The following is a 115,343-nucleotide window of genomic DNA, read 5'->3' as shown; positions in this document are numbered from 1 at the left end:
GTCACCGATTACGGCGGGCGCATTGAGGTCGAGAGCCGCGATGGACGGACCTGCTTTACAATATCGCTCGTGAGAGCTGATGAGGAAAACGATCATGACAGAGCCTGACATGGGCGCGGTGCCGGTCATTCTGATAGACGACGATGCGGATCTCCTGCGCGCCACAGGCCAGACGCTGGAGCTTGCCGGTTTCGAGCCGATCGCGTTCACCTCGGCCACGGACGCCCTGTCTAAAATTTCCGCGGACTTCCCGGGCATCGTCGTCTCCGACATTCGAATGCCGGGGCTCGATGGTCTCGAACTTTACGACCGCCTCCGCAGTCTGGACGAAGAGCTGCCGGTCATTCTGATGACCGGCCACGGCGATATTCCAATGGCTGTGAAGGCCATCCAAAGCGGCGTCTACGACTTCCTTGCCAAGCCGTTTGCGACGGAAAGGCTTGTGCAATGCGTCCGGCGCGCTGCTGAAAAGCGACGTCTGACACTGGAAAACCGCCGGCTGCGCGCAGCAGCTCAGAGTTCCAGCCAGGAATCCCCGTTGATCGGCCAGACACCGGTCATGCAGCGACTACGCAACATGCTTCGCCAGATCGCCGATACCGATATCGATGTCCTCGTCACCGGCGAGACCGGAAGCGGCAAGGAAATCGTTGCCGGTCTTCTGCATGGATGGAGCCGCCGTGCCGCCGGGAACTTCGTGGCGCTCAATTGCGGCGCCTTGCCGCAGCAGGTGATCGAAAGCGAGCTGTTCGGTCACGAACCGGGCGCCTTCACCGGCGCGCAGAAAAAGCGCATCGGTCGCATCGAGCACTCGAGCGGCGGCACGCTTTTTCTCGATGAGATCGAGAGCATGCCGATGTCTGCGCAGGTGCAGATGCTGCGCGTGCTGGAGATGCGCGAGGTGATGCCGCTCGGGACAAACGAAGTGCGTCCCGTGGATCTGCGGATCATCGCCGCGTCCAAGGTGGATCTGGGCGATCAGGCTCAGCGCGAGACGTTTCGGGAAGACCTCTATTTCCGGTTGAACGTCGTCACGATCGCCATTCCGCCTCTGCGGGAGCGGCGGGACGATATTCCCCTGTTATTCAGCTATTTCGCAGATCGTGCCGCAACCCGCTTCAATCGGGAAGCGCCCTCGATCACGCCAACAATCGGCCAATACCTGCGCGACCATCACTGGCCCGGCAACGTCCGCGAGTTGTCCCATTTTGCCGAGCGTGTGGTTCTGGGGCTTGATCCGACAAGCTCTCCCGCTCGGCAATCAGCCGATCCGGAAACGGGTTCGCTGCCCCAGCGGCTGGAGCGATACGAAGCCGAGATCATTCGTGAAACGTTGACGGCGTGCGATGGCGATGTGCAGCAGACGATTGCAGCGCTCGGCATTCCCCGCAAGACCTTCTACGACAAGCTGCAGCGGCACGGCATCGTCAGAAGCGAATTCGCGGACAAGCGCCTTTCCTGAACTTGCTCGCGGCTCCGCGTTTGCGGGCGACGCCGATCAGCGGCGCGCGTATCGCGCATAGGCAAGGTCGGTTGCATCGATGTCGGGCGTTTTGCCGCTGACGAGATCGCTGATCACCCGCGCCGAGCCGCAGCTCATCGTCCAGCCCAGCGTTCCGTGCCCGGTATTGAGGTAGAGACCACTGATCTTGGTTGCTCCGATCACCGGCGTTCCATCGGGTGTCATCGGACGAAGGCCCGACCAGAACGACGCCTTGGTGATATCGCCGCCGGGGAAAAGGTCGGTCACGGAATGTTCGAGCGTGCGCCTGCGCGGCGCACCGAGATCGTTCGTATAGCCGGAAATTTCGGCCATGCCGCCCACCCGGATGCGGTCGCCCAGCCGCGTGATGGCGATCTTGTAGGTCTCATCCATGATCGTTGATTCCGGCGCGCGGCTGGCGTCTTTGATCGGGATGGTCAGGGAATAGCCCTTGACCGGATAGACCGGCAGATCGATGCCGTGCTCTTTCACGATCAGTGGCGAGTAGCTGCCGAGAGCAACCACCACCGCATCACTGCGTAGCGTTTCGCGGTCCGTCACGACACCCCTGACCTTGCCGCCTTCGACATCGAGCCGTTTGATGGTCGTACCATAGGCAAACCGGACGCCGAGCGCTTCGGCCTTGGCGGCGAGAAGATTAGTGAACTTGAAGCAGTCGCCGGTCTCGTCCTTGGGTGTCAGAAGTCCGCCGACGATCTTTTCGCGCACATGGGCGAGCGCCGGTTCTACGCGGATACAGCCTTCGGGATCTAGCACTTCGTAGGGAATGCCATCGGCCGCGAGCGCCTTGACGTCCTTTGCAGAGGCGTCGAGCTGCTGCTGCGTGCGAAACAGCTGCAGCGTTCCCTGCATGCGCGCGTCGTAATCGATCCCGGTTTCATCCCGGACATCTGCAAGGCAGATCCGGCTGTAATCGGAAAGTCGCAGCATCCGGCTTTTGTTGATCGCGTAGCGCTCCGAGGTGCAGTTCGACAGCATCTTAAACATCCACGACAGCATGGCGCGATCAAGCTTCGGGCGCAGGATCAGCGGCGCGTGCTCCATGAAGATCCATTTGAGCGCCTTCCGGGGTATGCCCGGCGCTGCCCATGGAGAGCAGTAACCGAACGAGACTTCGCCGGCATTGGCGAAACTTGTTTCGAGCGCAGGGCCTGTCTGGCGATCAACAACGACAACCTCGTGGCCGGCCTTGGCCAGTTGATAGGCGGTGGTCGTGCCGATGACGCCGGCGCCGAGTACGATGACTTTCATGGCATTCCCCTAGACGTCTTGCAGCTGAACTTGGCGGTATAGTCTTTGGTAACGGTGTCCTAGGCCCGTGAGTATCTCATAGGATATCGTTCCGGCGGCCTCGGCAATCGCTTCCAGCGTCTGGTGTTCCCCGACCACCTCGACGAGACTGCCGAGTGTCAAAGTATCCTTTGGCAGCGCGCTGACATCGATGATGATGCTGTCCATGGAAACCCGCCCGACGATCGGCAGTCGTACGCCAGCGTGATACACTGCACCCGTGCCGCTGAGGGCACGGGGCAGGCCGTCCGCATAACCGGCTGCGATCGTTGCCAGATGCATCTCTCGGTCAGCAATATGCGATCCGCCATAGCCGATCCGGGTTCCGGTCGGCACGGTACGTGTCTGGACCACGGCGACATCGAGTCTGAAGACCGGCTCCATCGGGTTTGGAGCTCCGACGGTCGGGTTGCCGCCGTAAAGCGCAATGCCGGGCCGCGCCAGCGTGTGGTGGAAATCGCCTCCTAGAAAGATGCCACCGGAATTGGCGAGGCAAATCCGAATTCCCGGAAACAGACCAGAAAGTCTTTCAAATTCCGCCAGCTGCTCGCCGTTCATAAGGTGTCCGCCTTCGTCGGCGCATGCGAGATGGCTCATGACGAACTGGAATTCCAAGCCGGCATGCTCGTTCATTTCCCGGGACAGGATGCTGCATTCTTCCGGCGACAAACCGAGACGGGACATGCCGCTGTCGACCTGCAAAACTGCGGGGAGCGATCGGCCAACCTGACGGGCGAGCTCAGACCAGCGGCGCAACTGAGGCAAAGAGTTCAGGACAGGGATGATGCCGTCGGCAGCGCAGCGCTCTTCGTTTCCGGGCTGCAGTCCGTTCAAGACATAGAGACGTGCATCGGCAGGGAGAGTATCCTTGAGCCTGATGGCCTCGACGAACTGGGCCACGAAAAAGTCCCGGCATCCGGCATCGCCGAGCGTTCTTGATAAGACCGTTGCACCAAGTCCATAGGCATCAGCCTTCACGACCGCTGCGCAGTGTGCCGGTCGAAGCATGTCGGCGAGCGTTTCGTAGTTGCGCCGGAGGGCACCCAGATCGATTGTCAGGTATCCCAATGCACCCTCGGCAACGAACTGTACTCCGGCGTCACCAAACGAGGACGAAATATCCATGCTGCTGCCCTCCCTGCGAGAGCAGATTATTTGAATATTCGGTGAGTTTGGTGCTATTTGATGACAGTATGTGCGACAAATACCGATATTCTGGTGAATTCTGTCGTGTTTTGAAAGAATATGCATGGAAGCGATAGATGCGATCGACCGCAACCTTCTCCGGCTCCTTCGTCTGAACGGGCGGATCAGCAATGCGGCACTGGCCGCGGAAGTCGGGTTGTCTGCCTCCGCGTGTCTCAGGCGCGTCAAGCTCCTGGAAGAAGCCGGCGTCATCCGCGGGTATACGGCGCTGATCGACAATGGCCAGATCGAGAGCGCCATCGCCGTGATTATCAACATCACGCTGGAGCGGCAGACCGAGGATTATCTCAACCGGTTCGAAGCTGCTGTGAGGAAACATCCGGAAATTCAGGAATGCTTCCTGATGACCGGCGGCTCGGATTATATCTTGAGGGTGGAAGTTGCGAACGCCGGCGCGTTCGAGCGCATCCACAAGGAAATCCTGTCGGCGCTTCCCGGGGTTTTGCGGATCCATTCCAGCTTTTCCATCCGAAACGTGCTTGCCTCACGTTCGAAAAACCGTCGTTAGAAGATCACTCCCGACAGTTCACCTTCGCGAATTAATGCCGGTTTCGAGGTTGCATATTCCCGTTGCAAGCTCGATAAAATTGCAATAACGTGATCATTAGTCACAAGCATTTTACGCATAGCATCCAAAAATTCTGACCTTTGAATTTGGCGTCCTCTTAACTCAGCGGGCGAACGATGATGCATGACGATCAGCAGTACACTCACGAAGACAATTCCAGACAGATCTTCCAGGAGCTGAAATTCCGCTCTTTGACGGTAAAAAACCGCCTTTTCCGATCGAATGTCTCGGGGCAGTTCGACGATTACAACGGTCACGGCGGCTCTGCGCGTCTGAATTGGGAGGAGAAATTCGCCCGCGGCGGGGTCGGCTGTATCATCTCGTCTTTCACGCCGGTTTCCGTGCGTGGGCGAATCCTCGTGCGCTACGCGATGATCGATGATGATGACAAGATCCCGTTCTGGAGGGCGATCGGCGACCGGGTGCACGCCCACGACTGTCGGTTCTTGATGCAGCTCAGTCATTCGGGCCGCCAGCAGGACATGGGCGGTGCTGAAAACCTCTACAAAAGGGGACTGAGCTCAACGAACAAAAGCGATTACTTTCACGGCCTGCTCGCCGAAGCGATGAGCAGGGAGGATATTCGCACTGTCGTCGAGCAGTTTGCCCAGGGCGCGCGCCGGGCCAAAGAGGCCGGTCTCGACGGTGTCGAGCTGCATGGCGCCAACGGCTATCTCATCACGCAGTTTCTCAGCAGCGGCATCAATGACCGCACCGACGAATATGGCGGCGACTGGGAAGGGCGGGCGCGGTTCGTGCTGGAGATCGTTCGCGCCATTCGCCGCGAGGTCGGTCAGGACTTTCACCTGCAGATGAAGATCAACGGGGTCGATCACAACGACTGGCTCTATCCCTGGATCAGGAAGGGCAATACGCTCGACGAGACGGTCAAGATCTGTACCCTCCTGCTGGATGGCGGCAAGGGTGTCGATGCCTTCCATATTTCCAGCGGGTCGACCTTTCCGCACCCCCGCAACCCGCCGGGTGATCTGCCCCTGAACGACCTGCGGCGCTGGTATGACGGCATGCTTTCGCAAGGCACAAGGGCGCGTTTCAACTATTCGATCTTTTCGAATCCGGTCCTGGGACCTGCATTTGTGGCCTGGTGGCGTTTCCGGCGGGGGAAAGTCATCGAAGGCATCAACCTCGATTATGCCCGCGCTGTCACGGAAGCGGTCCGGGGCATCGATCAAAGCGTCAAGGTTCTCTGTACGGGCGGTTTTCAGCATGCCGATGTGATCGGCGAGGCGATCCGCAGCGGCGCCTGCGATGGCGTCAGCATGGCAAGACCGTTGATTGCCAACAATGATTTGCCGAAGATCCTCAAGACCCAGAATGGCCCGGACGAAGGCCGCGAGTGCACCTATTGCAACAAGTGTCTTCTCAATGATCTGGAGAACCCTCTCGGCTGCTACGAGGTAAAACGGTATCCCGGGTCAACGTTTGAGGCCCGGCATCAGAACATGATCGACGAGGTGATGTCGGTGTTTACGCCGCCGGCCTTTCCGGGAAGCGTTGTGGCGACACCACCTCAGGCGGTGGAGGCGGAGCCATGAGTGATCTCAACGATCCGCTGACCCCGGTCGAGATCGTCCTCGGGCGCAAGCGGAAAATCGTCGTGGTGATCGCAGTGCTTGTGCTCGCGGCGATCGTCTACTGGCTCGTTTTCGTCAACCAGTATGTCGTCGCGTTCCGAAACCAGGAAGATCATTTCCTCTACGGCTCGATTGGCAGCGAGGCATCGACCGGGCCACCCTACTGGGTCTTCAAGGCGCTGCCGGTGATGTATGCCGACAAGCTTGGGCCGGCCGGATGGGGTCATTTCGGCATGCTTTACGAGAAGCCGGGCGACGACCTGCCGATCGGCGTCTCCAGGCGCATCGTGTCCGGAGTCGATCGCGTCTGGCTGAACTGCTCGGTTTGTCATGTCGGAACCTACACGCTTCCGAACCAGACGGAGCGGCATCTGGTCTACGGTGCACCTTCAAACAATTTGCGGCTTCAGGAATTCATTCTCTTCTTCATCGACCTCGGGTCGGATCCCGGGTTTACCGCCGACCGGCTGATCGCCGCGATCAACAGTCCAGAAGTCGGCGGTCATCTCAATGCGTTCGAGCAGGTGGTGTATCGCTATGTGATCTTTCCGCGCCTCCAGGCGGCATTCGCAGATCTCGGCAAACGGCTGACATTCGTTGCGCGGCAGGAGAAATGGGGACCCGGGCGGGTGGATACATTCAACCCCTACAAAAGCCTGCAGTTCAACTTTCCGATGGACGCTGCATCGATCAGTGATGCAGCGCTGAACGGAAGCTCCGATTATCCGTCGATCTGGCAGCAACGGCCGCGGGAGGGAATGAACCTTCACTGGGACGGCAATAACAATTCGGTTGACGAGCGCAACCTGAGCGCAGCACTCGGCGCAGGTGTGACACCGGTAACGGTGGATCGATCGTCGATCCGCCGCATCGAACAATGGATGTGGGATCTTCCCGCGCCACAGTTTCCGGCAAAGGTAGATGTCGACGCTGCCGAGCGCGGCAGGGAGGTGTTCTCGGATACCTGCGCCGGTTGCCATGGCATGAAGACAGGCGGAACCTATTCCTACAATACCGATCATTTCAAGCGGCTCGGCCAGACGGTCGCACTGGCCGATATCGCGACGGATCGCGGCCGCTGGGCCTCCTACACACCGGATTTTGCGGCCGCACAGAACCAGCTCTATGCGGGCTATCCGTGGCGTTTCAAGCGGTTCCACAAGACCAACGGCTATGCGAACCATCCCCTCGACGGGATCTGGGCCCGCTCGCCCTATCTGCACAATGGGTCCGTACCGACGCTGCGGGATCTGCTCGAACCCTCGTCGCAGCGGCCGGCCCGGTGGTATCGCGGCAGCGAGGTGCTCGACCTGGCACGGGTCGGATATCGATCCGACGATGCGGCACCGGGAGATCAGCTGTTTCTCTATGACACCTCAAAAACCGGCAATTCCAACCGCGGACACGAGGGCAAAGCTTATGGCACGGAGCTTTCCGGAGCCGATAAGGATGCCCTCGTCGAATACATGAAGACGCTATGATCAGGACCCGCTCGCTCAGCACCTGGAAGGCCCGTCACGCTATCGTCGTATGGATCGGCGTGATCCTGAACCTATGTTTCGTGCTGCCTCTGATCTTCTGCCCGGAATGGCTGCTTTCCCTGTTCGGCATCGTCGTCAACCAGGTGATCTGGGCGCAGTTCGCGGGCCTCCTGCTTGGTATTCTCTCCATCTTCTATATTCCCGCGTCGATCGATATCGACCGCTACCGGCTATTTGCCTGGCTGCAGGTCTTTCCATCGCGCACAGCCGGCGTCGTGTTCTTCCTGCTTGCCGTGACGGTGTTCCACCAGCCGATCGGCTATATCACCGGTGTCCTTCTCGATGGTTCGGTGGCGATCCCGACGCTGATCTGCCTCCTCAACATCAGTCGCCTGGAACAGGAACTCGCCGACGGGGGCCGCTCATGAGCGCGCGCAAAACCCGGCTGTTCTGGAAAGCGCTTCTGGCGCTGCTGGTCGTCGTCGTGGCGGGTGCGCTTTCCGTTTATCTTCTTCTTTTCCGCCCGGTTGCCGCCCCTCGTACGGAGGATCTCGCCCGGCTTTTCAATCACGGCTCGATCGGCAATGAAGAGGTTCAGGGCCTGCCCTACTGGATCTGGCGCGTGCTGCCGCAGATCTTTCCGGAGCATGTGCCGAATGGCAAGGATGGCTACGGTGCCTTCGGCATGTACTGGCGTACCGGAGACAAGGTGCCAATCGGCTTTTCGGTGACGACACTGGGTGTCATCGATCGCGTCTCGCCCAACTGTGCCTTCTGCCACCAGGGCAGCTACCGGCTTAAACCCGATGAGCCTCGCGTGCTGGTCTCGGCCGGTGCCGGAACGCGCGTTGATCCGCAGGCCTATATCCGCTTCCTGATCAAGGTCGGTGCCGATGCCCGCTTCACCGCGGACCGGGTGATGCGGGAAATCACCACGATCTACGACATGCCGCTTTATGAGAGGTTGCTCTACCGTTTCGTTCTGATCCCGGCAACCCGCAAGGCATTTCAGGATCAGGCACGGCGGTTCGCTTGGCAGGACACTCGACCCGACTGGGGCCCGGGCCGCATCGATCCTTTCAACCCCGTCAAATTCCAGAACCTTGAGCTCCCGGACGACGGCACGATCGGCAATTCCGACATGATGCCGCTGTGGAACATGAGCGAGCTTGCCCCGACGAACATTCGCACCTTCTCGCTCCATTGGGACGGGTTGCAAACGGATGTGCGCGAAACCGCGGTATCGGGCGCCATCGGCGATGGCATGAGTTCCAAAACCGTTCTGCGGACCCAAGAAAACCTCGACCGGATGATCGCCTTCACCTCGGTGCAGCGGCCGCCGCCTTCGCCGTTCAAGAGTAGTCGTGAGACGGACGATCCCCTTCGGGTTGACGCCTCCGCCGTCGATGCGGGGCAGGGGGTCTACCAGGCGCAGTGTGCCGTCTGCCATGACACGAACGGTGCGCGCTACCGATCTCCGATCCCGATTGTCGAACTCGGAACGGATCGGCATCGCATCGACATGTGGAGCCCCGCGGCGAAGTCCCGATATGCCGATTACGAGACTGGCTACCGGTGGGGGTTCACGCATTTCCAGAAGGCGGAAGGCTACGTGGCCGTCGATATGGCGGGCCTGTGGTTGCGCGGGCCATATCTCCACAATGGCAGCGTTCCGACGCTTGCCGATCTCCTCAAATCGCCGGAACAGAGGCCGAAGCAGTTTTATCGCGGCTCCGATCTCGTCGACACGGTGAACGGGGGTTTCGTCAGCGCCGAGCGACCGGAAACGGGCGGGTTTCTCTATGACACGAGCCTGCCGGGCAACGGCAATGGCGGCCATCTCTGGGGCACGGACCTGCCGCAGGCCGAAAAGGACAATTTGCTCGCCTATCTGAAGACACTTTGAAAAAGGGGAGGGGGACGCATGCACGGTTGGACCAAGAAAGCGAAGCGTTTCCTCTTCTGGCTGGTCACGACCGCTGCCGCTTTGGTGGTGGTCTTTTTGTTCGTGGCCGGCTTCGTCGTCTGGTCACTCATCCAGCCACCATCCGATCAGTTCGGCAAGGTCGAGGACGAGGCCAAGTTTGCGCGGCGCGACGTTTCCAGTCTGCCAGCCGCAACCGAGCCCTATTTCGCCGAGATGGACAAGGGTCTCCTCAAGGGGATTGAGGGAGGGGAGTACCCGCAGGAAATCCGCCAGATTGCAGGCGCGACGGGGCTTGACCCCGAGGCGATCCGACAGGCGGCAATCCGCGGTCAGAATGCCTGGATTGTCTGGACCGGCGGCAATGATCGCTTCTGGGATTTTGCCGCGCGCAACACGATCGGAGCATTTGATCTTCTGAAGACGGTTTCCTCGCATCCGAGCCAGGCCTATGGCCGCGACAATCGCTTTCGGTATCTCGGGCTCGTCAATGAGCCGGGCTTCGATGAGGCGACGGGACCGGACCCGAAACACTTCGGATTGTGGCTCGACCAGCGCCGGACTGACACGCCTCCCGATCCGTTCGGCGGCAATCCGGACGCGGACAGGCGATACCCAGGCGTGGAAGTGGGTGCGCGGGGTAAACCGGTTGAGTTTGAAGCCCGGGAGGTGACCCTGCCGGTCGGCTCCTATTACGGGGAACCGACCGGCGTCATGGGGCTGCGCCTGTTTCCCAACCCGGATTTCGACTTGAAGGCCTCGAAAAAGTGGGACCCCGACCGCTACTATAACGACCCTTCCTACTACAACGACAAGGATCTGGTGCGTCCGTACCGCGTCGGCATGTCCTGCGCGTTCTGCCATGTCGGACCGAACCCGATCACGCCGCCGGCGGATGTGGAAAGGCCGCAGTTTTCGCAGATCACCTCGAACCCGGGAGCGCAGTACTTCTGGGTGGACCGGATCTTCTTCTGGAACACGCAACCGCGCGGCGAGGACGATAAGCCGACCTCCAACGAAGGCAATTTCCTTTTCCAGCTGTTCCACACCAATCCGCCGGGGTCGCTGGATACCTCGCTCGTTTCGAGCGATTACATCAACAACCCTCGCACGATGAATGCGGTCTATGAGACAGTAGCGCGCCTTGGAATTGCATCCGGTACGGGCTGGGAGAATTTGACCGGCGACGAGCTGGCGAACAAGCAGTTTCAGGATTACTCGCAGACCGCGGCACTGCATGCCTTCTTCAACAAGCGGGACGGCAAGTCTGCTTCGATGCGGGTGCTGAAGGATGGGTCTGACTCCGTCGGCACGCTTGGGGCGCTCAACCGTGTTTACTTGAACATCGGGCTGTTCAGCGAAGAGTGGCTTCTGCACTTCCGCCCCTTCTTGGGTGGCCAGAAGATATCGCCAATCCGCGTTCCGGATGCACAAAAGAACTCCGTCTATTGGCAGGCGACCGAGACGATGACGGCCGACATGGCGATCTTTTTTCTCGTCACCGGTCGCTCCGATCTCCTCAAGGACGCGCCGGGCGGAAAGGAGCTGCTGGCCGCGCTGGATCAGCAGCAGGTAGCCCGTGGTCGTGATGTCTTCGCTGAAAACTGCGCGGCGTGCCATTCGAGCAAACAACCCAAGGCTCCGGCCGAATTCGGCGTTGGCGAGGGCATCTGCGAGGGCGGCGGCGCGGGGCCGCAGTACCGTGAATGCTGGGACCGCTACTGGGCCTGGGCACAATCGGCGCAGTTCAAACAATTGATGCGTGCGCAGGCCGAGAAACCGGACTTTCTCGTCGACAACTATCTGTCAAATGAACGAAGGGTGCCGATCGATCTGGTGCGCACCAATGCGTGCAGTGCCATCGCCACCAATGGCCTGGCCGGCGATATCTGGGATAACTTCACCTCGTCGACGTACAAAACCCTGCCTGCACCGAAGGAAGTGACGGTGCACCATCCGGTTTCGGGTGCAGCAACGCCGATGCAATCACCTGGTAACGGACGCGGCTATTTGCGACCGCCTTCGCTGATCAGCCTCTGGTCGACGGCGCCCTATCTCCTCAACAATTCAATCGGGCACGAGATCCCCTATTCCTATCCGCGTTATGGCAAGGATACGGAAAGCGGGCCTGTTGGGACGTCTGGTACGCAGGCAAACTCCGGCAACGGAAACTACCCACGATCTCCCAGCGCCTGCCCTGCTGCGGATCCCAAAGACCCCTACATGCCCTGTATCGAAAACCGGCTTTCGGCCTTCGACACGTCGATCCGGCAGATGCTTTCACCGGAAACGCGGCGGATGGACAAAGCGACCGAAGAGGCCGTGCCGGGCTATATCTATCGTACCAGCGCCCCTTCCTGCCTGATCATCCCAAAAGGCTTCGTGCCGGATCAGATCCGCCCCTTTAGCGGCTTGCTCAGCCGCATTGCGCCCTGGGCGTTCAAGGATGACGGATCGATTGCACTCGGGCCCTTCCCGTCGGGATTTCCGGTCAATGCGCTGGTCAATACCAAGCTTTTGCCGGATCATGACGAAGACGCCTGGCCCGTTTACAAGCGGCTGATCACCAATGGTCCCGGCCTGGTTTCGGCCTTCGCAGAGCTGGGCGGGCAATGCTCCGCGCAGGAACTGGCCGACCCGGCGGTGCGGAGCCATTCCGAGACGGTCGTGCGCGAGACCGGCCTGATCGATCGGCTCGTGACCCTCAGCAAGTGCCCCGATTACGTCGTCAATGCGGGACATGCCTTCGGCTCGGATCTGTCGCAGGCGGACAAGGACGCATTGATTTCATTTCTGAAGCAGCTTTGACATGGCAGGGAGCGAAGCGACCCACGACTACATCGTGATTGGCGCCGGTGCGGGTGGGGCGGTCGTGGCTGCGCGGCTTGTGGAGGCGGGGTGCACCGTTCTGGTGATCGAAGCTGGTGGTGATCCGCTCGCCGAACGGCCTTACAGCGATGCGGTTGCAGATGACGACCCCGATATGCCTCTGGCCGATGCTTATAAAGTGCCGGCGTTCCATGCTTTCGCGTCCGAACACGAGGGTTTGGCGCGTGATTACTATGTCAGGCATTATGAGGATCCGGCCGTGCAGAAACGCGACTGGCGGTACTGCGATGAAAAGGGCGGAATTCTCTATCCCCGTGCACAGGGGCTGGGTGGCTGCAGTGCCCATCATGCGATGATCATCGTCAAACCGAATGCCTGCGACTGGAACCATATCCGCGACCTCACAGGCGACGAGAGCTGGCGGGCTGCGCATATGCAGACCTATTTCGAACGGATCGAACGCTGCCGCTACCGCATCTTTTTCTGGCGCTGGCTTTCCTTCCTCACTGGTCTCAATCCGACCGGACACGGCTGGTGGGGCTGGATGCAAACGGAACTGGTTTTTCCGCTGAGACCAATCCGCGACCGCCTGCTGTTGAGCTCGCTTCTGCGCTGTGTGCGCGCGGCAGCTGATGCCTTCGGTCATTCCGGGACGCAATGGGAGACGGCGGAAACCGATCCGAATGCGCACCGGGTCTGGAACCCCTTCGCAAGCGGCATCCGCATCGCGCCCCTTTCCACCCGCAGGCATGTGCGGCATGGGCCGCGCGAACGGTTGCTCGACGTCAAGGCGAGGTATCCCGACAGGCTCGATATCCGGCTGAGAACAGCGGTGGCGCGTATTGCGATTGAGGATAGGCGCGCCGTGGGCGTCCACGCGATCGATGCGAACGGCAACGAACTCTTCGTTGAGGCGCGGCGAGAGGTCATCCTCGCAGCCGGCGCTTTCGCATCGCCGAAGATCCTGATGCTGTCGGGAATTGGCGATGCCGCTCATCTCGCTCGTTACGAGATCGCCGTCGTCGAAGATCTGCCGGGCGTTGGCCGCAATCTGCAGGACCGATATGAGATCGGCGTCGTCAGCCGCATGAACAAGCCCTGGGCGACGCTTAAAAACGCAGCCTATTCGATCCGTGACGCGGAATACCGCAAGTGGCGGCGCTTTCGTCTTGGCAACTACACAAGCAACGGCCTGTTGTTTTCCATGGCGCTCAAATCGCGCGACAGCCTGAACGAGCCTGATCTCCACTGCTTTTCGCTGCTGGGTGATTTCCGCGGCTACTACAAAGGCTATTCGCAGCGGATCAGAAAGAAAGACTATCTGAGCTGGGTCGTGCTGAAGGCCTATACGGAAAACCGAGCCGGTACGGTGAGGCTGCGATCTTCGGACTGGAGGACAGACCCGGACATCCAGTTCCATTCGTTTGCCGAAGGCAGCGGCGATTACCGTCGCGATCTCGATGCGATGGTAAAGGGCGTCCGTTTCGTGCGCAAAGTGGCCGAAGGGATGGACGACCTCGTTGCCGAAGAGGAAGAGCCCGGCCGCTGGCGCGACAGCGACGAAGCACTGCGCAACTACGTGGCCGAAAACGCATGGGGTCACCACGCCTGCGGGACCTGCGCCATCGGGCCGCGTGACAGCGGCGGCGTGACGGACAGCCGGTTCAAGGTGCATGGCGTCGATGGGTTGCGGATCGTGGATGCGTCGGTCTTTCCCCGCATTCCCGGCTATTTCCTCGCCTGCGCGGTCTACATGATCGCCGAGAAGGCGGCCGACGTTTTGCTTTCGCCACCACAGGGGGAGATGGCGTGATGACGCAGGTTCAAGCACGCGGCCGGTCTCTCGTTCGGCAAGCCTATCCCTGGCTGAACGACAGGGTTGCGGATTTCGTTCGCGGCTGGCGACGTCTGGATGCGTGGGCCAACCGGCCGCTTCCGACGAGGCGACGCGCCTACTGGAAACTGCTCGCCCCGGACCGTTATCCCTGGTACGCGCCGGCGCTGTTTCTGGTGCTGACCGTGATGCTGGCACTTGGCCCCACCATGGAAACCGATTGGCCGAACCTCATTCTGCTGGTGATCGGACTTGTGCTTTTTCTAGGTCTCAATGCTCTTGCCGAGCGTCGCCAAGTCGCCAACAACTATCTGCTGACCGGGCAACTAACATGTCTGGTTGCGATGCTGGCATTGCTGTTGTGGAGTTCTCTGCCCGAGGTCTACGGGGAGATGGTCGCCGCACCCCGACTGCACGTGGGCGTGGCCGTCGTTCTTGCGATGACCGTCGCGCTTGCTGCTGCATTCGGTTTTGCCGCAGCGCTATTCAGGTCGACAGCCGATGGAGGATTGGCCGATGCCCTGCCAGAGGTGGAGCTGTTTCTTCCGAAGGATCGCTACAGTTTCGTGGGGGGCGGGGCGAAAGCTGCCTTCTTTTCCGCCTTGGCAATCGCTCCGGTTCGCTATCCGGTAGAACTCCTTCTGCCCGGGTCGCTGCTGACCCTGTTCGTCCCCGACCATCTTCTTGCCCTGACTTTCCTTTTCGTCGGCGGGATCATGTGGATCTTGCTTTTCCTCGGCATTCTCTTCGAGCGGCTGATGGAAATCCTGAAGACGCTGGGCCGGATGTTTTTCATCGGTCCGCAGCGCGTGATTTCCATTCTCGTCATTGCCGTCGCCGGGGCACGGCTCGCGGAAATACATTTCATCACGTACCTCTTCAATGGCGGCAGCACGGGTTATGGCAACCCGGTCCTGATGCTTTACATCCTGCTTTCTTATGCGTGCGCTTGGTATTACGGTTTCTGGACCGACCAGTTCGTTGCCCGCAGGCTCATGCGCATGCTCACACTCAAGCCCGACTGGCGCACCGCCATATCGGTCGGTTATCCCTACCACGGTGATCCGACACTCAGCCGCGTCGAAAGCGAAGGTCGCACGATCAGCCTGCATGGCGCCGGCCGCTTGAAGCTGCGGGGTCACTACGAAGACGGGTATGCCGGCGGCGGCACGGCGCTCCAGTTCATGACGCCCGCGGAGCTGATCGGTCAGTTCCGGCGCCAGATCGAGCTTCGCTCCCGCGACATGATAAAGGCAGACGATCTGCTGGCGAGCCTGCGCAATTTCGAGCGGGCGGCGGTGATCTATCCGGTCATCGTCGGAACGTTGGCCTTTGGCCTGATTGTCGGGCCGATTGTCCTGACGTTCTATTACGCGGTGCAACCGCCGGAGCTCACAGTCCATGCCGAGGGTGGGGGCGGTCGCGATGCTCTCGCGTTCATGAAGAACCAGGATTATGAAAATGGCGACTGCTCACCTCTGAAAGCGGGCATGCCTCGCATCGCCATCGCGGCTTCCGGAGGTGGTACACGCGCTGCAATCTATACCGCCTCGTTGCTGAGGGGCTTGGCGGAGGCGGGACATGTCTGCGACGTGGTGATGGCGAGCGGCGTTTCCGGCGGGAGCGCTGCGCTTGCGTATTTTGGCTTGCACGAGGCGGAACTGCGCTCCCGCGGTGGCGTCGGCTTCATGGCGTGGGAGCGCTATTCGCGGGAAATGGCGCATCCTTATATTGAAGATGTCATCAATCGCGCCAGCGACCTGCGGATCACATTCGGTCGCTTTCAGTGGAGACGTTTTACATGCGGCGAGCCGGCGGTGCCGGATGGTTCTGTGAGCGGCCTTGCACCAGCCCGCTCCAAACTCGGCCATATCCTGGCGGAATCCTTCGCCTGCCGAATGGGGGCGGGAAAGATGGGCGACGTCTCGTTTGGATTGATGCTGAATTCGTCGATCGTCGGATCCTATCCCGATCCTGGAAATCCGTGCCGCCGAGGCGACGGGTATTCGCTGCCGGAACAGGCCAGCCGGTGCCAGGGGTTGCTGGATGGCGCGGGCGCGGGCGGGCGGCTTGTGCTGACCAACATCGGATCGACCCAGACGATGCAGGCAAACACGTCGCCCGGGATGGAAATCGTCACCATCGACGAACCTGACGTCTCCGTGTCACGGGCCGCAGCATTGAGCGCCAATTTCCCCCCTGTGTTTCCGGATGCCGCCGTGGATATCATGCCGAGCAGCGGCACGGCCAAACGTTATTGGGTGACGGACGGCGGGACGGTCGAGAATCGCGGTACAGTGACCATGTATCGTGCCTTGCGCGATGCGGCGAGACGAGAACCCAAATCTTGCGGGTGCGGCAGTTCGCCAAAGTTCGCCCCGCTCCACGTCATCGTCGCGGATGTTTCCGCTCTCGCGGGGCCCTATAGCGAAAGTTTCGGTTTCGACTCTGTCCTTGGAGCCGGTGGACAGCTCGGGCTCGGCATGGAAGCGGAACTGCGCGCCGACCTCAAAACGCTCTACGAAACGACCCACTGCAGCAAGATCTACTTTCATGACATCGTGATACCGCCGGTTTTTTCGAGCAATGGAGGCATCGGAACGCACTGGCTGCTGCCGGGCTCGATGACGTTTCGCGATCCCAACCATTCGGGCGAACAGGTTACGCTCCATGCCGAGGACGTCGAAAAACTCGTGTTGTCTCTGCACAGCAGCCGGGCCTTCAGCTATCAGGACAACGGGGGCGTCAAGAGGGTCTTGGGTTGGGCGCAGGATGGTCCCGGTAACCGGCATCGTGCCAATTGGGTCAGGCTGCTCGACATGTTGAACGGAAAGCTGCCGCCTCAACTCTGACCAGTGGTCTTGGACCTATCGTTCCTTCACCGCCTCCATGGCAACCGAGGTTGAGGTGCTTGCCACAAATGGCAGACTGGAGATTTTTTCGCCAAGCACTTCGCGATAGCGGCGGATGTTGGGTGTGCGAATCTTCAGGAGGTAATCGAAACGTCCGGCTATCATGTGGCACTCCTCGACCTCGGGAATTCGCCATACTGCTGCGTTAAACGCGTTGAGTGCCGTTTCGCGCGTATCGGACAGTTTCACCTCTGCGAAAGCCACATGGTCGAGGCCGAGTTTCTTCGGGTTGAGAACGGCGCGGAAGCCGAGAATGAAGCCATCCTGCATCAGCCTTTTCAGGCGCGCATTCACCGGAGTCTTGGACAAGCCGACTTTGTCGGCAAGATCCGTCACCGAGACCCGGCCATCGCCGACAAGGACATCCATGATCTTCCGGTCGAAGTGGTCGATATCCCCAGGTGTATCGCTCTTCCTCTCCATTTTCTCTGTCCTACTCCCGAAACGTGGTGAATTTCTCCAAATTCTACCCATTTTCAGAGAAGCTATATAGAGCAGATTCGATTATTTTTCTCGCATCGCGGGATCGTCGCTGATCCGCTAGATTGGCTTGATATTCGGGAGGCGGAACAATGGCATCTGCGATGGAACACAACACATTCTCGCCTGGCTCTTTGGAGACCATGCCCTTCGAAGATTTCGCCCCGCCGATCCGGCCGCAGTCGGATTTGCGCAAGGCCATCACCGCCGCCTATCGCAGACCTGAAATCGACAGTGTGCTGCCGCTTCTCGAGCAGGCAACACTGCCCGCCGACCTCGCAGACAAAGTCCGCTCGACAGCGCGCGATCTGATTGTCGCGCTGCGCCGCAAGGCCAAGGGGTCGGGCGTCGAAGCGCTTGTGCAGGAATACTCGCTTTCCAGCCAGGAAGGCATCGCCCTGATGTGCCTGGCTGAGGCGCTGCTGCGCATTCCGGATATGGCGACGCGCGATGCGCTGATCCGCGACAAGATTTCCGGCGGAAACTGGAAGTCGCATGTGGGCGAGGGCCGTTCGCTCTTCGTCAACGCTGCAACCTGGGGCCTTGTCGTGACCGGCAAGCTGACGTCGACCGTCAGCGACCGCAGCCTTTCGGCGGCACTGACGCGCCTGATCGCCCGCTGTGGCGAACCGGTCATCCGCCGCGGCGTCGATATGGCGATGCGGATGATGGGCGAGCAGTTCGTCACCGGTGAGACGATCGAGGAAGCGCTGCGCCGCTCGCGGACCATGGAGCAGAAGGGCTTTCGCTATTCCTACGACATGCTTGGCGAGGCAGCGACGACAGGAGAAGACGCGGAGCGCTATTACAAGGATTACGAGAAGGCGATCCATGCGATCGGCAAGGCCTCTGCCGGACGCGGGATCTACAACGGCCCTGGCATTTCCATCAAGCTCTCGGCACTTCATCCGCGCTATACCCGCGCCCAGGCCGGCCGCGTCATGGAAGAACTTCTGCCGCGCGTGAAGGCGCTGGCCGCCCTCGCCAAGTCCTACAATATTGGTCTGAACATCGATGCGGAGGAGGCCGATCGCCTCGAATTGTCGCTCGATCTTCTGGAAGATCTCTGCTTCGACCCTGCTCTTTCCAGCTGGGATGGCATCGGCTTCGTGGTGCAGGCCTATGGCAAGCGATGCCCGTTCGTGCTTGATTTCATCATCGACCTCGCACGCCGTTCCAACCGCCGCATCATGCTGCGTCTGGTCAAGGGCGCCTATTGGGATGCGGAAATCAAGAAGGCGCAGATCGAAGGCCTCGAAGACTTCCCGGTCTTTACCCGCAAGGTGCACACGGATGTCTCCTACATCGCCTGCGCCCGGAAACTGCTCGACGCACGCGACGCCGTCTTTCCGCAATTTGCCTCGCACAACGCCCAGACGCTTGCCACGATCTATCAGCTGGCCGGACCTGATTTCAAGGTTGGCGATTACGAGTTCCAGTGCCTGCACGGCATGGGTGAGCCGCTCTATGAAGAGGTCGTCGGTCAGTCAAAGCTCGACCGGCCAGCCCGCATCTATGCCCCGGTCGGGACGCACGAAACGCTTCTCGCCTATCTCGTCCGCCGTCTCCTGGAAAACGGCGCGAATTCGTCCTTCGTGAACCGGATCGGCGATGACCAGGTGTCCGTCGACGAGCTGATTGCCGATCCGGCCGCCGTCGTTCGCGGCATGTCCGTTCCCGGCGGAAAACACGATCAGATCGCTCTGCCTGCCGACCTGTTCGGCAAGGACCGACAGAACTCCCTGGGGTTCGATCTCGCCAACGAAACGACGCTTGCCTCCCTCGCGTGCGTGTTTCAGGAAGGCGCCCAGGCTCCCTTCACAGCCGCTCCAGAACTTGGCGATGGAACTTCATCAGGTGAAACGCGGCCGGTGCTCAATCCGGCTGACCATCAGGATGTGGTCGGCTCAGTCACGGAAGCAAGCGTGGAGGATGCGCAAACGGCGGCCGCTCTCGCGCAAGAGGCTTTTGCCGATTGGCAGTCCGTTGCGCCGCAGGAACGGGCTGCCTGCCTCGAAAGGGCTGCCGATGCCATGCAGGAAAGCATGCCGTCCCTTCTCGGCCTGATCATGCGCGAGGCCGGAAAATCCCTGCCGAACGCGATTGCCGAAGTGCGCGAGGCGATCGATTTCCTGCGCTATTATGCGGAACAGGCCAAGCGGACGCTGGGGCCGGGCCATAAGGCGCTCGGACCGGTGGTCTGCATCAGCCCGTGGAACTTCCCGCTGGCAATCTTTACCGGCCAGATCGCGGCCGCTCTCGTCGCCGGCAACAGCGTGCTGGCAAAGCCCGCTGAGGAAACGCCGTTGATCGCAGCGGCAGGCGTGAAACTTCTCTATCAGGCCGGCGTACCACGCGGCGCGCTTCAGCTTTTGCCGGGTGATGGAAAGATCGGCGCAGCGCTGGTGGCTGCCCCCGAAACCCAGGGCGTGATGTTTACCGGTTCAACAGACGTCGCTCGCCTGATCCAGGCCGAGCTTGCCGGCCGGCTGTCGAACGCCGGAAAGCCGATCCCGCTGATTGCCGAAACGGGCGGCCAGAACGCAATGATCGTCGATTCCTCGGCTCTGGCCGAACAGGTGGTCGGCGATGTCATCGCGTCCGCCTTCGACAGCGCCGGTCAGCGTTGCTCGGCCCTGCGTGTCCTGTGCCTGCAGGAAGACATAGCGGACCGCGTGATGACCATGCTCCGCGGCGCCCTGGCCGAACTGACCGTCGGGCGCACCGACCAGCTGAAGATCGATATCGGGCCGGTCATCACAGCCGAAGCGAAGGATGTTATCGACGGCCACATCGATGCGATGCGCGCCAAGGGCCGGCGCATTGAGCAGGTCGCCATCCCCGCTGCAACGGCTGCCGGAACCTTCGTCGCGCCGACGATCATCGAACTGAACAACCTCTCGGACCTCGAGAGGGAAGTGTTCGGACCTGTCCTTCACGTCATCCGCTATCGTCGTGAGGATCTCGACAGGCTGATCGACGATATCAACGCCACCGGCTACGGTCTCACATTCGGCCTCCACACGCGTCTCGACGAAACGATTGCGCATGTGACGAGCCGTGTCCGGGCCGGCAATATATACGTCAACCGCAACGTCATCGGTGCCGTCGTCGGCGTGCAGCCGTTCGGCGGGCGAGGTCTCTCAGGCACGGGGCCTAAGGCCGGCGGTCCGCTCTATCTCGGTCGCCTCCTGCAGCAGCCGCCGGTTCCGCCGCGCCACAGTTCCGTTCATGTCGATCCGGCGATCTCGTTGCTGGCCGAATGGCTGCGCGCCAAGGGCAAAACCGAGGACGCCGAAGCGATCCGCGAACTGGGTGGCGAATCCGCTCTCGGCATGTCGCAGGAACTTCCGGGGCCCGTCGGTGAGCGCAACACCTATAGTCTGCATCCGCGCGGTCGCATCCTGCTCGTACCGCAGACAGAGGCGGGTCTCGTTTCCCAGCTGGGTGCCGCGCTCGCAACCGGCAACAGCGTCACCATCGACACGGACTCCGGCCTTCAGAGTAAGTTCTCCGATCTGCCGGCCGAAATCGCTGCCCGGATCATCTGGTCTTCCGATTGGGCAAGCCATGGACCCTATGCCGGTGCCTTGGTGGAAGGCGACGGCAATAGCCTGATCTCCGTCTCGCGCCGTATTGCCAGCCTTCCCGGCCCGCTGGTGCTGACGCAGGCGGCTTCCTCAGCTGACATCGCCGGCATGGATGAGCCCTATTGCCTGAACTGGCTGCTTGAAGAAGTGTCGCTCTCCGTGAATACGGCGGCCGCTGGCGGCAACGCGAGCCTGATGGCGATAGGGTGAGGACAGCATGGACGATCTTCAGACGGCGCGCGTCATCATAGGCAGCTACACGGAATCGATGCCGCATGTGGAGGGCAAGGGAAAAGGCGTCAGCCTGCTTTCCCTTGATCTAAAAACAGCGCGATTCGAAGAGGTCGCGGCGTTTGAAGCGATTCGCAACCCCACCTATCTGGCGCAAGGGCAGGATGGACGCGTCCTCTACGCCGTCGAGGAAGTCGACGACGAGGCGCAGGCGGGCGTGGTTGTGCTGCAGATCGACGGGGACGGCGGTCTAAAATTGGCGAAGCGAGTTTCGGCAAGAGGTTCTGCGCCCTGTCATGTCACGCTCGACAGGTCAGGGGAGCGGCTGTTCGTTGCCAATTACGGCAGCGGAAGTGCGGTCGCTTACGGTCTTGATCATCAGGGTCTTCCTAATGACGACGAGGTCATGGTGATCCAGCGGACAGGATCCGGCCCCGTCACCGACAGGCAGGAAGGCCCGCATGTGCACCAGGTTTTGGTCATGCCTGGCGATCGGCATGTTCTCGTTTGCGATCTCGGGACCGACGAGATCGCCAGATATGCATTCGGCGATCAGGGAATAGGCTCAGAGCCGGATGTCGTGCTGCACGTGTCCGGCGGTTCGCTTCCACGCCATATCGTCTGCTCGCAGGATGGCCGCCGGCTCTACGTCGCGCATGAGGCCGCCTGCACCGTCGGTGCCTATGCCATCGAGGGAGACAATTTCACGCTCCTGTCAGAAACCAGCACAGTGCCGGCCGATTTTGCCGGCACGTCGTCCTGCGCGGCGATCAAAATTCATCCGAATGGCAGGTTTCTTTATGTCTCCAACCGCGGCCATGACACGATCGTCGCCTGTGAAATTCTGGCCGATGGCGGGTTGAGAACCCTTGGCTGGTATCCCACCATGGGTAGAACCCCGCGGGATTTCGCCATCGATCCCACCGGTCGCTGTCTCATCGTCGCCAACCAGGACAGCCACTCGCTGGTCTGCTTTGAGATCAATGGGGAACACGGGACGCTGACGACCATCGGCGAGCCGTTCGAGATCGGCAGTCCCGTCTGCGTCCTGTTCGCCTGACGTCTAGACCGGCTGCAAACGACCGAAATAGGCGACGAGGGCGAGCACTCCGAGGCTAAGCCCGATTTCCGTGACCGTCGCGCAGACGAGGCTTCGATACATCAGCGAGCTGCGGTCGAGCAGCCGCACGAAGACGTAACGGTTGACGATCGCCAGCGCGACCATGGTTGCAACGATCAAGATCTTGGCCGAAAGCAGCAGCTGATAGGGCAAGGACCAGTTAAGCGGCAGGCCGCCGACGATGAGCCATGTGCTGAACAGCCCTGTTACGATCACAAGTGCCACGGCAACATGACCTGCCCGGGAAAAGCCGATCAAAGCGGTCGTGGCATCGTGTCGAGTCGACTGGTCCCTGAGCGCGGGGAGAAGCAGAGCGACCGGTAACAGCGCCCCGAACCAGAACCCGCCCGAGAGAAGGTGCAGCAGATCGTTCGCCCGGTGCAGCAGGCGCAACGGTCCATCGTGGATAGCGGCGTGTCCGGAGATCGGAAGGCTGGCGAGAGCGACCAAAGCCGCCAACGCCGTCGGCAGGATTTTCGAGCGCGAGGAGGGCGTAAGGGCCGCAAACAACAGGCCTGCAGCAATCGCCTGCACTATCCAGACGGTGCCGATACTGGTCTGGGTTATGACCGTCCACAGCATGCCGAGATCCGCCGCATCCTGCCAGCCGTCGCCGAGAAGGGCGGCGTTGAGCGGCAGAGATGCAACCGTCGCACCCGCTATCACAAGCACCGACAGGCCGCGGATCGGTGTGAGCTTCGCCCACACCGATTGCCGTAGACCGTCCGGCACAAAACCGGCGATATAGGTTGAGGCGCCCCAGAGGAACAGGGCGCCTGCGTAGAAGCCGAAACGGCAGACTACAATGAGGCTCTCAGCCGTTGTCACGGCTTCACGGTGAACGTGTAAGTGCCGTTGGTCTTGTGGCCATCGACCGAAAGCACATTCCATCTGACCGTATATGTGCCGGGCTTGAGCGGCCCGGTGACCGGCGCAGTCAGCGTCTTGTCAGCGTCTTTCAGCACGCCTTTGCCGATCTCGATCTCCTTGCCGTCGGGGCCGAGAAGGTGAAGCTTGCTGAACGGTAGGTTCAGGGCTTCGGAAAACGTCAGGTCCAGTTCTTCCGGCGATGCAACGGATGCCTTGTCGGTTGGGGTCGTCGATTTGACGCTGGCATGGGCAGCAGCCTGGCCAGCGGCGGCAACAAAAGCCGCGAGTGCAAGCGAAGCGATGAGTGTGTTACGCATGTGTTTTCCTTTAAGCGAAGGCGCGTTTGAGCGGCGGAACGAAGCGGACGACGATCTGGTCGAAGGCGATCATCGCGACGATCGCAATCCCGCTCATCGGAAACGCGATGGCAAAAACCAGCGTGATCAGCCACAGACCGAAATAGAAGGAACGGCTCGGCGGCATCGGCGGGACGCCAAGGCGGCCGGATGGACGGCGTTTCCACCACATGACGACAGCGGTGACGCAGGTAAAGACGATCGCAAGGCAGGTGGCGAGCATCAGCATCTGGTTAAACCGACCCCATTCCTGGCCCATATGAACATTGACACCCCACGCGACGGCCTTTCCAGGCGCCGGATAGAGCGGATAACCCATGTCGACCAGCGGTGTTCCGGAATACTGATCAATATGGACCGTCCTTTCCTTCGAAAGGTCGTCAGGAAAGATGGAGGCGGTATAGACGCCCGTTTCCGTGCGGGGGATCGCCGTATCAAAACCGGAGGCCATACCGAGATCCTTTGCGATCGAGACGGCCTTTTCGAGCCCGATCGGTTCGCCGCTGATCGTACCCGACATCGGCACCGGCGCTTTCTCGACGCTCCAGCCGCTATTGGGCGCGACATCGCCCGTCACCTTCTTCGACACCGGCACGTTGTCCCAAAGCTCTGCGGGATAGCCGAGGCCCTTGTTGGTGAGCCAGGCCTGGACATTGCTGCCCCAGGTGTTCGACCAGAACATGCCTGTGGCGGCGAGAAAGAAGATCAGCAACCCTGCGAAAGCGCCGGTGACCGCGTGCATGTCGCGCCAGAACACCCGCCGCGAAGGATTTCCGCGCACCGTCACCACACCGCCGGTCTGCCGCCGCGGCCACCAGAGATAGATCCCGGTCGCGACCAGAACCATGGCAAAGCCGCCGGCGATCTCTGTCAGAATGTTGGGAAATGTACCGAAATAGGCGAGGCTGTGGATGCTTCTGACCACCTGATTGAACTCTTCGGCGGACGCGACCGTATCCAGCACGTCGCCATCGTAGGGATTGACGAAGACGAGCGTGGAGCCGGCTTTGGACGACACGGTGACGATGGCGCTCCGTGTTGCCGAAGCAGGGTCCTTGTAAGAGCGCGCCACCGAACCCGGGACGGCTGATGCGGCGATTTCGACGATCCGGTCCGGCGAAAGCGGCGAACCGGCGGCTTCCACCTGGTAGCGATATGCAAAAAACGTATCGTTGATTTCGTCCTTGAACAGGTAGAGCCCACCAGTGATGGCGAGGTTGAGCATGAAGGGAATGGCGAGAAGACCCGCAAAGAAATGCCAGCGCCATAGGGCGCGGTAAAGCGAAACGCCCGAGGCGTCGCTTTCCGCGGGTGAGGCGGAAGTTAAGATGGTCATTCGGTATTATCCTGATGGCAGGCGGGACTGTGCCGATCTGCAACATTGAACAAGCCGCGGGCAAAGCCGCAGCGGAGGCTCAAATAATCATCAGGCGAAGGGGGGTGCTCGGGGACCGGTATTCGGCGGATATAACTGGCGGGTGATCTCGCCCACCGGGAACGGATACTTGGCCAGTTCTTGGGCGAGGAATACCCGTTCTGCGTGGATCGGCGCGGGTGGCACCATCGCCACGGCGCTGATACGGCAGGCTTCGCAGTCGGTCTTGCCGCCTTGGCTATGGTGGTGTTGTCCGTCCCGGTCATGCCGATTGCTGTTTGACGTGACGCAGAGCGTCGGTAGCGTGCCGTCCGGCAGCACATACTCGGCATAGTCAGCCGGATCGAAACCGGTGGCTGCAAGGGCAGGCGGCTGATGCGAGAGGCCGAGAACAACAAGCGCGATGGCGCATAGAATGCGCACCGCCCATTGTTCCGATTTACCGACCAGCCTTCCCATCGCGTCCTCGTGCACGGGGTTCGATCTTTCGATAGCACACCCCGGCGCAAGTACAATGCGGCATACTGTACGCGTGATGACGAACGGGATCAGGTCAGATCGCTACCTGCTCTCCCAGCTCGACGACACGGTTGGGTGGTAGCTTGAAATAGGCGGATGGGTCGATCGCGAAATCGGCCAGCGCCATGTAGATCTGCTCCTGCCAGGCCGGCAACCCGGTATTGGGTGTGCTGACCAGGTTGCGCCGTCCCAGATAGAACGAGGTCTGCATGATCTCGAACTTGAAGCCCGCCTTCCGACAGAGCGTCAGTGCTCTGGTGACATTTGGCTCGTCCATGTAGCCGAAGGTGATGTCGAGGCGGATAAAACGCTTGGAGATGCGTTTCATTTCCACCCGTTCGCGATCGGGAACGTAGGGTTTGTCCTGCGTCCAGATTGTCAGGATGACGTTTTGTTCGTGCAGGACATGATTGTGCTTGATGTTGTGCAGCAGGACTGCCGGCGTCCGGTTGGGGACGCTGGTGAGGAAGATCGCAGTGCCGGGAACCACGACCGGCGAATGATCGGATTCCTTCTCGATCATCGGAATGAAGACTTCCAGCGGGATGTCGTTCCTGGCGGTCTTGTCCTTGATGTATTTCGAACCCTTCGTCCACGTCCACATTAGGATCATGATGAAGAAGGCGAGCGCCACGGGCACCCAGCCACCGTCGTGGATTTTGAGAAGGTTTGCGGCAAGGAACACCGCTTCGATCAAGAGCAGCGGCAGCAGAAGTGCGCCGGCGATGAGGGCCGAGTATCCGCGCACCGCCCGCAAGAACTGGAACGACATCAGCGTTGTCACGACCATCGCGCCGGTGACCGAGATACCGTAGGCGGTTGCCAGCGATTCCGAATCGCCGAAGGAGAAGATCAGCACCAGGACGCCGATGAACAGAATCATGTTCACGGCCGGAACATAGATCTGGCCGGTATTGGTTTCCGAGGTGAACTTGATCATCAGCCGCGGCAGGAAGCCGAGATGCACGGCCTGCCGGGCAAGCGAAAACGCGCCCGTAATGACAGCCTGGCTGGCGATGACGGTTGCCATCGTCGCCAGAATGACCATCGGCAGCAACGCCCAGTCCGGATAAAGGAGATAGAACGGGTTCTCGATGGCGGCCGGGTTGCTCAGGACCAACGCGCCCTGCCCAAGGTAATTCAATGCCAGCGCGGGAAATACGAGGATGAACCAGGCGACACTGATTGGCTTGCGACCGAAATGGCCGAGATCGGCGTAAAGCGCTTCCGCGCCCGTCACGGTCAGAAATACCGCGCCGAGCACGATGAGACCCGCCCAGCCGGCGTGGGTGATAAACCAGAGCGCATTGATGGGGTTGAGGGCCTCGAGGATGGTCCAATCGTCGCCGATATGGATCATGCCACCCCATGCCATCGCCAGAAACCAGACGACCGTGATCGGGCCGAAGAATTTGGCAACTGCCTCCGTCCCCTTGGACTGGATCGCAAACAGGCCAACCATGATCGCGGCTGAGAGCGGCAAGACATAGTCGGAGAAGGCTGGCGTCACGAGCTTCATACCTTCGAGCGCCGACATGACCGACAGTGCGGGTGTGATCATCGCATCGCCGATGAACAACGCCGAACCGATCAGGCCTGCAAAGAACAGGACAGGCATGTAGCCACCTGTCTTCTTCATCAAGAGGGCAAGAAGTGACAGCGTGCCGCCTTCGCCGTCATTATCGGCGCGAAGCAGGAACAGGACGTATTTGAACGTGACGATGATCGTCAGGGTCCAGACCATCAGCGAGATGAGTCCGATGACGTGTTCCGGCTGGACGCCATTCTCTGAAAATGGTCGCAGCGCCTCCCTGAACGCGTAGAGCGGACTGGTGCCAATATCACCGTAGACGACGCCGATCGAGCCCAAGAGCAGGACAAGAAATTTCCGGTGGCCTGCGGCTTTGTCGGCCGAACCGGCGGTCGAGGATGTCATGCGGACTCCAGTCTGAGGGTTTTCCAACCGAACAAGCTTGAACGGTTTACTGCCGGAATAGACGCGTAAACACGTGTTGAACGAATTCGATCCACGCATTCCTATTTCATCTGAAGTCGCAGGTCGATATCCTTCAGCAGGCCGTCATTCGCGTGGTCACAGAAAAGCAGGGCGGAGTGATCCGCCCTGCTGGTCAAGGTCCGAAAGGTGTCTCGGAACCGGTTGTTCTTGTCGTCTATTCTTCGCGCTGGCCGGTGAAATTGAGCAGCAGCTGGAAGATGTTGACGAAGTTCAGGTAGAGCGACAGCGCGCCCATCACGGCCATTTTCTGCTGGCTTTCCTGATCGTAGTTTTCTGCATACTGCTGCTTGATGTTCTGGGTATCCCAAGCCGTCAGGCCGACGAACACGACGATACCGATCACCGACACGGCAAACTGCAGGGCGCTGGAGCCGAGGAAGATGTTGACGATCGAAGCGATCATCACACCGATCAGACCCATGATCATGAACGAGCCGAACTTGGCGAGGTCACGCTTGGTGACGTAGCCGTAAAGGCTGGTCGCGCCGAACATGGTTGCGGCGATAAAGAAGGTGCGTGCGATGCTTGCGCCGGTAAATACAAGGAACACCGAAGCAAGGGACAGACCCATGACGGCGCAGAACGCCCAGAAGGTCATCTGCGCGGAGGCAGCCGACATGGACTGGATCTTGAACGAGAAGAAGAAGACGAAGGCGAGCGGCGCCAGCATCACCACCCACTTCAGCGGGCTGGAGAAGATCGGCACGTAAAGCGCCGGCGTGGTGCCGACGATGAAGGCGACGATACCGGTGATGACGAGGCCAAGCCCCATGTAATTGTAGATGCGCAGCATGTGCTGGCGAAGGCCTTCATCGAAGACTGCGCCGGATTGTGCTGTCGTGGCGCCCCAGCGCCGGTCGTTTTCATACATTCGGAATCTCCTGTTGATCAGTAAAGGGAATTCTTGAGAAGCTCGGCCTCGTCTGCGAGGCCGATATCGGTCGTGCTCGACACCACGGCGTAAGCCACGTCGCCGATCTGCCACCAAGCCGCTTCGGCCTTCGGCATATTCATGTCCTTGATCGGCTCGACCGCGAAATGGCCAGGTCGTACCGCATAGAGCGATACTCTGACGCCATCGGCCGTGCGCATACTTGCCTCGACGCTTGGGCCGTAGTCCGAAGGGAAGATCTGCACGTCGGTTACCTGCCAGCCCTTGGGCAGTTCTGGCATGACGATTGCCGTTGCGGCGCGGATGTCCTCCCGGTCGTAGGTCCTTGCTTCCGGCTGGGATGGCATTTTTTCGCGAACGAGCGACGTCTCGTGCGCCCGCACCGCGTTTTCGATCAGTGCCGGCGGCTGGACCGAAGCATTGACTTCGCTTGGACCAAACGGACCGATCGAGGAATTGGCAAACCATCCTGCCGAAACAAGCATGGCAATCGCCGCGACGCGTCTGAGAGCGGTAAAAGTACGCCGGCTTTCAAGGCTCGCGGAAAGTCGTCTCGCCGCCTCGCGGGTCTCCGTCCTGCCATGCACGGCGTCATCGGTGAGAGCGAGCTTCAGCGTCGTCCGCATTCCGAGATCTGCCATGACGCGTGCGGCGTCTTCCGGGTGGCTGGACAGGTAGTTCTCGACACGCAGGCGTCCCGCCGCGTCGAGCTGGTTGTCCACGTAGGCGTCGAGGTCATTCAGGACGACCGTTCCGGTCTCATTCATCTTTGCCTCCTACGATTTTCAGGTGGCCGCTACGCCCTTTGTCATCTTCCATGCTGCGCAGCCGAGCACGGGCCCTCGATATCCGCGACATCAGCGTGCCGACTGGAATACCCAACGTGTCGGCGGCTTCCTGATAGGACAGGTCTTCCACCCCAACGAGGTGCAGCGCTTCGCGCTGATCCTCCGGCAAGGTCATGAAAGCCTCGCGAACCTGCTGCAGGCGAACCGAATGTTCCTGCGCTGCCGAATAGGACGGCTCGGTTGCGGTCGAGCCATCATCGGCAAACAGGTCGTCGCGGCGACGACGGGCAAGGGCGCTGCGGCGACCGTCCAGATGCGTGTTGTGGACAATCGAGAGCAGCCAGTTCCGCAAATTTCCACCCGAGTGGAAGGTTGAACGCTTCTCATACGCTTTGACCAGCGCGTCATGCACCAGGTCTTCGGCGTCGACAGAGTTGCGCGCAAGCGAGCGTGCGTAGCGTCTCAACGCGGCAAGCTGTGCGATCACGTCGAATGAGCGTTTGTTCGGGTCCATACCTGCTTATACGAACGCCGGCCGGATTTTATTCCATTAGTCAGAAATTATTTTCGTGATTTTTTGCCATTCAAAGACGTAGGGCGAACCCTCGTTTTGACGGCGAAGCAAGGTATGCGTTTGACACATGGCTGCCCTGACAATTTCTGCCTAGAAAATGTGCGGGTTTAGCGTATCTTCCATCTTGTCGAAACGATTTACCTCCTCCCAAATCGTCAGACACGCAGAACCCTCCCTCCTCCTCCCAGAGGTTTCTGCAGCAGAGCACCGGCACTCCTCCTCCCAGCCGTTGCTCTCGTCTTTTGAAGAGCCTGCCGCACCTCCTCCCGCGGCGGGCTCTTTTCGTTTTCACCCTATGGCAACGTCCTCAGGCGACCTCCTTCGTAAAGGCTGTTGCCTGCGCGCGGCTTTTGTCTCAAAGTGAAAGAAAACGAAAGCACGGGGACGAGATGCATCTGACGGACAGGCAGGCAAGGATCGTCGAGGTGGCGAGGATGACCGGGCGGGTCCTGGTGGAGGATCTGGCCACTCAGTTCTCCGTCACGCCGCAGACGATCCGCAAGGACTTGAATGATCTCTGTGAGGCGGACGTCCTCAACCGCATCCATGGTGGAGCCACGTTTCCGCGCAGCATCGAGAACATGCGCTATGAAGCGCGCCGCCAGATCGCTGCCGTCGAGAAGCAGGCGATCGGCGAGGCCGCGGCAGCCCTCATTCCGGACGGAGCGTCCCTGTTCATCAATATCGGGACCACGACGGAGGCCGTCGGTGAAGCGCTGGCCGCCCACAAGGACCTTATGGTCATTACAAATAATATCAACGTTGCCAACAGGTTGAGAGTAGTCGACGATATCGAGGTCGTCATTGCCGGCGGTGTCGTTCGCCAGTCTGATGGCGGCATCGTCGGCGAGGCGGCCGTCGACTTTATCCGGCAGTTCAAGGTTGACTATGCGGTCATCGGTGCGTCGGCCATCGACCACGACGGCGCTCTGCTCGACTACGATTTTCGCGAAGTGAAAGTGGCGCAGGCGATCATTGCCAACGCCCGGCATGTGATCCTCGTGGCCGACTCGACAAAATTCGAACGAACGGCGCCGGTTCGTATCGCCCAGATCTCCCAGGTTCATACGTTCATCACCGACGCCTGCCAGTCCGAACTGATCCGTGATCTTTGCCATGAGACGAATGTTGCGCTGATCGAAACAGCCACCGCGGATGCTGCAACGCACGCGTCTTCTTTCGTTTGACATTCGAGATATTTTCACTCTAATGGGGTTAGCTTTCGATTTGCCGCTGCCGGCATGTCGAGCCGGGCTCTGTGAGGGGACAGGGCTTAGCGAGGTCATAATGAGTCAGGCAATTCACGACGTCTTTGTGATCGGTGGAGGGATCAACGGTTGCGGTATCGCGCGCGATGCTGTGGGTCGCGGCTATTCGGTCGCCTTGGCAGAAATGAACGATTTTGCCTCAGGCACGTCGTCAGGAGCCACCAAGCTTATCCATGGCGGCCTGCGCTATCTCGAACATTATGAATTTCGGCTGGTGCGCGAGTCTCTCATGGAGCGCGAAGTGCTCTGGGCAATGGCACCGCATATCATCTGGCCGATGCGCTTCGTTCTCCCCTATCACAAGGGTGGCGTCCGACCCGCCTGGCTGATCCGGCTGGGGTTGTTTCTCTATGATCACCTGGGTGGCCGCAAGCTCCTGCCGCCGACGGCAACGCTTGATATGCGCAAGGATCCGGCCGGCAAACCTTTGAAATCACTGTTTACGAAGGCGTTCGAATACTCGGATGGCTGGGTGGACGACGCGCGGATGGTGGTGCTGAACGCCCGTGACGCTGCCGACAAGGGGGCCCTGATCCTTCCGCGCACGAAAGTCGTTTCGGCGCGGCGCGAAGAGGGCATTTGGACGATTGTTACCCGAAGCACAGTCACCGGCTCCAGTCAGACCCACAAGTCTCGTATGCTGGTCAATGCCGCCGGCCCGTGGGTGGACCAGGTGATCCGCTCCGCCTTCGGCGAAAACGAAGCGCACCATGTCCGGCTGGTTCAGGGCAGCCATATCGTCGTCAAGAAGAAGTTCGACGACCCGCGCGCCTATTTCTTCCAGAACCCGGATAACCGGATCATTTTTGCTATCCCCTACGAAGAGGATTTCACGCTGATCGGCACGACCGATCGCGACTTCAAGGAGGATCCGAAGGACGTTCGGATCTCCGAAGAGGAAACCAACTATCTCTGCAAGGCGGCGAGCGAGTATTTCAAGGAGCCGGTGCGCAAGGAAGATATCGTCTGGACCTATTCGGCCGTGCGGCCGCTGTTCGACGACGGCGCCTCGAAAGCGCAGGAGGCAACCCGCGACTATGTACTGAAGCTGGATACGGTCGGCCTCGGGGAGGGCGGAGCGCCGCTTCTCAATGTGTTCGGTGGCAAGCTCACCACTTATCGACGGCTTTCGGAACATGCGGTCGAAAAGATCGGCGAAGCCATCGGCGTCAAAGGCAAGCCCTGGACCGCTGACAGCCACCTCCCGGGTGGCGATTTCCCTGCCCGCGGCTACGAAAGCGAAGTCGCTGGGCTGAAGGCACGATATCCCTTCCTGACCGATCGCCATGCGCGTAGGCTGGTCCGGCGTTACGGTACGAGGGCCGCGACTTTGCTCGGCAACGCTGCTCGAGCAGAGGATCTTGGGCATAATTTCGGCGGCGAACTCTATGAGGTGGAGGTTCGCTATCTTGCTGATCAGGAATGGGCGTTAAGCGCCGAGGACGTCCTTTGGAGGAGAACAAAGGACGGGCTACGGCTCGACGCTGACGAGAAGAGGGTTTTGGAGGAGTACATGGCCGCAATACCGGAAAGGATCGCCGGATAAGCGGCATGTGTTCCCGCTGTGAGGAGGCAGGGGAACAAGAATGTTGGAATTGCGAAAAGCTGCGAAAATGGTGGCGGGCGAATATCATATTCACCCGAGCGACCTTACGCTCGAGCGTGGCAGTCTGAATGTGCTGCTCGGCCCGACGCTTTCGGGCAAGACATCGCTGATGCGGCTGATGGCTGGATTGGACCGGCCGACAGAGGGTGCTGTCTATTTCGATGGAATAGACGTGACCGGCATGCCGGTGCAAAAACGCAATATCGCGATGGTGTACCAGCAGTTCATCAACTATCCGCTCCTGACCGTCTATGAAAACATTGCCTCGCCGATGCGCATTTCCGGCAAGGACAAGGCGACCGTCGACCGCGAGGTGCGCAAGGCCGCAGAACTTTTGCGGTTGACGCCCTATCTCGACCGTACGCCGCTGCATCTGTCCGGCGGCCAGCAGCAGCGCACCGCTCTTGCCCGCGCCCTGGTCAAGAACGCGAGCCTCGTGCTGATGGACGAGCCACTCGCCAACCTCGATTACAAGCTGCGTGAAGAACTGCGGGAAGAGCTTCCCAAGATCTTTGCCCAGTCCGGCGCAATCTTTGTCTATGCGACGACCGAACCTTCGGAAGCGCTGATGCTGGGCGGCAATACGGCAACCCTTTCCGAGGGCCGCATCACCCAGTTCGGGCCGACGATCGACATTTATAGAAGGCCGGCGGATCTGACGACCGCGAAGACCTTTGCCGATCCGCCGCTGAATTTCATCGAGGTGGTCAAGTCGGGTGGCGGGCTCCGCCACCGCGAAGGCGACGTTCTTCCCTTGCCTGCGCATCTCGGAACCATACCGGATGGTCCTCTGACGGTTGCGTTTCATCCACATCATCTGGGCTTCACGCAGCAGACCGAGAATTCGGCCCGCCTTGCCGCCCGCACGCAGATCTCGGAAATCACCGGTTCGGAAAGCTTCGTGCATCTTGAATATGACGGCGTGAAATGGGTCATGCTGGCGCCCGGCATTCACAACATTGATCCAGATACCGGCATCGAAGTCTTTCTCGATACCCGACATCTGATGGCGTTCGGCAGCGATGGCCGGGCAATCGCTGCGGCTGCGGCTTAGGGGGAAACATCATGGCACGCATCACCCTCGACCATATCCGCCACGCCTACGGCGCCAACCCTGTCGCCGACAGCGACTATGCGCTTCGCGAAGTTCATCACGAATGGAACGACGGTGGCGCCTACGCGCTGCTTGGCCCCTCCGGCTGCGGCAAGACCACGCTGCTGAACATCATCTCCGGTCTGCTGCAGCCGTCGCACGGACGCATCCTGTTTGATGGAAACGACGTGACGGAAGTCTCGACACAGGGTCGCAACATCGCGCAGGTGTTCCAGTTCCCGGTCATCTACGACACGATGACGGTCTACGACAATCTGGCCTTCCCGCTGCTAAACCGCAAAGTACCCGAGGCCGAAGTCGACAAGCGCGTTCGCGACATGCTGGGGATCATCGATCTTGCCGATTGGGCCGACCGCAAGGCGCGGGGCCTGACCGCCGACCAGAAGCAGAAGATCTCGCTTGGCCGCGGCCTTGTGCGCAACGACGTCAACGCGATCCTGTTTGATGAACCGCTGACCGTGATAGATCCCCATATGAAGTGGGTTCTGCGTTCGCAGTTGAAGCGCATCCACAAGCAGTTTGGCTTTACCATGGTCTATGTCACCCACGACCAGACCGAAGCCCTGACCTTCGCAGACAAGGTCGTCGTGATGTACGATGGCGAGATCGTGCAGATCGGCACCCCTGCGGAACTGTTCGAGAAGCCCAGCCATACATTCGTCGGCTATTTCATCGGCTCGCCCGGCATGAACGTCCTGCCGGCGCAGCTGAATGAGCGGTCTGTCGTGGTCGGCAGTCAGCGGATGGACCTCAATGTGCCGCCGAAGACGAAGCTGGGCGACCGGATCGAACTCGGCATCCGTCCGGAGTTCATCCATCTCGGTCGAGAAGGCATGCCGGTGAAGATCAGCCGGATCGAGGATATCGGCCGACGGCGCATCGTTCGTGCCGAATTCGAGGGAAAGCCGCTTGCGATCGTCGCCGACGAGAATACGGAAATTCCGGCGGAAGCCCGCGTGAGCTTTGATCCTGCAGGTATCAATATCTACGCCAATTCCTGGCGCGTCGGCGGGGAGGCGTGAACGGCATGGAAAAGACCTATAACAACAAGGCCTGGTTCTTCGTTCTTCCGGTGCTGCTGCTGGTCCTGTTTTCAGCGGCGATACCGTTGATGACCGTTGTGAACTACTCGGTGCAGGACACGTTCGGCAACAACGAATTCTTCTGGGCAGGCACTGGCTGGTTTACCGAAATCCTGAATTCGGATCGGTTCTGGGCGGCGTTGCAGCGCAACCTGCTGTTCTCTGTCATCATTCTTGCGCTGGAAATTCCGCTCGGCATCTTCATCGCGCTGAACATGCCGAAAAAGGGTCTAGGCGTCCCGGTCTGCCTCGTTTTGATGGCGCTGCCGCTGCTGATCCCGTGGAACGTGGTCGGCACCATCTGGCAGGTGTTTGGTCGCGTCGATATCGGCCTTCTCGGCCGCACGCTCGCAATCCTCGGCATCGACTACAACTATGTCCGCGATCCGATCGATGCCTGGGTCACCGTCATCGTGATGGATGTCTGGCACTGGACGAGCCTTGTCGTGCTCCTCTGCTATGCCGGTCTCGTGTCGATCCCGGATGCCTACTATCAGGCTGCGAAAATCGATGGCGCGTCGCGCTGGTCGGTGTTCCGCTTTATCCAGTTGCCGAAGATGAAGCGGGTGCTGCTGATTGCCGTGCTCCTGCGCTTCATGGATAGTTTCATGATTTATACCGAACCCTTCGTCGTCACCGGCGGCGGGCCCGGCAACTCGACAACCTTCCTGTCGATCGATCTCGTCAAGATGGCGGTCGGGCAGTTCGACCTCGGGCCGGCCGCGGCGATGTCGATCATCTACTTCCTCATCATCCTGCTGATGTCGTGGATCTTCTACACGGTCATGACCAGCAGCGACAAAAACGCGTGAGGAGGACCGTTACGATGGCTCAAGTCAACACATTCAAGCCGGCGCGCAGCTACTCCTGGCTCGTCTCGACAATCTACATCATCTTCCTGCTGCTGCCGATCTACTGGCTGGTCAATATGAGCTTCAAGGAGAATGCCGAGATCACCGGTACCTTCTCCCTCTTCCCGCATAACCCGACGCTTCGGAATTACACGGTGATCTTCACCGATCCGTCCTGGTACAACGGCTATATCAACTCGATTATCTATGTGGGTCTGAACACGCTGATCTCGGTGGCGGCGGCACTTCCCGCGGCCTACGCCTTCTCGCGCTACCGGTTTCTCGGCGACAAGCACCTGTTCTTCTGGCTGCTGACCAACCGGATGGCGCCACCGGCGGTCTTTGCGCTGCCATTCTTCCAGCTCTATTCCGCCTTCGGACTGATCGACACGCATATCGCCGTGGCACTCGCCCACTGCCTGTTCAACGTCCCGCTGGCCGTCTGGATTCTCGAAGGCTTCATGTCCGGCGTGCCGAAGGAAATCGACGAAACCGCTTATATCGACGGCTATTCCTTCCCGCGCTTTTTCGTGAAGATCTTCATGCCGTTGATCGCGTCCGGCATCGGCGTTGCAGCCTTCTTCTGCTTCATGTTCTCGTGGGTCGAACTGCTGCTTGCCCGCACGCTGACGACGACTGCCGCCAAGCCGATTTCGGCCATCATGACCCGCACCGTTTCGGCGTCCGGCATGGACTGGGGCGTTCTGGCAGCCGCCGGCGTGCTGACGATCGTGCCGGGCGCGCTCGTGATCTACTTTGTCCGCAACTACATCGCCAAGGGCTTTGCCCTGGGTCGGGTCTAGAGGGAGAACGCACATGAGTTTTTCATGGATGGCCTGGACGCTGCCGACGACGCTTTTCTTTGTGACCATCTTCGCCTTGATTGCAGCGATGGGCATCTGGGAGTATTTTTCTCCGGGGGGAGCGCCACGGGTTGGGATCCTGCGCTTCGAGACAACGCGGGGGGACCGGCTCTTCATTTCGCTGCTTGGTGCAGCATTCATCAATCTCGCATGGTTGGGGCTGATCGGCCCCAATCTGTGGTGGGCTCTTGCCCTCGCTGTGGTCTACGCCGTCGGCGTTTTCCGCTTCGTCTGAAGGCAAGTTTGATACGGCGCGCGGGAGGACTGGCGCCGAAACGAAATCGCAATCGCAACTCTGGGAGGACATTATGCGACGGCATCTTTTGACAACGACAGCAGGCATATTGCTGGCACTGGCAGGCACGGCTCACGCCGGCATGAACGAGGCGAAGCAGTTCCTTGACAAGGAAATCAAGGACCTATCATCGCTATCGCGTGCCGAGCAGGAAAAGGAGCTGCAATGGTTCATCGATGCGGCGAAGCCCTTCTCCGGTCTCGACATCAAGGTCGTCTCGGAAACGCTGACCACGCATGAATACGAGTCGAAAGTACTGGCGCCAGCCTTCACGGCGATCACCGGCATCAAGATCACCCACGACCTGATCGGCGAAGGCGATGTCGTCGAAAAGCTGCAGACGCAGATGCAGTCGGGCGAGAACATCTATGACGCCTATGTCAACGATAGCGACCTGATCGGCACGCATTGGCGTTACCAGCAGGCCCGTTCCCTGACGGACTTCATGGCGAAGGAAGGTAAGGACGTTACCAATCCCGGCCTCGATCTTGAGGATTTCATCGGCCTCAAATTCACCACCGCACCCGACAAGAAGCTCTACCAGCTTCCGGACCAGCAGTTCGCCAACCTTTATTGGTTCAGGTACGACTGGTTCAACGACGCCAAGAACAAGGCTGATTTCAAGGCCAAATACGGCTACGACCTCGGCGTTCCCGTCAACTGGTCCGCTTACGAAGACATCGCGGAATTCTTCACCGGCCGTGATATCGGCGGAAAGAAGGTCTTCGGCCACATGGACTACGGCAAGAAGGACCCGTCGCTCGGCTGGCGCTTCACCGATGCGTGGCTTTCGATGGCTGGCAACGGCGACAAGGGTCTACCGAACGGTCTGCCGGTCGATGAATGGGGTATCAAGGTCAACGAAAAGTCACAGCCGGTCGGCTCCTGCGTCGCGCGCGGCGGTGACACCAATGGTCCTGCCTCCGTCTATTCGATCCAGAAATATCTCGACTGGATGAAGGCCTATGCACCGCCAGCTGCCCAGGGCATGAACTTCTCGGAATCCGGTCCTGTCCCCGCGGGCGGCGAAATCGCTCAGCAGATGTTCATGTACACGGCCTTCACCGCCGATATGGTGAAGCCAGGCCTGCCTGTCATGAACGAGGACGGCACGCCGAAATGGCGTTTCGCGCCAAGCCCCCACGGCGTTTACTGGAAAGACGGCATGAAGCTTGGCTATCAGGACGTCGGTTCCTGGACGCTGATGAAGTCCACGCCCGATGACCGCGCAAAGGCGGCCTGGCTCTACGCCCAGTTCGTCACGTCCAAGACCGTCGACTTGAAGAAGAGCCATGTGGGCCTGACGCTGATCCGCGAAAGCTCGATCCGCCATCAGAGCTTTACCGATCGCGCACCGAAACTCGGCGGCCTGATCGAGTTCTACCGCTCGCCGGCACGTGTTCAGTGGTCGCCGACCGGCACCAACGTTCCTGATTATCCGAAGCTCGCACAGCTTTGGTGGCAGGCGATCGGCGATGCCGCATCGGGTGCAAAGACGCCACAGTTGGCGATGGACTCGCTTTGCGCCGAGCAGGAGAAGGTGCTCCAGCGTCTGGAACGCGCTGGCGTCCAGAAGGACATGGGCCCCAAGCTCGCCGAAGAGCATGACCTGGCCTACTGGAACAAGGATGCGGTCGCCAAGGGCAATCTGGCTCCGCAGCTGAAGATCGAGAACGAAAAGGAAAAGCCGATCACCGTCAACTACGACGACCTGGTGAAGAGCTGGGCTGACGCAAAGAAGTGATCTGACCGATCAAGGCTCCCGAAGGGGAAGCGGCGGCAAGAGACGACCGCGCCGAACATCATCGGCGCGGTCGTTTCGCGTTCGTCACTGTTGCGGACACACGGCGGAGCCTCCCAACCTGCCTTGATCCGGTCCTATGCCTTGTTCAGCTTGGCATCGACACTGAGCGGTCCGGCTCCGGACGTGACGAAATAGAGGAACACGAAGCAGAGCACGGCAGCGGCCATTCCGCCGTTTTCGGGCGGGAAAATGCTTTTGGGAAAGTGGCTGATGAAGTAAGCCGCGGCCATCAGGCCGGACAGGAGGAATGCCGCTATCCGTGTCTGGAAACCGACCAGGAAGAGGAAGCCGCAGACAAGCTCAAAGAGACCCGCGATCCAGGGCAACGAGCCCGTGGGCGGCATGAAGGTACCGGCGTGGAAATGAAAGATTTTCGCCATGCCGAAGGAGAAGATGACGAGGCCGACGGCAATACGCAGGATGCTGAGAAGAACAGGCTGGTAAGCCTGGATTTTGTTGACCATTGGGAAGCTCCGTTAAATGTCGATGCTCTTCTGACATCGACCAAACGAAGGTCAACTGCACGTCTTCGTGAAACAGTTATGGAATGCGCGAGACCGCCGAAGCGTCTTCTCAAATGGTGACCGCGTTGACGATCATCAAAACGGGGACACAGCCCAAGGCAATTGCCCCAATCCAGGCCATCAGTATCTTTATGAAATACCGCTGCTGCATAAAGATCTCGTTGTATTCGTGAAGCATTAAGCACCCCTACGCCGTTGAAGGGAATGAACCACCTCTTCAGAAGCGAGTCGAGTGCAGCCTTGCAACAGACTGAATCAGACGTATACGCGGACCACGTCCTCCAACGATAAAGTCAATTCACTGCAGGTTGAGAGGCAGTTGAATCCCCTTGGGAACATGCGGCTTGCGAAGATTGGCAATCTCGATCCGTCCATAGATCTCCTTGCGTTCCTTGTCATGACGTTCCCTGAGCGCCTTCGACTGAGCCACGAGGGCAAGAGCACGGGCGACGACCTCTTCAGTTCTCTGCATGGCGTTCTCCTCAATGTTCTTCCTTTGTTCTCATTTTCGCTGAAGGTTGTCAACAGTCTCTTCTTCCCGTGCCTAGGCTGGCGGTTTCGGCGCATCTGCTGTGCATGTCTGCAGGTGTCAATTTCTGAACGAACTGATATGCCTCATCTCAGTCGGGCCTGATGGTTCGGACCCACAACATGGTTTTTCGGAAGGGAAACGGAATGCAGATCGGAATGATAGGCCTCGGCCGTATGGGCGCCAATATGGTGCGACGGCTCCTGCGTGATGGCCATGAATGTGTGGTATTCGATGTCAGTCAGGCCAATGTCGAGGCTCTGGAGCGGGAAGGGGCCGTGGGAGCCACCTCGCTGGAAGATATGGTCGCCAAGCTCGCGAAACCGGCCACCGTTTGGCTGATGCTGCCGGCAGCGATCACCGACCAGACGATCGAGAAGCTCTCGGGTGTCATGTCGGCGGGCGACGTGCTGATCGACGGCGGAAACTCCAACTACCAGGACGATATCGATCGCGCAGGGCGTCTTTCGGGCATCGGCCTCGACTATATCGATGTCGGCACGAGCGGTGGCGTCTGGGGTCTGGAACGCGGCTATTGCCTGATGATCGGCGGACCGGATGAAGCGGTGAAGCGCCTCGATCCGATCTTCCTGTCGCTCTCCCCGGGAGCCGGCAAGGAAGCACAGCGGACCTCGGAACTTGGCTACATCCATTGCGGCCCAGCAGGATCAGGTCACTTCGTGAAGATGGTCCACAACGGCATCGAATACGGCATGATGGCGGCCTATGCCGAAGGCCTCAACCTGATGAAGTCTGCCAATATTGGCAAGGTGGCACGTAGCGCCGATGCGGAAACCAGCCCGCTCGCCAATCCGCACTACTATCACTACGATCTGGACGTGGCTGAAATCACCGAAGTCTGGCGTCACGGCAGCGTCGTTTCGTCGTGGCTGCTCGATCTTCTCGCCGGCTCTCTGCACAACGATCCGACGCTTGACGCCTTCAGTGGTCGAGTTTCGGATTCCGGCGAGGGACGGTGGATGATGAAGGCCGGTATCGATACCGGCGTGCCGCTTCCGGTCCTGTCGTCCGCTCTCTTCCAGCGCTTTTCGTCGCAGGGTCACGAGCAGTATTCGAACCAGGTTCTGTCGGCGCTTCGGGCAGCCTTCGGCGGCCACTCCGAAAAGAAATAGGCTGGGTTATATCCGATACGAAATCCGGCACCCCTGGGGTGCCGGACTCTTTTGAAAAGCTCGATAGACCGGGCTTATTCCTATTCTACCGGCTTTGTCTCGTAGAACGCTTTCGCATCGCTCAGGAATGCCGCCCTCGACGACGGGTTGGTATAGAACATGTGGCCGCCGCTATAGGTCTTCAGTTCTGCCCGGCCGGCTGCCAACTGTGTCGGCAGATGACCAATCACGTAGCGGCTCACACCATAGGGTGTCAGCGCATCGCTGTGACCATGCGCGACCAGCAGGCGGAAGGATGGGATGACGGACAGCAGGTCGCGGATATCCGTCGACGCGCTGGCGAGCGCGCGAGCATCGCCGCCCCGGCTGCCATTCCATTCCCACCGGCGGTTCACATCCTCATTCAAAAGCGAGTAGGTCATGTCGCTCGCAAACTTCAGCTCGCCTTTCGCATAGGAGGCAAAGGCAGCACTGTAGGCGCGGGTGTAGCCCTCCAGAATGGGATCGTCGTTGCGCCCATACGCGTCCTCGGGATAGGCGTCCGGCACGGCGTAGGATGCATCATAGGGGCTGACGACCCGACCCGGTCCGCCCATCTGCTTCCCGTAGACATCGCCGATGAGGCCTCGCGTTCTGGAAACCACATCTTTCGGGATACCCGTGAGACCAGCAAGCTTTCCATAGAAAGCCTCGGCTTCTTCGCCCGTCGGAGCAGCACCCGCCACTGTCGGAAGATAGTCGCGCAACGCGAAACGTTCGGCTTCGGCGAGCTTTTCAGGCGTGAAGCTTTTCGTCCGCTCCATCTCGGCTGCCGCAAGCGAGGGCAGTTGCAGTGCGGCGCTCAGCGGATCGTCGGAATTTGCGAGGAACCGGCCTTCGATAAATGGCGAGAGCATGATGATGCCGGAGGGGATGATGCCCTGGCTATTCTTCATCGCGATCGCGACTTTCGCGGCGCGGAACCCGCCATAGCTTTCGCCGGCCAGATATTTTGGTGCATTCAGCCGGTCGTTCTTCTGGACGTAGAGCGAGATCACCTTGGCAAGGCTGTCGGCATCCTGACGGACGCCGTAGAAATTCTTGGCGACATCGTCGCTGGCGGCACGGCTCCATCCGGTGCCAACCGGATCGATCATGACGAGATCGGTGAATGCCAGCCAGCTTTGCGGATTGTCCCTGATCTGCGGCGTAGTGCCGTCGTTGCCGTTCTTGCCGAATTCGATGATCCGGGGGCCCAGCAGCCCGAGATGCAGATAGGCCGATGCGGCGCCCGGGCCGCCGTTGAATGCGAAGGTCAGCGGACGACCCGGCGTGCGATCCTTGGCGATATAGGCCGTGTAGAAGATCTTTGCCGTTCGATTGCCGTCCTGGCCGAACAGGTCAAGCGTGCCGGCGGTCGCTGTATACGGCAGGTCTGCGCTGCCCTCGGTTTTCAGAACATGCTCGGTCGTGCTGTCATCGGGGATGAGCGAGAATATGCCGGGGGGCTGTTGCGCCCCAACCGGGGCGGAAAGCGCAAGAAGCACCATGATGGATGCAAGGATCCGGTAAAGACGCAAAGCTGTTTCCTCCGTGACGGCTATGTCAGTCATGTAGGGCAGCGAAGGCCATCCGGGAAACTCAATTCCGCTTGAGGCTCAAGTCAGCCCGCCAATCGTCCGCCCTGCAGAGGCCTTGGCGCACCCGTCGTCGTCGGAAAGCTGATCGGAAGACCGCGGAGCACGCGCACGGCGAGAAAGGCGAACAGTTCCGCCTCGACGGCATCGCCTCGCCAGCCGAACGCGTCCGCGGACACGGCCTCGACGCCTGCACGCTGTTCGAGCATCGCCATGATCGTCGGGTTGCGACGTCCACCACCGGCCACGATCAACCGCTTCGGCCGTCTCGGCAAAAGGTCGAGCGCCTTGCCGACTGCCGATGCGGTAAAGGCCGAAAGTGTGGCCGCGCCGTCTTCCGGCGAAAGCCCGTCGGCCATGGCCGAGGTAAACGAATAGCGGTCGAGCGATTTCGGATAGGGCGCCGTCATGTACGGATGCTGGAGCAGGCGTGCCAGCCGCTCCTCATCGACCTTGCCCGAAGCACCAAGCGCGCCGTCCCGGTCCATCTCGCCAAGGCCCAGCGACTTGATGAAATCGTTGAGCGGGGCATTGGCCGGGCCGGTATCGAAGGCGATCACCAGATCCTCGCCATCCCACCAGCTGACATTGCCGACACCGCCGAGATTGAGAACGGCGCTATCGCCGGATCGATCGACCCCGCGCAAAAGGGCCGCGTGATAGACGGCGGCAAGCGGTGCGCCCTGGCCGCCGGCGCGAACATCCGAGGTTCTAAAATCATAGGCGACCTTGCAGCCCAGGATCGAGGCCATCAATTCGCCATCGCCGAGCTGCCGCGTGTCGCCGAGGCGTTCGCGGGTCGGTGCACGGTGGAGAACGGTCTGGCCGTGGAAGCCGACGATGCCGATATCGGCCATCGTCAGGCCGGCGCTCTCAACAAGATCCTGCACCGCGCGCGATTGCGCCCGCGTCAATGCTTCTTCCGCCGTGGCAAAGATCGCGGGCTCCGGTCCTCTAAATTCCCAGACGCGCGCTTGGGCGAGCGTTTCCTCAAGAAGAGACCGGATCTCGGGCGGATAGGGCGCCAACGTATAGGCGCCTGCTGTCTCCACCGTTTCCCCGTCGGTCTTCATGAGCGCGACGTCGATATTGCCGTCGAGGACGGTCCCGGTCATCAGGCCGACGGCCCAGATTGGCTCCATTGGAGATCCCCTCAAGTTCAAGCGATGCAATCACCCGGGAGTAACAGAGACCGCCGGCGCCCTCAACGTCCGAAGCGGAATTCCTCCAGCGTCCCGGCCTTCATCTCGATCGAGAAGCCCGGCATTTTTGGCGGCATATAGGCGGCGTTTTCGATGACGCAGGGTTCGAGGAAATGTTCGTGCAGGTGATCGACATATTCGATGACGCGGCCGTCCATCGTGCCGGACACCGCAACGTAGTCGATCATCGAGAGATGCTGGACATATTCGCAAAGACCGACGCCGCCGGCATGCGGCCAGACCGGGAGGCCATACTTGGCGGCGATCAGCAGGACGGAGAGAACCTCGTTCAGCCCGCCCATGCGGCAGCTGTCGATCTGCACGATATCGATCGCACCCTCGGCGATGAACTGCTTGAACATGATACGGTTCTGGCACATCTCGCCAGTGGCAACCTTCACCAACCCGATCGCCTGGCGGATCTTTCGGTGACCGGCAATGTCATCCGGGCTGGTCGGCTCCTCGATGAAGAAGGGCTTGGAGAACGCGAGCTTGTTCACCCAGTCGATCGCCTGGTCGACCTCCCAGACCTGGTTGGCATCGATCATCAGGTAACGGTCCGGGCCGATCACCTCGCGCGCGATGGTCAGACGGCGAATGTCGTCTTCCAGATCGCGACCGACCTTCATCTTGATATGATCGAAACCGGCATCGATCGCTTCCTGGCAAAGCCTGCGCAGCTTCTCGTCATCATAGCCGAGCCAGCCGGCGGAGGTCGTGTAGCAGGGGTAGCCCTTGCTTTCGAGATTGGCGATCCGTTCCGGCTTCCCTGCCTCGGCTTTTCTGAGAATGGCAAGAGCCTCGTCGCGTGTGAGGACGTCGGTCAGATAGCGATAGTCGATGATATCGGCGATTTCTTCCGGCGACATGTCCGCCACAAGCCGCCAGATCGGCTTGCCTTCTTCCTTGGCGAGCAGATCCCAGAAGGCGTTGACGACGGCGCCGGTCGCAAGATGCATGGCGCCCTTGTCCGGGCCGATCCATCGCAACTGGCTGTCGCCGGTCAGGTGCCGCCAGAATTTACCCGGATTGGCCTTCATCACCTCCGTATCGGCGCCGACCACGAGATGGCGCATCGCCTCGATCGCCATGCAGCAGATGTCGTTGCCGCGGCCGATCGTGAAGGTCAGGCCGTGTCCTTCAAGGGCCGGATCGTCGGTTTCGAGGATCACGTAGGCTGCCGAATAATCCGGATCCGGGTTCATGGCGTCGGAACCGTCGAGGCTCTGAGAGGTCGGAAAGCGCAGGTCGACAACCCGCATATCGATAACTTTGGCCATAACTATTCCTTCCGCTGGTCGGCGGTTCAAGATGATCGGGTGGTGCGCCGTAAAGGACGGCAGAGGATCGAAAGGCTCAGATGGTCCAGCCGCCGTCGATGGCGAAGGCCTGTCCGCTCGTATAGGTGGCCGTGGCAATATAGACGGCGAGATCGGCGATCTCTTCCGGCGATCCAAGACGGCCCATCGGCTGGCGGGCGATGAAGGCGGCACGGGCCGTTTCGTAATCGCCCTGGGCGCGCATGCGGTCCTGAAGCGACGGGCTTTCCACTGTGCCCGGGCAGATCGCATTGCAGCGGATGCCTTGCGTCACGTAATCGGCCGCGACCGATTTGGTCAGTCCGATCACAGCTGCCTTGGTCACACCATAGGCGAAACGGTTCGGCACGCCCTTCACGCTGGAAGCCACCGAGGCCATGTTGATGATCGCGCCATCCCTGCGCTCCAGCATGCCCGGCAGCACGGCACGGATCGTGCGGATCATGGCGCGTACGTTGAGGTCGAAGGCAAAATCGAGATCGCTATCCGGCATCTCCAGCACCGAACCGGCGTGCACAACGCCGGCGCAGTTGAAGAGCACGTCGACCTGACCAATACCAGAGACGCAGGCCTTAACCGCGTCCTCGTTCAACACGTCGAGCTTTGCCGTCGTCAGATTGTCGAGCTTCGGCAACTCGGAAAGAGCCGTCTCGTTGATGTCGGTGGCATGGACCTTCGCACCTGCCGCGATGAAGGCAAGCGCACTGGCGCGGCCGATCCCCTGACCCGCAGCGGTGATCAGAACTGTCTTGCCATTCAGATTTGCCATCGACTTCAACTCTCCTCTCTGCATGTCAGTCATGATGGAAAACTTCTTCCATCATCGCCCACCATTCACCTTCAGCCCGCGTTTCCAGGGGCGTCTGGCAGGGAATGGTAAAGGCCCACCATTCCTGGTTCTTTTCGTCGGCCGCCATCCGCGCCATGTCGGCTGCGAAATCGGTGCCGTGATATTCCCATGTGCCGAACAGGAGGTTTTCCGGTTCGCGCAGGAAGATCGTATAGTTCCTGATGTTGCAGCGGGAAATCAAGTCGAGGATTTCCGGCCATACCGCCGCATGCAGTTCCCGATACTTGGCAAGCATCTCCGGCTGCACACCGATCATCATTCCCATGCGCTGCATGACTTTACTCCTCAGGCGACTTCAATGAGCGCCTTGACCACCGCCTGCGCGGGGTCTGTCAGCTTGGAAAACCGGTCCGGCACATCCGAAAGGTGCATGCGGTGCGTAATCAAGGCATCCGGTACTTCGCCCGCCCGCATCGCGTCCATCACCCGCTCGAAGTCCGTGATCGTCGCGTTGCGGCTGCCGAGAAGCGTCGTTTCGCGTTTATGAAACTCGGGATCCGAAAAGCCGATCGTGCTGGAGACGATCGACACCAGGACATAGGTGCCGCCATGTCCGACAAAGGAGAAGCCGCGCTCCATCGCTTTCGGGTTCCCGGTCGCGTCGAACACCGCGTCGAAGAAATCGCCGTTGGTGATGGCGGAAAGCTGGTCGGTGTCGACAGGCGAAAGCGCGACCGTGGACGTGATGCCCAACTGGCGCTTGGCGAACTCCAGCCTGTCTTCACGACCGTCGATGACAGTTACCTCGGCGCCTTCGAGCTGTGCGAAAATTGCGACCGACAGGCCGATCGGGCCCGCGCCGACGACCAGAACCTCCTGACCCTTTTCGACCCGTGCGCGGGCGACGGCATGTGCACCGATCGCCAGAAACTCCACCATGGCAGCCTGATCAAGCGTCAGTCCGTCTGCCTTCACGGCGAACTGCTCGGGAATGCTCAGATATTCCGTCATGCCGCCATCGCGATGGACGCCGAGCACACCGATATTGCGGCAGCAGTTGGTCTTGCCCTTCAGGCAGGCATTGCAGTGGCCGCAGGAAATGTAGGGGATGATCGAGACGATATCGCCCACCTGAAGCGAGCTTCCCTCGGGGGCTTCCTCGACGGTTGCCGCCAGTTCGTGGCCCATGACGCGCGGATAGGAAAGATAGGGCTGGTTGCCGGTGAAGATGTGCAGGTCGGTGCCGCAGACGCCGATACGGCGGACCTTCAGAAGCACCTCGCCTTCGCCGCGTGCGGGCTTGTCCCGCTCGATCGCCGAAAGTTTGCCCGGTTCATCGCATATGATAGTCAGCATCCTAGATCTCTTTCAGTCGATAGAAACGTTTGGCATTGCCGCCGAAGACGGCCGAATGGTTCTGTTCCGGAACGATGTCCAGGCATTGCCGAAGCCACGCACCGTACTCCCCGGCAAGCCGCAACACCGGCCAGTCGCTGCCCCAGATGACGCGGTCCGCGCCGAACAGGTCGAAGATCGTTTCCGCATAGGGGCGCACGGATTGCGGCTTCTGGTCTCCCGCTTCGGTGAGAAGGCCCGATAGCTTGCAATGGACGTTCGGCAGGGCCGCCAGCGCCTTCATGCGGGCATACCAGTCGATAAACCGTCCCTCGGCGATCGGCGGCTTGGCGCCGTGGTCGATGACGATCTGAAGTTTCTGATGGCGCCGAGCAAAGTTGCAGAGCGGTGCCAGATGCCTTGGAAGCACAAGCGCATCGAAGACGAGGTCGTGTTCGATCATCGTCCCGATACCGGCGTCGAGCATGGGATCGTCAATCCACCGGTCATCAGCCAAGTCCTGCAGCATCGGGCGGAAACCCTTCAGCTTGCTGTGGCTTGCCAGCTGTCCAATATTCTCCTGCACATCCGATGCTTTCAAATCCGTCCAGCCGACCACGCCGAGGATGAAAGGGTGGTTGTCGGCGAGATCCAGCATGAACTTCGTATCGGCCTGCGTTTCCATCGTCTGCACCAGCACCGTGCCATCGACGCCGGCTTCTTCCAGCAACGGCGTCAAATCGTCCGGCAGGAAATCCCGGTGAATGGCCGCAAACTCGGGCCCCGGCCATTGGCCTGTCCGGTCGGCGATCCGCCAGAAATGCTGGTGGGCATCGATCCGCATCGATCAGGCTCCGATGCCGGGAAGTGGTGTGCCTTCAGCCAGAAGCCCGCTTTCCCTCAGACGCGACCAGAAGGAGGCAGGAATTTCCTCGGCAAACCACTCGACATTCGAGGTGATCTGTTCGGCATTGCGGGCGCCGGACACGATCGTCGCGACCGCCGGATGCGCCAGCGGAAACTGGAGTGCCGCAGCCTGAAGGGTCACGCCTTCTTCCTCGCAGACCGCCCGCAACTGCTCGACACGGGCGAGGATCTCAGCCGGCGCTTCGGTATAGTTGAACTTCTTGTTTCCGGCGAGAAGCCCGGAATTGAACGGACCCGCGGCAACGATCGCCACACCTTGCTTCGCGCATTCATCCATGAAGGCAAGACTTTCCTGTTCGAGCAGCGTGTAGCGACCGGCCAGCATCGTGCAATCGATGTCGAAAACCTTCATCGCGTCGGCGACGACTTCCCATTCGTTGACGCCGAGGCCGACAGCCTTGGTCGACCCTTCATCCCGCAATTTGCCCAGCGCCTTGAAGCCGCCGCCATCGGTCAGTTGCTGCCAGTAATGGTCGTGGCGGTCGCCATGCGTCATGCGACCAATATCGTGAATATAGAGTATGTCGGGCTTCAGGATTCCAAGGCGCTGCTGGCTTGCGTCAAAGGACCGCAGAATGCCGTCATAGCTGTAGTCGTAGACAGGACGGAAGGGGAGGGGTTCGGCGTAGCCGTCCTCTTCCGGTCCAACCGTCTCATCCGGCGTCATGACGCGGCCAACCTTGGTGCTCAGAACATAGTCTGCGCGGGGAAGATCGGTCAGCATCGTGCCAAGGCGGCGTTCGGAGCGGGTAAAGCCGTAGAAGGGAGCGGTGTCGAAATAGCGGATACCGGCATCCCACGCGGCACTGAAAGCGCCGGCGGATTCCGCATAGGGCGTGACGCGATAAAGGTTGCCCATCTGGGCGCAGCCGAGGCCGATCAGCGTGACATCCAAATCGACACGCGGGAATTTGCGGGTATCACTGGCGTTCATCGGGCAACCTTCATTTTATCACTGCAGAGAAAGACGATACGCGCCATTCGCGACGCGTATCGAGGCGGGGAGGCTTAGTAGAGAACGTTCTTGGCTTCCGGCTTGTCGATGTTGTCCTTGGTGACGACGACGACACCCGTATCGACAAACTTCTCGACCTTTTCCTTTTTCAGGAGCTTGGAGATCGTCTTGACGCCGAGATCGCCCATCTGGAACGAGCCCTGGACTGCGATCGCCTGAAGCGTGCCGTCCTTGACGAATTCCTGCAGATCCTGGTTACCGTCGAAGCCGATCGCGACGAGCTTGCCGGATTTGCCGGACTGCTTGATGGCGCGGCCCATGCCGATTGCCGTCGGCTCATTGGCGCCGAAGATGCCCTTAAGGTCGGAATTTGCGGCCAGAACGTCCGTGGTTTGGTTCAACGCCGTCGCCATCTGCGACTGCGAGTAGAACGGGCCGACGATCTGGAGCTTCGAGTTTGCCTTGATATAGTCAGTGAAGCCACCGACGCGGCCGATCTCGGAGCCGGCACCTGCCACATAGGACATGACGGCGATCTTGCCTTCAGTGCCGACCTTGCCGATCAGCGCCTTGGCAGCCAGTTCGCCGGCGGTCTTGTTGTCGGTCGCGAGGAACGACTGGTAATACTGTTCCGACCCCTTGCTCAGCATCGAGTCCACGATCACGACCGGAATACGGGCTTCCCAGGCCTTCTTCACGGCAGGGATCAGCGCATCTGGATCGGACGGCGCAAGCACGATGCCGGCGACGCCGCGATTGACGGCGTTTTCGACCATGTTGACCTGGTCGGCGATCGCCGATTCCGATGCCGGACCCTGGAAGGTCATCGTATTACCGGCGCCGACTTCCTTCATGGCGGCATCAGCGCCCTTCTGGACGTTCTGCCAGAAGGTCGAGTTGACGGTCTTGACGATGACGGCGATCTCGGCTGCCTGTGCGGAAGCCGCACCCAAGATCATCGCCGAGGCAAGCAACGCGGTTGCTAGTTTCTTCATGTTCAATCCTCCTCAAACGGACGGCGTTTTCGCCGCCCCGGGGAACTCCCACCCCCATTGTCGCGGAAAAGGGTCCGCACCCTTCTTCACCGGCGGTTGCGCAATTGATCGATCCAGACGGTGATCAGGATGACGAGGCCGATGATGATCTGTTGTGTGAAGGCGGAAACGCCGTTCATGTTAAGCCCGTTGCGCAGGATGCCGATGACGAAGGCGCCGATCGCCGTTCCGGAAATTGTGCCGACACCGCCGATCAGCGAGGTGCCGCCGATGACGGCGCTGGCGATGGCATCGAGTTCGTACATCACGCCTTCGTTCGGCTGCGCCGTCACGAGGCGGGACATCAGCACGCAACCGGTCAGGCCAGCGAGCGTGCCTGACAAGATGTAGGTGAAATTGGTGACGCGGGCGACGTTGACGCCAGAAAGCCTTGCAGCGTCCGCGTTCGAACCGACCGCATAGATATGGCGGCCTAGCACGGACCGGTTCAGCATGAAGGACACGGCAATCGCAATCACGATCATCAGGATGACCGGATAGGGGATGCCCGGGAAGACCACCGTCGGGAAGCCGTCGTCGCCGATGGTGACGACGCGAAACAACGAGCCGTTGCCAAGCACGCCGAAGGATTCGCCAAGGCCGGAAACAGCGCGGGCACCGGTAATCTGAAGCGCCACGCCGCGGGCGATCAGCATCATCCCGAGCGTCGCAATAAAGGGCGGCAGTTTCATCTGGGTCACCAGAATGCCGTTGATCAGGCCGCAGAGGCTGCCGACGAGAATGCCGACGAACATGCCGAGCGGAACCGGCAGGCCGAGCTCCTTGACGCAGAGAGCCGCGACGACGCCTGCCAGCGCCAGCACAGAGCCGACGGACAAATCGATGCCGCCGGTAATGATGACGCAGGTGGCGCCGATGCCGAGAAGGGCAATCGAGGTGACCTGCAAGGCGATCGTCATCGCATTGTTGACGGTGAAGAAGGCGTTGCTGCTGAATGAAAACACCAGCACAAGAACAAACAGGCTGCCGAGTGCTGCAAACTTCTGGATGATGTCCTTTTGGCGGTCGCTCAGCGAAACGCTCCGCGACTTCGAGGGTTCAGTAATATCAGCCATGCTTGCTCCTTGCGCCAGCGTCCGCACCTGATGTCCGGCTGTAGCCGGAGGCGTAGCGCATTATCTCTTCCTGGTTGGTCTTTGCCGTTTCCAGCACGCCGGTGATCCGGCCATGGTGAAAGACCGCAACCCGGTCCGTCATGCCCATGATTTCGGGCAGTTCCGAACTGATCAGCACCACGCCGATGCCGTTTGCGGCCAGTTCGTCCATGATCTTGTAGATCGCGAGCTTGGCGCCCACGTCGATGCCGCGGGTTGGCTCGTCGAAGAACAGGACCTTCGACTTGCGGAAAAGCCATTTGCCGATGATGATCTTCTGCTGGTTGCCGCCCGAAAGAAGGCGCACCTGCTGCCGGATCGACGGCGTGCGGATGTTGAGGAGGTCGACATACTCGTTGGCGACCTTGTCTTGCGCCTTGAAATCGATCAGTCCGAAGCGATCCGACAGCGCTTCCATGTTGGCAAGCGTCATGTTCGCATCAACAGGCATCTTGATCGCCAGTCCCTGCGCCTTGCGGTCTTCCGAGAGGTAGGCAATGCCCGCATCGATCGCGTCCCGCGGCGAGGAAATCGACAGGGTCTGCCCATGCAGGGTGATCGTGCCGGCATCGATCGCATCGGCACCGAAGATGGCGCGGGCGACTTCGGTGCGTCCGGCACCCATCAGGCCTGCAAAACCGAGAATTTCGCCGCGGCGAAGCGTGAAAGAGATGTCGCTGAAGACACCGGTGCGATTGAGACCTTGCACGCCGAGAATGACGTCGTCACTCGGCGTCGAGGTTCTGTCGGGAAACTTTTCTTCCAGCGAGCGGCCGACCATCTTGGAGACGATGTCATCGACGGTTGTCGCTGCAAAATCGTCGGTGGCGATAAAACGACCATCGCGCAGCACCGTGACGCGATCAACGATCTCAGCCATTTCGTCGAGCCGGTGGGAAATATAGACGACCCCGACGCCCGATGCCTTGAGATCGCGGATGACCTTGAACAGAAGCCGTGTTTCCTGTTCGGTCAGAGACGAGGTCGGCTCGTCCATGATCAGCACTTCCGCATCCAGCGACAATGCCTTGGCGATTTCCACCATCTGGCACTGCGCCACGGAAAGCCCACGGACGGAGACATCAGGGCTGATATCGACGCCGAGCCGGTCGAGGCAGCGTTTGGCATCTGCCCGGAGTTTCTTGCGATCGACCAGAAAGCCGCGGCGGGGCTCGCGTGCCAGATAGATGTTTTCGGCGACGGTCAGATGCGGAACGAGATTGAGTTCCTGGTGGATGATGGCGATGCCAGCGGATTCGGACTGCCGCGTCGACGAGAAATTCCGCTCTTCGCCCTTGTAGGTGATGGTTCCGGATGTGGGCTGATAAACGCCGCTGATGATCTTCATCAGCGTTGATTTGCCCGCGCCGTTTTCGCCGCACACGGCATGCACTTCGCCGCGACGAAGGTCGAAGCTGACGTCGGCCAGAGCTTTGACGCCCGGAAATTCCTTTGAGATGTTGTCGAGCCGCAGAAGTGCGTCAGCTGCTGGCACGCCAACGGCCGGGCGCAAACGCGCCTCGAGTACCGAATGATCGGTCTGCATCCTCCACATCCTCCTCTTGTCGCAAGCTTGCGACTGCCGGTCAGCTCCACCCATCCGGTCTGGCCAATAGTGCTAGGCGGCCTTACCAAAATGGTCAAGCCAGTTTCGTGGCGAAGGGCGAAATTTGTGTTTTCGCAGCGTTACGGGACATATAGCTGTCGTCATTGGCCTTGCCAGTTCAACGGTCACGCAATATGGTAAGGCCAGTTTTGGAGCGCTTATGAACGGAATTCGGATCCCGGAACGCCGGCTTTATCAACAGATCGCAGACCAGATCCGCGGCTTGGTGCAGAATGGGCAGTTTCGTTTCGGCCAGCGCCTGCCGGCGGAACGGGAGCTTGCGCAGCAGCTTGGTGTGTCGCGCCCCTCGCTACGCGAGGCGTTGATCGCACTTGAACTGGACGGCACTGTCGAGATCCGCATGGGGTCTGGCGTCTATGTCGTTCCGGCCGCCGAGCGGCGCGCTGCATGGTCGGGGTCCATGGGAGAGAGCCCGGCCGAGCTGATGCAGGCGCGTGCGACAATCGAGGGTGCCGCCATCGTTCTTGCCTGCGCGCGCATCACGCCGGAGGCGCTTGCTACGCTTCGTCAAACGCTCGACGCGATGGCGATCGAGATAGAGGAAGGCCGCAAACCGGTCGACCAGGATCGCCAGTTCCACCTGACGATCGCCACCCAGTCGGGAAACAGTGTCATTGGCCGCATCATAGGCGATCTGTTTGACGATCGGCACAGCCCTCTTTCCGCCCAGCTTCGGGAGCATTTCGAAACACCGGAAACATGGAGTTGCGCCCTCGCGGAGCATGAGGAAATCCTGACCGCGCTGGAGGCGCGTGACGGGCTGCTAGCCCAGGCAATGATGCGCATGCATCTGGAGGAATCGAAACGCCGCTGGCTTGACCACTAGCAGCGGAAAACCAAAACCAACCCCGATTTTGATACCTCCAGGGAGGAGGTCCATTATGAATGACATGACATCCCCGGTCATCGTGCTCAATACTGCCGATGACGTTGCCGTTGCCCGCCGGTCGATCCAGCAGGGTTCGCCGGTTGGAATCGAAGCTCTGCTGGCGCGCGATCTGATCGGGCGAGGCCACAAGGTTGCGCTCAGGGCGATTGCGGCAGGGCAGGAAGTCAAGAAATACGGTCAGGTGATCGGTCTTGCGACTCAGGATATCGCTCCCGGCAATCACGTGCACCTGCACAATCTGGCGATGCTTCCATCGACGCACGAGCACCAGTTTTGCGTCGATGGTGGCGAGCGCGCCCTTTTGCCGCTCGAGCAGCGCCGGACATTCATGGGTTTCGATCGCGGCCTCGGCGGCGCCGGAACGCGCAACTACATCGGCATCATCTCCTCTGTGAACTGTTCCGCCACCGTCTCCCGTTACATTGCCGATTACTTCAACCGCATGGGCGGGTTGGACGGGTTCGGCAATATCGATGGCGTCGTGGCGCTGACGCATAGCAGCGGCTGTGCGATCAACAACAAGTCGGAAGGCTATCGCTTGCTGATCCGCACCATCCAGGGCTACGCCCGGCATCCCAATTTCGGTGGGATCCTGATGATCGGCCTTGGCTGCGAGACCAACCAGATCGCACCGATCCTCGAACATTACCGTATGGAGGAGGGCGAGCGGCTGCGGACGATGACGATCCAGCAGCATGGCGGGACCAAGAAGACGATTGACGCTGCGATCGCTATCATCAAGGAAATGCTGCCCATGGTGAATTCCGCCGTACGCACGGAGCAGCCTTTGTCGAAACTCAAGCTTGCTCTCGAATGCGGCGGCTCGGATGGCTATTCGGGTATTTCCGCAAACCCGGCGCTCGGCCATGCTTCGGATCTGATCGTCCGCAATGGCGGCACGACCGTTCTTGCCGAAACACCTGAGATCTACGGTGCAGAACATCTGCTGACGCGTCGCGCGTCGACACCGGAAGTCGCGCAGAAGCTTCTGTCGCGCATCGACTGGTGGCGCGACTATACGGCGCGCAACGGCGACGAGCTGAACAATAACCCATCCTACGGCAACAAGCTCGGCGGTCTTACGACTATCCTGGAAAAGTCGCTCGGTGCCGTCGCCAAGGGGGGCTCCATGCCGCTGAAGGCGGTCTACGAGTTTGCCGAGACGGTGACAGAGCAGGGCTTCGTCTTCATGGATACGCCCGGCTATGATCCGGTCGCCGTGACCGGCCAGGTTGCGGGCGGCTGCAACGTCATCTGCTTCACGACTGGACGCGGCTCGGTGTCCGGTTTCAAGCCGGCGCCTTGCGTCAAGATTGCCACCAATTCCGAAATGTACGAGCACATGAAGGAAGACATGGACATCAACTGTGGAGGGATCGTCACCGGCGACGAGACGATCGAGCAGTCGGGCGAGCGGATTTTCGAGCATGTGATCGCTGTCGCCTCGGGCGAAAAGACCGTGAGCGAGATCTACGACTATGGCGACAACGAATTCGTGCCGTGGCAGGTCGGTGCCGTCACCTGACGGAAAACGCATATTGCCCGTCGTGAAAACCGTGCTTACACCTGAAGGATAAGCCAAGCATGGGGAATCGCAGCGCATGACGACGAGCCGTTACTACTCGAATATGGGTGGCCTGCCGCCTCAGACGGACCTTCTCAGCAGCAAGGCGGTGTTCACCACCGCCTATGCGGTCATTCCGCGCACGGTCATGAGCGACATCGTCACCAGCATGCTGCCGCATTGGGAGAATGCACGGGCCTGGATCATTTCCCGGCCGCTCTCCGGTTTCGCCGAAACCTTCGCGCAATACATCATGGAGGTTGCTCCGCAGGGCGGTAGCGCTCGTCCCGAGCCCGACACACGCGCCTCGGCCGCCATCTTCGTCGTGGATGGGGAAATGACGATCGAGATGGACGGCCAGCAAAACCAGTTGCGGACCGGATCGTTTGCCTATCTGCCGGCAGGCTCGGAATGGCAGATCTGGAACCGCAGTGACGCTCCGGTGCGGTTCCACTGGGTTCGCAAGGCGTTCCAGGTGGTCGATGGTCTGGACATGCCGCCGGCGATCTTTACCCATGAAGACGACTGCGTGCTCGACCCTATGCCCGATACGGACGGCAAATGGGCGACGACCCGCTTCATCGATCCCTCAGACATCCGCTATGACATGCACCTCAACATCGTCACCTTCGAGCCGGGTGCGGTGATCCCGTTCATGGAAACCCACATCATGGAACACGGGCTCTATGTTCTCGAAGGCAAGGCCGTCTACCGCCTGAACCAGGATTGGGTCGAGGTGGAAGCCGGCGACTATATGTGGCTGCGCTCCTACTGCCCGCAGGCCTGCTATGCCGGTGGTCCCGGTCGCTTCCGCTACCTGCTCTACAAAGACGTCAACCGGCATCCCGCACTGTAACGGGACCTGCCGAAGCCGTTGCTGCACACGGCTTCGGCAGATCTCCCACCGAAAAATTTATCAAATGGTCAAAAATTTATCAGCCGATAAAATATCTTCGAGGCGCCGTCTGGCAAGTCATTGAAACTTATGAGAGGCTACAACTGGCACGTAGCTTGCGTCCGTTCTGTTTATCGCATTGCCTGGAAATCCAGCATGGAAGGATCGGAATATGGAAGTCGGAGTCTTCATCCCAATCGGCAACAACGGTTGGCTGCTTTCGGAAAACGCACCGCAGTACAAGCCGTCGTTCGAGCTGAACAAGGAAATCACGCTCAAGGCCGAAAAATACGGGTTTGATTTCGCGCTGTCGATGATCAAGCTGCGCGGCTTCGGCGGCAAGACGGAATTCTGGGACTACAATCTGGAATCCTTCACGCTGATGGCAGGCCTTGCCGCCGTCACTTCCAAGATCAAGCTGTTCGGCACGGCCGCAACCCTGATCATGCCACCGGCAATCGTTGCGCGCATGGCAACGACGATCGACAGCATTTCCGGCGGACGCTTCGGCATCAATCTGATCACCGGCTGGCAGCGCCCCGAATACAGCCAGATGGGGCTCTGGCCCGGCGACGACTATTTCGCCGATCGCTATGCCTATCTCGGCGAATATACGACCGTTCTGAAGGAACTCCTGACCACCGGCCAGTCGGATCTCAAGGGCAAGTATTTCCAGATGGACGACTGCCGCATGAAGCCGATCCCGGAAGGGGATGTGAAGGTGATCTGCGCGGGCTCATCCAATGCCGGCATGGCCTTCTCGGCGGAATATGCCGATTACAGCTTTTGCTTCGGCGTCGGCGTCAACACACCGAAGGCCTTTGCGCCGACCAACGAACGCCTGCTGGCAGCGACCGAAAAGACCGGCCGCGACGTGCGCTCGTTCGTGCTGACCATGGTTCTTGCCGAGGAAAAATCCGAAGACGCCTGGGCCAAGTGGGAGCACTACAAGGCCGGTGCCGATCAGGACGCGATCAAGTGGCTCGGTCTGCAGAGCGCTGTCGATACCAAGTCCGGCTCCGATACCAATGTTCGCCACATGGCAAACCCGGTTTCTGCGGTCAATATCAACATGGGCACGATCATCGGCTCCTATGCCGAAGTCGCAGCGATGCTGGACGAGATGGCCGAAGTGCCGGGCACCGGCGGTGTCATGCTGACCTTCGACGATTTTCTCGAAGGCATCGAAAAATTCGGACAATTCGTGCAGCCGCTGATGAAAAGCCGCCAGCACATCAAGATGGAACTGGAGGCTGCGGAATGACCGGTGTCGCAGGATATCAGGCACCAGCAAGCCGTCTGGAAAGCGTGACGCTTCCCGCACGACCGGAACCGATCTCGATGAAGCCATCGGAAACCGCCGTCGTCGTCGTCGACATGCAGAACGCCTATTCAACAGAAGGCGGCTATGTCGATCTCGCCGGCTTCGACATCGCCGGCGCCAAGGGCACGATCGCCAACATCAAGAAGACGCTGGATGCAGCGCGCGAGAACGGCGTGCAGGTGATCTATTTCCAGAATGGCTGGGACAAGGACTATGTGGAAGCCGGCGGCCCCGGTTCTCCCAACTGGCACAAGTCGAATGCACTGAAGACTATGCGGGCGCGGCCGGAACTGCAGGGCCAACTGCTTGCCAAGGGCACCTGGGATTACGCGATCGTTGACGAGCTGCAGCCGAAGCCTGGCGACATCCTCGTGCCGAAGACCCGCTACTCGGGCTTCTTCAACACCAATATGGACAGCGTGCTGCGCGCACGCGGCATTCGCAATCTCGTCTTTGTCGGTATTGCCACCAATGTCTGCGTCGAAAGCTCGCTGAGAGACGCGTTTCACCTCGAATATTTCGGCGTGATGCTGGAGGATGCGACCCATCATCTGGGGCCGGATTTCATCCAGCAGGCGACCGTCTACAATGTCGAGAAATTCTTCGGCTGGGTCGCGACCGTCAATGATTTCTGCGGTGCCATCAGCCAGGCCGCTCCCACCGATATGTGAATTTGAAAAACAAAGAGGAGAACGGAATGCCAAAGTCGATCATCGTTCCGGAAGGAACCCAGAAGCCGATCGCGCCCTATTCGCCGGGAACGCTGGCAGACGGCATTGTCTACGTCTCGGGGACCTTGCCCTTCGACAAGAACAACGACGTCGTCCATGTGGGTGATGCCGGAGCACAGACCCGTCACGTCCTGGAGGTCATCAAATCCGTCATCGAGACCGCCGGCGGCACGATGGAGGACGTCACGATGAACCATATCTTCATCACCGACTGGGCGAATTATCAGGCCGTGAACAAGGTCTACGCGGAGTATTTCCCGGGCGACAAGCCGGCCAGGTATTGCGTTCAGTGCGGCCTGGTGAAGCCGGACGCTCTCGTCGAGATCGCCACAGTCGCCCACATCGGCAAGTAACGGCATGGTTCACTACGATATTTTCGGCGCGTCGGGCGAGGACGCGCCGACCATCATCCTGTCCTCCGGACTCGGTGGCAGCGGCACCTACTGGACGCCGCAGATCGAGGCGCTTTCGGAGCATTTCCGGGTGATCACCTACGATCACTTCGGGACCGGCCGTTCACCCGGCGAGGTTCCGGAGCAAGGCGGCATCGCGGCCATGGCGGATGACGTCATGAAGCTCGCGGAAGAGCTCGGCCTCAAGACATTCAGCTTCATGGGCCATGCGCTTGGTGGTCTAATCGGGCTCGAGATCGCCGCACGCCAGCCGGAGGTGATCGACAGGCTTGTGCTGATCAATGCATGGGACAAGGCCGATCCGCATTCCGGCCGCTGTTTCGACGTGCGGATTGCGCTTCTCAAAAACTCCGGCGTCCCGGCCTTCGTGAAGGCGCAACCGCTGTTTCTCTATCCGGCCGTCTGGATGTCTGAAAACGCCGAACGCATGAATGCCGAGGAGGCGCATGCAGCGGCCCATTTTCAGGGCGAGCAGAATATCATGAGGCGCATTGCAGCTCTGAGAAGCTTCGACATCGGCGACCGGCTTGCCGAAATCACTCATCAGACCTTGCTGGTCGCCACGAAGGATGATCTCCTTGTGCCCTACACCCGCTCGGTACGGCTTTCGAACATGATGCCCCATGCCGAACTCGCTTTGCTGGATTTCGGCGCACATGCGGTGAATATCGTTGATGCACCGAAATTCAACAAACTCGTGGTAGATTTTCTAAGCCGGGTTTGATTTCATCTGTACGCTCGAGCTGAAAGTTTTGAGATAGCCATGTCCGTGAATGCATCTGCCCCTGCGCTCGACGTTAATCCAGAAGTCGTTGACGCACGGATGAACTTTCGAAACGCGATGTCGCGCCTCGGCGCCGCCGTTCATATCGTCACCACGGATGGACCGGGTGGCCGTGCCGGATTTGCCGCCACCGCAGTCTGCAGCGTTTCCGACAGTCCCCCGACGCTTCTCGTTTGCCTCAACCGAACCTCGAGCGCCTATTTGCCGCTTAAGGAAAACGGCGTCCTCTGCGTCAACGTCCTCTCGGCCGACCATGCAGACCTCAGCCAGCTTTTCGGGGGCAAGACGCCCGTCGATGAACGGTTTGCCGGAGCAACCTGGGCGCCGCTAACAACGGGCAGCCCGGCACTCGACGACGCTCTCGTCTGTTTCGATTGCCGCGTTGTGTCCGTTGCCGACGGTCACACGCATGACATCCTGATCTGCGAAGTGCTCACCACGGTGCAGCCAAAGGCTGGTCAGTCGCTTATCTATCTCGATCGAAAGTATCACGCGCTTTAGTGGGGAGTGACATTGGGGTTTGTTCAGACGAGCAATGCTCGGATGATCGCCCAAGGTCAAAGCGCATGGTCTGAACGTAAGGGCAGGAGTTCATGGGAAGCACAATGTGGTGCCTGGCAGCTGTCGCGGAAATCGCGATTGTCGTCGCGGCCGTCGTCTATACCGCGCGTGACCGCCGGAAGCAGCAGCGGAAAAGCCGCCGGAACGCGTACAGAAACGGCAATCGTTAAGACGTTTCTTCTGCGGTAGAAAACCGATGTTCACCGGCAGATTGTGAACCGATCCCGTCATCAAGATCTTCTGCGACCGACCGGGTTACCGAGAATGCCGCGCGAATATGTCTCGGGGTCCGGTACGGTCAGCGTTCAAGCACGCTGATTCTCATGGATCGACGCTTTGCAGGTGAACGGCGAGGTTGTCCCGAATTGGAACGCACACTCTCGCGCATGGTCCTTTTTGGTAAGCATCTGAGTGAATATCAACCACCTCATTCGCGTTGATTTTCAACGAGTTCTGACATTGTTTCAGAATTAACTATCGCACTACATATCAATTGAGTGATGGACGGCGAGGGCTATATCTCATCGGAGAAAGGTCCCCGCAAGCCGTGGTCTGACCTTCAAACGAGGCAGATATGGGTAAGCCATCACTACATCCTGGCGACGTTTACGCACAGGAAAGCACGATGGGCCACTGGCCCACGACGCTGCTTGGCGGTCTTCCCGTTGTCCGCTGCAGCATGGATGAGGCGGCGCAGGGTTTCATCGATGAAGCGCTCCTTCACCGGGGCAGCAGTGCCAAGCCGTTCTATTCCACCTCGGCAAACGGACAGGTGATCGCGATGTGCGCGAAGAAGGCCGACTTTCAGGATTTGATGCTGGAAGCCGACCAGATCCACGCCGATGGCATGCCCATGATCATGTATTCCAGAATGTTTTCGTCGCATCCTGTATCCGAACGGATCGCGACGACCGATCTCGTGCAGTCAGTGGCACTCAAGGCAGAGCGGGCAGGTGTCAGTTTCTATTTTCTCGGCGGAACCGAAGAGGTCAACGCCAAGGCAGTCGCCGCAATGCGGACCAGGTATCCAAACCTAACCTTCGCTGGGCGCAGAAACGGCTACTTCAAGCGTGGCGAAGAGGATGCGGTGATCGCCGACATCCAGGCAAGCAAGCCCGATATTCTATGGATCGGGTTGGGCTTTCCACTTGAGCAGGCCTTTGTCAGCCGGAACATCGACCGGTTGCGATCTGTCGGTGTGATCAAGACCTCAGGCGGTCTGTTCGACTTCGTCTCGGGGAAAAACGCCCGCGCGCCGTTGTGGATGCAGCGGTACGGGTTGGAGTGGGCCTACCGGATGTATAATGAGCCGCGCCGGCTGACGATGCGGTATCTGCTGTCAAACCCGGCTGCCATTCGCGCGCTGTTCACCCACTCGAATTGATCGGGTGCTGCCTTCCGATAAAGGCAGGTCGTTGATGCGCTCGTTACGAGCCGCGCGTCACGCGCCAGGTTTGTAGAAGCTGTCGACGATGCCGGCCGCGAAGGACCATTTCGGCCGGATAATGCTTCCGTCGATCGCTTCCATGTAACCATTGCCATTCAGCGTATGCAGCTTTCGGCCGGGCCAGTGCTCGCCGGGGCTCAAGTGCTTTACGATCACCTGATCGAACCGTTCGTCATCCAGGCGCGTCACTTTGGCAAGGCTCAAAGCTGCCCCATAGCCGTTGCGGCAATCCTGCACGGGACGCAGCAGTTTGCCGTCGCGCCATATCATGTTGCCCGCGGGTCTCGCGGATCGGTCGTTGATGACAAGCGGGTTCGCGGCGTGCGGTCGCCAGGGGCCGAGAAGCGTTTCCGCCGACCATAAGCAGAGCGTATCGGAATAGCCGCCGATACCATCCCTTGTCACAGCGAACATCCAGAACTTTCCCGCGTGCTGGATGATCGTCGCATCGGCGGCCTCGATGCCGGAAACAAGTGTCGCGTGTTTTTCCCAGCCGAACGGAAAGCGCGTTGCCCTGTAGATGGAAATCTCGCCGCTGAGAGACGCCTCCGGAACCATCCAGATCTCACCATCCGCTTCGATGAGGAACGGATAAGACAGATGCCAGGACTCTTCCAGAACAGGGATGGCTGGGCCCGGCCGTCCTTGTTCGTCAAACTCGACGACGCTGATGATGCCCTTTTGGGTCTTCTGATCAAGATCCTCGAAGAAGAGATAGTCCTTGCCCTGCCAACGAAATGGAAACGGGTCTGCGTAAAAATGGTCAATTGGGTCCGCGAGAACCTCCCAGGGTGTCCCGCCGAGGTCGCGTCGTTGCCAAACGTCATTGTCAGAGGCGACCCGACGCCAGCCGATGCGCCAGTGGGGAGCGTGGCAGCATAGCCGATAGGCAGCGCGGGCCGCGGCAGATGCCAGCATCTTGGCGCTACGAACAGTCACCGCTTTGCGGGTGATAGCGCGTGCGTGTGGCTGGGCCGTGTTGTCTGCAATACGCGGCGCACACGGTTCTTCCGGCAAAGCCTTGATGAGAAGGATGGCTGTCCGTGACCAAACGGCTTCCATCGCGCCACCGATACCAGCCGCAGCTTCGAGGGACGCAAAGCCATCGGCAACAATCCAGCGCTCGCCGGAAGGCAGGGTGCACTCAATCTCGATATGCGGTGTTCCCTCGAAAAACAGCGCCGAAGCGAGACTGAATTCACCGGCGTGGCCGTTGAACAACGGCCGATAGATCCGTGTCGATCGGGGGGATGCGCTCCGGTTCGATGTGAGGTCGATGACAATATCCGGAGCTGCGTTGTCCGACCGGGTTCGCCAGTCCGCCAACGCATCCGGCTCAATACGGTCGCAGAGGCACGGCTGGTGGCGTCGAAGCACCATCTTCTCAAGCTGCAAAAGGCTTTCGAGGGCAGGCTGCGCTGCCTGATCAGCCCCCTGGACCAATTGAAGGCGCACCGTGGTACCGGCGGCGCGCTGCTCAAGCCGACGGCAGAGCCACTGTATCCACGCCGATGTGGAGGAGCGCTCCGCCACAATCTTGATGTTCATCGGAGCGACGGAGTTTGAAACGCTGTCCATCGTCATTTATTTCTGAAGCTGTCCGGACGCCTGCAACCTGTCTTCCGATGTTTTCGGCTGTCGCCGGATCAGGCGACGGTAGCCGTCGACCATTGCATCGAGCGAGTGTTGTTCGCGCAGCCGCTGCCCGCACTCCGATAGCCTTTGCCGCAGAAGGGGATCGGAAAGTACAGCGCGAACTGCTTTTGCAAATGACGCCGTATCGGTCGTATCGACGAAAAGGGCACAGGGCTCTCCCCTGACCTGCAAGACTTCTCGCATGACGGACAGGTCGGAACTCACAACCGGAATGCCGGCCTGAGCGGCTTCCACCGGCGCGAGGCCGAACGTCTCTCCAGACGTCGGGAAAACGAAGACGTCGAGGCTTTTCAGGAAGGCGCCGATTTCGCTGGACGGCATCTCGCCTGCGAAATGAAGCCGATCCGAAACGCCGAGTTCTGCGCCGAGAGCTCGCAGTCGGGGCGCTTCCGGTCCCTGACCTGCCAGTGCCAGATGGACATCCGGCATGACCGGCAACAATCTGATGGCGAGATCAATTCGTTTGATGGCGTTGAGACGGGCGACGCTTCCGATGATCGGGACGTCGGCTGGAAGGCCGAATTTTGCCCGCGCTTCCTGCCGCGTCATCGAAACGGTTCTGTCGGCAAAGCCGTGCGGAACATAGGTCAGTCGACGCTTGTAGGATGCCGGGTGTCCTTGGTAGTCCAGCCAGGTGGCCTTCGAATTTACAGTGATCTCGTCGTAGCAGCCGGCAATGCCAAGCACCTTATCGACAAGGGCGACCGGCCGGGAAATCGTCGCCTGCGGTGAGACGTGGTTGGCAATGATCAGTGGTACGCCGAGCAAGCGACCGACCGGAGCTGCGACAACATTGCCGAAATGCTGAAAGGTCAGCATCACGTCGGGCTTTATCGTGCGCACGAGCTGCGACAGACGACGAAGCATGGCAAGGTTCTGCGAAATCCCCTGCGGTCTCGGATCGGCCGCAAAATGCGCATTTTCGAAGTGGTCGCAGCCGCTGGTCTTGCGATAGAGGAACAGGTGATGCGCCTCGAATTCGGGCTGTCCGGAAATCGCTGGTTTCGACAGCTGTTCGGCGAGAAGGCGCGTGATCTCCTGAGCGCCCGCTGCTTCAGCTTGCGTCTGGATAAAGAGAAGACGTGTCGGACGTCGCTGCGCGCTCTCGGCCATAGGTTTTCCGGTTCACTCGTATAGTGACGATAAAGACAGCGAAAGCTCAAGAGAGGCTAAACACGATACTTAGCATTCGAACGATACTGCGTATTACTGGGATTTTCTTGCAAGTCGTGAGGCGCGGACGTTTTGCGCGGCGCATGACCTCAACTCGACGTCTTGAACGCAGAAGAGCGGCGGGGAGCCCCTTTTTCAGCGTTGCTCTTGATGATGATCTTTGTGTACTCGCTGACCATCAAATTGAGAGAGTAACGTTCGGCGAGTTCGCGTCCCGATGCGGAGAGCCGGTCATACAGCGCCTTGTCTGCGAGCAGCAACTCGATGCAGCTGACGAACTTATCAGTGTTTTCGGCATCGACGAACACGGCACAGGCAGATCTTTCCACCTGCAGGACTTCGCGCAGCACCGGCAGGTCGTTCGCAATGACAGGCACGCCTGCCTGCGCGGCCTCAACGGCTGCAAGCCCGAATGTCTCTGCGGCCGTCGGAAACGCGAAGACGTCGAGACACGCAAGGAAAGTCCCGATCTGCTCCGGGTTGACCTCTCCTGCGAAATGGACACGGCCTGCAACGCCAAGCGTATGGGCGAGAGCCTCAAGGCATTCTCTGTGTGGGCCTTGGCCGGCAATGGCCAGGTGCAGATTTGGCACATGCGGCAGTGTTGAGATTGCCAGATCAATGCGCTTCAGAGGATGCAACCGGGCGACCGTTCCCATGATCGTCACATCCTTGGGCAGATCGAAACAGTCCCTTGCCTTCTCTTTCGATAACGACGTGGTTTTCTGCGCAAAGCCATGCGGAATATGGACCAGCCGTTTGCGGTAGCTTCGTGCATAGGACTGGAAGTAATTCCAGGTCGCATGGGAGTTGACGGTTATCACGTCATAGAAACCAAGTGTGCCGAGGATGCGATCGGCCAGGCCAACAAAGCGGTTCACGGTTGCGGGCGAGGACACCTGATTTGCGACGATATAGGGAATGCCCATTACCCGCCCGACAAGTGCACCGAGCACATTGCCGTAGTGCTGAAAGGTCAACATCGTATCCGGCTTGATCTTGCGCACGATGGAGAAAAAATTCCGCGCGAAGGTGAGACATTCGCCGAGGCTTTGAGGCCTGCGGGGTGCTGCAAAATGGACATTGGGGAAGTGATCGCAGCCATCGGTCTTCCGGTACAGGAAAAGATGGTGCGTTTCGTATTCCGGCACACCCGTCAGTTGCCCACGCGAAAGCTCCTGGCCGAGAAGCCGCGAGATCTCCTGCGCGCCCGCCAATTCCGCCTGAGTTTGCAGAAAAAGCACACGCCTCGGCTGCCTGGCTCGGTTGGACAATTTCAACTCCTAATTGGTGGGGCAATAGTAGATTGTTCGTCTAAACAATAGGCTAACAGCATCGTTTCCAACAGTAACGATGATTTGTGCGGGTATCGTAAACGTACTATTTCACTTCTCACGTTGATGCCGGCAAACGACCGCGATGAACTCGGACGCCGCCATGCAGATAGGCTGCGTCTGCTTTTTGAAGTCCTGGATAGTGCTGGTACACTTGTCGCCTGATCGAGAAGACAAGGATGAGAAAGATGAAGATCAGGAGAGACGTCGACCGACCGATTTCGTTCTCGACGAGGTTGTTGACGGTGTACATGTTGACGTAGGCAAACGACAGGCCGATGAACTTGTCTCTGACATTTCCGACCGATACGACGAGCAGAAGATAGGTCGCTGACAGTGCTGCGAGAAACAGCAGGAAGCCGGCGATGCCGCCTTCGATGATGAGCGTGATATAGCCGTTGTGGAAGTTGTCGAGCACCCAGCCATAGACGCTTTTGAAGCTCGTCAGGCGTTCCGGAGTCCAGAAGCTGTCAAGGCCGAAGCCGAAGATCTCGCGTCCCTGCAATTCACGAAAGCCGTAGCTCCAGATCTTCATGCGGCTGTTGGTATCGACAGTGATGCCTGCAACGCCGATCTTGTCGGCATCGACCACGAACGTCGTCGAGACGAGATTGATGATCGGTATCGCGAACAGGAGACCGGTGAGCAGTGCTAGTCTCTGGAGGAGCTTTGGCAGTCTGGAAATCACAATCGATGCGACGCCCAGAACTGATATAAGCTGGCCGCCGCGCGATCCTGCCATATAGACCGCGAGCAAGGCGATCCCGACCATTGCGATACGACCGACAAGCGCGCCCCATTGCGCGAGCGGCGTGACGCGTTGGCGCAGGGGAAGACCAACGCCCGCGATCAGCGCGTAGGCCGCATATGCTGCGAGCCCGTTCTTTTGCCCGGCAATGCCGCGCCACTTTCCCGCATGCTCCCAGCTGCTGTCGACACCGATCGAAGGGACCAGCAGCGCGACCAGAACGCAGACGACAACGAAGGTGGAGAGGGCCGCGAACATGACCCGCAGCGACTGTTCGAGCGTCAGCGTGTTGGCGATCGCAAGCGACGTCACCAGCGCGTTGAAGATCAGGATTGCCTTGATGTAGCTGTCGGCACTTTGCACGCCCCACACCGCGGAAAAACTGACATAGAGCAGGAACGCTGCAAGCAGGGTGCATTCTATGCCGGAGGGGATCCTGAGCCCCACCTTGATAAACGCCACCACGACGATCCAGCCGGAGAGCATCAGGAAGACGAGATAACGGGCCTGCTCCGTCCAGGAGGGCAGCTTCAGCTCTTCGGCCGGCACCCACATGGAAAGAAGCAGAAGCAGGAACATGGCCGGTGCGATATAGCGATGCGCCATTTCAAAATCCGCCTCGTATCCGTTAATCCAAATGCCTCAAAGTCCCTACTCCTGAAACCCTTAAACCGGCATTAAGCGGCGGGTCGTCGGCAAGGTTATCCGTTTGATCGGTCAGGCTTGGCTTAAAACAATCTTAAGCACAGGCTGTGATAAATGCGGTGGAATGAGAGAGCCGGTGCTCTGCCATTAGCCGTGAGACGTGAACCGAATGCAGCCTCCATATCCAGCTCGGTCGAACAGCTCCGCACCTGAAGGGCTGACAAACTACCTTCAGATCGATCTGGGGCGGCTGGCCTATTGGCTGCGCCAAAAATTCCGCTGGATCGTCGCAGCGGCCCTCATCGGATTGGTGCTTGCAGTTTCCTACACGGTCATTTCCAAGCCGCGTTATACGGTGACGAGCGAACTCGTCATCGATCCCGCCGGTCTGCAGATCGTGGGCGAAGAGACGGGTTCGCGCAACGACATGCGCGAAACGCTGCTCCTCAATGCCGACAGCAAGCTTCAAACCCTGCTGTCGCGCAACGTGCTTCTCCGGGTGATCGAAAAGCTAGATCTTACCAACGACATCGAATTCGTTCCAGCTGGCGGTTTTAGCCTGTTCAGCTTCGGTGGACCCGCGACGCCGGTCGATCCGAGAATCATCGCGCTGGAATCTCTCAACAAGAGACTTGCAGCCCAGCGGGATGAGAAATCCTTCGTTCTGTTCATGTCGGTCTGGACATGGGATGCCGAAAAATCCATTCGGATCTCGCAAGCGCTGATCGAGGAATTCAAGGCCGAACTCAATGCCGGCGATGTTGACGGCGCCAAGAGAACGACAGATTCGCTTCTTGCTCGGCTCACCGAGTTGAAGAAGGGTGTCATCGAGGCCGAAGAGGCCGTCGAAACATTTCGGCGCGAAAGCGGCCTTCGCTCTTCGCAAGGCGAGCTTTCCAGCAGCCGTTCCATGGTCCAGGTCGACACCCAGTTGCGCGAGGCTCGCGAACGCCTGATCGCCGCTGACTCGCGCTACAAGCAAATGCTTGCCGGTGGCAACGATTCCTTGGCGATGCAGTCCGCAACGCTTGCCGCACTGCGGGCCCAGTATTCGACCCTCAAGCAGGAAGCCGACGAGCAGTTGCTAACGTTCGGTACAAGGCATCCGAGAAGGGCCGCGGTTCAGTCGCGGCTGCAGTCGCTCGACCAGGAAATCGCCCGGGAAATGTCCCGGCTGACGCTAGCCGCCCGCAACGAATACGATCAGGCCAAGGCCGTGGTCGGAAAGCTGGAAGGTGAATCGAAGACCGTTTCTACCAGTGTGTTCTCGGATAACGATGCGCAGGTGCGTCTGAGGGAATTGTCTCGTGAGGCATCAGCGAGAGCCGCAGTCTACGAGGCGTTCCTCGGGCGCGCCCGCATGGCGGCCGAACGGCAACAGCTCGATACGACCAATCTTCGTGTGATCTCTGCGCCCATCGCTCCGAGAGAGCGCAGCTGGCCGCCGAGCATAGCACAGGCGGCCGTTTTCGGCGCCGCAGTCGGACTGACCCTGGGTGCACTCGGCGTGCTCGCTTTCGGCATCGCGATGGATGTCAATCATCCGCAACGGGCGCCGGAACACGCCCGCACCGAGACGCTGGACGAAGACTATCCGAAAGAGATCGAGCGCAAGCCTGCACCGCGCACCGGATCGTTGTTGTCGATGCTCCCGGACGAGCCATCGCCTGCGCCGCGCTCGTATCGGTGGAACCCGGACGCCTGATGGGTCGCAGTTCTGCCCGAGAGAATAGGGCGGATTTTAATGGTCGGCCTCACTCCATGTTAACCGATTTGGAAAGAACACAGCCCGCGTTTACTCATCGCTGGCCGGAGTGCTGTATCTGAGAGCAAGGTCAGCCCTTCGCTTTATCTGTTCCAGCGAAGATATCCTGAAAGTATCAAGACCGATTGTCGACCCTTGGTGACGAACGGATGTTAGGGAGTGGATTTCAATGAATTCTATGCTCATGAACAAGGACATCATTGCCAACTGGGAAGACCGCCACGCGCGTTTGTTCGGCAATGAGATCGTCAAGCTCAATCATCGCCTCCTTGAAACGGGTCTGTTCTCGAGGGAGGCTGTTGGCAAGTTGATCGAACGCTGCCCGGATAGCGAGTTCGGGTTGGAATCCATGTCCGACGACATCACCAACCCATCGCGACTTTATGGCGTCCGCAACGGCATTTCGGGCGCTGAGGCACTCGCTGCAGTCGAAAAGGGCCGCATGTGGATGAACATTCGCCGCGTGATGGACTGGGCGCCGGAATATGACCGTTTGCTCGACACGATCTTTTCCGAATTCGCCGGCCGCATGCCCGGGTTCGAGACCTTCAAACGCAATCTCGGAGTGCTCGTCTCGTCTCCCAACGCCAACGTCTTCTACCACGCCGATATCCAGGGCCAGTCGCTTTGGCAGATCGAGGGCAGCAAGCGGGTCTATCTTTACCCGCGCTCGGAGGTGTTTCTGCGCCCGATGCAGGTGGAGAAGATCCTGCTGCGCGAGACCGATGAAAAAATGCCCTACGAGACGTGGTTCGACGAATACGCAACGGCTGTCGATCTGCATCCGGGAGAAATGGTGACATGGCCGCTTTATGCACCGCATCGCGTACAGAACCATGATTGCATGAACATCTCCGTGACGATGGAGCATTGGACGAAGCAGATCTGGAATTCCTACGCGGTCCATTATGGCAACGGCGTGTTTCGCCGCACGCTCGGCGTGAAGGGCCTGTCGACCGAAAATTCGGGCCTGCATGTCTATCCGAAGGCGGCGGCGGCCTTTGCCTGGAAAAAGGCTGGGAAGCAGAAAAAGGGTGATGTCGTCATCAAGCGCGATTTCAAGCTTGATGCATCGGCCGAAGGCGGTCGGGTCGCATTGAGCTGAGAACAGGACAAACTGCCGAAGACCAACTCCCCGACAGAATACGATCGAGAAAAGCCCTGAATCCATGAAAGTCACCGTAGAAGAGACGTTCGATTTTTCAGGGCCGGAATATCGCCGCCTCTATTCGGAAGGGAAGGGCACTGCCTTTCAGGCGCCGATGTGGCTCGACATGCTGCACCGGCGCCTCGGTCCTTTCCTCGGCGCGAAGCAGCGGACAGTGACGTTCCGCAACGAAGCCGACGACAGACTCCTTGCCGTGCTTCCCCTCGTGATGCAGCGCTCATCCGGGGTGATGATGATCCAGCCCGCGGATTTCGGTATCAGTGACTACAACACGATCGTCTGCGACGAGGAGCGTTTCGAGCAGATCTCCGCGTCACCGGCCGTTCTAAAGGCGTTGCGCGAAACGCTTCGCGGTGCCGACCTGCTGATGTTCCGCAAGGTTCGTGCCGATGGCTTCGACATCCAGCGTCTGTTCAAGGGGGCTCGCGAAAGCCGGGGAGAGAACTCTGCCTACGCGTTCGATATCGGCGACGATTTCGACCATTGGCGCCTGAAGGTGATGAACCGCAATTTCACCAAGAACCTTGGCAGGTTGCACCGACAGACGGAAGCAGCCTACGGTCCCTACCTGCACAAAGCCATTACGGACGAGCAGGAAATCCGCGCGGTCTTCGACTTCCTTCGGGAGGCGCGACAGGACCGTTATTCGGAGAACCTGCTGGATCGCCATGAATATTTCGATCTCTATCGTGATTATGCCGTCGCAGCGGCGGCTTCAGGAGAAGCTGTGCTCTACGTCAGCTATCTCGCTGGAGAACCTGTCGCTGCCCTGTTCGGGCTGGCAGGCGACGGCGAGTTTCACGCAACGCTGCTTGCATCCGACATCAAGAAGCATCAGAAAATCTCGGCGGGAATGCAGATCCTTTACCGCGTCGCACAGCTGCGCCACCAGGACGGCCACAGAGTAATGGATCTCTGCCTCGGCGATCCCGGGTACAAAACGCATTTTCGCCCGACGGAAACGACGATGCGCAATATCACCGTAGCCCTGTCTCTCAAGGGAGCTGCGGTCGCTGCCATTTATCACCATGCGAAACCGCTCAAGAACTTCCTGAGAAAAGGGGTCGCCAATGTCCGGTGATGCATCCGACCACGTGGCGCCCGCTGCCCACCGCACCTTTGCCGGTCGGATCGGCGCGATTATCCGCCGGCCGGATATCGGCGGGATGGCTGTCGTCGTCGGCGTCAAGATCGGCATGGTTTTGCTCAACTTCGCGCTGATCACGCTTGCTGCTCGGCTTCTCGATCCCGAAGCGTTCGGACACTACTCGATCCTCTACTCCGCAGCGGGGCTGCTTTGCATCGTGGCAGCCGCCGGACAGGAGCCGTTCGTGCTGCGGATGTGGAACGAGATGACGGCGGCAGGCAATGCGGCGAAGCTGAAAGGCGCGCTCTACTTCACGCTGCTTCTGTCGCTCAGCGGCACCGTTATCGTCGCGATCGGTCTGTATTTCTGGGCTTCCGCATTGGTCGATGGCCAGACAGCAATAACCTGCGTCATCTATATGATGATCGTCTCCGTGCTGCAGATCTGCATGCATCTCGTGCGAACCGAGATCGGCGTTGCCTCGGGAGACGGCGCGGGCAACGCCATTGTCGGGAGCGTGCCCGTCCTCTATCTGCTCGCCTGTCTCTTCAGCGGGACACGCCCGGATACGGCCCATCTCTTCCTGGCCTTGGCAGTTGGAGCAGGTGTTGCTCTCCTTCTGCAGCTCTATCTCATCCGCGGACGAATCCTGCATCGTTTTCCGGACTTTAACCGTATCCGAGCGGTTGCGGACTACCGGCTATGGCTTCCGCGATCGGTCCGCTTCTGGCTCGCGACGTCTCTCGAAGCTACTAATCAGTACATAGACGTGATCATCATCGGCTATCTGATGGACCCGGTAATCGCAGGGGCCTATTTCGTGACGGTTCGCCTCGCCAATTTGTTCGCGGCCGCTGCGGACTCGGTCAATCTGTTCGGAACGCGCCATCTCCCGGGGCTCTACTATCGCGGAGAACAGCGGGCCCTCAACAAGATGCTCGATAGCCTTGCCTGGATAACCCTTGCCTTCAGCGCGATCGGCCTGATCGGCATTCTGGTAGGCGGCTATTTCGCCCTTCTGCTGATAAACGAGCCCTATGCTGCGTATTTCCCGGAACTGCTGGTCCTCTGCCTCGGCACTGCGGCGCTCGGAACGACGAGGCCCTCTGTGATCATGCTGCTTCTGGCAGGCCACGAAGGCCGCTATCTACAGATCATGGCCGTGTGCGTCGTGGTGCGGATTGCCGGCTTCTTCCTGTTCGTCCCGCATTTCGGGGTGATGGGCGCCGTTGCGACGACCGCTGCCGCTTTCGCACTTCAGTCGATCGTCTTGCGCATTGCGGACAAAGCCCTGACCGGGTTCGACTCGTCGATGTTCCGGCTTCTCTTGAGGCGGGCATGATAAAAGGGCTGCAACGAATTCTTTCCGCTGTGTCTCGCGGGTGTATTTCGGAGCCGGAGATCCTATCTAGAAGTCTTCCGCATCATGATTCCCCAGGACTTTTCCACAGATGACGAACTCTCCCGTTCCGGTTTTCGACGGTCATAACGACGTGCTCTTGCGTCTGCGCCTCAGCGACGCGAAGGATCCTGTCGGTGACTTTCTGGACGGGCGGAAGGATGGTCATATCGATCTGCCGCGAGCCCGCGAGGGTGGATTGGCCGGGGGTCTCTGCGCCATCTATGTGCCGTCGCCGTCCATGGCAAAGGACCAGAACGGCGATTTTCCGACCCCGGCTCAACCCGAGGCGCTGAACCAGACCATCGCCATGGCTCGGATCCTGTTGGATATCGAGCGCCGTTCCAACGGCGGGGTCAAGGTCTGTCGGACTGCGGACGATCTCCGCCGCTCGATTGCAACGGGCAGCTTTGCCGCTGTGATGCATATCGAGGGCGCCGAAGCAATTGCCGGGGATCTCGATGCGCTTTACGTGCTTCACCAAGCGGGCTTGCGAACTCTTGGTCCCGTCTGGAGCCGTCCGAACATCTTTGCCTATGGCGTTCCGTTCAAGTTCCCGTCAACGCCGGATATCGGCCCGGGCCTGAGTGACGCCGGACGAGACCTGATTCGTGCGTGCAACGACCTCAGGATTATGGTCGATCTGTCGCATTTGAACGAGGCCGGTTTCTGGGACGTCGCAAAAATCTCGAAGGCGCCGCTTGTCGCATCCCATTCCAATGCGCACGCGCTATCTTCGCACAGCCGAAACCTCACGGACCGCCAGATCGACGCGATCCGCGATACAGGCGGGCTCGTCGGCATCAATTTCGGTGTCCTGTTCTTGCGCGACGACGGGCGCAGAGACGAAAGCACGAGCCTCGATGTGCTTGTGCGGCACATTGCCTATATCGCCGAGCGGATCGGAATCAATCACGTCGCGCTAGGCTCGGATTTCGACGGTACGACCGTGCCTTCGGACTTAAAAGATGCAAGCGGCCTTCCGCGCCTGATCGAAGCCCTGCGTAACCAGGGCTTCTCGGACGAGGATATCGCGAAGATCTCATTCGAAAACTGGATCGACGTGCTGGACCGAAGCTGGGCTGCGTGACCGGCACAAAGCAGCCGCAAGCAAATGTGCGAAACGTTGAAAGCGACCTGACCCGGCGTCAGACGCCAGCGAGGTTCTCAAACGCCTGAGAAATGCATTAGCGTGCCATCGCGTATTTGTAGGGTTGGCCGCGTTCCAGGGTGCTGCCCGACGGCAGGACGTAGGAAGCCGCGACGGCTAGGCTCACGACTGCGAACGATGCGGAAAGCAGAGCAATTTTCATGTGATAATCCCTCCCTCACATGTAGGGAGAAAGCTCTTGGCGCGAATTTGGTTCCCGGGGTCTGAAATGGTTTGCGGTGCCGATCGGCGGCCTCAGCACTCTTGCTTCTGTTCGCCGGGACAGATCCCAATTCCATTCTCGGTCACGACGAATGCAAGGCCCGCGCCTTCGAACGCCTGGCGCAACTGAGCCTCGGTCGATCTGTGAATATCGTGGCGCTGGCCCTCGTAGTCGCGTACGGTGCTGCGCGACACGCCTGAGCGATCGGCAAGGTCCGACTGGGTCCAGTCGAGGAACCCTCGGGCCGCCCGGCAAAGCGCTGGAGACAATATACAAGTTTGCGCGGCTTGACCCATCGCTCTATTCTGCCCATATTGGTCAATACAAATCATATAGGTCAATTTTTGAGAGATTGCTAGTGGCGCGTATTGTGCGCTCTCAGGCCATCGAAACACACGAGGAACAGACACATTGGGATAACGCTGGGGCCATATTTCCTGCTTGTTCTTCTGGTTCTGCCGTTTGTCGGCAGTCTTGCTTCGGCATTTTTTCTGAAGACATCGTCGCGTGTGCTGCCATCCTGGACCGCCGGTGGGGTTTCGCTTGCGTGCCTTCTGATCGTCATTGCCTCCTACCCTTCGATTACGGAGGGCCAGGTTGTCCGTCTGACGTTCGAGTGGATCCCGCAGCTTGGGCTCGAGTTCAAGTTGCGACTTGATGGGTTCGCGTGGATGTTCGCGCTTCTGATCGCCGGCATCGGACTGCTGGTCGTCATCTATGCGCGATACTACATGTCCGAAGAGGACTCGGTTCCGCGCTTCTTCTCGTTCCTGCTGGCGTTCATGGGGGCCATGATGGGGATCGTGCTTTCCGGCAACGTCATCCTCCTCTCGATCTTCTGGGAACTGACGAGCATCTTCTCGTTCCTGTTGATCAGTTACTGGCACAACAGTTCCGCTGCCCGCGATGGTGCGCGTATGGCCCTGACGGTGACCGGCATCGGTGGGTTCTGCCTTCTCGTCGGCCTCCTGCTTCTCGGCAATATCGTCGGAAGCTACGACCTCGACAAGATCCTGGAGGCAGGCGACGTCATTCGTGCGCATTCCCTCTATGTCCCGGCACTCGTCTTCGTCCTGCTCGGCGCTCTGACAAAAAGCGCGCAGTTTCCGTTCCATTTCTGGCTGCCGAACGCGATGGCAGCGCCGACGCCGGTATCGGCCTATCTCCATTCTGCGACCATGGTAAAGGCCGGGGTCTTTCTCCTGGCGCGCATGTCTCCGGCGCTGTCCGGCAGTTACGAATGGTTCATTCTCGTCGGTGCGGCCGGCATGATCACGCTTCTGCTGGGCGCATACTTCGCGATGTTCCAGCAGGATCTGAAGGGTCTGCTCGCCTATTCCACGATCAGCCATCTCGGCCTGATCACCACGCTGCTCAGCCTCGGGAGCCCGCTGGCAACGGTCGCTGCGATCTTTCACATGCTGAACCATGCGACGTTCAAGGCGTCGCTGTTCATGGCAGCCGGTATCATCGACCACGAGACCGGTACGCGTGATATGCGAAAATTGAGCGGACTGTTTCGGTTCATGCCGATTACCGGCACACTTGCCATGGTCGCCAGTGCGGCGATGGCGGGCGTCCCGCTTTTGAACGGCTTCCTGTCGAAGGAGATGTTCTTCGCAGAAGCGGTCGAGACCCACGCGGACTCGTTCCTGGACCGCATCCTTCCTTACGTCGCCACTCTCGCCGGTGCGTTCAGCGTCGCCTATTCGCTTCGGTTCATCCACACGGTCTTTTTCGGGCCGAAGCCAGTTGGTCTTCCCAAGGAAAAGCCGCACGAGCCGCCGCACTGGATGCTGTTCCCGATCGAACTTCTGGTCGTCGCGTGTCTGGTCGTCGGCGTCATTCCGGCGATCGCCGTTGGACCGATCCTGCAGGCGGCCGCGATGGGCGTACTCGGGCCGGATACGCCTGAATACAGCCTTTCGATCTGGCACGGCTTCAACCTTCCGCTCGTTATGAGCATCGTTGCTCTTGTCGCCGGCGCGCTGATCTACATCCTCCTTCGAAATTATCTTGCGCAGTGCAAAGACGGTGCGCCCGTGTTCAGACGCTTCCGCGGACAGCGCATCTTCGAGCGTATCCTCGTCGAAGTCTCATGGCGCTGGGCAAGGCTCGCGGAGCGGCGGATCGGTACCCGCAAGCTGCAGCCGCAGTTGCGCTGGGTCGTGTTCACCGGCTTTGTCGCAGGTCTCCTGCCGCTCTGGCTCTCCGGGTTCGAGCCGCGGCCGTTCGTGTTCTCCGGGGTCGACAAGGCCTTCGCGGCCATCTGGCTGATTGGTATTTGTCTGGCGCTCGGCACCGCGTTTCTTGCGAAATATCACCGTTTGGCGGCGCTCGTCATGCTTGGCGGCGTCGGGCTGATCGTCTGCGTCACGTTCGTTTGGTTGTCGGCGCCTGATCTCGCGATCACGCAGCTTCTGGTCGAGATCATCACGACGGTACTGATCCTTCTCGGCCTACGCTGGTTGCCGAAGCGGAACGAAATCAATGATGCACCGATTACCGTCCGCGCCCGGCTGAGACGCTTCCGGGATCTTGCGCTCGCCGTTTTCTGCGGTGTCGGCATGACCTTCATATCCTATGCGGTGATGACGATGCCGGTGCCGGACGCTATCGCTACTTACTTCCTGGAAAACGCTTATTCGCAGGGCGGAGGCCGCAACGTCGTCAACGTGATCCTGGTGGACTTCCGCGGCTTCGATACGTTTGGCGAAATCGCAGTTCTCGGCGTGGTGGCGCTCACCGTCTATGCGCTGCTTCGCCGTTTCCGGCCGGCCGACGATACGATGGCGATGCCCGAACAGCAGCGGGCACAGAACCGCTTCGACGAAGAGCGGCCGGATCGGTCTGCGGGCGATACGGCTCGGGACTACATGCTGATCCCGTCGGTCATCATGCAGTGGCTCTTCCCTGTCATCATCATGTTCGCTGTCTATCTGTTCCTGCGTGGTCACGACATGCCGGGCGGCGGGTTCTCGGCAGGCCTGACGCTGTCGCTCGCCTTCCTGCTGCAGTATCTGGCCGGCGGAACACGCTGGGCAGAAGATCGGATCCGAATTCTGCCGCTGCGCTGGATGGGTGCTGGCCTTCTGACTGCGGCCTTAACCGGTATCGGAGCCTGGGCTTTCGGCTACCCGTTCCTCACCTCGCACTTCCAGTATGTCGAGCTTCCGCTTGTCGGGAAAATGCCGGCGGCAACGGCATTGCTGTTTGATCTCGGCGTCTTCTCGCTCGTCGTTGGCTCGACGGTTCTGATCATGGTGGCGTTGGCGCACCAGTCGATCCGCATCAATCGCCTGCGGGCAATCGATGCAGCAAAGACGAAGGAAACCTGATGGAAATCATTCTCTCCATCGCCATCGGCGTCATGACCTTTTGCGGCGTGTGGCTCATCCTGCGCCCACGGACCTATCAGGTCATCGTCGGGCTTTCCCTTCTGGCCTATGCCGTCAACCTGTTCATCTTCAGCGTCGGCGGGGTGAAGACCAATGTGCCGCCGGTTCTCGTGGACGGCACGGCCACCGCAAGCCTTGCGGATCCGGTGCCCCAGGCACTGGTGCTGACGGCAATTGTCATCGGATTTGCCACGACGGCACTGTTTCTGGTCGTGCTTCTCGCCTCCCGCGGCCTGACCGGCTCCGACCATGTTGACGGCAGGAGCGACCCGTCATGAACGGCTGGGCGCATCACCTCATCATAGCACCGATCTTGGTCCCGCTGCTTGCGGCGGCAGTGCTGTTGTTCATCGACGAACGACAGCGCGTTGCCAAGGCGATGGTCAGCCTGACGTCGGTGGTGATCCTCGTCTGCGTTTCGTTCGTGCTGTTTCGTATCGAGAGCGGTCCGAGCGATTTCGAAGGCGTCTATCTGCTGGGCAACTGGGCCGCTCCATTTGGGATCGTGCTGGTGCTCGACGGGCTGTCGGCGATGATGCTGCTTTTGACGGCGCTGGTGGCGCTTGCGTCGCTTGTCTATTCGATGGCCCGCTGGCACATTGTCGGAGCCCATTTCCATACCATGTTCCAGCTGCTGCTGATGGGGGTGGACGGCGCATTCCTCACCGGCGATCTTTTTAACCTCTTTGTTTTCTTCGAAGTGATGCTTGCTGCATCCTACGGTCTGCTTCTGCACGGCTCTGGTCCGCTGCGGGTAAAGGCCGGCCTCCATTACATTGCCGTCAACCTTGCCGCAGCACTTCTCTTCCTGATCGGCGTCAGCCTGATTTACGGCACGGCCGGTACGCTGAACATGGCCGACCTTGCCGCGCGCATTCCGCAGATCGAGCCGGACCGACGCATGCTGATGGAAGCCGGCGCCGGCGTGCTCGGGATCGCATTTCTCATCAAGGCCGGCATGTGGCCGCTCTGCTTCTGGCTTCCGACCGCCTATAGCGCCGCTTCGGCACCCGTCGCGGGCGTTTTCGCGATCCTCAGCAAGCTCGGCATCTATGTCATCTTGCGGCTGATCATGCTGCTGTTTGAAACCGGGCCATCGGCCGGGTTCGGATCGACATTCCTGCTCATCGGCGGTATCGCGACAGTGGTGTTTGGAACGATCGGCGTGCTCGCGTCGCAGGCCTTGGGCCGGTTGGCCGGATATTCGGTTCTGGTGTCGTCCGGCACGCTTCTGATGGTGCTCGGCATCAACGATGGTGCGGTCTCGTCCGGCGCACTCCTCTATCTCGTGAGCTCGACCCTGACGATCAGCGCCTTCTTCATGCTGATCGAACTTGTCGAGCGTGGTCAGGATGCGGGCGCTAGCGTCCTCACCGTGACGATGGAAGCTTACGGCGACGCCGACGACGATGAGCCGCAAGAGGGCGACGGGGTCACGATGCCCGGGACGATGGCGATCCTCGGCATATGCTTTGCAGCCTGTGCGATCCTTCTGTCCGGTCTGCCGCCACTGTCTGGCTTTATCGCCAAATTCGCGATGTTGTCCGCGATGATGGGCACCGGCGCCATTGGCGTGCCGCCGACTGCTGCGGTCTGGACGCTCATCGTTCTCGTCATCCTGTCAGGCGTCGCAGCGCTTATCGCGATGACGCGTGTTGGCATCAGGACGTTCTGGAGCTCGATCGAGGGCACCGTGCCGCGGGTGCTGGTCATCGAGATCGTACCAGTCATGTTCCTTCTGAGCCTTACCCTTGTGCTGACGGTTCAGGCTGGACCCGCGATGCAGTACATGGACACGACGATACGGACCCTCGCCAGCCCGGAAAATTACATCAACGCCGTCAGAAACGCGACAGTCCTGAAGGGCGTCGCCGACAGCAACGGACAGGGAGGCGATTGATGTTTCCCTTCCCGATCCTTGCCGTCTTCCTGGTCCTCATGTGGCTGCTGCTGAACGGGTTCACGCTCGGCCACCTGATTATCGGCACAATGGTCGCAGTCTTCGCCTGCTGGGCTATGGCTTCCCTGAGACCGGAAAAGCCGAGACTCGGCAAATGGTACCTTCTCCCGAAGCTATTGGGGATGGTGCTCTACGACGTTGCAAAGTCGAACGCGCAGGTTGCCGCAGTCATCCTGAGGAGCGGTTCGCGGCGGCATAATCCGGCCTTCCTGACGATCCAGCTGCAGACGCACAACCATTTCTCGCTGGCGGTGCTCGCGATCGTTCTGACGAGCACGCCCGGCTCAGCCTGGCTGGAATACGATTCCAACGACAATACCGTGCTGTTGCATGTCCTCGATCTCGACGACGAGGCGAAGTGGCGCGATATGGTCAAGAACCGCTATGAAAAGCTCTTGATGGAGATCTTCGTATGAGTGCCATCATCGTCTTCACAGCTGTGGCTGTCGCACAATTGATGCTGGCTGCGGCCATGGCTATCGCCTCTGTGCGCATGTTCGGCGGCCCGCGGGCGCAGGACAGGATCATTGCACTGGACACGCTCTACATCAACGCGATGCTGATGCTTGTCACGTTCGGGATCGGCACGGGTCGGGTCATCTATTTCGAAGCGGCGCTGGTGATCGGCATGCTGGGTTTCGTGGCAACCGTTGCGCTCGCCAAATTTCTGATGCGGGGTGAGGTGATCGAATGAGTGAAGCCACTGATCTGCCGCTCTGGGCCGCCATCGCGGTCGCGGTATTCCTGCTTGTCGGTGCGGCGCTGGCGCTGATCGGCGCGATCGGCTTTCTCCGGCTGCCGACGTTTTACGAGCGCATCCATGCGCCAACCCTCGGCACCAGCTGGGGTGTGGGCGGCGTCATGGTCGCATCGATGATCTTTTTCTCCGTGACATCAGGTCGACCAATGATGCACGAGATCCTCATCGGGATCTTCGTCACGGTTACGACGCCGGCCACCTTCCTTCTCCTCGCACGCGCCGCGCTGCATCGAGACAGAGTTGAGAAGACGAAAGGCGTGCCGGAGAAACACCGCGCCGATATCGTAAACAACGATTGAGACGGATCTGTCCTGTCGTCCGTTCCGGTTGCGGGACTAGTCCGGCAGAAGGCCGATATGGTCGAGTTTCGCGCTGCGTGCGGCTCGTCCACCGGGAAGTCGTAGCGGCTCTTCCTCAATACCGTACCGAACCGCCATCATCAGGACATGGGTCCCAAGCATGTCCAGTCCTTCGGTGATCCGATTGCTTTCCAGAAGCTCCACGATGGCGATATGTTCAGCACTCGCGTTTTTGCGCGTGGGCAGCGTGGAACGGTGCGATCGAAGTGCCGCGACCTTGCTCGACACGAGCTGGTAGGCGTTGAATAGATACGGGTTGCCGCAATTCTCCAGTGATGCATCGTGGAAATGATCATCAGCGCGGGCGGATCGATGGTTGTCGCCCGCCTCGCACGCCGCCATCATGTCTTCGGCAGCTGCCCGCATCGCCTTTAACGTTTCATCGCGACGACGCGACATGGCGAGGCGAACTGCCTCGATCTCGATCGTCTTGCGGAATTCGCACAGGTTTTCCGTATCTTCGCGAGTCGGCAGAAAGACGAAGCTTCCCCTTTGCGGACGCACATCGATGAGGCCCTGCTGTTCGAGCGTTGCGAAGGCTTCTTTCACCGGGCTCCGACTGACGCCAAGCGTGGTCGCCAGCTTGTCTTCCGAAAGTGCGTCACCCAACTCGAGCTCGCCATCGATGATGGCTCGTCTCAGCCTCTCGGTCACCCTTGTGCCCAGCGAGGATCGTGGTTTTGCATCCATTCCTACGGTCCCTTCCTTCCCGGAGCGGATCATACGCTCCGACGCGGCATAACCGAATTCTGTACGCGCCCTCAGGGAGTGAGGCAACATTCCCTGAGGGTGCTTGTCAGGTGGAGATCTCGTCGAGGAAGCGCCGCGTGGCAGCCATTCCCCCTTCGGCCCGCTGCATGAAGCTGAGCGCCGCGTCTCCTTTATGCGGGGTCTCGACGCTGATTACGACATCTGCGGGCAGGGCGGCCATCAGATCCTTCAACCACAGGCCGCCGTCGCCTGGAAACATCCGGGCAGTGCGTGCCTCGGCAATGCAACCGGCGTTGTCTGCCGGTTGCTCGGCCGGCGCATCGCAAAGCTGGAGATACAGCGCCTGGCCCTTCGGCAGGCTTGCGACATCGGCGGGGCTGCCGCCGGAGCGTGACAGGTGCAGCGCGTCGATCAGAAGGCCGACATTGTTCCGGCCCGTCGCACTCGCCAGGCGGCTTGCATCATGGATGTTGGCAGTGGAACGCCAACGCATGAACTCGATCGACATTTTGATGCCGTATTGCGCCGCCGCGTCGGCAATGCGGCCGAGATTGTCTGCTGCTCGGGAAAGATCCGGGTCCTCGCAGGTGATCTGCATGATCGGCATTGCGAATTCACCGGCAGTCTCGATCACCGGAAGCCAGGTTTTGATGTCCGTCTCCGGCAGGAGGGTGAACACCTCGCCGTCGTAGAACGACATGCCCGTGTCCGACGCCGCGGCGTTGATCTCGCGGATCAGCTTCTGGTTCCCAACGATCGGATGGGCAAGCTCCAGCCCGTGTGGAGCAATCAGCCGCAGGCTGACGAGATCGTAACCGCAGGCGGCTGCGATCCTGACGTTCTCGACCGGAGGACAACCGAACACGGTCAGATAGGCGAGCGAAAGGGGATGTTGCCTGTACATACGCGTGGCCTCAATACGTCGCGCGCCCGCCGGAGACGTCGAAGACGGCGCCGGTCGAGAACGAGCATTCCTCAGACGCCAGCCAGTTGACGAGCGATGCGACTTCTTCCGCTTCGCCCAGGCGACCAACAGGGATCTTCGCTGTTACATAGGCTTTAAATTCCGGTGTCAGCTGGTTCATCATTTCCGTTTCGATCGCAGCCGGCGTCACGCAGTTGACGCGGATCTGCGTCGTTGCCAGTTCCTTGCCGATCGATTTCGTCAGGCCGATAACACCCGCCTTCGAAGCGGAATAGGCGACCGCGTTGGGATTGCCTTCCTTGCCGGCGATCGAAGCGATGTTGACGATGCGGCCATAGCCGGTCTTCAGCATCTGCCGAACCGCCGACTGGCAGCAGTAGAATACCGCGTCGAGATTGAGCGACATCACAAAACGCCAGCCGTCATGCGGGTAATCGACGAATTTTTCGAGCGGGCCGTTGTGACCGGCGCAGGTCACGAGAATGCCGAGCGGCCCCAGGTCCGCGACCGCTTGCACCGTAGCTTCCTCGACGGCTGCGGGGTCCATGACGTTGACCACATAACCCTTGGCGCCCGGAAGTTTGGCAGCAGCCTCTTCGACCCGTTCCTTGTTGATGTCCCATAGCGCGACCTTGTGGCCCTTGGCCGCAAGTCTTGCTGCGATCGGAAATCCGAGCCCGCCGGCCCCCCCTGTGACGATCGCAACGCGAGGTGTTTCCTGGTTCGCCATATGTATCTCCTCCCTGGCATTACGACCCGTTTCCCAAGAGCCGCTTTCTTTTCGTTCGTTGTCATCACGCATCCGTTTGGTTGGAACCTAGCGCTTGACATTTGTAGCATACTAACATTCTAGTGGCCTACATGGGTCGCAAATGACCGGCTTGTCAAGCGCTGAGGATGCAGGGCGAGTGAATGGGAGGAGAAGACGATGGGAATGAACGGCAACGCCTTTCTGGCGATCTGGCACGACATCGAAGAGGTCGGGCATGCCGAATATATCGAATGGCATACCCGTGAACATATGCCGGAGCGCCTTTCGATCCCGGGTTTCAGGACCGGCAAGCGGCTGCATGCTCCTTCTGCCTCACGCTATGTTTTCGGCACCGTCTATTCCGGCGAGACACTGGAGACATTCCGTTCCCCCGACTACCTCGAGCGTTTGAACAACCCGACACCCTGGACGACGGCTGTTGCGCCGAGTTTCCGTAATTTTCTGCGCGTCGCCTGCGAACGCATCGCTGAAGCCGGCCATGGTGACGGTGGCAGCATGGCGACGATCCGCTTCGATCTCTCGGGCGACGATGGCGAGACCCGGCTGCGGGCAAATGCTCAGGCACTCGCGGACACGATGCTCGCGGTGCGTGGTGTCTCCTGCGTCCATATCGGTGTTTCCCGCAACGAGGTTTCGAGCGTTCGCACCAAGGAAACGGAATTGCGGTCTGAAATGAACGAGACTGTCTTCGACGTCGTCGTTCTGGTCGAGGGGTCGTCGAGCGCAGGACTGCGGGCGGCCTTGCCCGAGGTGGAGCGGCTGGCGATCGAAAGCGGCATCCTTCAAGCGCCGGTCACTGATATCTATGAGACCGCCTTCTCGCTCACCTCGGAAGATATGCGGGGCGCCGCATGACCCGGATACTTGTGACGGGAGGCGCCGGCTTTTTGGGCGGCTGGATCCTCAAGGCGTTGAAGGCCGAAGGGCATGACGTACGGATCTTCGACCGTTCGACCGACCGCCGCATATTGCGGGAAATCGCTGGCGACGAAGCGGATCACGTCGAGTGGGTTCAGGGCGATATAACCGATGGCGCTGCGGTGAAGGCCGCTGCAAAAGATTGCGCATCCATTATTCATCTCGCGGCTCTGTTGACGCCGCCCTGCAAGAGCGATCCTGTTTTAGGCGCGACGGTGAACCTGATCGGCACGCTGAACGTGTTCGAAGCAGCCAAGGCTAACGGCATTGCGCGGATCGCCTATGCCAGCAGCGCTGCCGTTTTTGGCCCCGATGACGGAACGACGCCGCATCCGGTCACGCATTACGGTGCCTTCAAGCTTGCCTGCGAAGGAAGCGCCCGCGCGTACTGGGCCGATGCGGGCATTGCCAGCATTGGCCTCCGACCGACGGTGGTCTACGGGCCAGGGCGCGAAAGCGGACTTACGGCGGGCCCAACGCTTGCCTGCCGCGAAGCGGTTCTCGGCAATGCCTACACGATCGGATATTCCGGTCCGCAGGATCTCGTTTTCGTCGCCGATGTTGCAGCGGCCTTCGCGGCGGCGGCAACAAGACCGTTCGAGGGCGCGCATGCGTTTTCGGTCGGCGGTGCCTGCGAGGACGTCCCGGACGTGATCGCAGCGATCAGAGCCGAGATCCCCGGCGCAAACATTGATTTTGGCGGCCCAGCCGTGCCGATGGCGCCGAATATCAAAGCCACCGACAATCAGGCTCTGCTGGGCCCGATCCCCGTTACGCTGCTCCGGCAGGGAATATCACAGACCATCGCCCATTACCGATCGATCGCGGGGAGGGGCTGATGACCGTCCGCAGCGACATATCGCAGGATCATGTCGGTCATGGTTTCCAGGCGTGCCTCGACCGCGCCTGCAGCCATGAGGTCGCGTCCGAACAGGACCTTCAGCGTGTGGCGATTGGAAACATAGGTAAAGCCGAGGGCGGAAATCGAGATGTAGAGATCGAGAGGGTCCACGTGTCGGAAAAGGCCCTTTGCGGCACCGATATCGAGGATCGTCGAGACCTTCGTCACGACCGAGCTGTTAAGCCCCTTCATGTCGCCGGCCGACTGCAGATGCGCTGCGCCGTGCAGGTTTTCGGTGTTGATCATTCGCACGAAGGCGGGGTTGTCGATATAATACCGGAAGGTAAAGCCGATCAGCGCCTTCATCGCACCGACGGGATCTTCCGGATCGAGCACGAGCGCGTCTTCGGCACTGCGGATGCCGGTGTAAAGATGCTCCATCGCGGCAAGGTAGAGATCCTCCTTGCTGCCGAAGTAGTGGTAGACCATCGCCTTGTTGGAATTCGCGCGCTGAGCGATGCGATCGACCCGTGCGCCACCGATTCCGTAGGTCGAAAATTCTGTGATTGCCGATTCCAGCAAAAAGCGTCTGCGCCTTTCCGGCGACCTTTGGCCCGGGTCAAGACTCGTATCAGTGAACATGTTTTCGGTGGTCGTCATCTCAATTCCTCGGCCTCGCGGCCCCGTTACCACAGCAGGCAACAGGGAGCAGCGGCTTAAGTGTAAGCAATCAATCCGCGAGCAGGAATAGCACGTCGATTGACATCAACCAACTGGTTGGTTAATTGAAATACGGGTATTTCCGTCTGGGTTGCGAAGAGGAGTCGCGGCCCTGACAACAAAAGGCATCAACCCTGAGGAGGACATTTCATGCCAGGCAAATTTTCATTCCGCACACTCGCGCTGACCCTCGTTGCAGGCGTCAGCATGGCGCTCGGCGCGTCTGCCGCCCATGCGCAGGCTCTTGAGAAGATCAAGAGCGCAGGCGTCATCCGGGTCGGCGTCATGGGCGAACAGGCACCATGGGGCTCGATCGACGCCAGCGGCCAGAACATCGGCTATGACGTCGACGTCGCCAAGCTGATCGGCGAGGAAATGGGCGTCAAGGTCGAGTTCGTACCGAACGCAGTTTCGGCCCGCATCCCGAACCTTCTGACCGGCAAGGTCGATCTGCAGATGGCCGTCATGGGCATGTACCCGGATCGCGCCAAGGCCGTGCAATTCAGCAAGCCTTATGCAGGCCTGAAGATCATTCTTCTGTCGAGCGCCAAGAACAAGATCACCGCGATCGAGGACGCCAAGAGCCTGCGCATCGGCGTGCCGCGCGGCGCAGCACAGGACAAGGCGATCACCACCCTTTTGGGTGACGTTCCCAACATCCGCCGCTTCGACGACGACAGCTCCAACATCCAGGCGCTCGTCTCCGGCCAGGTCGATGCGATCGGTGGCAACACGACCTATAAGATCAATCTCGACCGCGCATCGCCAGGCAACGACTACGAACAGAAGCTGGTCTTCAACGAACAGTGGATGGGCGTCACCACCAAGCTTGGCGACAAGGAAATCAACGACTGGCTGAACAAGTTCATCGACAAGATCAAGGCCGACGGCCGTCTCGAAGCGATCAACAAGAAGTGGCTGGCAGCAGACGCGCTTCCGAATTTCCCGGAAAAGCTCGAAGGCATCCCCTTCACCGTACAGTAAATAGTTAGCGTCAATTCCACGAACGCATGACGAAACGGGGCGCGCAGCCGCGATTGGAAAAGCGCGCCCCGATCTGCAGCAAAAGGCATGGACATGCGCACGATCTTTATCCTTAACGGACCCAATCTTAATCTTCTCGGTCAGCGCGAGCCGGATATCTACGGCCGCACGACGCTCGACGAAATCCGTGGCTGGCTGGAAACGGACGCTGCCGAACTCGGCGTCGCGATCGATTTCCGCCAGTCGAATTTCGAAGGCGAGATCATCGAATCCATTCATGCGGCCCGCCATGATGCCGCCGGCATCATCATCAATCCGGCCGCCTACACGTTCACCTCGATCGCTATTTTGGATGCGCTGAAGACCTTCGACAAGCCGAAGATCGAGCTGCACATTTCCAACGTGCACCAGCGCGAGGAAATCTATCACAAGTCGCTCGTCTCGAAGACCGCGACGGCAGTCATGGCGGGCTTCGGTGCCTACGGCTATCGCCTCGCTCTGCGGGCCATGGCGGAGATGACGCAATGACCCGCATCGGTCTGATGGGTGCCGGTCTGATCGGCCGCGAACATGCCGACCTCCTGGTGTCCAACCGCCGCGCCGAAATTGCTGCGATCTGCGATCCGTCGTCCGCTGCAGCCGAACTCGCCGCGCGCCTCTCCGTCCCGTACTTTGCCGACTACGACACCATGCTCGACGAGGCAAAGCCCGACGGCGCCATCATCGCGCTGCCGAACAATCTTCATACACCGGCCGCTCTCGCCTGCATCGAGCGCGGCGTGCCCTGCATGATCGAAAAGCCGATCGCCGAAAGCATTGCTTCGGCCGCCCGCATCGTTGAGGCGTCGGAGCGAGGCGGGGTGCCCGTTCTTGTCGGTCATCAGCGTCGCCACAGCCCCGACATCCGTTCCGCCAAACGCGCCATCGACGCCGGAGAGCTCGGACCGTTGGTCGCCGTCAACGGCATGACCCTGTTCGACAAGCCGGACGATTATTTCAACACCGAATGGCGCCGCAAGCGCGGCGGCGGCGTGTTGTTGATCAACCTCATCCACGATATCGACGTCCTGCGCTATCTGGTCGGCGAGATTGAAAGCATCCGCGCCTTCACGTCCTCGGCCCGCCGCGGCTTTGAGGTCGAAGACACGGCAAGCATTTCGATCCGCTTCGTCAACGGCGTGCTCGGCACGTTCCTGATCTCGGACGCAGCCGTCAGCCCCTGGGCCTGGGAATATACGTCCGGGCAGGCGCTTTATCATCCGGCACAGCCCGGTCCCTGCCTTTTCCTCGCCGGACGAAAGGCAGCACTGTCTGTCTCCGACATGTATTTGTGGCGGCACGCGGAAGAAAAAGATCACTGGCAGCATCCGCTGGTTCGCGAATACCGCCCCGGCGATGGCTCGCTCACCTATGTCAACCAGCTTGACCACTTCGTGGATGTGATCCGTGGCGAGGCAAAGCCGCTGATCAGCGCGCGCGACGGGATGTCGACGCTTGCCGCGACGCTTGCGGTCGATCTCGCCGGCCGCGAGGATCGCACGGTGACGCTCGCTGAAATGCTAGCACCGGCAAAGGTGGCGGCATGAAACGTAAGTGGTCCCTCTCTTTCCTGACCGGACTCGGCGTTGCACCGGAAGAAGCGGTGCGTGCGGCGGCTGAGGCCGGATACGACTATCTCGGTCTGCGCCTGATGCCGGCCTTTCCGGGTGGCCTTGCCTACCCGCTGATGGATGACCCGGCGCGGGTGAAATCCCTGATCAGCCTGATGGCCGACAGCGGCGTCGCAGTGTTCGATGTCGAGATGATCCGGATTTCGCCGGATTTCGATCCGGAACCGCTGCTGCCGTTTCTTGAATGTGCCGGCCAGCTTGGCGCCCGCGCCATTCTTGTCGCCGGCGATGATGCCGATGAAGGGCGTCTGACGTCTTCGTTTGTCAAACTGTGCGAGGCGGCACATCCGTTCGGCCTGTCGATGGACCTGGAGTTCATGCCGCAATCCGAGCTGCGGGATCTCGCAGCCGCCACCCGCGTCCTGAGTGCTGCCGACCAGCCGAACCAGGGCGTGATCATCGATACGCTGCATGTCTCGCGGGCCCGCACGACAATTGAAGAGATCACTGCTGTGCCGCGCAAGTGGCTGAATTACGCGCAGATCTGCGATGCTCCGGCCAAAATCCCGGATACGCGGGAAGAACTGAACTACACAGCCCGCCATGCGCGGCTTCTGCCGGGCGAGGGGGAACTCGACCTTGCTGGCATGTTTGCTGCCATGCCGGCCGATCTGCCGGTTGCCGTGGAAATCCCCAACGACGAGCAGTCCGCTGGCCTTTCCGCCGCCGAATGGGCGAAGCGAACGCTGATCGCGTCGCGCAGAATTCTCGAACCCGAATCCGAAGAGGCCCAATGACCGGCTTGCAAATAAAGACCATCCAGGGCGTGGAGATCCCGAGCCTCGGCCTCGGCACCTTCGAACTGAAGGGACCGGAAGGCGAGGCGGCGATCCGTACCGCCATCGAACTCGGCTACCGCCAGATCGATACCGCGATACGCTATGGAAACGAAGTCGAGGTCGGCAACGCCATTCGCCAGAGCGGCGTTGCACGGGGAGAGCTGTTCGTCACCACCAAGATCTGGTTCAACGATCTCGACCCGGAAACGGTCGCGGCCCGCGTTGATGAGAGCCTGGACCGGCTGGGTTTCGACTATGTCGATCTGCTCCTCGTTCACTGGCCAACCAAGGACGTGCCCCTTGGCGAAACGCTCGACGCATTCGCGCGGGCAAAATCCGAGGGCAAGACAAGGCTGATCGGTGTCAGCAATTTTACCGTGGCATTGCTCGACGAGGCGCTCGACGTTCACAAGGCCGAGCTGTTCTGCAATCAGGTCGAATACCATCCCTTCCTGTCGCAGGAAAAACTGCTCGAGCGCATGCGCCGGGCCGACATGCTGCTTAATGCCTATCAGCCGATTGCGCGCGGCAAGGTGTTCAGCTCCAAGCTGCTGACCGAGCTCGGAGCGAAGTACGGCAAATCGGCGGGTCAGATCGCGTTGCGCTGGCATGTGCAGCAAGACCATGTCGGTGCCATTCCGCGCTCCGCGAAGGCCGAAAACATCCGGTCCAACATGGACATTTTCGATTTTGAACTGTCGTCGGAAGACATGGCTGCCATTCATGCGCTGGCGCGTGGAGAGCGCTATTCCCGTTTCGAGTGGGAACCCGATTGGGACTGAGACGCGGCGATGGTGAAGGCAATGAGGGAGGTAGAACATGACACTTGATTTCAGCGTCGTCACCGATGCTTGGCAATCGCTGGTCTATGGCACGTTGGGAACCCTGTTCCTGGCCGTAGCCGGCATGATGATTGCGACTGTTATCGGCGTGCTGGGCGTGGCGATCCTCAGAACGAACATGGTCATCCCGTCCTTTCTCGTCACAGCTTTCGTCGAGGTGATCCGCAACACGCCTTTCCTCGTGCAGATCTACTTCATCTTCTTTGCGCTGCCTCTGGCCGGCGTCCGGCTCAATCCGACCATGACCGCTGTTCTGGCGCTGGGATTGAACGGCGGCGCCTATGCGATCGAGATCATTCGCGGCGGTGTGGAAAGCATTCCCAAGGGACAGACCGAAGCCGGTCTGGCACTCGGGCTCCACAATCATGAAGTCTTCCGGATGATCGTGCTGAAGCCGGCGCTGCGGGCCATCTATCCGTCGCTGTCGAGCCAGTTCATTCTGCTGACGCTGACGACGGCGATCTGCACTTCGATCTCGGCCTACGAACTGACATCGGTGGGTCAGCGTATCGAGGCTGAAACCTTCCGCAGTTTCGAGACCTATTTCACCCTGACCGGCATCTACCTCGTCATTTCGATGGTGACCATGTGGACGCTTGCCGCCATCGGCCGGCGTGCCTTCAACTATCCGCAGCGCTGAGGAGGACCAGGATATGGGATACCAAGAACTGACCTACCTGCTGCAAGGCCTCGGCTGGACGTTGGTCCTGACCGCGATGGCCTTTGTCGGCGGAATCATCTCGGGCGTCATCGTGGCGCTGATGCGGGTGTCGAGGATCGCCTTGGTCCGTTATATCGCGATCGGCTGGATCGGCCTCTTCCAGGGCACGCCGCTTCTGATGCAGCTCTTCGTCGCCTATTTCGGCCTGCCGCTCCTGGGCTTCGATCTGCCCGGTTGGGCCGCCGTCGGCATCGCGCTGACTGCGCATGCTTCGGCATTTCTGGGCGAAATCTGGCGCGGTGCGATTGAGGCCGTGCCGAAGGGCCAGACCGAAGCTGCCGATGCGCTCGGCCTCCACACCCGCAGCCTGATGTTCGACGTCATCATGCCGCAGGCGTTCAAGCTGTCGCTGCCGGCAACCGTCGGCTTCCTGGTCCAGCTTCTGAAAGGCACGTCGCTTGCTGCCATCGTCGGCTTCATCGAGCTGACGCGTGCCGGTTCGATCGTCTCCAACCAGATCTACCAGCCGCTTCTCGTGTTCGGCGTCGTCGGCGCCATGTATTTCGCAATGTGTTGGCCGCTGTCCCTGTGGGGACGACGCATCGAGCGGCGTATGTCCGCCGGTTTGGCAAGATAGAATAGGGAAAATGACCATGGCAATTGTGACCAACACCAACGCCCAGCCGACCGGCAAAGAGCCGATGATCATGATGCGCGACGTGGAGAAGTGGTACGGCGCATTCTACGCCCTCAAGAAAGTCAACCTGACGGTGGCGAAGGGTGAGAAGATTGTTCTCTGCGGTCCGTCGGGATCGGGCAAGTCGACGCTGATCCGCTGTATCAACCGGCTGGAAGCAAGCCAGGGTGGCAAGATCGTCGTATCGGGCCATACCGTGAAGGATGACCAGAAGGCGATCGATGCGGTGCGCCGCGAAGTCGGGATGGTCTTCCAGCAATTCAACCTGTTTCCGCACAAGACGGTGCTCGAAAACTGCATTCTCGCGCCCATGCGCGTGCGCAAACTGTCGCGTCCCGAGGCGGAAAAGACGGCCCGCAAATATCTGGAACGGGTCCGCATCGGCGATCAGGCCGACAAGTACCCGGCCCAGCTTTCCGGCGGCCAGCAGCAGCGCGTCGCGATTGCCCGGGCTCTCTGCATGGAACCCAAAGCGATGCTGTTTGACGAGCCAACCTCGGCGCTCGACCCTGAAATGGTCAAGGAAGTGCTCGATACGATGGTGTCGCTCGCCCGCGATGGCATGACGATGATCTGCGTCACACACGAAATGGGTTTCGCCCGCCAGGTCGCGGACCGCGTCATCTTCATGGCCGATGGCGAGATCGTCGAAGAAAACGATCCCGAAAGCTTCTTCAGCGCACCCGCCCATCCCCGGACCCGCGCATTCCTGGGCGAGATCCTGTCGCATCATTGATGGGGTGGAGCCAAGTGGGCACCTGCATGCGTTGGCTACTGAGGCATATCGCAAACGAGGCTGAGTAAACGAGGGAAAAGTCATGAAGACGTCCATAGCGACCGTATCGATCAGCGGCGAACTCCCGGAAAAGCTTGCAGCCATTGCGCAGGCGGGGTTCAGCGGTGTCGAGATCTTCGAAAACGACTTTCTCGCCTTCGACGGTACGCCTGCCGATGTCGGGCGCATGGTGCGGGATCACGGACTGGAGATTACCCTGTTCCAGCCCTTCCGCGATTTCGAGGGCATGCCTGAACCGCACCGCTCGCGGCTGTTCGACCGGGCGGAGCGCAAGTTCGACATCATGCAGGAGCTGGGCACCGATCTGGTCCTCGTGTGCTCGAACGTCTCGCCGCTCGCGCTCGGCGGTATCGACCGGGCGGTGGCGGATTTTCACGAACTCGGGGAACGCGCTGCCAAGCGTGGCCTGAAAGTCGGGTACGAGGCGCTCGCCTGGGGCAAACACATTTCCGATCATCGCGATGCCTGGGAAGTTGTCCGGCGCACCAACCACCCGAATATCGGCATCATCCTCGACAGTTTCCACACGCTGTCGCGACAGATCGACATCAATTCGATCCGCTCTATCCCGAAGGAAAAGATCTTCATCGTCCAGCTGGCCGATGCGCCATTGATCGACATGGATCTGCTTTACTGGAGCCGACACTTCCGCAACATGCCGGGCGAGGGAGATCTGCCGGTCGAAGCATTTACCAGCGCCGTCGCCGAAACCGGCTATGATGGCTATTTCTCGCTGGAGATATTCAATGACCAGTTCCGCGGCGGCTCGGCAAAGGCTATCGCGGCAGATGGTCACCGATCACTGATCACGCTTGGAGATCGGGTGCGTCGCAATCCGAATGCGTCGGGCCTGACGCTCCCGGTCATGCCGGACCGCAGCGCCGTGCAAGGGGTCGGCTTCGTCGAATTTTCGGCAAGCGAGGCCGACGCCGGAGAACTGGCCGGCATCTTGCGCACGCTCGGTTTTTCCAAGACCGCACAACACCGCAGCAAGAAAGTCAGCGTGTTTTCGCAGGGCAATATCAAACTGCTTCTGAATACGGACGAGATGGGCTTTGCGAGTGCATCCTACGCCGTGCACGGCACCTCGGCCTATGCAATGGCTTTGAAGGTGGACGACGCGCGCGATGCGATGGATCGTGCGGTGGCATTGGGCGCCGAAGTGTTCAATCAACCCGTCGAGACGGGCGAGGTGACGATCCCCTCTATCCGCGGTGTCGGCGGAGGTCTGATCTACCTGCTCGATGACAAGACGGATCTTTCCCGCATTTGGGATATCGATTTCGCCCCAGTCGATGATGAGCATAAGAAGCAGGATGCCCACCTCCTGAGCGTCGATCATATCGCCCAGACGGTAGCGTATGAGGAGATGCTCACCTGGGTGCTTTTCTACACCTCGATCTTCGAGATGCAGAAGACGCCGATGGTCGACATCATCGACCCATCCGGCGTGGTGCGCAGCCAGGTCGTGGAAGCGCCACAAGGCTCGCTTCGCATTACCCTCAATGGTGCGGAAAACCGGCGAACGCTTGCGGGACATTTCATTGCGGAGACGTTCGGCTCCGGCATCCAGCATCTTGCATTCGAGACTGCGGATATCTTTGCGACGGCCGCGGCCCTGAAGGCGAACGGGTTCCGGGCCTTGCCGATCTCGCCGAACTATCATGGCGACGTGGAAACCCGCTTCGGTCTCGATCCGGACCTGACGGAGAGGCTGAAGGCGGAGAACATTCTCTACGACCGGGACGAGAACGGCGAATACTTCCAGCTCTATAGCGGCACGTTTGGGGAGGGCTTCTTCTTCGAGATCGTCCAGCGTCGAGATTATCGCGGTTATGGCGCTGCCAATGCGATCTTCCGCATCGCGGCCCTGAAGAAGCAGATCAGGCCGGAAGGTGTGCCGCGGCTTTAGGCGTCGCGGGAGCCTTTTGGTGATGAGGGGCCGGCCGGGTGGGCCGGCCCCTCATGCGTTTTTGGCTTAGCCGAACAGAACCAGGCTGCTTTTCAGCGTGACCCAGATGCCCCAGATCATGGGGATGCCGACGACGGCCCAGGCGAGAGCGGCCTGAGCGGAGAAGCCGCCCTTGCCGATGCCGAACGAGCCGGTCGGGCCGGCATTTGCAGCCGCGGTCTTTGCCTGCAGCGAGGCAACCTCTTCGTCCGACATGAACCATTTGTCGGCAAGCGGCCGCACCAGCGAGTTGGCGATGAGGCCAAGCACGAGCATGCCCGCAAGAATATACATCGTGCCGGTGTAGAGAGCCGGTCCCGGCGCAACGCCGGCAGCAATCTGCGCTTCACGAATGTAGTTCACCACGACCGGACCAACGATGCCGGCGGTTGCCCAGGCTGTCAGAAGACGACCGTGGATCGCGCCGACGAACTGGGTTCCGAAGATATCGGCAAGATAGGCCGGTATGGTTGCGAAGCCGCCGCCGTACATGGACAGGATGATGCCGAATGCCAGAACGAACAGACCCTTGTTGCCGAGGTTGGCAAGTGTCGGTGCGGTTGCATAGAGGATGATGCCGAGGATGAAGAACGTATAGTAGGTGTTCTTGCGGCCGAGCTTGTCCGAAAGCGAGGCCCAGACAAAGCGTCCGCCAATGTTGAAGAGCGACAGAAGGCCGGTGAAGCCTGCAGCGATTGCTGCGATCTGTGCCTTCTGTCCAGCGTCGAGCTGCGCGAACGCGACGTCCGGCAGACCGATCAGCGAACCGGCGAAGATTTCCTGAAGCATCGGCGATGCCATGCCGATAACGCCGATACCGGCCGAGACGTTCAAGCAAAGCACGGCCCAGATCAGCCAGAACTGCTTTGTCTTGTGTGCGTCACGCAGATGAACGTGCTTCGTGGTGATCATCGTCGACTTGGAAGCCGGCGGTGTCCAACCTTCAGGACGCCATCCTGCCGGCGGGATGCGGTAGCCAAAGGCGCCGCCCATCATGAAGCAGAAATAGATCGCAGCCATGGCGATGAAAGTCTGCCACACACCGACAGACACGTCGGTCTTGAAGAAGTTCATCAGAAGGTTTGCGAGCGGAGCGCCAATCATTGCGCCGCCGCCGAAGCCCATGATCGCCATGCCTGTCGCCATGCCGCGACGGTCCGGGAACCACTTGATCAGCGTTGACACCGGCGAGATATAGCCGAGACCGAGACCGATGCCGCCGATAACGCCGGCGCCGACCCACATCATCCACAGCTGATGGGTCATGACGCCCATGGCTGCGACGAGAATGCCACCGCACCAGCAGCAGGCGGAGACGAAACCAGCCTTGCGTGGACCGACCTTTTCAAGCCAGCCGCCCCAAATGGCAGCCGAGCAGCCCAGCAACACGAAGAACAGCGTGTAGATCCAGCCGAGATCGGCAACGCGCCAGTTGCAGCTTGTTGTAACCAGGGCCGTCAGCAGGCTCATTCCGGTGCATGACGGGTCGGCTGCACCTGGAATGGCGCGCGAAAGCGGCAGCCAGAAGACGCTGAAGCCGTAGGCCATGCCGATGCAAAGGTGGATAGCGAGGGCTGCCGGCGGCACAAGCCAGCGGTTGAAGCCCGGTTTTGCGATAATACGTTCCTTCTCCAGTAGACCGGCGCTTTCGGCGCGGCCTCCTGCTGTTCCTGCAATTGCCATAAAAGAAGATCCCTCTCTGAGTAATGGCTTTCAACGTGAACTCACCACTGCCCTCCAGCTGAAGGCGAGCGCACGTGATGCTTTCCGGTGTGATCTGCCGGAAGCGGTTTCGTCTGGCCCCGTTCCCTAACGTCCGAAAGTACCCCCGGCCGTTCCCTCTTTGGTTCCCGTACCCATACCGTCCGTTTCTTTCGGTCGGCGGATCAGTGTCGAAGCCTCGATCACAAGCGGCAGCAGTCCTGCGCCGCCGGCATCGAGATGCTCGAAAAGGTGCCGGCGCATGCGCGGCTCCCAGAATTTATTGATATGCGTGGCAACGCCGTCCATCCGCACGCCTTCCGGCTGCGACAGGAAAAATGTTGCGATCTGGTTTGCCATTCGGACCAGCTTTTCGTGGCCGTGATGTTCATCAGGCACGCTCGTGTCCAACTGATCATGCGACATCGATGGAAACTCCGACGGCGATGAAGCGACCCTTCATGGACGGAGCGCGATAAGTCCCGCCGATCCGCGCAACCGAATTTCTCCGGCTATGATAGCTGAAACCTATCGTATGATTGGCAGGTGCCGAGTTTGAGCGAGTTGCGCTGTTTCCGTTACGACGGCTAGTTTCGAGAACTGCACTTGCGACGAACAGTGGCGTCATAGGACTCTGCGACAAATTGGCACTCCCCCTTAATCTGGTTCTTGACCTGTTTGCAAGAGCCCTACGGCCTCACCGATTGCCTATTTGCAATTGATAATTCCGATTACTCCGCAGCCTCCATTCGACCTGCGATGCGTCGCGATCTGCGCGACAGGTCGCCGTAGTCCTGCTGCCACTCCGTCGGGCCATTCGACGGTGAAACCTGCACCGCCGTGACCTTGTATTCCGGGCAGTTGGTGGCCCAGTCGGAATAGTCGGTCGTGATCACGTTCGCCTGCGTATCGGGATGGTGGAAGGTGGTGTAGACGACACCCGGCGCCACGCGGTCCGTGATCAATGTCCGCAGCGTCGTATCGCCGGCTCGGCTCGCAAGCTTGATCCAGTCGCCGTCCTTGATACCACGCTGTTCGGCGTCATGCGGATGGATCTCCAGACGGTCCTCCGCATGCCAGACGACGTTGTCGGTCCGCCGCGTCTGCGCCCCGACATTGTACTGCGACAGGATACGGCCGGTGGTAAGCAGCAGCGGGAAGCGCGGCCCGGTGCGTTCGTCGGTCGCGACATATTCGGTGCGGATGAACTTGCCCTTGCCGCGCACGAAGCCATCGACATGCATGATCGGCGAACCGAGCGGATGCGCTTCGTTGCAGGGCCACTGCACCGAGCCCATCTCTTCCAGATAGTCGTAGGAGACCGTGGCAAAGCTCGGGGTCGTTGCGGCGATCTCGTCCATCACCTGCGACGGATGGGTGTAGTTCCACGGCAGACCCATGGCCTGCGCCAGTTTCTGCGTCACTTCCCAGTCGGCCAAGCCGTTCTTCGGGCTCATCACCTTGCGAACCCGGTTGATGCGCCGCTCCGCATTGGTGAACGTGCCGTCCTTTTCGAGGAAGGTCGAGCCGGGGAGGAAAACATGCGCGTAATTGGCGGTTTCGTTGAGGAACAGGTCGTGCACGACGACGCATTCCATCGCTTCGAGACCGGCGGAGACATGCTTGGTATCCGGGTCGGACTGCAGGATATCCTCGCCCTGGATGTAGATGCCCCTGAACGTGCCTTCGACCGCCGCATCCAGCATGTTTGGGATGCGCAGGCCCGGCTCGTTGTTGAGCGTCACGCCCCACAGCTTTTCGAACGTCTCGCGGGTTGCATCATCGGAGATGTGGCGATAGCCCGGCAGTTCGTGCGGGAAGGAGCCCATGTCGCAGGCGCCCTGGACGTTGTTCTGGCCCCGCAGCGGATTGACGCCGACGCCGGGCCGGCCGAGATTGCCCGTGACCATGGCCAGATTGGCGATCGCCATCACCGTCGTCGAGCCCTGGCTGTGCTCGGTGACGCCGAGACCGTAATAGATCGAGCCATTGCCGCCGGTCGCAAACAGCCGGGCTGCACCGCGCAGCAGATCGGCGGGAACGCCGGTATAGGCCTCCGTCTCTTCCGCGCTATGCGCGTCTTCCGAAACAAACGCCGCCCAATCCTCGAATTCCGACCAGTCGCAGCGCTCGCGGATAAAGGCTTCGGCAAACAGTCCCTCGGTGACGATGACATGCGCCAGCGCGGTCAGGACAGCCACATTGGTGCCTGGCTTCAGGGGGAGGTGAAACGCTGCCTCGACATGGGGCGAGCGGACGATATCGGTGCGGCGCGGATCGATGACGATGAGTTTCGCACCCTGCCGCAACCGCTTCTTCAGCCGCGACCCGAATACCGGATGACCGTCGGTCGGGTTGGCGCCGATGATCATGACCACGTCGGTGTGCTCGACGCTGTCGAAATTCTGCGTTCCGGCCGAGGTTCCGAAAGCCTGGCCGAGCCCATAACCGGTCGGCGAATGGCAGACGCGGGCACAGGTATCGACATTGTTGTTGCCGAAACCGGCCCGGATCAGCTTCTGGACGAGGAATGTCTCTTCGTTGGTGCAACGCGACGAGGTGATGCCGCCGATCGATTCGCGGCCATACTGATACTGGATGCGCCGGAACTCCGAGGCGACATGGCTGAACGCTTCTTCCCAGCTGACTTCCCGCCACGGATCGGAGATCTTCTCGCGGATCATCGGATTGAGGATGCGGTCCTTGTGGCTCGCATAGCCATAGGCAAACCGTCCCTTGACGCAGGAATGGCCGCGATTGGCCTGGCCGTCCTTCCACGGTACCATCCGTACCAGTTCTTCGCCGCGCATTTCAGCCTTGAACGAACAGCCGACGCCGCAATAGGCGCAGGTCGTCACCGTCGAATGCTCTGGCTGGCCGATTGCGATCACCGACTTCTCGGTCAGTGTCGCGGTCGGGCATGCCTGCACGCAGGCACCGCAGGAAACGCATTCGGACTCGAGAAAATGTTCGTGCGCGCCGGGGGATACGCGGCTTTCGAAACCGCGGCCTTCGATCGTCAGCGCGAACGTGCCCTGCACTTCCTCGCAGGCGCGCACGCAGCGCGAGCAGACGATGCATTTGGAAGGGTCATAGGTAAAGTAAGGGTTCGACTCGTCCTTCGGCATCCACTTTGAATTGATCGCGCCGTCGCTGCGGGCCCTGACGTGGTTTTCGCCCTCGTAGCCATAGCGAACGTCGCGAAGCCCGACGGCACCCGCCATGTCCTGCAGCTCGCAGTCGCCATTGGCGGCGCAGGTGAGGCAATCGAGCGGGTGGTCGGAGATGTAGAGCTCCATCACGCCCTTGCGGATCTGCTTCAGCCGCTCCGTCTGCGTGTGGACGACGATCCCGGGCGCGACCGGCGTGGTGCAGGAGGCCGGCGTGCCGTTGCGGCCCTCGACCTCGATCAGACAGAGCCGGCAGGACCCGAAGGCATCCACCATGTCGGTCGCGCAGAGCTTGGGCACCTGGATGCCGGCCTCCATCGAGGCGCGCATAATCGAGGTGCCGGCGGGAACGGTGATCTGGCGACCATCGATAGTCAGCGTCACCGTCTCGGTGGATTTAGAAACGGGTGTGCCGTAGTCGATTTCATGAACGAGGGACATGATGCGTCTCCTGTTTGAAAATGGGGGTGTGGACTGGGCGGCGTGGAGAAAGATCCCCTCTGGCCTGCCGGCCATCTCCGCCACAAGGGGGGCGAACAGATGCCGGGGCGACAATGCCCAATAGTGAAGCAAGCCGCGCGGCAGGTTGAGCCCTCCCACCTGTGGGGAGGGCGGCGAGCACAGCGAGCGGGAGGGGTCTTGTTGCCCGCCCTTCGCTATAGCTGCGGGCATTCGTCATTCGAAAAGCCAAATCGTTGGCTTTTCGTCTGCTACGCAGAGCACTCCTCATCATTCCGCCGCCTCCACCATCGGTGCCGGCGCAAAGTCCTCAGGAAAGTGGTTCATCGCGCTCATCACAGGATATGGCGTGAAGCCGCCGAGCGCGCAGAGCGAGCCGAACTTCATCGTGTTGCAGAGATCCTCCAGCAGCACCTTGTTCTTGTCAGGCTCGATGCCGGCGCGGATCTTGTCGACCGTCTCGACGCCGCGGGTGGAGCCGATCCGGCAGGGGGTGCACTTGCCGCAGCTTTCGATGGCGCAGAACTCCATCGCGAAACGGGCCTGTTTCAGCATGTCGGCACTGTCATCGAAAACGCTGATGCCGGCATGGCCGATCAGCCCGCCTCTTTCGGCAAATGCCTCGTAGTCGAAGGGCGTATCGAACAGCTCGCGTGGGAAGTAAGCGCCGAGCGGGCCGCCCACCTGCACCGCCTTGACCGGCCGCCCGGTTGCCGTGCCGCCACCGATATCATCGATGATCTGGCCGAGGGTCAGCCCGAAAGCCGTCTCGAACAGGCCGCCATGCTTGACGTTGCCGGCGATCTGGATCGGGATCGTGCCGCGCGAGCGGCCCATGCCGAAGTCCCTGTAAAATTCGGCGCCTCGCTCCATGATAACAGGCACCGAGGCAAGCGAGATGACGTTGTTGACCACGGTCGGCCGCCCGAGAAAGCCCTGCAAAGCCGGCAGCGGCGGTTTAGCCCGGACGGTGCCGCGCTTTCCTTCCAGCGAGTTCAAAAGCGACGTTTCCTCGCCGCAGACATAGGCGCCGGCGCCTGAGCGGATCTCGATCTCGAAGGCATGCGCCGAGCCCATCACCGAAGGCCCGAGGATGCCAGCCGCGCGAGCGATCTCGACGGCCTCGCTCATCGTGGCGATGGCATGCGGATATTCCGAGCGGGTATAGACATAACCCTTCGTGGCGCCGGTCGCGATGCCTGCGATCGCCATGCCTTCGATCAGCACGAAGGGATCACCCTCCATGATCATACGGTCGGCGAACGTGCCGCTGTCGCCCTCGTCGGCGTTGCAGACGATGTATTTCTGAGGGCCCGGCGCGTCCATCACCGTCTTCCACTTGATGCCGGTCGGAAAACCGGCACCGCCGCGGCCGCGAAGTCCGCTGTCGGTCACCTGAGCGACGATCTCGGCCTGCGACATTGCGATGGCGTTCCGAAGGCCCACAAGTCCGTTGTGCCCACGATAATCGTCGAGAGACAGGGGATCGGTGATGCCGCAGCGGGCAAAGGTCAGCCGGGTCTGCTGACGAAGGAAAGGAATTTCCTCCGTCAGCCCGAGACAGAGGTCGTGACTTCCGCCATGCAGCAGCCCGGCATCGAACAACCCGGCCACGTCGCCGGCCTTGACGGGCCCGTAGGCGATGCGCCCGCGTTCCGTCTCCACTTCGACCAGCGGCTCCAGCCAGACCATGCCGCGCGAGCCGTTGCGCACCAGTCTTACATCCAGCCCGCGGCTGTCGATTTCCTCCGCGATGGCCTTTGCCACCCTGTCTGCGCCAAGCGCCAGAGCTGCGGCATCGCGCGGAACGAAGATCGTAACCGTCATCGCCTTGCCTCCCGTACCATGTCGCCGAGACACTGCTCGTCGACCCGACCATAGAGTTCGCCGTCCATCATCGCGGCCGGTGCGCAGGCGCAGAGGCCGAGACAGTAGACCGGTTCCAGCGTCACCGCGCCATCGAGCGTCGTCTGGTGAAAGTCGATCCCGAGAACTTGCCGGGCGCGATCCGCGATATGGTCGCCGCCCATCGACTGGCAGGCCTCGGCCCGACAGAGCTTCAGCACATGACGGCCCGCCGGATGATCGCGGAATTCGTGATAGAAGGTGACGACGCCGTGCACCTCGGCGCGAGACAGGTTGAGTTCGGTCGCGATCACCTGCTTGACCTCATCCGGCACGTAACCGAACTCCGCCTGAATGGCATGCAGGATGGGCAGCATCGGCCCTTCGAAATGCTTCAGGCTTGCGATAATGCTCAGCGACCGCGCGGTGAATTCACCGGCGGAAATATGCATGTTCATATGAGCGGCCTCCCCGCTGATCCCGCAAGCCGCCCTCCACGACAGCCAACGGGGTCAAAACACGTGCAAGATGGGCGGACCCAGCTTCACGCTGCAGGAAAGTGTCTCATCTGAAAATTTTTGGTCAATAGTACAGATCGGTTACGCGATAGAACAAAGCTATCGCGGCGAACTTCCATACCCGCAGCTGAAGCGATGAACGAGCCTCAGCAGAAGCCGTTCAGCTTGAGGATCTTGTGCGCCTCGATCGATGCGCGAAGCTCGTCTTCCGATGTCCGGCTGCCCTGGTTTGCATCGGGATGGTGCATCTTGAGGCGTTCTTTATAGCGGAGCCTGATCTGCGCGGGCGTTGCGTCTTGCGGAAGTCCGAGTGTCTCGAACGCCTTTGCTTCGAGAACCTTGAGCTTTCTTGCCTGCTGTTCCGCCTTTTGCGCCTTGCGCTGCTCCGCGCTCTTTCGCGCGTTGAGCGCCTTTGCCGATCCGGAGCGGGTCGTCAGCGGCATCGGAATTTCGGTTGGCTGCTTGACACCGGTTCCCATCGTTGAGCGCTGGCCAGCGACCGCTTCCTTCTGGTAGCGGGCGACCACGGGATCGGACTGGGCGTGCGAAAAGTTATAGCCCTTGTTATAATCCTTGATGTGCTCGAGACAGAATAGAAGATACAGGCCTTCGCCGCCCTGGCCGACTGGCGCGCGGTGCGAACCCTTTTTCTCGCAGCCATCCCACTGGCATCTCGGCCCGGATGTGTCGCTTTGCGGCGCAGGCTTCTTGCGGATGGACTTCAGGCCCACAAATATCTTCGAATCGACTGTCATAGGCGTCTATATGGCGGCAAGCTGCGATCTCGGCAAGCGGCGAACCTGCGTTCCACATTTATCCGTGTTTTTCGGAAAACAACTGTGCTTTTGGCGGCGATATCCGGCCTGGGTTACCGAGCATCGCCGCAGCTATCTCGGGGTTACCTGATCAAAAACCGGTGAGACGGGGCAGCCAAGTCGACAGCGCCGGAATGAAGGTGATCACAAGCAGGATCACGACATAGGCGACGAGGAACGGTGTCATCTCCCTCGAGATCTCGCTGACCCTGATCCTGACCGCGGCCGAAACGACATAGAGAAGCTGGCCGACTGGCGGCGTTATGAGGCCGATCGTCAGGTTGAGAATGACGATCATCGCAAAATGGATCGGATCGATCCCCAGGCTGAAGGCGATGGGCGCAAGGATCGGCACCAGGATCATGACGCCGGGAAGCGGATCCATGAATGTGCCGAAAAGCAGCAACAGCACGTTGACGGCGAGAAGGAACATGATCGGGCTGAGGTTCCACGATATGATCAGGTCCGCCATATATTGCGGCACGCCTTCAATGATCAGCACCCAGGCAAAGGCGCGCGCGGCAGCAAGGATGAGCAGAATGCCGACGGTGATCATCGCCGAACGGAAGATGATATCAGGCAGATCCCGTACGTGCAGAGAGCGGTAGATGAACATGCCGCAGAACAGCGAGTAGAACACCGCGATGACGGATGCTTCGGTCGGGGTGAAATACCCGGCCCGGATGCCGCCGACGACGATGACGATCAGGGCAACCGCCGGCATCGCGTAGACCGTCGTCCTCACCATCTCGGCAAGCGTCGGCCGCAGATCCATCGAGCGGTAGTTGCGCTTGCGGGAAATGTAGAAATTCACGAGGCACATCGCGGCGGAGATCAGGAGACCGGGAATGACGCCCGCAACGAACAGGCCGCCGACAGAAACGCGATTGTCCTGCAGGGCATAGATGATCATGGTGATCGACGGCGGGATGATCGGATCGACGATCGCCACAGCCGCGGCCAGCGCGGACGCATAGCGCTTCTCGTAACCGCTTTTCTCCATCATCCGGATCGTCATGGCGCCCGGTCCAGCGGCCGCTGCAAGGGCCGAGCCGGAAATGCCGGCAAACAGTGTCGTCGAAATGATGCTGGCATAACCGAGCCCGCCGCGGGCACGGCCGACGAACTGGGCAGCAAGGCGCAGGAGATGATGGGTGAGCGCGCCGCCCGTCATCAGTTCAGCCGCCAGGATAAAAAACGGGACGGCGAGCAGAGGGAAGCTGTCCACCCCTGAGAACATTTCCTTGATGACGACGATCTGCGGATAGCGGCTGCCGAGAATGACGGCGAGCCACGTCGAAATCGCCAATGTGAAGGCGATCGGCACGCCGACGGCCATCAAGATGAAAAACGAAACGAAGAGAATGGAAATCATCATGGTCAGGCAGCAACCGGCGGGAGGTCGTCTTCGCCCTGCAGCGCGCTCATGCCGCCGATGACGTAGGTGCGCAGAACCAGGAGAAGATGGATGGTCAAAAGGGTGAAGCCGATCGGGATCGCGAGATAGATATAGCCGAAGGGGATCTGCGTGGACGGCGTCGTCTGCAGCATCGTGCGGCCAACGTAGGTTTTGCCGGCCCAGATCATTACAGCAAAGAAAGCGAACATGATCAGCGCGGAGATGATCCGCAGGATGCGCGCCTTGCGATCTCCGACCGCGATCTGGACGTTGTCGATCGCCGTCAACGAACCGTGCCTGAGCGTGATGCCGGCGCCGATAAAGGTCAGCCAGATCATCAGGTGGCGGGCCACTTCGTCCGACCAGGTGATCGACTGATTGGTGAGAAACCGAAGGCAGACGTTGAGAAACACCAGGATCGCCATCGCAGACAGTATAGCGATCAGCAGCCAGCGATTGAGATCGACGAAAATACGTTCGAATTTCTGCATTGCATCCCCGGCGCTCGAAGCACCGCCCCTCGGATCGATCCGTGGACGGGCGTCCACCTGAAGCGGACGCCCATCACAGTCTGGTCGTGCTTATTTCGTCGCGATGATCTGGTCGACAAGTTCCTTGGTGTAGGTCTTGTAATATCCGTCATAGGCGGACTGGATCGACTTCTGGAACGCGGCCTTCTGCTCGTCACTGAGCACGTTGACCTGCATGCCTGAAGCCTTCGCCTTTTCCACGCCGTTCTTTTCGGAGGCGTCGACAAAGGCGCGCATGGCTTCCTTGCCCTTCAGCGCACCGTCCGCGAAAATCTTCTGCTCGTCCTCGGAAAGGCTTTCCCAGAACGATGGCGCCACGATCAGCATTGCCGGCGAATAGACGTGTCCGGACACCGTCAGATACTTCTGAACTTCCCAGAGCTTGGCGGAGACGATGACCGAAAGCGGGTTTTCCTGTCCGTCGATCGCGCCCTGCTGCAGGGCTGGAATGACTTCCGGCCAGGACATTGGCGTCGGTGCGGCACCAGCCGTCTTGAAGGCCGCGATATGGACCGGATTTTCCATGGTGCGGATCTTCAGCCCGGCCAGATCCTCCGGCTTTTCGATCGGCTGGCGGTTGTTGGTGATGTGGCGAAAGCCCTGCTCGCCCCAGGCAAGGGCGATCAGCTCGCGATCGCGGAACTTTTCAAGGATGCCTTCACCGATCGGTCCGTCCAGCACGGCGCGCGCATGCGTCAGGTCGCGAAACAGGAACGGAATATCAGTGACGCCAATCTCGGGTACGAAGTTGGAAAGTGCCCCGGAGGAGACCACGACGGCCTGGACACCGGTTCCAAGCTGCAGGCCTTCGATGACTTCGCGCTCGCCACCCTGTGCGGAGGACGGGAAATGCGTGAACTTGAATTTGCCCTGGCTGGTTTCGGTAACGTATTTGTCCCAGCCATCGGCGGCGGCACCGTAATGGGAATCGCGCGCCAGCGCGTAGGCGATCTTCACCTCGGTTGCCTGTGCCAAGGCACCGGTTGCCCAGGTCGCTGCAAGGGTGGCAGCCGCAACGACGCCAGCAAAAGTCCGTCTGTTCAACGCATGAAACACGTGTTTTCCTCCCGTAGAGCGCGTCGTCCTCATCCGCGCATGTGGACGACCTCCATCCGCGAAAACTTGATAGGCGTCAAGTTCATCCAAGGCCGATAAAAGAGCCTCGCCGGGGGTATTTCGGTTGCAGTCTGATCGACGGCTGATGTCTGTGGTGGAAAAGGCGCATCGCCTGCTTTCAGGCTCTGCAAGACGCAGGCTTTGGTTGAGGCGCACGACTTCGCCTCGACCACCCCGAAATCATGGGCCTTCGCAGACTGGCGCCTGGCCGGTGATCGTCTCGCCCACTTCCACGGCATAGGCGCGCAGACCCTGCTGGTCTAGGTTGATGATCCGGTAGCAAGGATTGCCTCCGGTCCAGAACGGCTTCGGATTGGCAAGGTCGGTGACGAACCGATGGGCGCAGGCCTGACCGGAGCTGTAGGCGATGCCCTCGGCGCTCGTTCCCGACATCGGAACGTGGATATGGCCGAACACGATATGGCGGATGCCCGCTTTGTGGCTGGCAAGCCGGCGCATGATCCGCCCGTCGTCATGCATGCCGATGTGGTCGAAATGGGCAATGCCGCAGTCGATCGGCGGGTGGTGGATAAAGACCGTCACCGGGTGCTTGCCGGCAGTTTCGAGCGCCTCATCCAAAAACGCCATCCGTTCTTCGCCAAAGATACCGCCGATGACACCCGCCTCATGGCTGTCGAGAAAGACAAGCCTTCCGAACTCCGTATCGAGGAAGGACTGGACATATCCGTTTGCATCGAGGGGATGGGCAGGGAAGGCCGCCCTAAAATTCGGCCGGTCGTCATGGTTGCCGAGCATCAGGCGCACTTCGAACGGCACGGGCGCCACGATATCCTTGAGGATGTCGTAGGCTTCGGGATCACCGTGATTGCAAAGGTCGCCGGTCATCACCAACAGGTCCGCATCGGCATGCTTCTCAAGGACATCAGCCACGGCTGCGCGCAGCTGTTTCTCGGGGTCGACACCGTTCACGGACTGGCCTGACAGCATCAGGTGCGTATCGGTGATCTGCAGGATTTTCATCGTCGTTCTCTCAAGAATGAAGAGGCCGCGGAGAGGCTCCCCGCGGCCGTAGGCATTGGTCAGTGATTACTTCATCAACGCGTTGGTCTGCTCGACGATCTGTTTCAGACCGGCCTCGGGCGTGACTTCGCCGCGCATGACGGTGCCGATGATGTCGCGCTGGGTGCGCCAGATGCGCACGGAATCGCCACCCGGATAACCGGCCCATGGCAGCGAGCGTTCAGCCTGGAGCGAAGCGGTTTTGACGTTCGGATGCTCGGCATAGTAAGGCGCCAGGAATTCCGGACCGGTGGCGAGCTTGTTGGTCGGCAGGTAGCCGGTGATGCGAACGATGACGTTCTGCGCTTCCGGGCCTGTCACCCACTTCATATACTTCCAGGCAGCGTCCTGCTTTTCCTTGTCCTGGGTCAGCATCACGGCCGAGTTTCCGCCGGTCGGTACGCCGCCCTTTTCAGGGTTATCCAGCGGGAAGGTCGAGGTGACCAGCTTGAAGCGGTCACCGACCAAGGCTTCGATCGTCTGCACATGGGCAGGCGTCGAGAAGATAAAGCCGGTCAGGCCTGCGCCGAACTGCTGACGCGACTGGTCCCAGTCAAGCAGGTTCTGGCCGCCTTCGGTGACGAAGCGACGGGCGAGCTTCAGAGCGTTGAGGCCGATCTCGTTGTCGAAGCCGACAGTCTTGGTGGTCTCATCGACCAGCTTGCCACCCTGGTTGGTGATAAGCGCCTGCCACAACCAGTCATCCGGCCACAGGTTGATATCGTAACCGATGCCGGACACCTTGGCGTCCTGCGCGTGGATCTTGTTGGCAAGCTGGATCAGGCCGTCGAAAGTCTTCGGCATGTTGTCCGGATCGCCGCCTGCTTTGCGCACCAGTTCGGCGTTGACATAGATGATCGGCGAGGATGCGTTGACCGGCAGGCCGTACTGCTTGCCGTCGACCATGCCCAGCGCTGACATCTTCGGCGAATAGTTCTTGTCTAGGAAGGCCTGGCCGCCGTCCTTTTCGATGAACGGCGCGAGATCGGTGATCTGCTTGCGCGGTGCGAGTGTGTGGACCAGTTCTGCCGTCAGATTGTAGCCGGAGAAATAGACGTCCGGCAGGTTGCCGGTGACCGCTGCGCGAAGCACCTGCTGCTGGCCGTCGTTATAGCCGGGCGCTGGCGCCAGGAAGTTGATCTTGACGTCCGGATTGTTCTTCATGAACTCATCGGCCAGCGGCTGATGGAATTTCGTGAAGCCCGGCAGGTTGTAGAGCACGTTCAAAGTGACATCCGCTGCAGATGCTTGCGTGGAAAAGCCTGTCAGCGCGAGGCCGAGAGCCAGTCCGCCAAGCGCGGTCCGTCTGGTGATATGCATTTTGGTCTCCGAAGAGTTCGGTTGGGGGAGGGAGGAGGAGAGCAGTTACTTCACGCCGGTCATGGTGATGCCGGCGATGAAATGTTTTCTGGCAAGAAGGAAGCAGACAACCATCGGGGCCGTGATAATCGTCGCACCCGCCATCAGTGCGCCGTAGTTCGCGCCGGACTCTACGTCCGCGAAAAACAGCATGCCGAGCGGCGGCGGCGCCAGATTGGTGTCGGTGACAACGATCATCGGCCAGTAGAGGTCGTTCCAGTGGGCGACCAGCGAGAACACCGAGAAGGCCGCAAGCGAAGGCAGAGAGCCGCGCAGCACCAGCCGGAAGCAGATCTCGAGTTCCGAAAATCCATCCATGCGTGCGGCTTCGATGATCTCGTCGGGATAGCTGCGGAACGACTGGTTGAAGAGGAAGATCGCAAAGACCGAAAGAAGAAACGGCATCATCATTGCGAAATAGGTGTTGAGCAGCTGCGCTTTCGCGAGCCCCACGAAAAGCGGTAGTGCCAGTGCCTGAATTGGCACGGTCAGTGCGGCGATGACGAGCGTCAGCAGCAGTTTGCGTCCGGGAAAGCGGAGTTTCGCGAGCGCGTAGGCAGCGGGAACCGCTGTCAGCACCTGCACGATCAAGATGCCGAAGCAGACGATCACGCCGTTCAACATGAAGCGGAGCATCGGTACCTGACTGGCGGCCCGCGAATAGTTATCGACGGCTGCAAATTTCTCCGGGATCGGCCAGAGCGAGACGCTGAAGATCTCGGCCGGCGAACGGATGGAGGTCAGAAACATCCAGTAGAACGGCAGCAGCATCACGAAGGCCCCGGCGGCCAGAACGGCATGCGGCAAATATCTGCGAAGCGCGACCATCAGTAATGTACCTTCCGGTCCATATGCACCGTCTGGCCGATCGAGAGCACCAGCACGATGGCAAGAAAAATCAGGGTGAGGGCGGCCGCATAGCCGGTGTTGGAATATTCGAAGCCTTCAAGGTAAAGCGCGAACAGCAGCACTTCCGAGCCTGAGCGACCTTTGGTCAGAACCGCGACGGTTTCGAAAACCTTGAATGCGGATATCGACGTGGTGACGATGACGAACATCATCGTCGGCCCCAGCATCGGCAATGTGACCGTCAGGAAGCGGTCGATCGGATTCTTCGCGCCGTCGAGCCGGACGGCCTCATGCAGATCCTTCGGGATCGCGGTCAGGCCGGCCAGAAAGAGCACCATGTTAAAGCCCAGCACCTGCCAGATGCCGATGATCGCCATGGTCGGGATGAGCAGCGACGGGTTGGACAGAAAGCCGACCGGCTCGAAGCCGAACCACTTGATTGCCGCATTGACCGGTCCGAGCGAGGGGTGCAGCAGAAACTGGAACACGGTTGCCATCGCAACGAGCGTTGCCGTCACCGGCAGGAAATAGGCGATCTCCCAGAAGCCGCGGCTGCGCTTTCTGTTATAGACGAGAAGGGCCACCCCGAGCGCCAGGATGACGCCCGCCGGAATAACGATGAGCGCGTAAAGCACCGTGTTCCACAATGCCCGCAAGAATACCGGATCGCTGAACGCCTTGCGAAAGTTGTCGAGGCCAACGAAGCTGGTGGACATGGCGCCGAGCTGATAGTCCGTGACCGAGAAGACGGCGAGAACAAGCATCGGAATGATGTAGATGGCGAGCATCAGCAGCACAGCCGGAGCAACGAAGAAAAGCCCCCGGCGTGCCATGCGGCGTGCTGTCGAGGATTTGCGTGGCCGGGCCTCTGAAATTGCCTCTACCGTTGAAGCCGCCATACTCACGCCGGCACCTGTTCGTGAACGGTGATCTCGCGGCGCTTCTCGTCGGACCCGAAAAGATGGACGCCTTCCTTTGAAAACGCCAGCCGAACATTTCCATCCGCATCCGCGCCAAGATCGTCACCGACCCGCTGCCGCATGACGATGGAAATGGAAGGATCGCAGTTGAGATTGAAGGTGACAAAACGGTCTGCGCCCTGAGTTTCGGTGCGTACTAGGCGTGCCTCGATGCCGTCTTCTGCGGGAAAGACATCTTCAGCGCGAATGCCGAGTGTCGCAGGTCCCGGCCATGCGTTGCGCGCGGTGATACCGAGCTTTTGTCCGAACAGAACGATCTCTCCCGATGCGTCCAATTCGACGGGCAGGAGGTTGATCGATGGCGTTCCGATGAAACGTGCCACTGTCAGGGTCGACGGCCGCCGATAAAGTTCGTCCGGCGTGCCGAGCTGCTCGATGCGGCCTTCCGACATCAGGGCAATGCGGTCCGACATGGTCATCGCTTCGATCTGGTCATGGGTGACATAGATGAAGGTGGCGCCGAGGCGGCTGTGCAGGTTGGTCAGTTCGCCACGCATATGAGCGCGCAATTTTGCGTCGAGATTGGACAGCGGCTCATCCATCAGGAAGGCAGAGGGCGAACGGACCAGGGCGCGGGCAAGCGCCACACGCTGGCGCTGACCGCCGGAAAGCTGCGCCGGCCTGCGATCGAGCAGGTGGCCGATCTGCAGCACGTCGGCTGCTTCTTTCACCGAAGCGTCGATCTCGCGGAGCGTTTCGGCATTCGCGATCATGCGCCCGATCAGCGGCAACCTCGACCAGACCGAAAGGCGGCGCATGCGCAGCGGCGTCGCGATATTGTCGCGCACGGTCATATGAGGATAGAGCGCGTAGGACTGGAAGACCATCGCCAGATTGCGGTCGGACGGATCCACATCGGTGACGTCGCGGCTGCCGATCGACACCGTTCCGCGATCCGCGGTCTCAAGGCCTGCGATGATCCGGAGCAACGTGGATTTGCCGCAGCCGGACATGCCCACGAGCGATAGAAACTCGCCAGGACGAATGGAAAGGTCGATGCCCTTCAGGACGTCGTCGGCTCCGAAGCCTTTCCCGATGCCGGTGATGTTAAGCGATTGAGGCTGCATTCTGAGCTCCTTTTCGAAGGGGCTATGCAGCCGCGACATGACTGTGTTGCGACAGTTTTGAGAAGGTTATGTAACGGAGGAGGAGGGCGGGAGGTGGACTGGTGGGTGCTACGCCTGCCCCTCAGGGTCGACGGCGGTTAGAGACCTCGCCGGTCATTCGTTCAGCTGCCCTCATCCGGAATGTTCAACACCTCTCCACAGGCCTTGCAATGCACCGCGTCTGCGTCATGGCGTTGCAGAGCGCAGCGCGGGCAGGGAAACGTGACCTTGTGCGGCCTGACGATCGCCTGCGCCAGCCGGACGAACAGCGAGATGCCGATGATCATGGTGAAGACGGATGTCAGCTTGCCGACCGTTCCCGGAAGCGTGATATCGCCGAAACCGGTCGTGGTGACCGTTGCCACCGTGAAGTAGAGCGCGTCGATGAAACCTTCGCTTCCTTCACGATTGTAGAAGAACGTGGTGTAAACGAACCCGGTCATCAGAAACAGGAACACCAGAAAGTTCAGCACGGCGCGCACGACGTCCAGATAGGACACGCAGCCCGCACGCCGCAGAACCTCCTTCAGCAAGGGGCTTTGTCCGATGGCCCAAAGGCGCATGACGCGAAGAAAGGCAAAGTTGAACAGCGCGCCGGGGAAAAGCAGCGTCACCAGGAGAACGAGATCGATCCAGGTCAACGGCCTTGCGAGCCAATGTCGCAGTGACGGCGCTGCGACGGCGCGGACCATGAGCTCCAAGCCGATCCAGGCTGCGATGATGTAATCGACGATCAGATAGGACGGGCTGGACCGAAGATACGGGCCGAGCAGGAAGAATGCCAAGATCGCCAGATCGACGACCGCAAATGCTGCCTGCATGGCGATGGCGTTCCGACCCGTAGGCCGCTCAAGCAACCGCACGCAGTCCCTGAACTTGATCCGGTCGCTTCTTTTTTCGACAATTTTCATGAGGTCCAGATAGATCGAAAGGAGATGTCATCAAGCGTACGCACAAAAACACGTTGCTGACCGCGCCAGTAGCAAATTGCGGAGCCCTTGCTCAACTGGTTTTCAAGGCAGCGATCAGCGCCCGCAACGCCGGCGGGGATTGTCGCCGGCTCGGGTGATAAAGATGAAAACCTGGGAATCTTGGGCACCAGTCGGCGAGGACCTGGACGAGCTTGCCCGACGCAATATCCTCCGCCACGTCATGCTCCATAATGTAACCGAGTCCGGCGCCCGCTCGTACGGCTGCAGCCGGAAGATCGCCGTCGTTGGCGACCAGAGGCCCGCGGGTGCGGATCTTGATTTCCTTGTCACCCCTCTGGAATTCCCAGGGAAGAAGTCCGCCCGATGTCTTCAGCCGATAACCGATGCAGGCATGACGGTCGAGATCATAGGGTGTCAGGGGAGGCGGGTATCTCTCGAAATAGGAGGGCGTGCCGACGACCACCGTCCTCAGGTCCGGGCCGATCTTGACTGCGATCATGTCCTTGTCGACCGTTTCTCCCAGCCGGATGCCCGCATCGAAACCAGCCGCGACGATGTCGGTCAAACCGTCGTCAATGTTGACCTCCACGCGCACATCCGGGTTTGCAAGCAGGAAACCCGGCAGTTTCGGGAGAAGCACGATCCTGGCCGCATAGGCAAAGGTGGTGATCCGCACTGTGCCAGACGGGTTGTCGCGCCATTCAGCCATTGCCTGCAGGCCGTCTTCTATCTCCGTCAGCGCCGGGTTCAGTGATCGAAGCAGCCGCTCGCCCGCTTCCGTCGGAGACACGCTGCGTGTCGTGCGCGCCAGAAGCCGAACGCCCAGCCTTTCTTCCAACCCGCGCATCGCATGGCTGAGTGCCGATGGCGACATGGCGAGGATCGCGGCCGCACGGGTAAAGCTGCACTCTCTTGCGACCGTCGCGAACGCCATGAGATCATTGAGGTGGTTGCGCTCCATTGCTGCAAGCTGCTCACAAGTTCATGCCGCCCGCAACCTCTAATCGGCAGGAGCAGGTGTTGCTAGGTTCTTCGTCATCACCAGCATGGAGAAGACGCATGGATCTCACGCATTACCGCACACTCGGCAAATCCGGACTGATCGTCAGCCCGCTCGCGCTCGGAACGATGACGTTCGGCGCCGGTCGGTGGGGCGCCGGTGAAAAGACGTCGCGTGATTTGTTCGATACCTATACCGACGCCGGCGGCAACTTCGTCGATACCGCCGACATCTATTCGGGTGGCGAAAGCGAAACCATGCTCGGCACGTTCATGAAGGACAACGGCAACCGGGATCGTCTGGTGATCGCCACCAAGTCCGGTTTTCCCCGCGCGCGGGGCACGCCGCTCTGGGGTGGGAATGGCGCGAAAAACATCCGGCTCGGGATGGAGGGTTCGCTGCGGCGGATGAAAACCGATTATATCGACATGTACTGGATCCATGTCTGGGATCGTACGACGCCCGCCGAGGAGGTGCTGCAGACCCTGGCGGACGCGGTGCACGCCGGAAAGATCCTGCATTACGGCTTTTCCAACACGCCGGCCTGGTATGTCGCCAAGATTGCAACACTTGCGGAAGCGCACGGCCTTCCGAAGCCGATCGGCCTGCAGTACAGTTATTCGCTCATCGACAGAGGCGTCGAGCTCGATGTTATCCCGGCAGGTGCCGAGTTCGGCTTGGGGCTCGTTCCATGGAGCCCGCTCGCTGCCGGCTTGCTGTCCGGCAAGTATGGTCGCGACAAGATTGCCGATGCGGGGCGCGCCACAGCGATGCCCGATAGCGGTGCACCGACGAGCGAGGGAGACAGCGACGGCCGGTTGAACGGGGACAATCCGTTTGGGGGCATGTTGTTTACCGAGCGCAACTTCGACGTGGTCGATGTGGTGAAGACGGTCGCAGACGAGATCGGCCGTTCCCCGGCGGAAGTTGCGCTTGCCTGGGTTGTCAACCGACCCGGCGTGTCCTCGGTTCTGATCGGTGCGAGCCGAGTCGCCCAACTCACGGAGAACGTCGCGTCGCTCGGGATCACACTGAGTGATGATCATTTGCAACGGCTGGAACAGGCAACGATGCTGCCGCTCCTCAATCCGTATTTCATCTTCCAAATCCCACGGGAAACATTGTTCGGCGGTCAGGCGGTTCAACCCTTCGCACCGTCCTGACGGGCAGGACCCTTGCCGATGTTTTACCGTTGTCGGCCGGGATATCGAGCGGGCTGATCCCCTTGCCCCCAGATTGCGTGCGGTATTTGCGCGAAAACAACCGGTCGGTTCTTGCCGACCGGGAGGCTGCTGCTAAGCTTCGGGCAAGTGTGCGCAGAGCGGATCGATACCGCGCACCGATCGGCATCAATCGGGAGTTCGAAATAACAGCATGGCGCGTCGCGACAAACTCAAGCTTGGCACATTCGTCTATACCTTCGGCTTTCATCCCGCTTCATGGCTGCATCCTGATAGCGATGTGAACGGCGCCAATGATTTCGCTCATCTCCTGAACGTCGCGAAACAGTCCGAGGCGGCCAAGTTCGATTTCATGTTCATGGCGGATTCTCCCGCGGCCGCTGTCGGCGATCCAGCAGCGCTGGCGCGACAGCCGACCAAGATGAACCGTTTCGAGCCGCTTTCGCTTCTCTCGGCGCTCGCGGTTTCCACCGAAAAGCTCGGTCTGGTCGCGACCGTTTCGACCAGTTATTACGAACCCTACAACGTCGCGCGCATCTTTGCCTCGATCGATCATTTGAGCGGCGGCCGCGCCTGCTGGAATGTCGTGACATCAGATCACAACGAGACGGGCTATAACTTCAACCGCGACGGACTCGATCCCCACGCCCTGCGCTACGAGCGGGGTGCGGAATTCGTCGATGTCGTTTTCGGTTTGTGGGACAGTTTCGAGGCGGACGCGCTCAAGCTCGATCGCGAGACCGGGATCTATTATGACAAGGATAAGCTGCATACGCTCAACCATGTGGGCAAGCATTTTCAGGTCCGGGGTCCCCTCAATATCGCCCGGTCGCCCCAGGGCCGCCCGGTGATTGCTCAGGCCGGTGGGTCGGAGCCCGGCATGGATCTTGCCGCGCGCACCTCGGAGATCGTCTTCAGTCTCGCCTCCAACATCGATCGCAACCGGGCCTTCTATAAGAACGTCAAGGATCGCATGCCCGCATACGGTCGGGATCCTGACGATCTCAAGATCATGCCGGGCATTGTCATCAACGTCGGAGAGACCGAAGCCGAAGCGCAGGCCAAGGTCGATTTCATGATCGACAAGCTGCATCCCGATGTCGGTCGGCTGATGCTGTCGGAATTTCTTGAGGCGGATCTCGCAGGCGTTCCTCTCGACCAGCCGTTCCCCATGGACCGTCTGCCCGAGGCGCCACGCGGTTCGCGGGCGCTGTTCGACGAGCTTGTGGATTTCGTCAAAAGCGGCCGGACGGTCGGCGAGCTGATCCGTCACTATGCGGAAAAGCACACCGGCAATGGTATCACCGGGACGCCCACCCAGATTGCCGACTTCATGGAGGAATGGTTCGAGACCCGGGCAGCCGACGGCTTTATCCTGATGTTCCCGACCCTGCCGTCCAGCCTCGATGATTTCGTCAGACTGGTGCTCCCGGAACTGCGCCGCCGCGGTCTCTTCCGTGACGAGTACGAAGGAAGGACGCTGCGCGAGAACCTTGGTCTCTCCATGCCGGTCAATCGATTCACCGCCGCGCGTGAATCATGAGCGTGAAAGGGTCACGACAGCATCCTTGCGCGTGAAACGGCGAATTATCATGTTAATCCAACGACTTGAATTTTTCTTGAAGTTTTTGCGACGACCCCTGTTGACTTGTTCGGGGCCTCGGATCTATAACCCGCTCACTGAACGAGGGCGGCGGCGCTGCTAGCGACGGACTTCTT

Annotated in this window: 104 protein-coding genes (1 of these 104 running past the window's edge); 54 read left to right on the top strand and 50 right to left on the bottom strand. The window is 60.0% G+C overall.

The annotated features are described in order from the left end of the window. On the top strand, positions 1-108 hold the 3' end of the coding sequence (locus IFT66_RS19665) for a sensor histidine kinase (protein ID WP_446737938.1). It extends 1,809 nt beyond the left edge of the window; 108 of the gene's 1,917 nt are visible here — the last part of the coding sequence; the start codon falls outside the window, past its left edge; it ends in the stop codon at positions 106-108. Beyond that, the gene (locus tag IFT66_RS19660; RefSeq protein ID WP_274604883.1) at positions 95-1,462 is read left to right on the top strand and encodes a sigma-54-dependent transcriptional regulator; all 1,368 of its coding nucleotides are present in this window, start codon (positions 95-97) and stop codon (positions 1,460-1,462) included. Before IFT66_RS19665 ends, IFT66_RS19660 begins: the two co-directional genes overlap by 14 nt. 36 nt (positions 1,463-1,498) lie before the next feature. On the opposite strand, the gene IFT66_RS19655 is transcribed toward IFT66_RS19660, so the two are convergent. Together IFT66_RS19655 and alr are read right to left on the bottom strand one after the other, a co-directional pair. Continuing rightward, the gene (locus IFT66_RS19655) at positions 1,499-2,755 is read right to left on the bottom strand and encodes a D-amino acid dehydrogenase (protein ID WP_062458833.1); all 1,257 of its coding nucleotides are present in this window, start codon (positions 2,753-2,755) and stop codon (positions 1,499-1,501) included. A 9-nt stretch (positions 2,756-2,764) separates the two neighbouring features. Further along, positions 2,765-3,919: an alanine racemase gene (gene alr / locus IFT66_RS19650; RefSeq protein WP_192078779.1), complete on the bottom strand. Its 1,155-nt coding sequence runs from the start codon at positions 3,917-3,919 to the stop codon at positions 2,765-2,767. A gap of 124 nt (positions 3,920-4,043) precedes the next feature. Between alr and IFT66_RS19645 the strand changes: the two genes are divergently transcribed. From IFT66_RS19645 to IFT66_RS19610, 8 genes are all read left to right on the top strand, one after another. Next, positions 4,044-4,508, top strand: coding sequence for an Lrp/AsnC family transcriptional regulator (locus IFT66_RS19645; protein ID WP_062576513.1), 465 nt, complete (start codon positions 4,044-4,046; stop codon positions 4,506-4,508). Between the two features lie 176 nt (positions 4,509-4,684). Next, entirely contained in the window at positions 4,685-6,124 is a 1,440-nt protein-coding gene (locus IFT66_RS19640) for an NADH:flavin oxidoreductase (RefSeq protein ID WP_249406512.1), read from the top strand. Beyond that, positions 6,121-7,644 (top strand): c-type cytochrome, encoded by a 1,524-nt coding sequence (locus IFT66_RS19635; protein ID WP_192078642.1) that lies wholly within the window; start codon positions 6,121-6,123, stop codon positions 7,642-7,644. The genes IFT66_RS19640 and IFT66_RS19635 overlap by 4 nt, the downstream gene beginning before the upstream one ends. After that, positions 7,641-8,072, top strand: a complete 432-nt coding sequence (locus IFT66_RS19630) for a hypothetical protein (RefSeq protein WP_192078641.1) — start codon at positions 7,641-7,643, stop codon at positions 8,070-8,072. The genes IFT66_RS19635 and IFT66_RS19630 overlap by 4 nt, the downstream gene beginning before the upstream one ends. Continuing rightward, entirely contained in the window at positions 8,069-9,550 is a 1,482-nt protein-coding gene (locus IFT66_RS19625) for a c-type cytochrome (protein ID WP_192078640.1), read from the top strand. The genes IFT66_RS19630 and IFT66_RS19625 overlap by 4 nt, the downstream gene beginning before the upstream one ends. An 18-nt stretch (positions 9,551-9,568) precedes the next feature. Further along, positions 9,569-12,376: a c-type cytochrome gene (locus tag IFT66_RS19620; protein ID WP_192078639.1), complete on the top strand. Its 2,808-nt coding sequence runs from the start codon at positions 9,569-9,571 to the stop codon at positions 12,374-12,376. A gap of 1 nt (position 12,377) precedes the next feature. Beyond that, positions 12,378-14,210 (top strand): GMC family oxidoreductase, encoded by a 1,833-nt coding sequence (locus IFT66_RS19615; protein WP_192078638.1) that lies wholly within the window; start codon positions 12,378-12,380, stop codon positions 14,208-14,210. Continuing rightward, positions 14,210-17,083, top strand: coding sequence for a patatin-like phospholipase family protein (locus IFT66_RS19610; protein WP_192078637.1), 2,874 nt, complete (start codon positions 14,210-14,212; stop codon positions 17,081-17,083). Before IFT66_RS19615 ends, IFT66_RS19610 begins: the two co-directional genes overlap by 1 nt. A 15-nt stretch (positions 17,084-17,098) precedes the next feature. On the opposite strand, the gene IFT66_RS19605 is transcribed toward IFT66_RS19610, so the two are convergent. Further along, the gene (locus IFT66_RS19605) at positions 17,099-17,566 is read right to left on the bottom strand and encodes an Lrp/AsnC family transcriptional regulator (protein ID WP_062458856.1); all 468 of its coding nucleotides are present in this window, start codon (positions 17,564-17,566) and stop codon (positions 17,099-17,101) included. Between the two features lie 200 nt (positions 17,567-17,766). On the opposite strand from IFT66_RS19605, the gene putA reads away from it, so the two are divergent. Then, entirely contained in the window at positions 17,767-21,423 is a 3,657-nt protein-coding gene (putA, locus tag IFT66_RS19600; protein WP_192078777.1) for a trifunctional transcriptional regulator/proline dehydrogenase/L-glutamate gamma-semialdehyde dehydrogenase, read from the top strand. Between the two features lie 7 nt (positions 21,424-21,430). Next, on the top strand, positions 21,431-22,504 hold the full coding sequence (locus IFT66_RS19595) for a lactonase family protein (protein ID WP_192078636.1): 1,074 nt from the start codon (positions 21,431-21,433) through the stop codon (positions 22,502-22,504). Positions 22,505-22,507: 3 nt separating this feature from the next. On the opposite strand, the gene copD is transcribed toward IFT66_RS19595, so the two are convergent. From copD to IFT66_RS19555, 8 genes are all read right to left on the bottom strand, one after another. Then, the gene (copD, locus tag IFT66_RS19590) at positions 22,508-23,392 is read right to left on the bottom strand and encodes a copper homeostasis membrane protein CopD (protein ID WP_342344799.1); all 885 of its coding nucleotides are present in this window, start codon (positions 23,390-23,392) and stop codon (positions 22,508-22,510) included. Beyond that, entirely contained in the window at positions 23,389-23,751 is a 363-nt protein-coding gene (gene copC / locus IFT66_RS19585; RefSeq protein WP_062458865.1) for a copper homeostasis periplasmic binding protein CopC, read from the bottom strand. The genes copD and copC overlap by 4 nt, the downstream gene beginning before the upstream one ends. Positions 23,752-23,761: 10 nt before the next feature. Further along, positions 23,762-25,126 (bottom strand): PepSY-associated TM helix domain-containing protein, encoded by a 1,365-nt coding sequence (locus IFT66_RS19580; RefSeq protein ID WP_192078634.1) that lies wholly within the window; start codon positions 25,124-25,126, stop codon positions 23,762-23,764. Between the two features lie 90 nt (positions 25,127-25,216). Then, positions 25,217-25,624 (bottom strand): DUF2946 family protein, encoded by a 408-nt coding sequence (locus tag IFT66_RS19575; protein WP_192078633.1) that lies wholly within the window; start codon positions 25,622-25,624, stop codon positions 25,217-25,219. Between the two features lie 94 nt (positions 25,625-25,718). Continuing rightward, positions 25,719-27,620, bottom strand: coding sequence for a potassium transporter Kup (locus IFT66_RS19570; RefSeq protein ID WP_062458874.1), 1,902 nt, complete (start codon positions 27,618-27,620; stop codon positions 25,719-25,721). 235 nt (positions 27,621-27,855) lie between these two features. Next, positions 27,856-28,572, bottom strand: a complete 717-nt coding sequence (locus IFT66_RS19565) for a Bax inhibitor-1/YccA family protein (protein ID WP_062458877.1) — start codon at positions 28,570-28,572, stop codon at positions 27,856-27,858. Positions 28,573-28,589: 17 nt separating this feature from the next. Further along, on the bottom strand, positions 28,590-29,360 hold the full coding sequence (locus tag IFT66_RS19560; RefSeq protein ID WP_062576492.1) for an anti-sigma factor family protein: 771 nt from the start codon (positions 29,358-29,360) through the stop codon (positions 28,590-28,592). Then, positions 29,353-29,895, bottom strand: a complete 543-nt coding sequence (locus IFT66_RS19555) for a sigma-70 family RNA polymerase sigma factor (RefSeq protein WP_192078632.1) — start codon at positions 29,893-29,895, stop codon at positions 29,353-29,355. The genes IFT66_RS19560 and IFT66_RS19555 overlap by 8 nt, the downstream gene beginning before the upstream one ends. Positions 29,896-30,344: 449 nt before the next feature. Here IFT66_RS19555 and IFT66_RS19550 point away from each other — a divergent pair, with 449 nt between their 5' ends. The 8 genes from IFT66_RS19550 (at position 30,345) to IFT66_RS19515 (ending at position 38,778) form a co-directional block, all read left to right on the top strand. Beyond that, positions 30,345-31,142 (top strand): DeoR/GlpR family DNA-binding transcription regulator, encoded by a 798-nt coding sequence (locus tag IFT66_RS19550; RefSeq protein WP_192078631.1) that lies wholly within the window; start codon positions 30,345-30,347, stop codon positions 31,140-31,142. 100 nt (positions 31,143-31,242) lie between these two features. After that, the gene (glpD, locus tag IFT66_RS19545; RefSeq protein WP_192078630.1) at positions 31,243-32,769 is read left to right on the top strand and encodes a glycerol-3-phosphate dehydrogenase; all 1,527 of its coding nucleotides are present in this window, start codon (positions 31,243-31,245) and stop codon (positions 32,767-32,769) included. 40 nt (positions 32,770-32,809) lie between these two features. Continuing rightward, positions 32,810-33,883: an ABC transporter ATP-binding protein gene (locus tag IFT66_RS19540; protein WP_062458891.1), complete on the top strand. Its 1,074-nt coding sequence runs from the start codon at positions 32,810-32,812 to the stop codon at positions 33,881-33,883. An 11-nt stretch (positions 33,884-33,894) separates the two neighbouring features. Next, positions 33,895-34,965 carry an ABC transporter ATP-binding protein gene (locus tag IFT66_RS19535; RefSeq protein WP_192078629.1) on the top strand — a complete coding sequence of 357 codons (1,071 nt, stop codon included), beginning with the start codon at positions 33,895-33,897 and terminating at the stop codon, positions 34,963-34,965. Positions 34,966-34,970: 5 nt separating this feature from the next. Further along, positions 34,971-35,837, top strand: a complete 867-nt coding sequence (locus tag IFT66_RS19530; protein ID WP_192078628.1) for a carbohydrate ABC transporter permease — start codon at positions 34,971-34,973, stop codon at positions 35,835-35,837. A 14-nt stretch (positions 35,838-35,851) separates the two neighbouring features. Beyond that, entirely contained in the window at positions 35,852-36,679 is an 828-nt protein-coding gene (locus tag IFT66_RS19525) for a carbohydrate ABC transporter permease (RefSeq protein WP_062576484.1), read from the top strand. A 13-nt stretch (positions 36,680-36,692) separates the two neighbouring features. Further along, entirely contained in the window at positions 36,693-36,974 is a 282-nt protein-coding gene (locus IFT66_RS19520; RefSeq protein WP_062458904.1) for a DUF2160 domain-containing protein, read from the top strand. 73 nt (positions 36,975-37,047) lie between these two features. After that, the gene (locus IFT66_RS19515; RefSeq protein WP_092664249.1) at positions 37,048-38,778 is read left to right on the top strand and encodes an ABC transporter substrate-binding protein; all 1,731 of its coding nucleotides are present in this window, start codon (positions 37,048-37,050) and stop codon (positions 38,776-38,778) included. Between the two features lie 134 nt (positions 38,779-38,912). On the opposite strand, the gene IFT66_RS19510 is transcribed toward IFT66_RS19515, so the two are convergent. Next, the gene (locus IFT66_RS19510) at positions 38,913-39,302 is read right to left on the bottom strand and encodes a DoxX family protein (RefSeq protein WP_192078627.1); all 390 of its coding nucleotides are present in this window, start codon (positions 39,300-39,302) and stop codon (positions 38,913-38,915) included. Between the two features lie 358 nt (positions 39,303-39,660). Beyond that, positions 39,661-39,834, bottom strand: coding sequence for a hypothetical protein (locus tag IFT66_RS19505; RefSeq protein WP_165699857.1), 174 nt, complete (start codon positions 39,832-39,834; stop codon positions 39,661-39,663). Positions 39,835-40,037: 203 nt separating this feature from the next. Between IFT66_RS19505 and gnd the strand changes: the two genes are divergently transcribed. Next, positions 40,038-41,024 carry a phosphogluconate dehydrogenase (NAD(+)-dependent, decarboxylating) gene (gene gnd, locus IFT66_RS19500; RefSeq protein ID WP_062458911.1) on the top strand — a complete coding sequence of 329 codons (987 nt, stop codon included), beginning with the start codon at positions 40,038-40,040 and terminating at the stop codon, positions 41,022-41,024. An 80-nt stretch (positions 41,025-41,104) separates the two neighbouring features. On the opposite strand, the gene IFT66_RS19495 is transcribed toward gnd, so the two are convergent. The 11 genes from IFT66_RS19495 to IFT66_RS19445 form a co-directional block, all read right to left on the bottom strand. Continuing rightward, complete coding sequence (locus IFT66_RS19495) at positions 41,105-42,616, bottom strand: S10 family serine carboxypeptidase-like protein (RefSeq protein WP_192078626.1); 1,512 nt, start codon at positions 42,614-42,616, stop codon at positions 41,105-41,107. A 50-nt stretch (positions 42,617-42,666) separates the two neighbouring features. Next, complete coding sequence (locus IFT66_RS19490; protein WP_192078625.1) at positions 42,667-43,782, bottom strand: anhydro-N-acetylmuramic acid kinase; 1,116 nt, start codon at positions 43,780-43,782, stop codon at positions 42,667-42,669. A 62-nt stretch (positions 43,783-43,844) separates the two neighbouring features. Next, positions 43,845-45,122, bottom strand: a complete 1,278-nt coding sequence (locus tag IFT66_RS19485) for an L-fuconate dehydratase (RefSeq protein WP_192078624.1) — start codon at positions 45,120-45,122, stop codon at positions 43,845-43,847. Positions 45,123-45,198: 76 nt separating this feature from the next. After that, positions 45,199-45,930, bottom strand: a complete 732-nt coding sequence (locus tag IFT66_RS19480) for an SDR family oxidoreductase (RefSeq protein WP_192078623.1) — start codon at positions 45,928-45,930, stop codon at positions 45,199-45,201. 25 nt (positions 45,931-45,955) lie between these two features. Then, a complete protein-coding gene (locus IFT66_RS19475; RefSeq protein WP_192078622.1) occupies positions 45,956-46,285 on the bottom strand; it encodes an L-rhamnose mutarotase in 330 nt (109 codons plus the stop codon). Positions 46,286-46,296: 11 nt separating this feature from the next. Further along, positions 46,297-47,307 (bottom strand): zinc-binding alcohol dehydrogenase family protein, encoded by a 1,011-nt coding sequence (locus tag IFT66_RS19470; protein ID WP_192078621.1) that lies wholly within the window; start codon positions 47,305-47,307, stop codon positions 46,297-46,299. Position 47,308: 1 nt separating this feature from the next. Continuing rightward, positions 47,309-48,130 (bottom strand): amidohydrolase family protein, encoded by an 822-nt coding sequence (locus IFT66_RS19465; RefSeq protein WP_192078620.1) that lies wholly within the window; start codon positions 48,128-48,130, stop codon positions 47,309-47,311. Between the two features lie 3 nt (positions 48,131-48,133). Continuing rightward, positions 48,134-49,147 (bottom strand): aldo/keto reductase, encoded by a 1,014-nt coding sequence (locus IFT66_RS19460; protein ID WP_192078619.1) that lies wholly within the window; start codon positions 49,145-49,147, stop codon positions 48,134-48,136. 74 nt (positions 49,148-49,221) lie between these two features. After that, entirely contained in the window at positions 49,222-50,163 is a 942-nt protein-coding gene (locus IFT66_RS19455) for an ABC transporter substrate-binding protein (RefSeq protein WP_062458933.1), read from the bottom strand. An 86-nt stretch (positions 50,164-50,249) separates the two neighbouring features. Continuing rightward, on the bottom strand, positions 50,250-51,278 hold the full coding sequence (locus tag IFT66_RS19450) for an ABC transporter permease (protein ID WP_062458936.1): 1,029 nt from the start codon (positions 51,276-51,278) through the stop codon (positions 50,250-50,252). Next, positions 51,271-52,863 (bottom strand): sugar ABC transporter ATP-binding protein, encoded by a 1,593-nt coding sequence (locus IFT66_RS19445; protein ID WP_192078618.1) that lies wholly within the window; start codon positions 52,861-52,863, stop codon positions 51,271-51,273. The genes IFT66_RS19450 and IFT66_RS19445 overlap by 8 nt, the downstream gene beginning before the upstream one ends. A 220-nt stretch (positions 52,864-53,083) precedes the next feature. Between IFT66_RS19445 and IFT66_RS19440 the strand changes: the two genes are divergently transcribed. The 9 genes from IFT66_RS19440 (at position 53,084) to IFT66_RS19400 (ending at position 61,489) form a co-directional block, all read left to right on the top strand. Next, on the top strand, positions 53,084-53,770 hold the full coding sequence (locus IFT66_RS19440) for a FadR/GntR family transcriptional regulator (RefSeq protein ID WP_062458943.1): 687 nt from the start codon (positions 53,084-53,086) through the stop codon (positions 53,768-53,770). Positions 53,771-53,825: 55 nt separating this feature from the next. Beyond that, positions 53,826-55,358: a UxaA family hydrolase gene (locus IFT66_RS19435; RefSeq protein WP_113110055.1), complete on the top strand. Its 1,533-nt coding sequence runs from the start codon at positions 53,826-53,828 to the stop codon at positions 55,356-55,358. 76 nt (positions 55,359-55,434) lie between these two features. Then, positions 55,435-56,253, top strand: coding sequence for a bifunctional allantoicase/(S)-ureidoglycine aminohydrolase (locus IFT66_RS19430; RefSeq protein WP_192078617.1), 819 nt, complete (start codon positions 55,435-55,437; stop codon positions 56,251-56,253). Positions 56,254-56,464: 211 nt separating this feature from the next. Then, a complete protein-coding gene (rutA, locus tag IFT66_RS19425) occupies positions 56,465-57,556 on the top strand; it encodes a pyrimidine utilization protein A (RefSeq protein WP_062458952.1) in 1,092 nt (363 codons plus the stop codon). Further along, complete coding sequence (gene rutB, locus IFT66_RS19420) at positions 57,553-58,287, top strand: pyrimidine utilization protein B (RefSeq protein WP_184655227.1); 735 nt, start codon at positions 57,553-57,555, stop codon at positions 58,285-58,287. Before rutA ends, rutB begins: the two co-directional genes overlap by 4 nt. 26 nt (positions 58,288-58,313) lie before the next feature. Then, positions 58,314-58,700: a pyrimidine utilization protein C gene (rutC, locus tag IFT66_RS19415; RefSeq protein WP_062458958.1), complete on the top strand. Its 387-nt coding sequence runs from the start codon at positions 58,314-58,316 to the stop codon at positions 58,698-58,700. A 4-nt stretch (positions 58,701-58,704) separates the two neighbouring features. Then, positions 58,705-59,484: a pyrimidine utilization protein D gene (rutD, locus tag IFT66_RS19410; protein ID WP_192078616.1), complete on the top strand. Its 780-nt coding sequence runs from the start codon at positions 58,705-58,707 to the stop codon at positions 59,482-59,484. 39 nt (positions 59,485-59,523) lie between these two features. Next, on the top strand, positions 59,524-60,045 hold the full coding sequence (locus IFT66_RS19405; RefSeq protein WP_062458964.1) for a flavin reductase: 522 nt from the start codon (positions 59,524-59,526) through the stop codon (positions 60,043-60,045). A gap of 685 nt (positions 60,046-60,730) precedes the next feature. Next, the gene (locus tag IFT66_RS19400) at positions 60,731-61,489 is read left to right on the top strand and encodes a WecB/TagA/CpsF family glycosyltransferase (protein ID WP_192078615.1); all 759 of its coding nucleotides are present in this window, start codon (positions 60,731-60,733) and stop codon (positions 61,487-61,489) included. Between the two features lie 57 nt (positions 61,490-61,546). On the opposite strand, the gene IFT66_RS19395 is transcribed toward IFT66_RS19400, so the two are convergent. The 4 genes from IFT66_RS19395 to IFT66_RS19380 all read right to left on the bottom strand — a co-directional run bounded on the left by IFT66_RS19395 (position 61,547) and on the right by IFT66_RS19380 (position 67,069). Next, complete coding sequence (locus IFT66_RS19395; protein WP_192078614.1) at positions 61,547-63,130, bottom strand: glucosamine inositolphosphorylceramide transferase family protein; 1,584 nt, start codon at positions 63,128-63,130, stop codon at positions 61,547-61,549. Positions 63,131-63,136: 6 nt separating this feature from the next. After that, the gene (locus IFT66_RS19390) at positions 63,137-64,321 is read right to left on the bottom strand and encodes a glycosyltransferase family 4 protein (RefSeq protein ID WP_192078613.1); all 1,185 of its coding nucleotides are present in this window, start codon (positions 64,319-64,321) and stop codon (positions 63,137-63,139) included. A gap of 149 nt (positions 64,322-64,470) precedes the next feature. Next, entirely contained in the window at positions 64,471-65,625 is a 1,155-nt protein-coding gene (locus IFT66_RS19385; protein WP_342344798.1) for a glycosyltransferase family 4 protein, read from the bottom strand. Positions 65,626-65,773: 148 nt separating this feature from the next. Further along, positions 65,774-67,069 carry an O-antigen ligase family protein gene (locus tag IFT66_RS19380; RefSeq protein ID WP_092664206.1) on the bottom strand — a complete coding sequence of 432 codons (1,296 nt, stop codon included), beginning with the start codon at positions 67,067-67,069 and terminating at the stop codon, positions 65,774-65,776. A 208-nt stretch (positions 67,070-67,277) separates the two neighbouring features. On the opposite strand from IFT66_RS19380, the gene IFT66_RS19375 reads away from it, so the two are divergent. From IFT66_RS19375 to IFT66_RS19355, 5 genes are all read left to right on the top strand, one after another. Then, entirely contained in the window at positions 67,278-68,813 is a 1,536-nt protein-coding gene (locus IFT66_RS19375) for a GumC family protein (protein WP_113165122.1), read from the top strand. 229 nt (positions 68,814-69,042) lie between these two features. Beyond that, positions 69,043-69,978 carry a hypothetical protein gene (locus IFT66_RS19370; protein ID WP_192078611.1) on the top strand — a complete coding sequence of 312 codons (936 nt, stop codon included), beginning with the start codon at positions 69,043-69,045 and terminating at the stop codon, positions 69,976-69,978. 64 nt (positions 69,979-70,042) lie between these two features. Next, positions 70,043-71,122: a GNAT family N-acetyltransferase gene (locus tag IFT66_RS19365; RefSeq protein WP_113165124.1), complete on the top strand. Its 1,080-nt coding sequence runs from the start codon at positions 70,043-70,045 to the stop codon at positions 71,120-71,122. Next, entirely contained in the window at positions 71,112-72,470 is a 1,359-nt protein-coding gene (locus IFT66_RS19360) for a lipopolysaccharide biosynthesis protein (RefSeq protein ID WP_192078610.1), read from the top strand. Before IFT66_RS19365 ends, IFT66_RS19360 begins: the two co-directional genes overlap by 11 nt. A gap of 109 nt (positions 72,471-72,579) precedes the next feature. Continuing rightward, positions 72,580-73,617, top strand: coding sequence for a dipeptidase (locus IFT66_RS19355; RefSeq protein WP_192078609.1), 1,038 nt, complete (start codon positions 72,580-72,582; stop codon positions 73,615-73,617). Positions 73,618-73,714: 97 nt separating this feature from the next. On the opposite strand, the gene IFT66_RS23780 is transcribed toward IFT66_RS19355, so the two are convergent. Together IFT66_RS23780 and IFT66_RS19350 are read right to left on the bottom strand one after the other, a co-directional pair. Continuing rightward, on the bottom strand, positions 73,715-73,840 hold the full coding sequence (locus tag IFT66_RS23780; RefSeq protein WP_256413830.1) for a hypothetical protein: 126 nt from the start codon (positions 73,838-73,840) through the stop codon (positions 73,715-73,717). A 92-nt stretch (positions 73,841-73,932) separates the two neighbouring features. Further along, on the bottom strand, positions 73,933-74,241 hold the full coding sequence (locus tag IFT66_RS19350; protein ID WP_062458994.1) for a helix-turn-helix domain-containing protein: 309 nt from the start codon (positions 74,239-74,241) through the stop codon (positions 73,933-73,935). 75 nt (positions 74,242-74,316) lie between these two features. On the opposite strand from IFT66_RS19350, the gene IFT66_RS19345 reads away from it, so the two are divergent. Genes IFT66_RS19345 through mnhG form a run of 6 tightly spaced genes read left to right on the top strand, consistent with a single transcriptional unit; the run spans position 74,317 to position 80,317 of the window. Then, positions 74,317-77,238 (top strand): monovalent cation/H+ antiporter subunit A, encoded by a 2,922-nt coding sequence (locus IFT66_RS19345; protein WP_062576836.1) that lies wholly within the window; start codon positions 74,317-74,319, stop codon positions 77,236-77,238. Beyond that, the gene (locus IFT66_RS19340; RefSeq protein WP_062458996.1) at positions 77,238-77,576 is read left to right on the top strand and encodes a Na+/H+ antiporter subunit C; all 339 of its coding nucleotides are present in this window, start codon (positions 77,238-77,240) and stop codon (positions 77,574-77,576) included. Before IFT66_RS19345 ends, IFT66_RS19340 begins: the two co-directional genes overlap by 1 nt. After that, a complete protein-coding gene (locus IFT66_RS19335; RefSeq protein ID WP_192078608.1) occupies positions 77,573-79,198 on the top strand; it encodes a monovalent cation/H+ antiporter subunit D in 1,626 nt (541 codons plus the stop codon). The genes IFT66_RS19340 and IFT66_RS19335 overlap by 4 nt, the downstream gene beginning before the upstream one ends. Further along, positions 79,198-79,674 (top strand): Na+/H+ antiporter subunit E, encoded by a 477-nt coding sequence (locus IFT66_RS19330; protein ID WP_062459002.1) that lies wholly within the window; start codon positions 79,198-79,200, stop codon positions 79,672-79,674. Before IFT66_RS19335 ends, IFT66_RS19330 begins: the two co-directional genes overlap by 1 nt. Continuing rightward, entirely contained in the window at positions 79,671-79,952 is a 282-nt protein-coding gene (locus IFT66_RS19325; protein ID WP_062459005.1) for a K+/H+ antiporter subunit F, read from the top strand. The genes IFT66_RS19330 and IFT66_RS19325 overlap by 4 nt, the downstream gene beginning before the upstream one ends. Beyond that, positions 79,949-80,317 carry a monovalent cation/H(+) antiporter subunit G gene (gene mnhG / locus IFT66_RS19320; RefSeq protein ID WP_062459008.1) on the top strand — a complete coding sequence of 123 codons (369 nt, stop codon included), beginning with the start codon at positions 79,949-79,951 and terminating at the stop codon, positions 80,315-80,317. The genes IFT66_RS19325 and mnhG overlap by 4 nt, the downstream gene beginning before the upstream one ends. A 36-nt stretch (positions 80,318-80,353) precedes the next feature. Here the strand turns inward: mnhG and IFT66_RS19315 are convergent, their stop codons facing one another. The 3 genes from IFT66_RS19315 to IFT66_RS19305 form a co-directional block, all read right to left on the bottom strand. Further along, entirely contained in the window at positions 80,354-81,067 is a 714-nt protein-coding gene (locus IFT66_RS19315; RefSeq protein WP_192078607.1) for a GntR family transcriptional regulator, read from the bottom strand. Between the two features lie 106 nt (positions 81,068-81,173). Next, positions 81,174-81,992: a sugar phosphate isomerase/epimerase family protein gene (locus tag IFT66_RS19310; protein ID WP_192078606.1), complete on the bottom strand. Its 819-nt coding sequence runs from the start codon at positions 81,990-81,992 to the stop codon at positions 81,174-81,176. 10 nt (positions 81,993-82,002) lie between these two features. After that, positions 82,003-82,743, bottom strand: a complete 741-nt coding sequence (locus tag IFT66_RS19305; protein WP_062459017.1) for an SDR family NAD(P)-dependent oxidoreductase — start codon at positions 82,741-82,743, stop codon at positions 82,003-82,005. A gap of 198 nt (positions 82,744-82,941) precedes the next feature. Between IFT66_RS19305 and IFT66_RS19300 the strand changes: the two genes are divergently transcribed. Together IFT66_RS19300 and IFT66_RS19295 are read left to right on the top strand one after the other, a co-directional pair. After that, on the top strand, positions 82,942-83,640 hold the full coding sequence (locus tag IFT66_RS19300) for a hypothetical protein (RefSeq protein ID WP_192078605.1): 699 nt from the start codon (positions 82,942-82,944) through the stop codon (positions 83,638-83,640). Beyond that, the gene (locus IFT66_RS19295; protein WP_192078604.1) at positions 83,637-84,542 is read left to right on the top strand and encodes an NAD-dependent epimerase/dehydratase family protein; all 906 of its coding nucleotides are present in this window, start codon (positions 83,637-83,639) and stop codon (positions 84,540-84,542) included. Before IFT66_RS19300 ends, IFT66_RS19295 begins: the two co-directional genes overlap by 4 nt. On the opposite strand, the gene IFT66_RS19290 is transcribed toward IFT66_RS19295, so the two are convergent. Beyond that, positions 84,515-85,126, bottom strand: coding sequence for a TetR family transcriptional regulator (locus tag IFT66_RS19290; protein ID WP_192078603.1), 612 nt, complete (start codon positions 85,124-85,126; stop codon positions 84,515-84,517). The two genes, IFT66_RS19295 and IFT66_RS19290, sit on opposite strands and share 28 nt — an antisense overlap. 288 nt (positions 85,127-85,414) lie before the next feature. Here IFT66_RS19290 and IFT66_RS19285 point away from each other — a divergent pair, with 288 nt between their 5' ends. The 9 genes from IFT66_RS19285 to IFT66_RS19245 all read left to right on the top strand — a co-directional run bounded on the left by IFT66_RS19285 (position 85,415) and on the right by IFT66_RS19245 (position 93,605). Continuing rightward, positions 85,415-86,248 (top strand): transporter substrate-binding domain-containing protein, encoded by an 834-nt coding sequence (locus IFT66_RS19285; protein WP_082471667.1) that lies wholly within the window; start codon positions 85,415-85,417, stop codon positions 86,246-86,248. 87 nt (positions 86,249-86,335) lie between these two features. Then, positions 86,336-86,776, top strand: a complete 441-nt coding sequence (gene aroQ / locus IFT66_RS19280; protein ID WP_244508889.1) for a type II 3-dehydroquinate dehydratase — start codon at positions 86,336-86,338, stop codon at positions 86,774-86,776. Then, positions 86,773-87,834: a Gfo/Idh/MocA family protein gene (locus IFT66_RS19275; protein ID WP_192078602.1), complete on the top strand. Its 1,062-nt coding sequence runs from the start codon at positions 86,773-86,775 to the stop codon at positions 87,832-87,834. Before aroQ ends, IFT66_RS19275 begins: the two co-directional genes overlap by 4 nt. Further along, a complete protein-coding gene (locus IFT66_RS19270; RefSeq protein ID WP_192078601.1) occupies positions 87,831-88,655 on the top strand; it encodes a sugar phosphate isomerase/epimerase family protein in 825 nt (274 codons plus the stop codon). The genes IFT66_RS19275 and IFT66_RS19270 overlap by 4 nt, the downstream gene beginning before the upstream one ends. Then, on the top strand, positions 88,652-89,479 hold the full coding sequence (locus tag IFT66_RS19265; protein WP_192078600.1) for an aldo/keto reductase: 828 nt from the start codon (positions 88,652-88,654) through the stop codon (positions 89,477-89,479). Before IFT66_RS19270 ends, IFT66_RS19265 begins: the two co-directional genes overlap by 4 nt. Before the next feature lie 37 nt (positions 89,480-89,516). Next, entirely contained in the window at positions 89,517-90,179 is a 663-nt protein-coding gene (locus IFT66_RS19260) for an amino acid ABC transporter permease (protein ID WP_092664176.1), read from the top strand. Between the two features lie 13 nt (positions 90,180-90,192). Beyond that, a complete protein-coding gene (locus IFT66_RS19255) occupies positions 90,193-90,837 on the top strand; it encodes an amino acid ABC transporter permease (RefSeq protein WP_062459043.1) in 645 nt (214 codons plus the stop codon). Between the two features lie 73 nt (positions 90,838-90,910). After that, complete coding sequence (locus IFT66_RS19250; RefSeq protein WP_430250009.1) at positions 90,911-91,633, top strand: amino acid ABC transporter ATP-binding protein; 723 nt, start codon at positions 90,911-90,913, stop codon at positions 91,631-91,633. 82 nt (positions 91,634-91,715) lie between these two features. Continuing rightward, complete coding sequence (locus IFT66_RS19245) at positions 91,716-93,605, top strand: bifunctional sugar phosphate isomerase/epimerase/4-hydroxyphenylpyruvate dioxygenase family protein (protein ID WP_192078599.1); 1,890 nt, start codon at positions 91,716-91,718, stop codon at positions 93,603-93,605. A 66-nt stretch (positions 93,606-93,671) separates the two neighbouring features. Here the strand turns inward: IFT66_RS19245 and IFT66_RS19240 are convergent, their stop codons facing one another. From IFT66_RS19240 to IFT66_RS19165, 16 genes are all read right to left on the bottom strand, one after another. Continuing rightward, entirely contained in the window at positions 93,672-95,327 is a 1,656-nt protein-coding gene (locus tag IFT66_RS19240; protein WP_192078598.1) for an OFA family MFS transporter, read from the bottom strand. Positions 95,328-95,453: 126 nt separating this feature from the next. Beyond that, positions 95,454-95,771, bottom strand: coding sequence for a formate dehydrogenase subunit delta (locus IFT66_RS19235; protein WP_192078597.1), 318 nt, complete (start codon positions 95,769-95,771; stop codon positions 95,454-95,456). Positions 95,772-96,076: 305 nt separating this feature from the next. Then, on the bottom strand, positions 96,077-98,956 hold the full coding sequence (gene fdhF, locus IFT66_RS19230) for a formate dehydrogenase subunit alpha (protein WP_192078596.1): 2,880 nt from the start codon (positions 98,954-98,956) through the stop codon (positions 96,077-96,079). A 288-nt stretch (positions 98,957-99,244) separates the two neighbouring features. Continuing rightward, entirely contained in the window at positions 99,245-100,801 is a 1,557-nt protein-coding gene (locus tag IFT66_RS19225; RefSeq protein ID WP_192078595.1) for a formate dehydrogenase beta subunit, read from the bottom strand. Next, on the bottom strand, positions 100,798-101,277 hold the full coding sequence (locus tag IFT66_RS19220; protein WP_192078594.1) for a formate dehydrogenase subunit gamma: 480 nt from the start codon (positions 101,275-101,277) through the stop codon (positions 100,798-100,800). The genes IFT66_RS19225 and IFT66_RS19220 overlap by 4 nt, the downstream gene beginning before the upstream one ends. Positions 101,278-101,483: 206 nt before the next feature. Next, the gene (locus IFT66_RS19215; RefSeq protein WP_192078593.1) at positions 101,484-102,092 is read right to left on the bottom strand and encodes a J domain-containing protein; all 609 of its coding nucleotides are present in this window, start codon (positions 102,090-102,092) and stop codon (positions 101,484-101,486) included. Positions 102,093-102,243: 151 nt separating this feature from the next. Then, entirely contained in the window at positions 102,244-103,530 is a 1,287-nt protein-coding gene (locus IFT66_RS19210; protein ID WP_249406511.1) for a TRAP transporter large permease, read from the bottom strand. Positions 103,531-103,532: 2 nt separating this feature from the next. Continuing rightward, positions 103,533-104,042 carry a TRAP transporter small permease gene (locus IFT66_RS19205; protein ID WP_192078592.1) on the bottom strand — a complete coding sequence of 170 codons (510 nt, stop codon included), beginning with the start codon at positions 104,040-104,042 and terminating at the stop codon, positions 103,533-103,535. 90 nt (positions 104,043-104,132) lie between these two features. Next, entirely contained in the window at positions 104,133-105,137 is a 1,005-nt protein-coding gene (locus tag IFT66_RS19200) for a TRAP transporter substrate-binding protein (RefSeq protein WP_342344797.1), read from the bottom strand. 240 nt (positions 105,138-105,377) lie between these two features. Then, the gene (locus IFT66_RS19195) at positions 105,378-106,178 is read right to left on the bottom strand and encodes a phosphodiesterase (RefSeq protein ID WP_192078590.1); all 801 of its coding nucleotides are present in this window, start codon (positions 106,176-106,178) and stop codon (positions 105,378-105,380) included. Between the two features lie 66 nt (positions 106,179-106,244). Beyond that, complete coding sequence (locus IFT66_RS19190; RefSeq protein ID WP_192078589.1) at positions 106,245-107,537, bottom strand: ABC transporter substrate-binding protein; 1,293 nt, start codon at positions 107,535-107,537, stop codon at positions 106,245-106,247. Positions 107,538-107,582: 45 nt separating this feature from the next. Continuing rightward, the gene (locus IFT66_RS19185; protein WP_192078588.1) at positions 107,583-108,404 is read right to left on the bottom strand and encodes a carbohydrate ABC transporter permease; all 822 of its coding nucleotides are present in this window, start codon (positions 108,402-108,404) and stop codon (positions 107,583-107,585) included. Continuing rightward, complete coding sequence (locus tag IFT66_RS19180) at positions 108,404-109,324, bottom strand: carbohydrate ABC transporter permease (protein WP_192078587.1); 921 nt, start codon at positions 109,322-109,324, stop codon at positions 108,404-108,406. The genes IFT66_RS19185 and IFT66_RS19180 overlap by 1 nt, the downstream gene beginning before the upstream one ends. 2 nt (positions 109,325-109,326) lie before the next feature. After that, on the bottom strand, positions 109,327-110,472 hold the full coding sequence (locus IFT66_RS19175) for an ABC transporter ATP-binding protein (RefSeq protein WP_192078586.1): 1,146 nt from the start codon (positions 110,470-110,472) through the stop codon (positions 109,327-109,329). A gap of 161 nt (positions 110,473-110,633) precedes the next feature. Continuing rightward, positions 110,634-111,332, bottom strand: a complete 699-nt coding sequence (locus IFT66_RS19170; protein ID WP_446737932.1) for a potassium channel family protein — start codon at positions 111,330-111,332, stop codon at positions 110,634-110,636. Positions 111,333-111,513: 181 nt separating this feature from the next. Next, complete coding sequence (locus IFT66_RS19165) at positions 111,514-112,404, bottom strand: LysR family transcriptional regulator (protein WP_192078584.1); 891 nt, start codon at positions 112,402-112,404, stop codon at positions 111,514-111,516. Positions 112,405-112,502: 98 nt separating this feature from the next. Between IFT66_RS19165 and IFT66_RS19160 the strand changes: the two genes are divergently transcribed. Both IFT66_RS19160 and IFT66_RS19155 read left to right on the top strand, forming a co-directional pair. Beyond that, positions 112,503-113,606 (top strand): aldo/keto reductase, encoded by a 1,104-nt coding sequence (locus IFT66_RS19160; protein ID WP_113165143.1) that lies wholly within the window; start codon positions 112,503-112,505, stop codon positions 113,604-113,606. Positions 113,607-113,817: 211 nt separating this feature from the next. Continuing rightward, on the top strand, positions 113,818-115,167 hold the full coding sequence (locus IFT66_RS19155) for an LLM class flavin-dependent oxidoreductase (RefSeq protein ID WP_192078583.1): 1,350 nt from the start codon (positions 113,818-113,820) through the stop codon (positions 115,165-115,167). Positions 115,168-115,343: the final 176 nt, after the last annotated feature.

Origin of the sequence: Rhizobium sp. CFBP 13726 (assembly GCF_014841925.1) — a bacterium.
Taxonomy (GTDB): Bacteria; Pseudomonadota; Alphaproteobacteria; order Rhizobiales; family Rhizobiaceae; genus Neorhizobium; species Neorhizobium soli.
Note: the sequence above shows the minus strand (reverse complement) of the source record. Positions and strands in the feature narration are given on the sequence as shown.

What these genes read in the sequence shown, in the direction of transcription:
- IFT66_RS19660 (WP_274604883.1), top strand. Translation starts at nt 95, where the DNA reads ATGACAGAGCCTGACATGGGCGCGGTGCCGGTCATTCTGATAGACGAC.
- IFT66_RS19655 (WP_062458833.1), bottom strand. Translation starts at nt 2,755, where the DNA reads ATGAAAGTCATCGTACTCGGCGCCGGCGTCATCGGCACGACCACCGCC.
- alr (WP_192078779.1), bottom strand. Translation starts at nt 3,919, where the DNA reads ATGGATATTTCGTCCTCGTTTGGTGACGCCGGAGTACAGTTCGTTGCC.
- IFT66_RS19645 (WP_062576513.1), top strand. Translation starts at nt 4,044, where the DNA reads ATGGAAGCGATAGATGCGATCGACCGCAACCTTCTCCGGCTCCTTCGT.
- IFT66_RS19640 (WP_249406512.1), top strand. Translation starts at nt 4,685, where the DNA reads ATGATGCATGACGATCAGCAGTACACTCACGAAGACAATTCCAGACAG.
- IFT66_RS19635 (WP_192078642.1), top strand. Translation starts at nt 6,121, where the DNA reads ATGAGTGATCTCAACGATCCGCTGACCCCGGTCGAGATCGTCCTCGGG.
- IFT66_RS19630 (WP_192078641.1), top strand. Translation starts at nt 7,641, where the DNA reads ATGATCAGGACCCGCTCGCTCAGCACCTGGAAGGCCCGTCACGCTATC.
- IFT66_RS19625 (WP_192078640.1), top strand. Translation starts at nt 8,069, where the DNA reads ATGAGCGCGCGCAAAACCCGGCTGTTCTGGAAAGCGCTTCTGGCGCTG.
- IFT66_RS19620 (WP_192078639.1), top strand. Translation starts at nt 9,569, where the DNA reads ATGCACGGTTGGACCAAGAAAGCGAAGCGTTTCCTCTTCTGGCTGGTC.
- IFT66_RS19615 (WP_192078638.1), top strand. Translation starts at nt 12,378, where the DNA reads ATGGCAGGGAGCGAAGCGACCCACGACTACATCGTGATTGGCGCCGGT.
- IFT66_RS19610 (WP_192078637.1), top strand. Translation starts at nt 14,210, where the DNA reads ATGACGCAGGTTCAAGCACGCGGCCGGTCTCTCGTTCGGCAAGCCTAT.
- IFT66_RS19605 (WP_062458856.1), bottom strand. Translation starts at nt 17,566, where the DNA reads ATGGAGAGGAAGAGCGATACACCTGGGGATATCGACCACTTCGACCGG.
- putA (WP_192078777.1), top strand. Translation starts at nt 17,767, where the DNA reads ATGCCCTTCGAAGATTTCGCCCCGCCGATCCGGCCGCAGTCGGATTTG.
- IFT66_RS19595 (WP_192078636.1), top strand. Translation starts at nt 21,431, where the DNA reads ATGGACGATCTTCAGACGGCGCGCGTCATCATAGGCAGCTACACGGAA.
- copC (WP_062458865.1), bottom strand. Translation starts at nt 23,751, where the DNA reads ATGCGTAACACACTCATCGCTTCGCTTGCACTCGCGGCTTTTGTTGCC.
- IFT66_RS19580 (WP_192078634.1), bottom strand. Translation starts at nt 25,126, where the DNA reads ATGACCATCTTAACTTCCGCCTCACCCGCGGAAAGCGACGCCTCGGGC.
- IFT66_RS19575 (WP_192078633.1), bottom strand. Translation starts at nt 25,624, where the DNA reads ATGGGAAGGCTGGTCGGTAAATCGGAACAATGGGCGGTGCGCATTCTA.
- IFT66_RS19570 (WP_062458874.1), bottom strand. Translation starts at nt 27,620, where the DNA reads ATGACATCCTCGACCGCCGGTTCGGCCGACAAAGCCGCAGGCCACCGG.
- IFT66_RS19565 (WP_062458877.1), bottom strand. Translation starts at nt 28,572, where the DNA reads ATGTATGAAAACGACCGGCGCTGGGGCGCCACGACAGCACAATCCGGC.
- IFT66_RS19560 (WP_062576492.1), bottom strand. Translation starts at nt 29,360, where the DNA reads ATGAATGAGACCGGAACGGTCGTCCTGAATGACCTCGACGCCTACGTG.
- IFT66_RS19555 (WP_192078632.1), bottom strand. Translation starts at nt 29,895, where the DNA reads ATGGACCCGAACAAACGCTCATTCGACGTGATCGCACAGCTTGCCGCG.
- IFT66_RS19550 (WP_192078631.1), top strand. Translation starts at nt 30,345, where the DNA reads ATGCATCTGACGGACAGGCAGGCAAGGATCGTCGAGGTGGCGAGGATG.
- glpD (WP_192078630.1), top strand. Translation starts at nt 31,243, where the DNA reads ATGAGTCAGGCAATTCACGACGTCTTTGTGATCGGTGGAGGGATCAAC.
- IFT66_RS19540 (WP_062458891.1), top strand. Translation starts at nt 32,810, where the DNA reads ATGTTGGAATTGCGAAAAGCTGCGAAAATGGTGGCGGGCGAATATCAT.
- IFT66_RS19535 (WP_192078629.1), top strand. Translation starts at nt 33,895, where the DNA reads ATGGCACGCATCACCCTCGACCATATCCGCCACGCCTACGGCGCCAAC.
- IFT66_RS19530 (WP_192078628.1), top strand. Translation starts at nt 34,971, where the DNA reads ATGGAAAAGACCTATAACAACAAGGCCTGGTTCTTCGTTCTTCCGGTG.
- IFT66_RS19525 (WP_062576484.1), top strand. Translation starts at nt 35,852, where the DNA reads ATGGCTCAAGTCAACACATTCAAGCCGGCGCGCAGCTACTCCTGGCTC.
- IFT66_RS19520 (WP_062458904.1), top strand. Translation starts at nt 36,693, where the DNA reads ATGAGTTTTTCATGGATGGCCTGGACGCTGCCGACGACGCTTTTCTTT.
- IFT66_RS19515 (WP_092664249.1), top strand. Translation starts at nt 37,048, where the DNA reads ATGCGACGGCATCTTTTGACAACGACAGCAGGCATATTGCTGGCACTG.
- IFT66_RS19510 (WP_192078627.1), bottom strand. Translation starts at nt 39,302, where the DNA reads ATGGTCAACAAAATCCAGGCTTACCAGCCTGTTCTTCTCAGCATCCTG.
- IFT66_RS19505 (WP_165699857.1), bottom strand. Translation starts at nt 39,834, where the DNA reads ATGCAGAGAACTGAAGAGGTCGTCGCCCGTGCTCTTGCCCTCGTGGCT.
- gnd (WP_062458911.1), top strand. Translation starts at nt 40,038, where the DNA reads ATGCAGATCGGAATGATAGGCCTCGGCCGTATGGGCGCCAATATGGTG.
- IFT66_RS19495 (WP_192078626.1), bottom strand. Translation starts at nt 42,616, where the DNA reads ATGACTGACATAGCCGTCACGGAGGAAACAGCTTTGCGTCTTTACCGG.
- IFT66_RS19490 (WP_192078625.1), bottom strand. Translation starts at nt 43,782, where the DNA reads ATGGAGCCAATCTGGGCCGTCGGCCTGATGACCGGGACCGTCCTCGAC.
- IFT66_RS19485 (WP_192078624.1), bottom strand. Translation starts at nt 45,122, where the DNA reads ATGGCCAAAGTTATCGATATGCGGGTTGTCGACCTGCGCTTTCCGACC.
- IFT66_RS19480 (WP_192078623.1), bottom strand. Translation starts at nt 45,930, where the DNA reads ATGGCAAATCTGAATGGCAAGACAGTTCTGATCACCGCTGCGGGTCAG.
- IFT66_RS19475 (WP_192078622.1), bottom strand. Translation starts at nt 46,285, where the DNA reads ATGCAGCGCATGGGAATGATGATCGGTGTGCAGCCGGAGATGCTTGCC.
- IFT66_RS19470 (WP_192078621.1), bottom strand. Translation starts at nt 47,307, where the DNA reads ATGCTGACTATCATATGCGATGAACCGGGCAAACTTTCGGCGATCGAG.
- IFT66_RS19465 (WP_192078620.1), bottom strand. Translation starts at nt 48,130, where the DNA reads ATGCGGATCGATGCCCACCAGCATTTCTGGCGGATCGCCGACCGGACA.
- IFT66_RS19460 (WP_192078619.1), bottom strand. Translation starts at nt 49,147, where the DNA reads ATGAACGCCAGTGATACCCGCAAATTCCCGCGTGTCGATTTGGATGTC.
- IFT66_RS19455 (WP_062458933.1), bottom strand. Translation starts at nt 50,163, where the DNA reads ATGAAGAAACTAGCAACCGCGTTGCTTGCCTCGGCGATGATCTTGGGT.
- IFT66_RS19450 (WP_062458936.1), bottom strand. Translation starts at nt 51,278, where the DNA reads ATGGCTGATATTACTGAACCCTCGAAGTCGCGGAGCGTTTCGCTGAGC.
- IFT66_RS19445 (WP_192078618.1), bottom strand. Translation starts at nt 52,863, where the DNA reads ATGCAGACCGATCATTCGGTACTCGAGGCGCGTTTGCGCCCGGCCGTT.
- IFT66_RS19440 (WP_062458943.1), top strand. Translation starts at nt 53,084, where the DNA reads ATGAACGGAATTCGGATCCCGGAACGCCGGCTTTATCAACAGATCGCA.
- IFT66_RS19435 (WP_113110055.1), top strand. Translation starts at nt 53,826, where the DNA reads ATGAATGACATGACATCCCCGGTCATCGTGCTCAATACTGCCGATGAC.
- IFT66_RS19430 (WP_192078617.1), top strand. Translation starts at nt 55,435, where the DNA reads ATGACGACGAGCCGTTACTACTCGAATATGGGTGGCCTGCCGCCTCAG.
- rutA (WP_062458952.1), top strand. Translation starts at nt 56,465, where the DNA reads ATGGAAGTCGGAGTCTTCATCCCAATCGGCAACAACGGTTGGCTGCTT.
- rutB (WP_184655227.1), top strand. Translation starts at nt 57,553, where the DNA reads ATGACCGGTGTCGCAGGATATCAGGCACCAGCAAGCCGTCTGGAAAGC.
- rutC (WP_062458958.1), top strand. Translation starts at nt 58,314, where the DNA reads ATGCCAAAGTCGATCATCGTTCCGGAAGGAACCCAGAAGCCGATCGCG.
- rutD (WP_192078616.1), top strand. Translation starts at nt 58,705, where the DNA reads ATGGTTCACTACGATATTTTCGGCGCGTCGGGCGAGGACGCGCCGACC.
- IFT66_RS19405 (WP_062458964.1), top strand. Translation starts at nt 59,524, where the DNA reads ATGTCCGTGAATGCATCTGCCCCTGCGCTCGACGTTAATCCAGAAGTC.
- IFT66_RS19400 (WP_192078615.1), top strand. Translation starts at nt 60,731, where the DNA reads ATGGGCCACTGGCCCACGACGCTGCTTGGCGGTCTTCCCGTTGTCCGC.
- IFT66_RS19395 (WP_192078614.1), bottom strand. Translation starts at nt 63,130, where the DNA reads ATGGACAGCGTTTCAAACTCCGTCGCTCCGATGAACATCAAGATTGTG.
- IFT66_RS19390 (WP_192078613.1), bottom strand. Translation starts at nt 64,321, where the DNA reads ATGGCCGAGAGCGCGCAGCGACGTCCGACACGTCTTCTCTTTATCCAG.
- IFT66_RS19380 (WP_092664206.1), bottom strand. Translation starts at nt 67,069, where the DNA reads ATGGCGCATCGCTATATCGCACCGGCCATGTTCCTGCTTCTGCTTCTT.
- IFT66_RS19375 (WP_113165122.1), top strand. Translation starts at nt 67,278, where the DNA reads ATGCAGCCTCCATATCCAGCTCGGTCGAACAGCTCCGCACCTGAAGGG.
- IFT66_RS19370 (WP_192078611.1), top strand. Translation starts at nt 69,043, where the DNA reads ATGAATTCTATGCTCATGAACAAGGACATCATTGCCAACTGGGAAGAC.
- IFT66_RS19365 (WP_113165124.1), top strand. Translation starts at nt 70,043, where the DNA reads ATGAAAGTCACCGTAGAAGAGACGTTCGATTTTTCAGGGCCGGAATAT.
- IFT66_RS19360 (WP_192078610.1), top strand. Translation starts at nt 71,112, where the DNA reads ATGTCCGGTGATGCATCCGACCACGTGGCGCCCGCTGCCCACCGCACC.
- IFT66_RS19355 (WP_192078609.1), top strand. Translation starts at nt 72,580, where the DNA reads ATGACGAACTCTCCCGTTCCGGTTTTCGACGGTCATAACGACGTGCTC.
- IFT66_RS23780 (WP_256413830.1), bottom strand. Translation starts at nt 73,840, where the DNA reads ATGAAAATTGCTCTGCTTTCCGCATCGTTCGCAGTCGTGAGCCTAGCC.
- IFT66_RS19340 (WP_062458996.1), top strand. Translation starts at nt 77,238, where the DNA reads ATGGAAATCATTCTCTCCATCGCCATCGGCGTCATGACCTTTTGCGGC.
- IFT66_RS19335 (WP_192078608.1), top strand. Translation starts at nt 77,573, where the DNA reads ATGAACGGCTGGGCGCATCACCTCATCATAGCACCGATCTTGGTCCCG.
- IFT66_RS19330 (WP_062459002.1), top strand. Translation starts at nt 79,198, where the DNA reads ATGTTTCCCTTCCCGATCCTTGCCGTCTTCCTGGTCCTCATGTGGCTG.
- IFT66_RS19325 (WP_062459005.1), top strand. Translation starts at nt 79,671, where the DNA reads ATGAGTGCCATCATCGTCTTCACAGCTGTGGCTGTCGCACAATTGATG.
- mnhG (WP_062459008.1), top strand. Translation starts at nt 79,949, where the DNA reads ATGAGTGAAGCCACTGATCTGCCGCTCTGGGCCGCCATCGCGGTCGCG.
- IFT66_RS19315 (WP_192078607.1), bottom strand. Translation starts at nt 81,067, where the DNA reads ATGGATGCAAAACCACGATCCTCGCTGGGCACAAGGGTGACCGAGAGG.
- IFT66_RS19310 (WP_192078606.1), bottom strand. Translation starts at nt 81,992, where the DNA reads ATGTACAGGCAACATCCCCTTTCGCTCGCCTATCTGACCGTGTTCGGT.
- IFT66_RS19305 (WP_062459017.1), bottom strand. Translation starts at nt 82,743, where the DNA reads ATGGCGAACCAGGAAACACCTCGCGTTGCGATCGTCACAGGGGGGGCC.
- IFT66_RS19300 (WP_192078605.1), top strand. Translation starts at nt 82,942, where the DNA reads ATGGGAATGAACGGCAACGCCTTTCTGGCGATCTGGCACGACATCGAA.
- IFT66_RS19295 (WP_192078604.1), top strand. Translation starts at nt 83,637, where the DNA reads ATGACCCGGATACTTGTGACGGGAGGCGCCGGCTTTTTGGGCGGCTGG.
- IFT66_RS19285 (WP_082471667.1), top strand. Translation starts at nt 85,415, where the DNA reads ATGCCAGGCAAATTTTCATTCCGCACACTCGCGCTGACCCTCGTTGCA.
- aroQ (WP_244508889.1), top strand. Translation starts at nt 86,336, where the DNA reads ATGGACATGCGCACGATCTTTATCCTTAACGGACCCAATCTTAATCTT.
- IFT66_RS19275 (WP_192078602.1), top strand. Translation starts at nt 86,773, where the DNA reads ATGACCCGCATCGGTCTGATGGGTGCCGGTCTGATCGGCCGCGAACAT.
- IFT66_RS19270 (WP_192078601.1), top strand. Translation starts at nt 87,831, where the DNA reads ATGAAACGTAAGTGGTCCCTCTCTTTCCTGACCGGACTCGGCGTTGCA.
- IFT66_RS19265 (WP_192078600.1), top strand. Translation starts at nt 88,652, where the DNA reads ATGACCGGCTTGCAAATAAAGACCATCCAGGGCGTGGAGATCCCGAGC.
- IFT66_RS19260 (WP_092664176.1), top strand. Translation starts at nt 89,517, where the DNA reads ATGACACTTGATTTCAGCGTCGTCACCGATGCTTGGCAATCGCTGGTC.
- IFT66_RS19255 (WP_062459043.1), top strand. Translation starts at nt 90,193, where the DNA reads ATGGGATACCAAGAACTGACCTACCTGCTGCAAGGCCTCGGCTGGACG.
- IFT66_RS19250 (WP_430250009.1), top strand. Translation starts at nt 90,911, where the DNA reads ATGCGCGACGTGGAGAAGTGGTACGGCGCATTCTACGCCCTCAAGAAA.
- IFT66_RS19245 (WP_192078599.1), top strand. Translation starts at nt 91,716, where the DNA reads ATGAAGACGTCCATAGCGACCGTATCGATCAGCGGCGAACTCCCGGAA.
- IFT66_RS19240 (WP_192078598.1), bottom strand. Translation starts at nt 95,327, where the DNA reads ATGGCAATTGCAGGAACAGCAGGAGGCCGCGCCGAAAGCGCCGGTCTA.
- IFT66_RS19235 (WP_192078597.1), bottom strand. Translation starts at nt 95,771, where the DNA reads ATGTCGCATGATCAGTTGGACACGAGCGTGCCTGATGAACATCACGGC.
- fdhF (WP_192078596.1), bottom strand. Translation starts at nt 98,956, where the DNA reads ATGTCCCTCGTTCATGAAATCGACTACGGCACACCCGTTTCTAAATCC.
- IFT66_RS19225 (WP_192078595.1), bottom strand. Translation starts at nt 100,801, where the DNA reads ATGACGGTTACGATCTTCGTTCCGCGCGATGCCGCAGCTCTGGCGCTT.
- IFT66_RS19220 (WP_192078594.1), bottom strand. Translation starts at nt 101,277, where the DNA reads ATGAACATGCATATTTCCGCCGGTGAATTCACCGCGCGGTCGCTGAGC.
- IFT66_RS19215 (WP_192078593.1), bottom strand. Translation starts at nt 102,092, where the DNA reads ATGACAGTCGATTCGAAGATATTTGTGGGCCTGAAGTCCATCCGCAAG.
- IFT66_RS19210 (WP_249406511.1), bottom strand. Translation starts at nt 103,530, where the DNA reads ATGATGATTTCCATTCTCTTCGTTTCGTTTTTCATCTTGATGGCCGTC.
- IFT66_RS19205 (WP_192078592.1), bottom strand. Translation starts at nt 104,042, where the DNA reads ATGCAGAAATTCGAACGTATTTTCGTCGATCTCAATCGCTGGCTGCTG.
- IFT66_RS19195 (WP_192078590.1), bottom strand. Translation starts at nt 106,178, where the DNA reads ATGAAAATCCTGCAGATCACCGATACGCACCTGATGCTGTCAGGCCAG.
- IFT66_RS19190 (WP_192078589.1), bottom strand. Translation starts at nt 107,537, where the DNA reads ATGCATATCACCAGACGGACCGCGCTTGGCGGACTGGCTCTCGGCCTC.
- IFT66_RS19185 (WP_192078588.1), bottom strand. Translation starts at nt 108,404, where the DNA reads ATGGTCGCGCTTCGCAGATATTTGCCGCATGCCGTTCTGGCCGCCGGG.
- IFT66_RS19180 (WP_192078587.1), bottom strand. Translation starts at nt 109,324, where the DNA reads ATGGCGGCTTCAACGGTAGAGGCAATTTCAGAGGCCCGGCCACGCAAA.
- IFT66_RS19175 (WP_192078586.1), bottom strand. Translation starts at nt 110,472, where the DNA reads ATGCAGCCTCAATCGCTTAACATCACCGGCATCGGGAAAGGCTTCGGA.
- IFT66_RS19170 (WP_446737932.1), bottom strand. Translation starts at nt 111,332, where the DNA reads ATGCAGGCAGCATTTGCGGTCGTCGATCTGGCGATCTTGGCATTCTTC.
- IFT66_RS19165 (WP_192078584.1), bottom strand. Translation starts at nt 112,404, where the DNA reads ATGGAGCGCAACCACCTCAATGATCTCATGGCGTTCGCGACGGTCGCA.
- IFT66_RS19160 (WP_113165143.1), top strand. Translation starts at nt 112,503, where the DNA reads ATGGATCTCACGCATTACCGCACACTCGGCAAATCCGGACTGATCGTC.
- IFT66_RS19155 (WP_192078583.1), top strand. Translation starts at nt 113,818, where the DNA reads ATGGCGCGTCGCGACAAACTCAAGCTTGGCACATTCGTCTATACCTTC.